This is a genomic window from Photobacterium angustum, from assembly GCF_003026365.1.
Taxonomy (GTDB): Bacteria; Pseudomonadota; Gammaproteobacteria; order Enterobacterales; family Vibrionaceae; genus Photobacterium; species Photobacterium angustum.
Genome location: NZ_PYOM01000008.1, coordinates 1 through 115,343, shown reverse-complemented (window position 1 = coordinate 115,343; position 115,343 = coordinate 1). Strand labels below are relative to the sequence as shown.

The following is a 115,343-nucleotide window of genomic DNA, read 5'->3' as shown; positions in this document are numbered from 1 at the left end:
TACACCCTCACAAAAAAACATAAAAAAAACATAAAAACAAAAAAATAAATACAAATAAAAACAACCACTTAGGTGTGAATTTGTTTTATTTACATTTAAGAAAAAGAGGATGAGCTATTTAAAGATCACTTTCTTATAAAGAAATTAAAATATATTCTACTTTTTGAAGGCTATTATTTTTTTGACTTTTAACCTTTAAACAAATCATACCAGTTTATTTTATTACTCCTTTGTTTTTATTAATATTTATAGCTTTATTATTTTTGTTGTTGTAATATGTTTAGCCATTAAAATTTACGCCTTATTTATCTCGTCATTATTATATAATTACAATGAGAGAGTTTTTCATGGATAAAAAAATTTACCACATTCACAACTTAACTTATGACCCTATACTTCGACGTCTATCATCTGATGATGGTAAACATGCATTTTTAACACCTAAAGAAGGTTGTGTACTAACATTATTACTTGAAGCAAAAGATCATTGCATAAATAAAGAAGTGTTATTTTGTGGTTGTTGGGGAGATACGATTGTTACAGAGCAATCTTTAACCAATATCATTTCTAAATTAAGAAAAATATTAAAATCAGTTTGTGGCAATCTAATCACGATTAGTACGGTTATTAAGGAAGGTTATATATTAGAAATCCTTCCTGAAACTAAAATAGAAGATGTTTCTGATGAGGTTATAGTAACGGAACAATGTGTTGAACCAGCAACACAGATTATATCTACCGATAAAAAGAGTTACATTATCTTTTCTATGATTTTTGCTGCCTTGTTAATAATGATAAGTATCTATACATACTATGCTCGTAAATCTCCTTATTATTTAGATAAACAACAATACAATATCACTAAAAAAATAAATAAAAGTCGATTTTATCTACAATCAATGACAAAGAAACGTAATGCTTCCGATCCATTATTCGATGCTCTTTCAGCGACGATTCCTTCTGATTGTAATTTAGATTTATTCGTAAGGATCTACCAATCAATAGACGCGCCAGAAAAAGAAGGGATGAGTATTTTCCTCGTAAATGACGACAACCAATATGCGAATTTTTATTTATCTGACTACAAAGATGAAGAGAAATTTGTATCTCTTAAAACATATTTAACAGAAGGTCATGGGCTGTGCATCTAATCATCCCCCTGTTTACTCCCTTAATACTGTCAATTGCTTTTTTATGCTATAATTTCAGCACCTTAGAATGTACAAATTGGCACTGTGACTCAATCAAAACAAGTTTTATGTCTGAGTCATTTAAACCATATCAGTCTATTGCTGAACATTTGACGATTTCATTTAACTCAGATGACCATTTTACAATCAGAGAGATGAGCGACGTAACGACAAAGAAAGGTGATATTGAAAATATCAAACTGACCTATACAGGGGCATATGACAAATCATTCAGCAGCCTGATACTGAATATCAAAGAGGTTATTTTCAATAAAACTCACTCAGACAACATAATTAACAACGATTATGCTAGTTATAACAATATGAGAATTAGTTACAAAATTAGAGTAAAAGATAATACGTTATTTTTTCTTAATAAAGATAAAAGTGAAATCCATAACTTTGTATGTTTTAAAGTATAAATTTAGTTAGTCACGGCTAATAGTTTCTCGCTCACTAAGGAAGTTTACATCTACGATAATCTTCCAAAAATAAACCATATCAGGGAAATTACTTGCAATCTGTCTTATATTATCGATTCGCAATAACAAAATGCTCAAGTTTTAAAATATGATGCTCTGGCAGCGTTCTACCTACAGGTGTGAAATAAACGGTATTTAAGTCTGTCAGCGTCGTATTTTCTTGAAGTGAAAAACCGTGTTGTGACAGTAACTTTTCAATCTCTTGTGCAGTAAACAGTGATACCCATGGTTCGCCAACTTTCGCTGATAGCGATTTAATCATTTCCGCCCTTTTACTTGCCTTCGGATACCCTTTGCCAAAACAGGCTGAAGGATCATCATCTAGGTTTTTATCAACATACGATAAAAAGAAAGTTGAATGATTATTGGTGGTTAGTGCTGCAGCTTGCGCTATCGTTAGCGAAAGTGCCACTTTCGAAATGTATTGTGAGACCCCTTCAAGGGTAAACAGTGTTGCTTTAGTTTGATCAAAGCCTGCTAACAATAGCCGCTCTGAGATTGACTGATGATTAAAATCAACACTAACATAGGTTACATTTTCTATATTTGGAACAACTTGAGTAAGCTTGGTGCGCTTTCTCTCTTGAACATCAGGTTGGTCGACTTCAAAAATTTTAACCTGAGAGGGTAAACCTAATCGGTGTGCTCGAGTATCATACCCAGCACCTAAAATGACGTATTGCTCTATACCATTCGCCACGGACTTTTTAACTAAATCATCAATGAAACGGGTACGAGAGATAAGGTGTTCATGAAAGCCAGGCATAAACTGCTCGGTTAACCAAACAGCGAATGGATGTCCCATTAGTTTGATTAATCCTGCCCCGAAAAAAAACCGCTCTGCATAGGGATCAGAAATGATGCGCTTATTTGATGGCGCTAATGTTTCTATTAGGCGCTGTTTAGCCACCCCCTGCGCTGTCCCGTCTTTTTTGAACATTGACTGACTCATTACTTCCAAACACCCGCTTTATATAACTTATGTGTGATTAAACACGCTATATCGCTACTTTTTGCTCCGGTAAATAAACTTATTTTACCAGAACAGCGCTCTAGCAGAAAAACAAAGCAAGAAAACCTCATTCGTTATTTAGAACCCGTGAGATAAATCGCATTTCTACATATCTGTCATAAACATAAAAGATTGATTGCATATCATTAAAGGGCATTTATCGATTAAAAGGAGATTGGATAATGTCTTGTTTACACACTCATTCGCACGAAGACCATACCCATGGTCCTGATTGTGGTCATACCGCTATTCGTCATGATGGTCATGTCGATTATTTAGTTGATGGTAAATTACACCATCCGCATGGTGATCATTGTGATGAACATGTCATCGAATTTGATGATGCTCATCCTAATGAATGTAATCATAGCCATACATGTGGCGATCATGTTCACGGCCCTGATTGTGGTCATGAGGCTATCCAACATGGTGATCATATTGATTACATCGTAAATGGTAGGCTACATCATCAACATGGCGATCACTGTGATGATCACGGCCCTGTTGAGTTAGTATAAAATTCGATATTTTAGATAAGAAGTTGCCAACACTGTTTAATACTAGTTGGCAACTGTTTCAAGATAGCTCAATGAATAACCGAGGGGTGTGAAACAATACTTTGATTTTAAAGTTCGTTTAAAACTCTTTATTCATCCTTTCAATACACGAAATTAATATCTCTTCATGCTCAGGCTCGATATGCATGGTTAGATCATTCACTAAATCAAGGTGCAATTGATTGTGCTTAACATGAATGGCTTGCCCTGCTTCTGTCAACGTCACCACAATCGCGCGGCGATCTGTTGGGTGGGCACAACGTTCAATTAAGTTCGCTTTCACTAACTTCTCAATTTGAACGGTTAATGTCCCCGTTGTGATCCCCAATTTATCGGCAAGCTCTTTCATTCTTAGAGGGCCTTGAACGCCTAAAACTTCAATCGTATGAACTTGCGCTAAGGTGTAACCTGTTTCTTTAACAACAGATTGCTCCCATGATGACATTTTGTCATAAAATTCAGTCAGTAATTGGTTTAGGCGTTCTATGTTTTTCATGATTATTATTAGTGTACTTCGAGAGTAAGATGACTAATCTTATCAAATTTTAACAAGATTTGTTTATAATCATCAATGATGAAGTCTCTGGTTGACTGTAGTGTTATCGCTGCAGAATAGTGATTACCACTAATTTTCCAGATATGTAAATCCATAACCTTGGCATAAGGTGACAGCGCATCATGGATAGATTTTCTATAGTCTGAATCAATGTTCTCATCTAACAATATCGGGGTTGTTTGCTTCATTAAATTCATTGTCCATTTAATGATCACACACCCACCAACAATGCCCATGACTGCATCCATCCAATCCCAGCCATAATATTTCCCGAACAATAGCGCAACAATGGCAAGTAAAGAGGTCAAGGTATCAGCAAGCACGTGTAGATAAGCGGCTCTTAAATTGTGGTCGTGATGATGATGCCCATGGCTGTGATCATGATGATCGTGCGCATGACTATGATTGTGTTCGTGATCGTGGCTATGACCGTGAGAATGACCATGCCCGTTAAGTAAAAATATGCTGGCTAAATTTACGGTTAAACCAATGCAGGCAACGATGATTGCTTCATTAAACTGAATTGCATGTGGGTTAAATAAACGATGGATGGATTCCGCAATCATTAATACTGCAACAATGCCCAATACAATCGCACTGGTATATCCGCCTAGCACGCTTACCTTGCCTGTACCAAAGGAGAAACGGTCATTGTTACTGTGTTTTCTTGCGTAACGGTAAGCAAATAGCGTGATACAAAATGCGGCAGCGTGGGTACCCATATGCCATCCATCCGCGAATAGGGCCATAGAGCCATAGACTGTCCCTGCTACAATTTCGATAAGCATTGTTGTCAGAGTCAGTAAAAGCACATAAAACGTCCCTTTTTCTCCCTGCTGATCATGCGATGAAAAATCATGATCGTGTTGTAGTTCCAACTTCATAAATCTGCCATTTAGTTTGACTATCAAATTATTTGACTGTAAATTTAGTTTGACCATCAAACAATGTCAATACCGGTTACCAATAAACTTGAGCCATAAAAAAACGTGCCGTTACGAGTAAGGCACGTTTCTTATGATTTATAACAATAATTACTTAGGTTTATTTCCAGTTAGGATTTTGGAGCAACGCTTGATGGAGCAACCCTTTCATATTGTCATCTGGATTACCGATAAACTGGTAACTTGCGTATTCACTGGGTTTGGTAATAGCACCATTGGTATCTTTAACGTGTACTACCATGGAATATTCTTTGTTGTCTTTACCCGTTAAACTGATCATAAAATCACCAGCACAATTATGCGGTTTACAATAAGAAACGGCTTTGTAAGTTTTATCACCATCAACAATATTATCTAGCGGCGCTGTCACTTTATTTTCTGATACCCAATTAGGGATTTTTTGCGTGTCTGGCGCTACAGATTGGGTTTGCTCAACAGCAACGCCTTCAGTTTCCGAGACTTTTTGCGCTTGATCGTTTAGCGATTGCTCTTTAGGTGCTTGGTCATTACAACCTGCAAGTAACAAAACAATGGATGTTGCTAGTAATAGCTTTTTCATTTTATTCATTCCTAAATTTGAGTACCGCTCAAATCATTTTATGCCTGCGGCACTAATACTCTTTACAAGATAACGCTTATTCGGCTCACACCCTATCCAATATAAGAGCAAAAAGTATCTATAATTTGGCAAACATTATTAAACAATCAAAATACTAACGTTACACTTACATATGTGTGTGTTTTTCAATCAATTACCTGAATTAACATACCTTCTTTACCGTAATTAAGTTAAGGTATAAGCACTTAAATAAAAGAAGCGACGATATGCAGGTTATTACAGAACAACTAATTACTTTAAAAAACGCTTGGATGGCAAGCCATATTACCGATGCTGAGTTTCCAACACCGCTAAGTGTAAAGGGATTAGAACTGTATCAACTATCTCAAACTGATTTAACTACGCATTGCATTGATACTTCTTTATCGGCACTCGAACCCTCTTTATCTTTCTACCCTGTTGATTGTCACCCTCTTACCATTCGCTATTCTTTAGTTCGTGCATCTCAATGGGAAAATGAACAAGAAAAAGAAGCTATTATTGAGTATTTAACTCAAATTATGTTTGAGCCTAATGCAGAAGCGACGCTTTATGTTGGCTTTTTCAAAGGTAAACCAGCCGCTTGTGGCATGATTTATACTCATGCAGAAGATGGTGAGCAATATAGCCTTGTGTCTGATGTATATGCATTGCCGTTACCGAACCAGCAGCAATTTATAACGGATATGGAAAATTACCTGATCCATTCAGCGCAGCAATTCTCGCAAGCTGTCGTTATCCAAAAATAAGAATAATCACGAAGCTAATAATCAGCTTCGTGATTTAGCCCTTTCTTCAACAACTAACCTGTTGTTTTTGACGAACCTTCAATCTCTGCCATACTAAGTTACAGACTTTAATTCCTGCATTACGTGTTTAAAGTCTGTATCTAGAAGACATCGGAGAAGAGTATGAAAGGGATTATTTTTACTGAATTTCTCGATATTGTTGAACGTACTTTCGATCTGGAAGTGTGCCAGTCAATGCTAGATATGGCCGACGATCCGGGTGTTTATACCTCTGTTGGTAGCTATGAGCACCAACGATTAGTCAAACTGATTATTTGTTTACATAAGGTCACTGGCGTTTCTCCCGAAAGCCTGCAACAAACGTTTGGCCGCGCTGTTTTCCCCCGTTTACTCACTTTATTACCTAAATATGATTTTACCGATTCCAACACTTTTGATTTTATTCGCAGTGTGGAGTCATACATACACCAAGAAGTAAAAAAACTTTACCCTGATACAACGCCCCCTCGCTTTGAATTCTCTAATGAAACAGAAACAACCCTGACAATGGACTATCATTCAGCTCGATGCATGGGTTATGTCTGTTTAGGTTTATTAGAGGGATGTGCGGATTATTTTGAGCAACATCTTGATATCGTACTTGAACCAACAACGAGCAAAAACAGTGTCCGCTTTCATTTGTCATTGAGTGATAATTAATGATCGATCCTGAAAAACATATTGCTTTATTAAAACAAAAACTCGAACGCGAACATGCATCAAGGTTAGCCGCTGAGAAGTTATTAGAAGCGAAAAGTCATGAGCTTTATAATGCAAATCAAATGCTTAATGATTCGTACGAAAAGTTACAAATGCAGGCGAAATTTGATTCTGAGCTTTTAACCTATCAGAACAAAATGGAAAACTTGTTACTTCGTTATGCCCGATTATTTTTAAAGCACAGTGCGACAAGGGAAAGTATTCAACAATTATTAGACAGCCTCGTTGATGGCAATTACATATCAGGTTGTCATATCACCATTTACCCTGCCGATAATATTAATATATCAGGTAGTTACTCCAGCGGTCGTTTACAACAATGGGTACCTCCAGAAGAGCTAGAATCAACCAATTCATTATGGGATAAAAGCGGACATACTCTTTGGATAAATATTATTAATAACAGAGGGAAAATAGGTGTCTTAGCCGTCAGAATTATATGTACCGACGACCGATTGCCAGCAATTCAGAAGCATATGGCGCTGTTTGGTGAATTATTTCGATCCGCTATTGGTAGGCAAATAACATTTAATCAAGCTATTGATGCTAAAAAACGTGCAGAAGATTCGGAGCAGTCAACCCGTGACTTTCTCGCTATGATCAACCACGAATTACGTACACCACTTAATGGACTTCTTGGTGCAGCTGAATTACTGCAAGATACACCGCTTGATAATGACCAACAGAAACTCTTAACCACATTGAATCACTCAGGTGAATTGCTACGGGCGATCATTAATGACTTACTCGACTACAGCAAAATAAATGCAGGTATGTTGGAGCTGATTGAAAAACCCTTTGATTGTCATTTGTTAGCGGTAAAACTAGAAGATATTTTCACCCATCGTTCCCACGAAAAAAGATTAGATTTTAATATTTACTACTCCAATGACTTACCGAAAATTTTCATTGGTGATGAAGATAGAATTAAGCAAATTTTTGTTAATTTGATCTCTAACGCGATTAAATTTACCCCAGCAGGTTTTGTACACGCAAAGCTCTGGTGGCAAAACAAACAGCTACAATTTACGGTAAAAGACAGCGGTTGTGGTATTGACCACTCAGACCAACACAAGTTATTCAAACCTTTTAGCCAAGTGGATAATACCAGCAAGCGAAGCCATGAAGGCACAGGGCTAGGCTTAGTGATCTGTAAACAACTATGTGAACAAATGGGCGGTTCAATCCGCGTTGAAAGTTCGCTCGGACGTGGGGCATGTTTTAATGTTTCCTTACCCCTTCCTATTAGTGATCATACCCATTTTAATGCCACAGTTAGGCAACCGCATAAAACGCCAATTAAGCATTTGAAAATCTTAGTGGTTGAAGATTTAAAGACCAATCAAATGATCATTAAACTGATGCTAAATAAAGTTCAAATTGAACCAACCATTGTTGATAACGGCCAAAAAGCATTAGATATATTAAATATGGAATCGTTTGATGTCGTGTTTATGGATTGCAGAATGCCGATTATGGATGGTTACACCGCAACCAAAGAGTTACGAAAGAAAGACTATTCTAAACCCATTATTGCCTTAACCGCAGGTACCACAAGTGCTGAGCGTGAAGCGTGTATTCAAGCGGGTATGAATGACATTTTATGTAAACCTTATTTGGCTTCTGAGCTTCATGATATTTTAACCATTTGGGGCAGTGTGATTGAATAAGCGCTAAGGCTTAAAAAGTAAAAAAGGCCACCGAAGTGACCTTTTTCTTATTTTAATAAACGTGCGTTTATAGCTACTAACTCGCCTTTATCTCTGCAGTTTTCGACACATCCACAGGTGTTTCTGTGCTCGTTCCATCACTCTTCACCTGCTTCTGTGCTGCGGGATCTAGGGTAGGTTTTACTAACACATAATCCATTATCTTACGGGCAAGAGGTGCTGCGTTACGCCCCCATCCACCGTGTTCTAATATAACGGATACCAATACTTTCGGATCATGTAGCGGTGCAAATCCAGTAAACAATGCGTGGTCACGTAAATGCTCTGCAACCTCACTAGCATCATAGTTTTCGTTATCTGACATGGTATACACCTGACTGGTACCTGTTTTACCTGCTGCTTCATACGCTAAGTTTTTAAACTCTTTACGTGCTGTACCTTTAGTCGTAACTAAGTGCATGCCTTCTTGCGCAATTTGCCAATCTTTTAATGGAACAGGCTCGACTTTTGGAAAATCTTTAAACTTAACAATATCTTCTTTTTTGCCATCAAGAATCGCATATAACAAGTGAGGGCGATGAACGACGCCAGAATTGGCAACAACTGAGGTTGCTTTGGCTATTTGCATCGGTGTTGCTGTCCAGTAGCCCTGACCAATACCAATAGGGATGGTGTCACCTTGGTACCAAGGTTGTTTGGTATGTGCGAGCTTCCATTGGCGAGTCGGCATGTTACCTGATGTTTCTTCTTTAATATCAATACCTGTGAGTTCGCCGTAACCAAATTTGTTCATCCACGTCGATATTCGGTCAATACCCATGTCATAAGCCACTTGGTAGAAGAAAGTATCTACTGATTGTTCAATGGCTTTATATACATCAACGTTACCATGTCCCCAACGGACATCATCACGGAATTTACGACTTTTGGAATTAGGAATTCGCCACCAGCCCGGGTTATTACGTACCGTATTGGGTGTGATAACCCCTGTGGCTAATGCTGCAACCGCAATTTGTGGTTTAACCGTTGAACCTGGTGGATATACCCCTAATGTGGTTCGGTTTACCAGCGGGTGCGCAGGACTATTCAGCAATTTGCTGTACTCTTTGGACGTAATACCATGCACAAACAAGTTAGGATCATAGCTAGGGCTAGATACCATCGCTAATATGCCATCGTCCTGCGGATTTAATACCACAATCGCACCACGACGAGTTTTAGTGACCATTTTGCCTGTTTTTGGATCTTTAACATCTTCAGTTAATAGTTTATTGGCGTACAACTGCAAATTAAGATCGATCGTTAACTTAATATCTTTACCCGAAATAGGTGGAACATATTCTAAGGTACGAATAATACGACCACGGTTATTCACTTCTACTTTTTCATAACCAGATTGACCATGAAGTAAATCTTCATAGTAACGTTCAACACCTAGCTTTCCGATCGTGCGCGTAGCTTTATAATTACTATAAATACCCTGCTCTTTTAATAATTTGATATCACGATCATTGATTTTTGCCACGTAGCCTAACGTATGTGTTAATGCTGAGCCATAAGGGTAATAGCGCTCTAAATGTGCATCAACATCAACACCTGGGTAATGAAATTCATTAACTGAGAACTCAGCAACCTGCTTTTCCGTCATCTGATCAATTAATGTCACTGGCATAAACGGACGGGTGTGCTTCTTATCCTTCATGAATGAGTCTATTTCATCATCCGTGACACCCAGTAAGGTTTTTAGACTGTCGAGTGTTTCAGTGAGGTGTGCGACTTTTTCTGGAATAATTTCTAAAGAATAGACCGGTATATTTTCTGCGAGAATAACGCCATTTCGATCGTAAATACGGCCTCTATTCGGTGCCACTGGGATAATTTTAATGCGGTTATCATTTGAACGAGCAGTATATTCGCTGTAATCTTGCACTTCTAAGTGATACAAATTACCGACCAATACAAACGATAAAATGATAATCCCAATAAACCCAGCAAGCGCTCGGCGCTTAAATAGCGACACTTCAGCTTGGTGATCACGAAATTGACTTCTTTCTTTCTTCATAGATGCTTATGAGATCTCAATGGCCATATGTGCCGTCGTTAACAGAGAATTGTACTTATACCCAGTCCGTATAATGCGTGATCTCTCGTTAGAATGTAATAACTGGTTGCTTGTTTGACGATAATTTAACCTCAGTTGTCGCGATATAATGTGTTTGAGGAGTTTACAAGCCCTCAACGACCATTAAAATGACCATCTTCTCTCTCTATAGGTTTTACCATGACCCTTTCTCGCTCCGCTGACAGCGTTGTTGTTCTCGATTTTGAAACGACTGGTTTATCTCCTAATCAAGGCGATCGCGCTATCGAAATTGGTGCTGTTAAATTAGTTAATGGCGAAGTTGTTGAGCAATTCCAACAGCTCATGAATCCTGGTTTTCGTGTGAGTAGCTTTATTGAAGGTTATACGGGGATCAGCAATAACATGTTACGCACTGCACCACCTTGTTATGAGGTAATGGATGCCTTTGCTGATTTTATTGGTGATGCCAACCTTGTGGCGCATAATGCCTCTTTCGACCAGCGCTTTTTAAACGCAGAGCTTGCTGATATTGGCAGGCACTATACAGGTACATTTACCTGTTCAATGCTGATTGCACGACGTTTATACCAACATGCGCCCAATCATAAGCTAGGCACGTTAGTGGATTTCAAACACATTGAGCACAATGGTGTATTTCACCGCGCGTTAGCCGATTCTGAAATGACAGCACGATTATGGTTAGTGATGCTCGAAGATATTAAGCGCCAATATAATCTACACACTGTCTCTTTTGAATTGATGATGAAATTGGCAAAAACACCTAAAGCAAAAATCGATACCTTATTTCATCGTTACGCTTAGAAATAAGTCGTATATTCAGCATAACAAGTATGCTAAAACAGCTATACAGTTTTTAATAACTTCACTGAGAATTCGATTTTGAAACAGCTAGATACTGAACATTTCCCCCTAGTGCCTATCGCTCAGTCGGAGATAAAAATCGCAAGTTTTAATTTGTTGAATTATCTTGCTCCCCCTAATGCTTATTATGATTTTGAGAATATTTATAGCTACGAACAATGGCATAAAAAACAGCATTGGCTAACATCGATTTTAGAAGCGCTACAACCCGATATTATTGGTTTTCAAGAAGTATTTAGTGCAGATGAGCTGCAATCATTACTGCGCGATATTGGCTACCCCTATTTTGCGGTTGTTGATGAGCCTATCGTTGAAGGTGATTTTATTTATCGCAGTCCCGTTGTCGCTATTGCTTCTAAATTCCCCATTACAGAAGTGATCGCGGTGGAGGCTGATAATGATGCAGCACAATTAATGGGCTGGGCTGAGTTTTCATTTAGTCGCAAACCACTGCGAGCGACGGTTGATATTCCCCATATTGGCGCAACAGATTGCTATGTCACTCATTTAAAATCCAAGCGTTCACTATTTGATGATCCACTTCCTGAGACCATAGCGAAATCAGGCAGTGCGCTTGCTTCTTTTCTTGGTCAACGTTTAGGGAATTGGGGTTCATCCATGCTACGGGGCACTGAAGCGGCTTTACTGCAACTTGCGATGGTGAAGCGACGCGAGCAAACCAGTAATCCGATGGTACTGTGTGGCGATTATAACGATGTTATTTCGAGTAGTTGTTTAGAAGAATTAACGGCAAGTCGTGTTTACGGGATGTCTGAAAGTGACACTGAGCGCTTAATTAACTTCTATTGCCTTTACGATGGTTGGCAGCTTTATACTCAAGTCAATCCACAAGATGAAGAAGCTATTCGTCCTGCCACACATTACTTTAATGGTAAAGGATCGGTATTAGATTACATCCTGCTGTCACAGGAGTTCAATGCGAGTTATTTAGGCTCATTATTTGAAGTTAGCCATTATCACACTGAAGATAAGCATTTGATCAATTCAAGCTTTGATATTGACGGCTACAGTACTGATCACGCTATTCCTATTGTGACCTTATCACTGCGCTCCTAGTAACAACCTCGCTTTAGGTTAGCTGATAACTGCTTATAACCACTGTTTGCTAAAAAAGCAGATAAAAAAACGACTGATATACCCTTTTTACAAAAGGTATTTATCAGTCGTTTTTATTTAACGTTTTAGACGTTATTACGCTGTCGCTTTTGGTGCACGACTACGCTGTGGAGAGCGACGACGACCATCTGATTTAGGCTTTTCATCGTTAAAACGACGACGAGGCTTATCACCATTTGATTGTGGTTTCGCATCTGTATTGCGAGGCTTACGTGCAGGTCTTGCACCTTGCTCTGAACGCTTCTCGTTGTTTGCAGCATCAGTAGACTGACCCTGTGGACGACGAGAGGCTGGTTTACGCTTTGCGCCACCGTTATTATTGTTTGTGCTACGCTTTTCACCTGTCGCTGCACCTTCACGCGCCACAAACGTTTTCTGCTTTTTAGGCTTCTTCGGTTTAATTGGGCGTGTATCTAGCTTAGATTGTGGTAATGCGTTAGTCGGTTTAAAACCTTCAATAATTTCACGATCAAACACTTGCTGTGTTAAACGCTCGATCGCAACAAGATCTTTTGCTTCTTCTGCCGACACTAATGAAATCGCTTCACCAACACAACCTGCGCGGCCAGTACGACCAATACGGTGTACATAGTCTTCTGCTACGTGCGGTAAATCAAAGTTCACAACTTGTGGTAGTTGATCGATATCTAAGCCACGAGCAGCAATATCTGTCGCAACAAGTACGCGAACATCACCAGACTTAAAGTTAGCAAGTGCCTTAGTACGTGCGCCTTGGCTCTTATTACCATGGATAGCGGCCGCAGAAACTCCACGACTTTCTAAATGAGTAGCAAGCTTATTCGCACCGTGCTTAGTTTTAGTGAAAACAAGCACTTGTTTCCAATTACGCTCATTAAGTAGCTTAGTTAATAAGTTAGGTTTTTTCTTTTGATCAACAGGGCAAATCCACTGCTTCACGGTACGTGCTGTTTGGTTACGCGGGTTAACATCAATCTCTACTGGATTATTCACTAATCCTTTTGCAAGCTCACGAATTTCATCAGAAAAGGTTGCTGAAAATAGTAAGTTTTGACGCTCTTTTGGTAGTAACGCTAAAATTTTACGGATATCGCGGATGAAACCCATATCTAACATACGGTCAGCTTCATCAAGAACCAAAATTTCAACATCACGGAATTTCACAGCATTTTGGCTATGAAGATCCATCAAACGCCCTGGTGTTGCCACCAATACGTCGGCACCTTTACGCATACGCAGCATTTGTGGGTTTACTTTAACGCCACCAAAAACAACTGCAGAGCTTAAACGTAAGTTTTTACCGTAAGTCGCAACACTCTCCCCTACTTGAGCGGCTAGCTCACGTGTTGGGGTTAATACAAGTGCGCGTACATGATTTGAACGAGCAGGTCGACCATTCGCTAAACGTTCTAGCAAAGGTAAGGTAAAGCCTGCTGTTTTGCCTGTACCAGTTTGGGCCGCCGCCATTACATCTTTACCCGCAAGAATAGCTGGGATCGCTTGCTCTTGGATTGGTGATGGTTTTTCGTAGCCTTGCTTTGCAACAGCTTCAAGAATTGGGGCAGATAGGCCTAAAGAGGCAAAACTCATAGCATCTCTCTTTTATATAAAACGCCAATTTGGCGATAGTAGTGGCTAATTTAAGCCAGCTATTGAACAAACGTGCTGTTCAATGAGAATAAAACAGGGAAGGTAATGCTTACCTTCCCTGTTGAAAATTTACTGATATGTACGTAACTATGAAACCGTTGTTTCTGTACTCATAGTTTCAGTTTCTGATGGTGAAATAGTTTCTTCGGCAGACACTTGTTGTGCTGCTTCAGCGTCTAACTTGGCACGTTCCGCTTTAGAGATGTAACGAGGCTTATTACTTTTATGTAACTTAGCATTTGCCTTTTTCATTCTCTTTTTAAGCGTTTCGTTAATTTTCTTTTTTCTATTCATAATCGCGCCAGCTGATATTTTCATCATTTTTAAACAAGGCGCTGATTGTAATGGTTCAGCGCTGAATAACAAGCTTTATCCATCAACAGGCCTCGAAAACCATCTCAATATCGGACAAATGGTTTCAAAATCTTAGCTATGCTAATCGTTAAAAGACATACAATAGGTGATAACAATGAAAAAACCACAAACAGTCACACTATTTTTGTTTGATGATTTTCAATTGCTTGATGCTTTTGGACCATTACAAATGTTTGGCTTGTTGCCGGACCTTTATCACACCCAAACAATCTCTGTTGATGGAAAGGCAATCTTAAGCCAACAACATGTATCTATTACACCTCAATTAAGTTTTAGCGATACGTTTAGCTCTGATATTTTGCTCATTCCCGGTGGTAGTGGGATTAAATCCGTCATTGACGATCCAACGGTGTTGTTTTGGTTGAAACGCATTGCGCCTACACAAGAATTAATCTGCTCTGTTTGCACAGGCTCAGCATTATTAGCAAATGCAGGATTACTCAACTATTGCCAAGCAACAACAAATAAAAAACAATTTCATTGGGTTAAAGAGCTTGGACACCATGTAGATTGGCAATCATCAGCTCGATGGGTGCGAGACAGCAATATATTTACTGCCTCAGGCTGTTCGTCAGGTTTAGACATGGCATTAGCGATTATTGCCTACCAATTTGGTGACAATGTTGCACGAAAAGTCGCTGTTGAAGCAGAGTATTTATGGCAAAACGATCCTGACGATGACCCTTTTGCTCCGCTACATATTGTTAAATAGTTTCCTATTCCCACATAACATAACTTTTTTCATTTACTGCTGATTCTAATAATGTAATCAACGGCATAGCACGTACTGATAAAGAAATTTCCGGCTCAAATTCATCGTCATCTAAATCGGCATCAAGCGGATTTGGCTCGATTGTGGAATCAGCAGTAATACCACTCTGCTTATTCTCTTGTTTAGCTTTATTAATATCATCTTTTAGGTTTTTTAACGCTTGTGCGATATCTTCTTCGCGAATAGCGCCAGGGACTGTTTCGCAGAACCCCATCATATGAATCAATTGCTGTGCGATATCACCAAACATTGTAATATCGTTACTTCCTTTACTATGAAATGTAATTAGCATAACTCACCTATCCTTTTCTTATTCATATAGCTATTAGACCATTTTATTCTGTTAGGGTTTCTGATCGTAATGGCAATTTAATTTTTCACGGTCTTTTTTACCAAGAAAATAACCAATAAAGCCACCAGCTATAGCGCCAAATAAGTGACTTTCAAAACTCACCAAATAATTAGAAGGGAAGACCCCCCAAATCATCGAGCTAAAATAAACCAGCACTAAAAATGTAATAATTAATGACATGATACTTCTTAGGACTAAACCATAGATAAGCAAGTAGCCCCAAATGCCATAAATTATTCCACTTAATCCGACATGGTAACTGATACGCCCAAACAACCAGACACTGATACTGCCGAATAACCAGCACAACAAAATGACATTGATTAACCGAGCAACACCATTAACCCCTACCCCAAGAGCCAGTAGTGTGAAAGAAGTAAGATTAAAAATTAAATGAGACCAAGTGCCGTGGATAAAGGGATAAAATATAATATTGCTAAGATGACTAATATGGCGAGGTAATAAACCATAGCTGTTTAATGCGCCATTGAAACTATGATTAACAATAAAAGCAGCAAACGAAATCCCCCAAAAGAATAGAATGACAAAAAAAACATCTCGCCACTTCTTTTTAAAGTCAGACATAAAGAATACACCACGGATTAAAAAACATTCATGTAACGTAACATTATCCCTACTATTATAGCTAACTATCTTATCTCTGATTGGTAGTCTTAATACAACACATATCCCATTAAGACAATTAAAGTATTAAATATTACATTTAAGAACTGCCGTATCATTATATTACGGATAATAAAATTGATAATAAACAGATTATTTTTAACAACGATAAAGCCCGCAACACGTAGTTACGGGCAAACAGTGAATACAGCTTTTATATGAGGCCGTTAATTTACTGCATGTACACTCAGTTCTGCATTAGTAAAACCTAATGAATTAAGTTCATCAGCATCAAAATTTGATATTACCTCAACATTACCAGCACGCAGGGTCGTAACATTATCTTTTAATGATAGAGAGCTTTTGTCTATAGGTTGCGCTTTACCAATATCCATAGTGCCAGCATATTGAGACTCGGCAGAAAAATCACCGGATACAAAAGAATGGAAAGGACGCAAACTCATACCAAGAGCAGATTGAATGTTGCCCAGTCCGATTTCATTAATAGCCCAAGTCCAATCCCACCACTGTACTTCATTTGGAATATATCGATGTTCCCATTGATAAGGAATATTCATTGGCTTATCACTGCCACGTCCCACGGTAAACGTATAACTTCTGTATGGGCGATTTTCTGGATGTGTATTCCACGCATTACCTCCCCAGCGAAGAAATCCATTGAAATTAACGTCGTAACTTACATCTGCATTAAATTGGTAAGGGTAAGAAATGGATGAGAGATATAAATCGACGCGAACTGGTATGATTGAGTGAGGTGGCACCGTTGGTTGTGCATCTAACGAAACTTGCTCACTGGTTGACTCGCCTTTAGATTGTGAAAAGCTTTTATTTGCCTCAATGCTAATATTCAGCCTTGTCGTTCCGACAAGTGGCCAATTGAAAGCATCTTCAGTTGTTACTCTTGCAGAAAACCCGTAATTATCAGTCTTTGACCACGTTGTTGACTCATCCAACTTTAAGCTAACGGAAATTGTCTGATCTTGATCGCTGTCGTTTCTCGCTAACGCGGTAATGGTTTTTACTAGTTTTTTGTCTGATTCAGTAACATCGCCATGCCAGAAACTGTCATCATTTAAACGATAGGCAAAATTATTTACTGTGATTTTAGTCTTTTCATCACACCTGTAACCTGTACACGTTCCAATATCATTTCCTTGGATAACCCAATCATCACCCATATGTTGAATGTTCATATCTTCGCCAGCGTATTGAGCATGGTTGCCACCAACCCATGCATAACCCAGATAATCAGCAAGTCGGCTTAAAGGACGAACAAAATTATCTTGGTCATGTAATAATGCATATTGAACATCGATTTCATCACCTTCAGGTAACTCAAGATCAGTATACTTAGGGATTTCTGTATGATTTTCATCAGGATAACAAAAAGTGTTGGGAGGGCTAGTTCCTGCTGGTTGTTGTTTTATCAAACCTTTATAACCCGGTCCCATAACAACCCATAGACCTTTTAGCGAGACGATTTGCCAGTCATCCATAAAAGGAAGAAGATATTTCACATGCTCCCCAGCTTCATAATGGTCAAGAGGATGGTAGCCTGCCCGACAAACATTTGAACCTAAGTGATCTAATACAATTTGATCAGGGTACACCTTCTGTGCATATACACTACTTGTTAAGGTTGGAAGAACAGTAGCTAACAGTATGCTTATGTAGATACTTCGCATGATCAATCCTCATATATATTGATTTTGATGACACACTCAAAGTAGAGCTATATAAGCTTTTCATACTAATAAATTTAGTAACAATGAAATTAATTGAAATTTTATGCCTATAATTTTCAATATGTTATAAGTAAACTTTAATATCATTAATCAGTTATTTTCTAAAAAATTTAAACAATAAAATGAATTCTGATTAAGGTACTTTTTTAAAGTTTAATTCCAAAATATTGTAATTAGGATAATCGTTTAATAATCCAATCCTTGGTTTATTTATCAACGCGTTCATTTCAATATCAGTGTTAATGTTGTGGCTTTTATTCACTGTTACGAGTAGTGTGGAAATTAAAATAACAAATAAAAGAAAAGAACAAACTAAAGGTCTATATACTTTTCTATGATTGCTTTTCCGTATTAATTCGTTTGAGAACACCCTATGTTTTTCGCCTTTCTGTATCGGTATTTTAGTATCAAGCGTTTCATCAAATAACACGCCTTCAATTAAACGGTATCCAACTTTAGGTACTGTCACTATTGGTGACTCCTTAAGACCTAGTTTTATCAGTGAAAGCCTAATTTTGCTGATACTTTTCGCTAATGATGTCTCGCCAATACATTCACTGCCCCAGGCAAATTGAATAATATCTTTCTTTGAGACAACATTAGGAGAGTGTTTAAGTAAGAGATAAAGAATCTGTGAATCTCGATATCCAATTTTTAATATTTTCTTACGATTAGAAAGCGTATTTTTTATAGGATTATATAATATCATGTGACTCCCCCGTAACTTAATCAATAAAGAGAAGATAGATGTATATTTTATAATTGATAATTAGCATATATAAATATAGTTGAGTGTGATCCAGCTTAAACTTTATCTATCTCATTAATTTTAAAAAGCACAGACATTAATAGAAAACTAGCATTTATATATTTATTAGAGAAGATTAATAATTAGATGTGATTATTAATAAAAATGAACACTAATGGGCAGTGAAAAAGAATTAATACTACTTCATAATTGATAGCCATTAGATAAAAAAGCATCTTAGTGCTATCAATTATTTAATCTAAAGCGCCAAAAGTCGAGCTCTTCAATTTATTTCTCATTGAGTCATCTCTTTAATTAGCTGTAGATTCTACAGCTAATTTTTAACGTTTCCTAATACCTGAAAATACATCGTAGATGCTTTCAGAGCCCTAAAGCACATCATTCAGACTTAATAACCAAAAGCAGTCGCGACCTGTAACCAACTCTGTTGTGTTTGCTGATCATGTTCTGCTGAAGGTAAAAACTCAAGAACATGGATTAATGATGCGTTTCCACCTGAATGGCAATCCATACTGTGCTGGTTTAATTCTGCATTAAACAACGGCATATTACTTTGTGTATCCACACACCAATTATCTACAAGTTTACCGCTGTGCTGTAAACAGTAGCTTGTTACTAGGTGTCGCAATTCTCGTTGATGATTATCGTTAGAATCACAAACGATATTTTCATAATTTGCATAGCCCAATACTGGATGATAAACCGTAATCCCCTGTTGCTGTGTTTGTGATGATTCGTAACTATCAACCGTCTCAATAAAACTTGTTGTTGACTCTAATGGTTTTGAAACGATTTTAGCTTTTATCATCAATGGACTAAATAAAAATACACCGTACAGCACGCTTAATATCAAACTCTTCATACACACCGACCTATCGCTTATTAGCATACACAGTTTCAAGCAATAACTACCATATCACTGTATATTGTTATAGCAGATATTTTTATAAGCATTTAAATTTAATGATATTTTTCATTTTTAGATAGCAGCAACATTGTCAACAAATCTGTACATTACAAAAAGCCCCTATAATTACAATATTCATTTTAGATATATTTCTTACTATTAAGACAATTAATCCACACCCAATAAGATACAGTATTCATATGTAGCTATCACATATATTTGTTTGGAGTCGGTATATGGAAGATAAAACACTTATTGCGGATACTCATGGCATTCTTGAAGCCTTCATTGAAAATGGGTTACATCGTAGATACCCTATTTATTGTCAATTTCCTCATTGCGATAGCTTGATAGAAAAGCACCAATACGATGAAAGCTATGATATTGAATTTAATGATGGTTATCGCCATCATAACGAGAAATGATTTTAATTCAGGCTTGTATAAGTACAGGTTAGGTATAAGAAATATATAAAAAAACCGATGTTTAGAAACATCGGTTTTTTTAACTTACTCTTCTAATTACGCTTGGCGGCGCTTTTGTACATCTGATGCTAATTGACGAAGTACTTTTTCTGTATCTTCCCAACCAATACAGGCATCTGTAATACTTTGACCGTAAGTCGGTTCAACACCATCAACAATATCCTGACGACCTTCAACAAGGTGACTTTCAATCATTACACCAAAGATAGATTTGTTACCACTCGCAATTTGCTCACCAACATCTTGTGATACTAGTGGCTGACGCTCAAATTTTTTCAAGCTATTTGCATGACTAAAATCGATCATCACTTTTGAGCGGTGGCCAGCAGCTTCAAGTTGATCTGTCACTGCTTTAACATGCTCAGCACTATAATTTGGCTCTTTACCACCGCGAAGGATAATATGGCAATCTTCATTACCTGCAGTAGATACAATCGCAGAGTGACCGTATTTAGTCACTGATAAAAAGTGGTGAGGCGCACTTGCCGAACCTACAGCGTCTGTTGCAATTTTAATATTGCCATCTGTGCCGTTTTTAAAGCCTACTGGGCATGACAAACCTGACGCAAGTTCACGGTGAACCTGAGATTCAGTAGTACGCGCACCAATTGCTCCCCAACTGATCAAATCTCCCATGTATTGAGGTGTGATCATATCAAGGAATTCGCCTGCTGTTGGTAGGCCTGATTCAGTTAAATCAAGAAGTAGTTTACGACCAATACGTAAACCATCATTTAATTGGAAGCTATTATCCATGTAAGGGTCATTAATCAACCCTTTCCAACCTACTGTTGTACGTGGCTTTTCAAAATAAACACGCATAACAATTTCTAAATCAGCGTTAAGCTCATCGCGTAGTGTTTTTAGCTTTTTACCGTACTCTACTGCCGCATCAGTATCATGTATAGAACAAGGTCCAACAATCACAAGAAGACGGTCATCTTCATCATTTAAGATATTATGAATGGCATTTCGAGCTTGATATACTGTTTCTGAAGCTGTTTCTGAAGCAGAAAATTTTTCCAGTATTGCAACTGGTGGTAATAGTTCTTTGATCTCGCTAATGCGGACATCATCTGTTTTATGCATGCTTATACTTCCCGTATCGCTACACTACGTCTATGTCGGTCAATCGATGTAGTGTACTTATCTCCAAATAGTCTTTTCTTAACTTATCGCCTTAACCCTTTTTGTGCAATGGATTATTGACAGTTAAGTCGACATTTTTTTAACTTAGGAACAACTTAGATGCATCCAACCTACTCAATAAAATTTAACAAAACATTCAATATGCTACATAATGCGCATTAAAGAACATATATGGTATATCTCTAGATTATTGAAGAAGTACAACAGAACACTTTATGTCCACTTAAACATGGGATATTGATCTAAATTATCAGTTGTTCCGTTAGTAGTTCGTTGTTATATAATATTGAAATATCGTATTAATTTTAATTTACGATGGCGTAACATAAAACCATTACTATTTGCTGCTTACATTGCAAACAACAATTTTATTAGTCGAGGTACGTCTTGTTAGCTAAAGACGAGATAATTACATTTACAGAAGTAAACAAGTGGTATGGCGAATTTCATGCACTAAAATCGATCAATTTGAGCATTCATAAAGGTGAACGATTAGTTATCTGTGGCCCATCGGGATCAGGTAAGTCGACTCTTATTCGTTGTATAAATGGACTTGAGCAATATGATTCGGGGCAAATTACAGTAAATAGTCACTTACTAGATCCAAAGAATTTAAAAGCTGTACGTGGCAAAGTCGGTATGGTTTTCCAACATTTTAATCTTTTTCCACATATGACAGTTTTAGATAATTTGACATTAGCTCCTCGTCGAACATTAGGGATGTCAAAGGCTGAGGCAGAAACGCTAGCAATTCAATATCTAGAACGTGTCCATATTGCTCATCAAGCCAATAAGTTCCCGGGACAACTATCCGGTGGACAACAACAACGTGTTGCTATTGCTCGCTCCCTTTGCATGAAACCCGATATTCTTTTATTTGATGAACCCACTTCTGCATTAGATCCTGAAATGATTCATGAAGTACTTGATGTAATGAAGGAATTAGCAGATGAAGGCATTACAATGGTATGCGTGACCCATGAAATGGGGTTTGCTCGCAAAGTAGCAGATCGGGTTGTATTTATGGATGAAGGTGAAGTAGTCGAGATTGCTCCTCCTGCACTTTTATTCGACCAACCGCAAAATACTAGAACCCAGTCTTTTCTTAGAAAAATTTTAAGTTACTGAGGTGAAAATGATAACTAAACCTCAGTCAAAATCAGCTTTCATCAAAATACTTAAACCCGTTATTAGTGGGTTATTGCAAATTACCGTTATTGTATTAGCCATCGTTTGGTTACTAAATAGCGGTGCTGATGCGATGAATTATAATTGGCAATGGTACCGTGTTCCTCAATATCTATTTTTTAAAGAAGACGGTGAGTGGTTTTCTGCCGAGCTTATTGATGGTTTACTCATCACCATCAAAATATCAGCCATTAGCCTTATCTTTACGATTATTTTTGGCTTAGTAACCGCGCTTTTACGTTTATCTCACTCTATTGTTGGTCGCGCTCTTGCACGTGGATATATTGAAGTCATTCGTAATACCCCACTACTTGTTCAAATTTATCTGCTGTATTTTGTATTTGGTCCGGTATTAGGATTAGAGCGATTTACTACAGCTGTATTAGCACTTTCATTATTTCAAGGAGCCTATACCGCAGAGATATTTCGTTCAGGTCTAATGAACATTCCTAAAGGGCAATTTGAAGCGGCTGAAAGTCTTGGGTTAAGTAAAGTTGATAGCTATCGATATATAATCTTACCTCAAATGTTACGTCGTATCTTACCTGCGCTAACAAACGAAGCTGTCTCGTTAGTAAAAAATTCCTCTATTGTCAGTATCATGGCTATATTTGATTTAACGACACAAGGACGCGATATAGTCGCTGATACAGCGATGCCCTTTGAGATCTGGTTTACAATCGCAGCAATGTACTTATGCATAACGTTGCTTTTATCAGCGTTTGCAACATTGTTAGAACACAAACTTGCGACACCTACTCATTAATTGATCATTTTTAACGATATGGAGACGGAAAAATGAAACGTTTTTTTGCGGTAATGATCACCGCACTAACCCTTTTACTGAGTGCTAGCCATGCATTAGCGGCAGAAAAAAGCACATTAGAACAAATTAAAGAGCGCGGTACATTACGTGTTGGTTTATCAACATTCGTGCCTTGGGCAATGCGTGATAAGCAAGGAGAGCTGATTGGTTTTGAAGTTGATGTTGCTAAACGACTCGCTAAAGATGCCGGTGTAAAAGTTGAATTTATTCCTACTGCATGGGATGGGATTATTCCTGCACTTCTAGCTGGCAAATTTGATGTGATCATTGGCGGTATGTCGATAACACCACAACGTAACTTGAGTGTTCTTTTCACAACTCCTTATTCTCACTCAGGTGTACAACTTGCTGCAAGTAAAGAGCTAGCAGGCGATAAGCTCTCCATTGCTGATTATAACAAGCGTAGTGTGACTTTAGCTGTACGTCGTGGTGCAGTAACAGTTCAAACAGCCAAGAAATACTTCCCTAAAGCGAAACTTCGTCAATTTGACGATGAATCACAAGCATTCCAAGAAGTATTAAACGGCAATGCGCAAGCGGTATTGGCATCAACGCCAAAACCAGAACAAATGACATTACAATACAAAGATAAGCTATTTCTACCTTTTAAAGAGCGTTTAAGCCAGGGTTCTGAAGGTTTCGCTATTCGACAAGGTGACTTCAACCTACTGAACTTCTTTAATAACTGGATCTTACTTCGTACTCAGGATGGCTGGTTAAAAGAGCGTTATGACTATTGGTTTACAACTGTCGATTGGCAGAATCAGGTGAAAGAAGGTCAATAAATTAATGTCTTCCTGCTCAACGACAAAGGAAGCTACATCGCAGCCGAATAAACGTTCGGCTGCTAGCTTTACTTTGCCTCAACTTAAAATTCTAGATTACATCTTACTTTTAGTCGTGGGATGTTTTCTTGGCTGGCTATATTACCGCTCATCAATTGGTATTCATTATCATTGGCAGTGGCAAAAAGCCTTTGATTTGGTTTTTTCATCTAGTCAGAGCAATGAGATACCCTATTTTTTTCAAGGCGTATTCAGCACTATTCGTATAAGTTTATGGGGAATGTTATTTGCCGCTATTTTTGGCTTGCTATTAGCACTCGCTCGACGCTCTTCACTTCTTTTTTTACGACTACCCGCCAATGCATATATTCAATTAGTACGTAACATACCGCCTTTAGTCTTTGTTTTTATCTTTTACTTTTTTATTTCAAGCCAACTGGTGCCACTACTTGGCTTGAATGATTTGTTTCGTTTTTACAATGGACAAGAGAATGCCTTCCAGTCTTTTCTTTTTGGTAGTAGCCAATTATGGGAAAACTTATTTTCGGGAATTTTATGTGTCGGCCTGATTGCTGCCGCTTATATCGCTGAAGTCATTCGTGCTGGTCTCGATTCAATCGATAACGGACAATGGGAAGCTGCAGATTCGCTAGGCCTATCTAAATTTGATCGTTTTCGCTTTGTTATTTTTCCCCAAGCCATTGCAGGGATCGTGCCTGCATTAGCAGGTCAATTTATCTCAATAGTGAAAGATTCATCAATTATCTCATTGATCTCGATACAAGAAATAACCTTCGTCGGCAGTGAAATGGCAAATTCTTCGGGGTTAATCTTTGAAATTTGGTTACTCGTTGGCGCTGTTTACTTAGTTTTATGCCTATCTTTATCTCTTTTATTCAGTAAATTAGAGAAACATAGTTTACGTCATCTTTCTAGATAAATATGAAGTGGCTTAAGTATCTACATTTACTTAAGCCACTTCATTAACGATGGATTAAAGATACTTATTTTTTATCTCATTCCAACGCTGCATACCTATCTTATTTGTAATAATTGCTACAAATGTTGGCGATAGCTTATAACCATTAATAACATCTATAGAATTAATAATCTGATCTAAATTACTTCCTTTGTTCTGTAATGCCGTATCTACTTCGTACCAAAATGCTGGTCCCTTAAAATAGAATAGTGGGTAATATTGATATTCTTTCTTTTCATCAACATTTTTATTTGCTTCTATAAGGCCCGTTGACGAAAAAGGATATTTCTCAGCAAAATCATTCCAACGTTGGATTGGATCTTTAAATGCAAAGGAAGTATTTTCCATTGATTTTAACGCGTAGTATTCAGCTAAACCCTCTCCCGTCCATCCATTAGCTGGCAATTTATTTTGTAGCAGATGTAAAGATTCATGTGCTGATATCTTTAACAGCCATTGCAATGACTCATTCGTTACAACTCCCTTATCAGTCCACACATTCACAAAAATATTTGGCACGCCTGAAGAGCCACTAATACGTCTCTCAGCTTTATCTTTTGCAAAAAATGTAATGCCCCAGTTCTGTAATTGATTATCAGGAAAGACTTTTAATAAGTAATTAAGTTGACTTGCTAATGAGGGTAACCATAATTCTTTTTTCTTTATAAGTTGAGGTAAATCAGAATGAACAACTACCTGCTTACTAGCTAAATCTACGACGGTTTTAGCCATTCCCCAAACCATAAAAAACGGCGGTTGAGATGTTGTTGGCATCAATGCACAGTCTTTTTCAGGTGAACAGACTTGGATCTGCTTCTGCTCTTTGATACGAGGTAACGTATTCCATTCAGTGAGTACATACCATCCTTGCTTTGAGTTATGAGCATTATATTGATCTGATGGAGAATAACTTGATGGCTCTACATTTTTTGTTTTTATTTCCCATGTTACTTTACTACAAGCAATAGGTTGACCATAAACGATTATCGAAGAGGTTCCATCACGCTTTAAACATGTTAATTGAGGGGCAAACTCATTATCTCGATATTGACGAGGTTTAACCCACGTTAATGCCTGATTACCATTCGTCTTTGTATCAACTTTAATTATATCAGGTTGATTATTATCAGCTTTTACATTAAATGTAACTGGTATTTCTGCTAGTGCAGAGCCACTTCCAAACGAGAACAATAACAAAGCTCCATAGCTTTTTATTATAGTTTTAAACATTTAACCATCCATTATTTTACATTTTATCCATTTACAGACTTATATATTAGCAACTTGTTCAAAAAATAAAGAAAATATTTTTTATAATAAGAACAATAATTGTTACTCACAGGTAATAATTATTTGTATAAATATCACTTGGTGAAACGTCTTCTTTGACACTAAAATGCGCATCTCTTTTTTAATGATAGATAATCGTAATGTTTAAACTATTAACTTCTATGCCACCTTTTTTAGCTTTATCTATTGCCATTGTGTTTGAAGTGATCGCAACGTCTTTCATTCCTAAAGCTGAGCAATTTACTAAACTAGTTCCAAGTGCGGTTGTGCTTGTCGGTTACGCTGTCGCTTTTTTTCTATTATCTGTCACCGTTAAAACCATGCCTGTTGGTATTGTTTATGCGATTTGGAGTGGCGCTGGTATTGTCCTCGTTGCAACAATTAGCTTTTTTATTTATGGACAGCGCTTAGATTTACCCGCAATTGTAGGTATTGGTTTTATTATTATTGGTGTTTTAATTGTTAACCTATTATCGAAAACTGTTGGCCATTAACAAATCAATTAAATAAAAAAAGGCAGTAATCATCTCGTAGATTACTGCCTTTTTTCATTTTCACTTTTATCTAAATCATATAGTGTATGTACGCAGTCTCGCCATATGATATACATCGACGAACTCGCCATTACGAAACGCAAAGTTTTTCGCCTCGCCTTCAATTTCAAAACCATGTTTTTGATAAAGCTTCATTGCAGCAATGTTGTCTGTATACACTTCTAACTCAATACGTTGCACATTGAGCCATTTATCTGCCAACATCAATGCAGACTGTATTAATTTCCCACCAACACCTTTACCTTGAAATGTATCTTTCACGCCCATACCAAAGCTCGCAACATGCCTTCGTCTTGGGTTATCACAAACCGACAGTCCGAGCTGCCCGACAATTTCTCCCTCATATTCCGCTACCAAGCTATAGCACCCTTGAGGTAAATTCGACAATCGAGACGTCCAACGATCGAGTGAAGGAAATGGGAGTTGAAGTGTACCGCCATAGGCAATTTCAGATTCATAAATAGCTTTAACACCCGTAATATCTTTATCTTCACTATGTCGAATAATGATATTTTCCATTAGTACACTCCTTTTTTAATCACATTACCACGCGATACGTTTACCGTCGTAGTTAATAAACTCCCCTGAATTGTTTACGGAACTGTGTTCAATTACTTCAAATAATCCTTTGGCTGATGTTGTTGTATCGATAAGCGCATTAGGGCCACCCATCTCTGTTTGTACCCAGCCAGGATGTAAAGCAATTACCGTAAACCCCTCGTCACGAAGATCATTACTTAAACTTTTTACTACAGAATTAAGTGCTGCTTTTGATGAACGATAAATATAACCACCACCTGAAGTATTTTCTGTCATGCTGCCAACTTTTGAAGACACGCAGGCTATTTTTTTTGTCATCCCATTTTTGAGTAATGGATACAAGCTTTCGATTAACTTCAATGGTGCAATCGTATTTATTTCAAAAACACGACGCCATTCTTCAACATCAGTCTGACCAAAGCCGTAGCCTTTTGGACCATAATAACCAGCATTATTTATCACAAGATCGAGGCTTGGTAATTGAGTGGCTAGCTGATCAAGCTGCTCATAGTTGGTTACGTCTAATGAGTGAATAATGAGATCTGCATTACCACTAGCAAGATCTTGCAGATCTGATGCTGTTTCAAGTGATCTCGAGGTAGCATGAACTAACCAACCTTGCGACAAGTACTGTTTCACTAACCCTAGTCCAATGCCCCGATTAGCTCCTGTTATCAATACACTTTTTTTCATCGCCTCACCCTAACTCATCAACATTAAATACTATTAGTGATCAATCCAATATACCGATTGAATATGTAGAAACAACCTTGAGAGAGGATAAAAGTAAAAAAACACCTTATTGATAATAATTATCAATTGTATTTGGTTTTTGTGTTTGTTATAACGTTGAGGAATATATGTTACTTTCTTTATAGGGATAAAAAGGATGAACTCTCATCAAAAGCGACGATTACGATATGTGACAAATACTGTACTGCTATCTGTTGGACTGTTTATGAGTACAATGAGCCATGCTAATGACAAGTTTAAAGTAATAACAACATTTACAATCATTGCTGACATGGCAAAAAATGTAGCTGGTGACGCTGCTATTGTTGAATCCATTACTAAACCCAATGCGGAAATTCATAATTATCAAGTAACACCTGGCGACCTTAAACGGGCGCAAGGTGCAGATTTAATTCTTTATAACGGTTTAAACTTAGAGCTTTGGTTTAATAAATTTTTCAAAAACCTCCACGATGTTCCTTCTGTAACAGTAACTGAAAATATTACGCCGTTAAGTATTACTCAGGGTCCTTATAACGGTAAACCAAATCCTCATGCTTGGATGTCGCCTGAGAACGGTATTATTTATGTTGAAAATATTCGCCAAGCACTGGTTAAACATGATCCTAAAAATGCGGATATTTATAATAAAAACGCTCAACAATATACCCAAAAAATTAAGCAAACAATTGCACCTATTCGTAATCAGATTAATACCATACCGGTAGATAAGCGTTGGCTTGTTACGAGTGAAGGGGCCTTTAGTTATCTTGCTCGTGATTTTGGACTAAAAGAACTGTATTTATGGCCTATTAATGCTGATGCCCAAGGAACGCCTCAACAAGTTCGTCAACTTATAGATGCTGTTCGTCAACATCAAATTCATGCGGTTTTCAGTGAAAGTACTGTTTCAGCAAAACCGGCTCAACAAGTCGCACGAGAAACAGGAGCTAACTATGCAGGCATGCTTTATGTTGACTCTTTGAGTGCTAAAAACGGTCCTGTTCCTACCTATCTAGAGCTAATTAAAGTGACCTCTCAAACAATCGCTAAAGGGCTGAGTTTATAATGATAGGATTAGATATAAACAATATTACGGTTACATACCGTAACGGTCATACCGCTCTACACAATGCGACATTTAGCGTTCCTCAAGGTTCTATCGCAGCCCTCGTCGGGATGAATGGCAGCGGAAAGTCCACGCTTTTTAAAGCCATTATGGGATTTGTATCCACCAGTCAAGGTAGTGTGAAAATCCTTAATAATACAGTCAAAAACGCGCTAAAAAGTAATGTCGTCGCCTATGTTCCGCAAAGTGAAGATATAGACTGGAACTTTCCAGTTCTGGTTGAAGATGTCGTCATGATGGGTCGTTATGGTTACATGAATATGTTGCGTATCCCGAGAAAAATAGATCATGAAAAAGTGAATATTGCTCTCCAGCGGGTCAATATGACTGACTTTCGTAAACGTCAAATAGGAGAGCTTTCTGGTGGGCAACGTAAAAGGGTATTTCTTGCTCGTGCACTCGCGCAAGAAAGTCAGGTGATATTACTCGATGAGCCCTTTACAGGCGTTGATGTTCAAACAGAAGAGCAAATCATGGCATTGTTACGCGAGCTTCGTGATGAAGGCAAAGTTATGCTCGTCTCTACCCATAACCTTGGAAGTATTCCTGACTTTTGTGATCGTACAATTTTAATTAATAAAACCATTTTGGCATCAGGAGAAACAACCGAGATTTTCACACCAGAAAATTTAAAGCTCGCATTTGGTGGTGTATTACGCCACTTCATTTTATCAGGGAAAGATCTTCACGAAGATGACGATAGCCGTAAATTATCAGTTATTTCCGATCATGAACGGCCTGTTGTTATGTATGGTGAAAACGGCGAACAACAGTCTCGCTCTCTTTCCCGTCAACGATAAAAGGAGTGATAATTGTGGACCAATTACTTGAGCCGTTTTTATATAGCTATATGATTAACGCCATGTGGGTTAGTGCATTAATCGGTGGCGTTTGTGCTTTTCTTTCCTGTTATTTAATGCTGAAGGGCTGGTCACTGATTGGGGACGCACTATCACATTCTATCGTACCCGGTGTTGCCGGCGCTTATATGATAGGCCTCCCCTTTGCTTTTGGTGCCTTTTTTTCTGGCGGTTTAGCTGCTGCTGGCATGTTATTTTTAAGCCAACGCAGTAAATTAAAAGAAGACGCTGTTATTGGCTTAATTTTTACTGCTTTTTTCGGGCTAGGTTTATTTCTTGTCTCACTCTATCCAAGTGCGGTTAATATTCAGACGATTGTAATGGGAAATATTCTCGCGATAACCCCAGTAGATACATTACAAATCGTCATCATTGGCTGTCTTTCTCTATTAATTTTATGTTTAAAATGGCGTGACTTCATGGTTGTTTTCTTTGATGAAAACCATGCTAAAACTATTGGGCTATCGCCAACATTTTTAAAAATTGTATTTTTTAGTATTTTAAGTGCTTCTACCGTTGCCGCATTGCAAACTGTAGGCGCCTTTTTAGTTATTGCTATGGTTGTGATCCCTGGTGCAACTGCCTACTTACTGTCTGATCGTTTCTCGATAGTCATTATCTACAGTGTAATCATTGGTGTGATCAGCGCTTTTCTTGGTGCTTATTTTAGTTATTTTATCAATGGTGCAACAGGCGGGATCATCGTGTTATTACAAACTGTTTTCTTTGCTTTAGCTTTTGTATTTGCACCTAAATATGGTCGACTAGCAACCCGTAAAAAAACAAAACAAGCGTTAAAAAAAGCACAAAGCTTAAAGCAAACAAAAGGAATTCAACATGGCTAATCTATTAACGACATTACTATCGCCTTTTGAATTTATTTTTATGCAGCAGGCTTTTCTGATTGTTTTTTTTATCGCGATACCAACAGCATTACTGTCTTGTTTTTTAATTCTAAAAGGTTGGTCTTTAATGGGTGATGCCATTTCCCATGCTGTTTTACCGGGGATTGTTATTGCTTATGTCTTATCGATTCCATTTACGATTGGTGCTTTTATCGCAGGTATGTTTTGTGCGTTAACCACAGGGTATTTAAAAGAAAATAGCAGAATTAAAGAAGATACAATTATGGGTGTTGTATTTTCAGCAATGTTCGCGCTCGGTATTGTGATGATTACGAAAATTCACACAAATATTCACTTAGATCACATTATATTTGGTGATCCTCTAGGGGCTAGTTGGCACGATATTGCAGAAGCTGGCGGAATTGCACTCATTGTTGGAGCACTGTGTATCATTAAAGGTAAAGATTTACTCTTGCTTATTTTTGATCATCAACATGCACAAGCTATTGGACTTCCCACCAAAGTATTACATTACGGATTGCTTGCGCTACTCTCGTTCGCGATTGTTACTGCACTCAAAGCCGTTGGCATGATATTAGTGATTTCAATGCTGATTGCGCCGGGTGCGACAGCCTTTATGCTCACCCGTCGTTTTCAAAGCATGATGATAATATCGGTATTCATTTCTATCATAAATTGCTTCTTAGGCGTTTATCTTAGCTTCTTTATCGATAGTGCTCCCGCACCAACGATTATCTTATTAATGACAATAAACTTTATTGCGGTGTTTACTTACCATGCAATAAAACAGCGTGCCATTGTGAAAAATACGTCCATAAGTGCAATATAAACAGAGCGACACTGGCTATATTCTATTAAGGTTGTCGAACAGTATTCGTATTGTTTGATAACCTATACATAACATTACTTACTCTGTCTTTCCTTCAAGCACAAGACCTATAACAGATTTAGTTAATGCGTCAAACACATGTAAAAATTGCATTCTTTCCCTTAAATGATGCTTGTTGTGCTGATTGTCTCTCCGATTTAAAACTTCGAAGAGGGAATTCATATTTTTCCATTACGCTTATATAGCCGCTTCCCTCTTTCACCTGCTAAAATCTCCGCACTATAAAAACAAACGAATGAGCAATGTATGCAAGGAACATTAAGTAAAATGAAGTCAACGTTAAATGACGTTGTTGACTACCATCTCCCTATCGGTGATCAACAACTACATTTAAATCCTTTGATTGGTAAGTCACTTAAATTGACTCATACAGGCAATATTTTTTGTCAGTCGTGTGGCAAAAAAACCAAAAAAAGTTACTCTCAAGGTCATTGCTTCCCTTGTATGAAAAAATTAGCGTCATGCGATATGTGCATTATGAAACCTGAAACTTGTCACTACGACAAAGGCACATGCCGTGAGCCACAATGGGGTGAAGAAAATTGCATGGTGCCGCACTATGTTTACCTATCAAATACTTCAGGTTTAAAAGTGGGTATTACTCGACATACCCAACTACCGACACGATGGATTGATCAAGGTGCAACACAGGCACTTGCTTTACTTAAAGTAAAAACACGTCAAATTTCAGGGTTAGTGGAAGTGGCTATTGCAGAGCTTGTCGCTGATAAAACCAACTGGCGTGCCATGCTTAAAGGTGATAATGCTGAAATCGATTTAACAGAAAAGGCCTCTGTTTTATTACCAGAAGTAAAAGCTCGTCTAGCAGAAATCACCGCAGAATATGGTGAAGATGCGATTGAATATCTTGATAACGATATTGTTGATATTCATTTTCCTGTTGATGCCTTCCCAACCAAGATTAGCTCACACAATTTTGATAAAGAGCCTGTGGTTGAAGGTATTTTGCAAGGAATCAAAGGTCAATATCTGATCTTTGATACTGGCGTGATCAACATTCGTAAATTCACCAGCTATGAAGTAATTGCAGAAGCATAAAATATATTTAAGTGCTCTCTATCAAAAACTGTAGAGAATAAGAACGATAAAAGCGAAGCAACTGTATTCGACTAACCGAATCATACTTCGCTTTTATTTTTTTGCTCGTCCTTGAATATAATCATATTTTCTATTTTGTATCGCGAGATCACGTAAAAAGTTCTCACCTAATACAATACCGTTACCACCATTGATCAGCACATATTCAATTTCTTCATTAATATCGCCAAGTTTGGTTCTTAACTTTACAACAGGTAAGGGTTTATCACTTTTTTCTGGTATTTTAACTTTTTCAAGAATGGCAAATTTATATTCTTTATCAAGCAGTTTAAACTTAACCCAATCTTTTCCATCACGTTCAAATTCGACTAAATCACTTACACCGATGCGTGAATTTGTTGATACAGGATCAATATAAGCTGCAAAATATTCTGTTGATGAAGCAAGTAAGATCCACTCATGACGCCCTAAAATAAACAACCCATCTTGAGTTTCTTTCTTTACTGATGAATGCGCTGATTTTGTACTGTTATGTGCAAGAATTAAATCACTTGAAGCATTAAACTGAGTATCACTAGCATTAGGAAGAGAAAGGTCAGAAGACTGACTCAAAGGATCTGGGATAGAAGAAACAGGAAACTTAGATGATGTAACATGATTATCAGCCATAGATTGATAGCTGACTAACAATAAAACAAACACAGATACTCTACTTACTTTATTCATCATAAGTTAACCTTTTCATTATTCTTTAATACCCATACCTTACAAAACATAATACTTACAAAGGGAAATAGGCAACTATTTCCCTCAAACTCATTGCATACTCATGGCTGCTTCAAACTTATTAAACTTATTTGCTAACCAGTTTTCATCATACCAACCCATATTTCGACTGTGTTTTGCATCATCCCACAAACTAAAGAAATAACGTCGTGCTTCAAAGCCATCATCTAACTGACGTTTTTCAATATAGCGTTCGGCGATATGCGTATCACCACGTACATCAAATAAATGGATCACATCGAGTTCACGGTGTTTGAAACCGCTATCACAAGGATCAAGCAATCCTGCAACTTTAAACGTATTAGGATCAAATAGTACATTCGCCAAATGGCAATCATCGTGAACGAAAGAAGACGCTTCATGAGCAATTGGTGCTAATATTTCTCTACGACGTTCCCATAGCTCAGTATATTGATATTTGATCTTTGAACTAAATGGCGATGCTGAACAAGATAGATATTTGTATACATCCTTCATCCAGTCATCGAACGCGTTATTAAAATCACCATCAAAGCCTCCATTATTTAATTCAAAGCCTTGCGGATGATTATGCTCATGTAATGCGAGTAAAATATCTGTGTAATCTTCACGGAATGTCTCTATAGCGAATTTATTATTAGGTAACTCATTCGCAGGTCGACCTTCGAGCCAATCTAGCACGATATAGTCATACCCTTCTTCTCGACCAAATAAATAGATCTGCGGCACAGGACAACTCACAATAGAGCGTAACTTCTGTAAACATGCGACTTCTTTACTTATTCGACCCACTTCTCGTGAAAACTTAACAACAATCTTTGCCTTCCCTGTGGCAAGAAATACAACCCAACCATAAAAGGTTTCCTGAATATCACATACATCAGCTTTTTGTCGGAACATTGCGAAAAACGATTTTTCAGCAATATTTTTTAGCTGGGCTCTATTCATATTTTGTACCTTGGATGTTATCTAGCAACTGTAACCAATAAATACCAAATAAGCATAAACATCTGGTTTTATTAGGTTTTTAATCTTTATTGTGGGTTTAGAATGCAACATAACAGCCAATATGACCAGTCGATACGGTAAATAAAACTAAAAATTTTTTACTTTTGGTTACATTTGATTTTTTACAGAGCTTTACCTCCGTACACTAGCTTAAAATTAGCGAATAAAACTCTTTTTTAGTAACAAATAAAAAGTGCGCTCTAATTCACTAAATATAAGCAAAATAAAAAAACGATACACATAGGGATGTGATATATGCCTCATTATTCCAAATAAGGCTAATGCGAAATACTATCAATTAATAATAACGTAATTCGGCTACCTTAAATGTCATGACACATAATTTCTTGTGGCCCAAATAAACCTCCCAGATAACGTTCACCTGTAAAAGCGAAACCAGCCTTTTCATAACAACGCCTTGCCACTGTATTTTTACAATTTACTGTTAAATAAACCCTTTGATAGTTTGAGTAGTACTTCGCTAAATAAGTAAATAACGCCATTAATGCTTGTTTACCAATACCCTTACCTTGTAACTTTTGGTCTATAACAAAGGTTCGCAAACCAATACAATTTTCAGAGCAAAAATCCACATCACGAAAGTAAGCAATATCTATTTTAAAAAAGCCTACAATATGGTCATCCTGCTTAATCACATGAAGATGCATTGTTGCAGAGTCACTTTCTAAAAAATCTTCTGCTGTCGCGGCAAATAGGATTTGATCCTCAAATAAAGACACCGCTTTTACACCCTCTTGATCCCTTTCTGTATATCTCGAAATTTCAAGCATATTAAGTCCTATCAGCTGAATTTTAAGCAAGCACTATTTCGATCGCAATTTTGCTATAAACAGCATGTAAATTATTAATAATTCATAATACAAGCATAATAATTCATTTATTATATTTTTATATTTAGTTGGCTATATTGAGAACATCATGAAACTTATAAAATACATAATACAAAGCTTTACTTTGATTTTATTAATTTCTGGTTGCGCACAGCCCAAAGAAGCAACGCACCAGTCTTTGGTAGCTCAAAAACTACCTATCTTGCTAGATTTTAAAGATCTTACTACAGCAACAAACGGTACACATTCATACCAAATCTCACCTGATGGTGAAAAACTAGCTTGGTTGAAAGAGAGTTTTGACAACAATGGTAACCCTTTTACTGCGCTACACTTCAAGAACTTAAAAACCGGTGAAACTAGTAAATTTAGCAGCTCGATTCCATTCTTCGAATGGATGCCTGATAGCCGTCGCATTATTTATGTGCCTCACTTTGACGATATGAAATCTAAAATATTCTTTTTAGATACAAAGTTTCCAACACGGCAATTAACCCCTTTTTATGATAAAGATAACCAGATATATGTCGTAGATAAATTACGCAACGATCCGGAAAATATTCTTGTAAGGCATAACGGTGGGAATGCTAAAGCGTACAACTTATACCGATTAAATATTAAAACAAAAAAAGAAACATTATTGTTTAAAGTCGATAAAGAGCTAACAATAGATGGATTCATTATTGACGACAGAGTTAAAGGCGGTTCAATTTTCGCTTATATAAAAGATAAGAGAAAAATATATCAATTCGGCACTAATAAATTATTATTTGATGCTGGTGAAAATGGTAAGGTTGCCAATGCTATGATGAATCATAGCAAGAATACCCTAACTATTTTAGCCAACAATAATTCTGACAAGACTCAACTTATTGAGCTAGATCTTGCAACAAATGCCATTAATACTCTTTATTCAAATGATACTGTTGATGTAGACAAATATTACTATGACAATAATCATGCTCCAGCATTAGCAGCCAGTTATCCTGATTATCAAGAAATCATAACTTTTAATCCTAATTATAAAAAATTAGCCTCTAATTTTTATCAAAAAGGCAAAAATGGAATATTTATTTTTAGCACTGACAATAAAAATGAGAAATTCACTGTTAAGCAATATAATGAATACGGCTATTATATTTACTTGTATGATGCAACTAACGATAAGAAAGAGCTTTTATCACAAAGTAAATCACATCATTACTCGCAGTACCTTGCCAGCCAAAAGCCCATTCAGTTCACGAGTCGAGATAGTTTAACCCTCAACGGTTATATCACCCTACCTAAGGGCATTAAAGCCAATAACCTTCCAACAGTATTACTGGTTCACGGTGGACCACATGCTCGCGACTACTGGGACTTTAATAGTGAAGCACAGTTACTTGCCAACCGTGGCTATGCGGTTATTCAAGTTAATTTCAGGGGATCTACAGGTTACGGCTATGAGTTTACATCTTCAGGCTATGGTGAATTCTCTAAAGCCATGCATAACGACCTAATTGATGGTGTTAATTGGGCAGTAGAGCAAGGAATAACAGATCCGAACAATGTCGCTATTATGGGTGCTAGTTACGGTGGGTACGCAACCTTAGTCGGTATGACACTGACTCCCGATAAATTTTCTTGTGGTGTTGATATTTTCGGCATATCTGATCTTGAGCTGATGGTAAAAAACTTCCCTGAACCATGGAAGCGATATGAAGATATTTGGGTAAACTATATTGGTGATTTCAACGATCCAGAGATGAAGCAGCAACGCGCACAGCAATCGCCAATCAATTTCGTTAATAATATGAATGCACCTCTGTTAGTCATTCAAGGTGACAGTGATGCTGTTGTGATCCCAGACCAATCACGTCGTTTTGTCGAAGCGGCAAAGAAAGCAGGAAAAAATGTAGAGTACTGGGAAATGAATAACGTTGGCCACCATTATGGAACACCAAGACAAGCAAGGAAACTTGCGAGAAAAGTTGATAATTTCTTAAGCCAATGTATTGGTGGTCGCTCGGCTGGCTAACTATTAATAATTAACGGTGTCATCTCCTTTCAGACGGCACCACATTTTTCCTTTTTTACATTATTGTTCAAACTGATTTTCAAATATCGACAACCTAACCAAAATAAAACAAAAAACACCCAACTATTTGACATATGTTCTGTATTACTAAATTACAGATACTTACAACTCATTATTTAACCATTTCGAATTTATCTCATTATAATCAGTGCAGTTTTTACTTGTGAGATTTCTTTATGAAACTAAAAGCGACAATGGCTGCTGCAATTATGCTTTCTACGATGGCATTTTCAACAACAGCTTCAGCTGATACATTTACATTAGGTCGTACTATTCTTCTTGAAGCTAAAAATAGTCACGCTAAGATCCCTGTACCACTTTGTCGTAATACTAAATCGATTCAGATTAAAGCTGAACGTGATGTGTTTTTAACAAAAGTAGTCTTTAAATTTCAAAATGGCTCTTCGCGCGTATTCCAGTTTCAACGCAAATTAGATAAAAACGAAAAAACAGATTGGCGTCGCTTCTCTTATGAGCGCTGTGTAACAGATATTCAAGTGCATGGCCGTGCTGAAGATGGCAGTGCAGGCATTAAAGTTCTCGGTCGTCGATAAGCAAATTTATTTAAAAACAAGAGCGCTATTAATAGCGCTCTTGTTTTTTATATCTCTATAATATTGCCAGACTGACTTACATTTCACTTGGACTTAAACGATACACAAATGCCGATTGTTCAGAGCCATCGTCAAGAATAACGGTGATCACTACACGGTCATACCCCTCGCCTTCAAACTCATCAATTCGCTGCCAATGCGTTGTTAAATCATCAGACGTAAAGAGTAAGCCTTGAACACGTTCCCCTTCTGATTGCGGTACAAAAGCAGGATAACCTAATGTCGCTCCTTTACCGTTTGGGTAAATAAATCCAATTGCGCTCGCTTTTTGCCAAGAACCTTTCAAATCAGAAAGCACATAGGCATTAGATTGTTCTGGCGCCAAAGTGCCATAAACGAATAATGTATTAAGCACGAATGATGAATCCTCACTACAAGTCACACCTTATTAACTAAACTATAAACCTAAGGAAACGACACATTTAAAGCAATAATAAAAAACGCTAATTATTGTGTTCTCGTTTAAAGTTTACATGCTAAATATCAGACTTTAGTGTAATATCCAGCCCCCGAACACACTAGATTCTCGGTGCTGTGCACCATAACGAACGATATCGAGGCGATATGCAATTACTCGAAGCCAAACTCCATAAAATTGACCGTCATAATTACCGCAGCTATACGAGTATGCGCGGTGAATACCACTTCGTTGATTTCGACTTTTATATTGATACCGTTCAATCGGATCCGTTTGCTCCGGCTTCTCGAGTACGTGCTCGTCGTGCATGGTCACTTACAGACTTAGAATGGTTACGTGAAAAATCTTCAGTCTATCAATGTGCAGCACGAGATTTTATTGCTCGCTTTTTTGCTGATTTATCACAACAAGATAATGCAGTACTTATTGATATGCCTGGACAGGTGATCCTTGACCGTACAGCAGTGGTATTTGATGATGAAGGTATCGAATTACGTTTTCGTGTAAACCTTCCGGCTGACGGTCGTACCATCATTGCTAAGCGTACAATGAATCTATTAACTTTCCACCTACCAAAAATGATCCGCCGTGCAACGATTGCACGCGAATTACCAATGGAAGAGTTAAAGGCCCACTGTGAAGCAGCAGAAGATCAAGTAGCACTTCGTGCACAGTTAAAAGAACATAAGCTATTAGCTTTTGTTGCTGATGGTAGTATTCTTCCTCGCCTTGCTGGTAACAGTGATTTACCACTTCCGAATGCTGTACCTTTTACAAGCCCTGATAACCTAGCAGTAGAGCTTGAAGCGCCACACAAAGGTAAAATCCGTGGTATGGGTATTCCTGAGGGAATTACTTTAATTGTTGGTGGTGGTTTTCATGGTAAATCAACGCTATTAAGTGCCATTGAGCGTTCTGTTTACGATCATATCCCTGGTGATGGTCGTGAGTACGTGGTAACCAATTATAATGCCGCTAAGATACGCGCTGAAGATGGTCGTTGTGTTCATAATGTTGATCTATCGCCTTACATCAGCAACTTACCTATGGGCAAAGACACCACAGCATTTACTAGCCAAAATGCATCAGGTTCAACTTCACAAGCTTCTTGGTTACAAGAATCGATCGAAGCTGGTGCTGAAGCATTATTGATTGATGAAGATACTTCTGCATCAAACTTTATGATCCGTGATGAGCGCATGCAGGCTCTGATTTGTAAAGATGATGAGCCAATTACGCCACTTGTTGACCGTATAGCTTTACTTCGCGATCAGCATGATATATCAGTAATGCTTGTTATGGGTGGCTCTGGTGACTATTTAGATGTTGCCGATACTGTTATTCAGATGCATAACTATGAAGCAGTAGATGTAACAGATAAAGCACGTGAAGTTGTTGCTTCTCACCCTACCCGACGTAAAGCTGAAGGCACAGAAGTTATTGTTCGTCCTCGCACGCGCCAAATAAACCGTAGCGCGCTGCAAGCGTTACTTGAAGAAGGAAAATTCCGTATTCAAGTGAAAGATAAAACATCGTTACGCTTTGGTCGTGAATACGTTGATTTACAGGCGTTAGAACAAGTGGCTCATCCTAGTCAGTTACTTGCTATTGGTTACTTATGGTTCCAACTTGCACAACTTAAAGGTTGGGAAAAAGTCCCTGCGCGTGCATTCGCTAACATGCTGCATGATAATTGGGCTGATATGATGCCTAAATACGGCGAAATGTCGAAACCTCGTGTAATTGAGGTAATGGCTGTACTTAACCGTATGCGCAAAGCTGAATTTAAGTAATAACTTTAAATATCAATAGCAATAGCAATAGCAATAGCAATAGCAATAGCAATAAATGATAAAAGCCCACATATCGCATCAAGTAATATGTGGGCTTTATATTATCTGGATTTATATTAAGATCTGGCGTATTTGATAAAGTCATCCACTGATAATGGTTTGCTAAAATAGTAACCTTGAATCAAGTCGATTGATAAATTCTTAACTTTATTCAACTCTTCTTCTGTTTCTACCCCTTCCATTATAATTGGAAGTTTCCATGTATCTAAAAGATCGATAATTTTTGTTAATATATCAAAGGAAATAATGTCATTTTTAGAGGATATAAACATCCGGTCTACTTTAATAATATCAATCGGCAGCTTATGCATCGTTAAAAAGTTAGAATACCCTGTGCCAAAATCATCCAGTGCCCATTTAACACTATGAGAATGCAGTAAACACATTGCTTCTTTAACATCTGCTATATAATCAAAACGCTTATCACGTTCAGTTAACTCAAACGTTATTCTATTTTTTAAACGAGGGTTCTGCGTTAAAAAATGAATAACACTTTCAACAAAATAATCATCCAATAGCATATTAACAGTGACATTTACTGAAAAATACATATCTGAGTTGATTGTATCAAGAAGTTCTTGATCAATGGCTAACTGATTAAGTAACTCTAACGTAACTGTGTTGATTTGCCCTGAATCTTCTAAAATATTAATAAAGCTAGCAGGTGACAATATTTTTTGCTTTTTATAATTCCAACGACAAAGTAACTCAACGCCAACAAATCGATTCTTTTCAATAGAATACACGCCTTGATAAAAAGGAATAAATTCTTTATTTCTAATACCTGCATTAATATCAATTAAGATATTATCTTGTCTAACTTGAACTTTTTCAATCACTGAAGGAATGAGTAAAATAATCATTAAAACAGGAAGAAATGCAATCAAATAAATATCTAAAAAATGTGAAAGTGATATTCCTGTAATAACGCTAAGACTTAAGCCATGCAGTGTATCCTCTGCAATAGTAAAGGTATCTTCATTATTTCCGGATAAAATCGTATTATCGATGTTACTCACAACATAGGAGCTAAATATACTACTTGGAGGCGTGATCGCTTCTTGATAGAAAATCATTTGATAGAAACCACTGCCAAATTTAAACATATAAATAAAAGCGGGAGAACCATAAATATCTTTTTTATCGATATAATAATAAACAGCTTTATTTTTATATTCATCCACTTTATTTGATAAGTCTGCAACAATATCTTTCTTAATAGATACATCACGGTCTGAATAAATATATTTACCGTCTTTAATATAGAATATACCCTTCAAATCCTTATTATCCACTACGATTTGTTCTAACATCGCTTGTCGTTGATCTTTAGGGATTTGGTTATAATGACTGCGTATCACCTTTTCTTCTGGTTCATGAACAGCAGTATATATTTCATAAGCGACAGATTCATTAACGCTATGTCCTGCAATGTAGGAGTACAGTAGCGAAACGATGAAAGTAAATATCAGACTAAGTACAAAGATAATGTAACTTTTCTTATTGTTTTTCTTTGAAGCTGCCATTTTATTCTAATATGTTATATTTATGGCCAAATGATACCCTATAAGCATCTCTCGCTCATATAAAGATACTTATTGTCACGACAAAAAATACAAATGAAAGAAGCTTTAATCAAAACCACTAACATATGACGTTAAGATAGCGGATTAACCTAAAATCAACTATAATATGCCACCATTTTAACGGCAAGATGATTACATCCATAAGCAACTGAGTTTATGAATGTAATCGGCTATAGCCGACAGTTTAGGAACAAAGCATGTCATTCTTATCACAAGGTTTTTCTCAAGATTTAGTTAAAGCATTAACTGAAATAGGTTATGAAAAACTCACACCAGTGCAACAAAAAGCTATCCCTCAAGCACGTCGCGGTGCTGATATTCTTGCACTAGCACAAACAGGTACAGGCAAAACTGCCGCTTTTTCACTGCCAATTATTCAAAAATTAATTGAAAAACCAAAATCAAAAAGCCGCTTTAATGTTCGTGCTCTAATTTTGGCACCTACTCGTGAGTTAGCAGAGCAAATTGCTAACAACATCAATGAGTATGCAAAATATACTGACGTAAACTGTACTGCTATTTTTGGTGGTAAGAAAATGTCAACGCAAGAAAAACGTCTTGAGCAAGGTGTTGATATTCTTGTGGCAACTCCAGGTCGCTTAATCGAGCATATGGAATTGAATAACGTTTCGCTTGCGAATCTAGAGTTCTTAGTATTTGATGAAGCTGACCGTATGCTTGATATGGGCTTTATTGGTGCTATTCGCGTTATTCTTGATGATATTCGCACCAAGCCACAAACCATGTTGTTCTCAGCAACGTCATCAGCACAAATGAATTCATTAGCATCTGATATTCTTCATAAACCACAACGTATTACTGTAACACCTGAAAACAGTACTGCTGATACTATTGCTCACGTGGTTTACCCTGTTGATGAAGATCGCAAGCGTGAAATGCTGTCTGAATTAATAGGTAAAAAGAACTGGAAACAAGTACTCGTTTTCGTTAATTACAAAGAAACAGCAAATCAACTAGTTAAAGAATTAAAACTCGACGGTATTAAAGCAGTACTTTGCCACGGTGATAAAGCACAAAGTGCTCGTCGTCGTGCATTAGAAGAGTTTAAAGAAGGTAAAGCTCGTGTAATGGTTGCAACAGAAGTTGCTGCTCGTGGTCTTGATATTCAGAGCTTACCTTATGTAGTTAACTACGACATGCCTTTCCTTGCAGAGGATTACGTTCACCGCATTGGCCGTACAGGTCGTGCAGGACAAAAAGGTAATGCTATTTCTTTTGTTAGTCGTGAAGAAGAACTAACATTAGTGCAAATTGAACGCTTGATCGGTCAACGTATTCACCGTGTTCAATTAATCGGTTATGAACCAAAGAGCCGTGATGCATTACTTGAGCGTATGCACTCAAAGCCTGCTTTCAGTCAACGTGAAGGGCGTAAGAATAACCCAACACAAGATCAGTCAGCCGCAGAGCGCCGTGCACGTTTACGCCGCGCTATCAACATTAAAGCGACGAAGATCACTACACTTAAAAAGTAAGTTTTTTCTTAGTGTTTGATTCGAATAAAAATGATTAAAAAAGCCGAACATATTATGCTCGGCTTTTCTTATTTAGGGCAATACACGCTGTTGTGATTGAGTTGGATAGATCTGACACCAATCATTTTTCATGTCAACGACTTGCCATTTATTCTGTTTCGCCGCTTCCATCAGCGCTGGTGTAAACTTACCCTCAAATGAGTCTGCACCATACTTCCACTCACGCTTTGCATCAGTGTGGTGGATTAACATACCGAGGCTAATACCTTGTTGAGAGGTCGTCCATTTCAACATCGCTTCGTCACCAGTAGAATTACCAATGGCTAAGATTGGACGTTTTCCAATAATGGTTTCAATGTTGATCGCTTTCTGTGGGCCATCATTGATGTAAATCAGCTTCTTGTTTTTCTCTAATTGACCATCTTTATAGTCATAACCAAAAGCGGTACCGATCACATTTTGTGCTGGGATATGATAAATCGCTTCGCTCCATGGTTTAACGAAAGAGCTTCCTCCACCTGTTACAATGAAGACATCAAATTGGTGAGCTTGTAAGTAATCAATCAGTTCAATCATTGGTTGAAATACCAACGATGAATAAGGACTGTTAAAACGTGTTGATTGATTATTTTTAAGCCAATTAAGTATATCTTGCTTATATTCAGCAGGCGTCATACCTGATTGCGCCGTTTCTAAGATAGGTACTAATGCATCCCATCCTTTTTTGAAAATCGCATCAGTATTGTTATTTAAAACCCAACTATAAGGTGCGGTAGTTTTCCACTCTGGATGATTAGCACTCTTCTTTTTTATTTGATCAAAAGCAAATAAGAACTGAGTATAGGTTGGCTTTTCTGACCATAATGTACCGTCATTATCAATCACAGCAATACGATCAATAGGTTTTACATAATCCTTACTACCTTCTGTCGTTACTTTTTCAACAAAATTCAATAATGCACTTCTTGGTTGACTATTTGCCCATAACGGCAACGAGGCCGTATTCTGCTGACATTCGACACTGAAAGCCGGTAAAGTAAACAGTGATAACACTACACCCACAAGCCCTATAACTATTGCTTTATTCTTATTCACACTGATATTCCAGATATTAAAAAAGGGTAAGTTAAATAATAACTTACCCTTTCAGAAATGCGAGAAAATATCCCTCTTAGCTATAATCTGAGTATGGATTTACCGTACCCAGATCAATTTCTTGCTCAAATTCAGATAAACGCAGGCTATCTTGCGTAATGGTAATTGAATTTTCATCCATAACCGATTCACCAAAATAATAACGAATTTTCTCATCACCATGACATGCTGCTTTATTATTTGCAGTTGTGACATCTGATACGGCTTGGTTACGTTGATGATAACTTGCCATCACATCATCACCGTATTTTGCACCAAGCATCTCAATCGTTTGAGTCGGTGACAATACTAATCCTGTGGCGTTATTACCGCCAAAACCTTTAGCATTTAAGATCACGGCTTTATAATCGAGTCCTTTGTCACCAGCAAATTGGTGATCCATCAAGATATTTAAGTTTGAATGGTGAACATCATCAGCAATGTGATCGATGGTTTTAATTCCCGGGATCCAACCATGTTGCCATACACCCAACGATGCCACTAACTGATCACCTGCAGCAGCACTCATTGAGTGACCGACGTACGATTTAATCGCCGTTACAGGCCAATTATCAATCTTAAAGGTTTTTGCTACTTCATTAAGAATGTGGCTTTCAGTAACACGGTTTTGTGGGGTACCTGTACCATGCGCTTGAACGAAAGTTTGCTTAACGCCTTTTTCGCCTAAAATCGCTTTCGCCAATGCTGTCGCTTTTGCCACAGTAACATAGTTGCCTACACCCGGAGCTGAGATTGATTTTTTGTTTGCATCAGCATTTACAAATACATCAGCAACCGATCCGTAAATATTTGCACCAAGTTTTAATGCTAATTCATCATCCATTAGCACAACAAACTGTGCTGACTCTGCCATGGTAAAGCCAGCATTTGCGGAGAATGGACGGCAAGCACGGCGATTATCAACCACATCGCTATTATCAAGTGCTTTAAGCTGAGCATCTTCTGCCAGTGCGCCCATAACACGGAAACCTTCCATAATTTCAGGTATCACTGGTGCTTCCGCATTACCGACAATCACTACTTTTGATTTGCCATGCTGAATATCATACATACCTTGACGGAGATTATATAGGAATGTGGCACATGCACCCATGTTGGTACCAGTTGTACCAACACTGTTAATGACATAGCCATTGATAAAGTCAGCAGGCATTTCAGCCAATGACAACGCCATCATTTTAGAACTAACACGTCCACCTGTAAGGGAGGCTGCAAGCATACCACCCAATGAATTATCATCGATTTGTGCTAAACCACTTCCTGCATAAACTGACACTTCATCGGGCTTAATATGTTCAAGAATTTCATCCCACTCAACGCCCAATGAATTTATTGCATCTGATGCGCCATAAATGGTTAAGCTAAGTCCACGAGGATGGAAACGTGAGTTGTATAAAGAAGCTGGATTAAAACCTGCAGGAATATTTCCACCACTGGTAACAGGGAAAACAATACGATCTTCGATCAATGCATCGAGGTTACCATTAACCGTGATATGTACTTTGCTCCCATCCACTTCGACTTCCCAATTATCAGGAATTTTGGTTGGCAGTTTCGATTTACGTAAAGTAAAACAGATCTTATCGTTGTCCGTATTTAAATTAGCTTTATATTGATACAGTAAATTATCTGGATCAAAAGAATCGATACGACGAACAAATGTACCAGCTTTAATCGCATCAATGACGTCAGCAGTAACGTTATTATCGGTTTCCAATCCCATTCGAGAAGCAAGATCTTGCCATGTTGATTCCATCACATCAGCTGAGAGAACATCAGCAACCATCAATTTATAGCTATGAAAGCCTGAACTACGACCAGCAGCATTAATGCCGCCTAAACCTACAATTAACGGTAACTTTGCCATTTAAAATCCCTGACTTATATTTAAACACTGTTTTAAAACAGGATAACAGTATTAGATTGTTTATCATCTTATATTTATGCCAAAATAACCGCCATATGCGCCAAATATAAAAATAACAAGCCACATAATTAATATTCTGATCACACAGGAGAAGGTATGAAAATTGGATTTGTGCTTTATCACCGAGCTTTGATCACAGGAATATCACTAAGCGCAGAAATGCTCACCAGTGCAGCTAGCCTTCGTGATCGAAAAAGCCAAAAAGCTAACCCGTTTGAAATCAAGGTCATTGCTCCTAGCCTCATATCACCTAAATTAACTGCTGGTATTCGTATTCAACCTGATTGTACCTTTGCAAATGACGAGTCATTTGATGTCATTATATTACCGCCCATGTGGGGGAACCCATTAGCTTCACTTACCAAACATCCTGAAATTCCTCATTGGCTCATTAAGCAGTACCAAAATGGCGCTAAGATTATTGCGACAGGAACAGGCGTTATCTGGCTTGCTGAAACGGGTTTATTAGACCATCAAACAGCCACTACTCATTGGTATTTTCACGATAAATTCTCTCAGTTATATCCAAAGGTAAAACTCAATAAGCAGGCATCAATCACGTCCGCCAATGGGCTTTATTGCACCGAAAGTATTAACTCACAAACAGAAATGGTGTTGTATTTTATAACGAATAATTTTGGTCAGAAGATTGCCAAAACGATAGAGACACATTATGGACATGAGATCAGTAAATCCGATCATCAACCATTTTATGAAATTGGAGGGCAGGTACAATTTGATGAATCAATTGCTTTAGCGCAAGATTGGATCAGACTGAATATGAATAAATCGATCACCGCAAAAAATATGGCAGAACATTGCCAATTACCTTTACGCACTTTCAATCGTAAATTTAAAGATCAGGTAGGGTTGGCACCTCACCAATATCTTCAAAAGATGCGAATGGTTACCGCTAAAGAGCTTCTGCGCGATTTTGGAATGACAATCAATGATGTCTCAGAACAAGTGGGTTATAAAGATAGTTATCATTTCTCTACCGTGTTTAAAAAAGAATTCGATGTAACTCCGAACCAATACCGAAAAATGGTAAGAGCTAAAGCCTATAATGCTTAGGTACTTTTAAAATTGAAGACTTAAAGACTGAAAGTTCTTAATGTGTTTAAACATATATCACATCAAGATAACATTCACTGCAAAACAATATATCTCGTCCTAAGCACGTTGATAAACACAAAAAAGCCGAGTTAAATAACTCGGCTTTTATTTAGCAATCTAATTTAATAAATAAATTATGCTTCTGTGCGAGGCTTGCGAGGAGCACCATCACGGTTGCCACGGTAACCACCACGTGTATCATTACCACGGTTACGGTCAAAGCGACGCTCACCACCACGGTTGCCATCACGATTACCTTCACGATTACCACGGTAGCCACCACGGTTGCCGTCACGGTTGCCGCTACGAGGACGGTGTTCACGAAGAACTTCGCCTTCAACAACTACTGCTTTAACATCATTTTGACGAATGCGTAGTTTCTTAAGCTGAGCAGCTACTTCTGCTGTCATTTTCTTAGGAAGCTGAACAAAAGTATGCGTTGGAGCAAGTTTGATTGCACCAATGAACTCTTTGCTTAGGCCAAGTTCGTTTGCGATTGCGCCAACGATATCTTTAACCTGAACACCTTGCTCACGACCAACTTGTAACTGATAAGTATCCCAATCAGCATTGTTGTATGAACGACGCTCGCCACCGCGCTCACGACGGTCGCCACGATCGTTACCACGACGCTCACGGCGTTGTGATTCACGCTCGATAGCAGCGATCATTGGGTCTGGACCTTTATAGAATAAAGGACGGTTACCTTGCTGACGCTGAAGAAGCATTGCTGCTAATGTTGCTGCATCAACATCGATTGATTCTTGTAGTTTTTCTACAAGTTCAACAAACGCTTCTACACTTGTTTGTTCTTTTTGTGCTGCTAGTTCTTCACCTAAACGGTTTAAACGAGATGCAGCAACTAAATCACGTAGAGGAAGTTGAATCTCTTCCATGCGAGACTTAGTAACACGCTCGATAGTACGAAGCATACGAATTTGGTTTGTGCGAACTAATAGAATCGCTTTACCAGTACGTCCTGCACGACCTGTACGACCTATACGGTGAATATAAGATTCAACATCGAATGGGATATCGTAGTTAAATACGTGAGTAATACGTGGAACATCAAGACCACGTGCTACAACGTCAGTTGCAACTAGAATATCAATAACACCACGTTTGATATGATCAACAGTACGCTCACGTAGCGACTGTGGAATATCACCGTGAAGTGCCGCAGCTTTAAAGCCACGAGAAGATAACCAATCAGCTAGACGCTCAGTATCTTGACGAGTACGAACGAATACGATTGATGCATCAGTATCTTCAGTTTCAAGTAGACGACTCATTGCTTCGTCTTTCTCTACGCCTTTAACAACCCAGAACTGCTGCTCTACTTTAGAGACAGTACGGTTTTCACCAGCAACGTCAATACGTGCAGGATTACGTAGGAAACGATCAACGATTTCTTTAACGATAGGAGGCATAGTTGCAGAGAAAAGCACACGCTGTGCTGTTTCTGGTGCTTGTTCCATGATCCAAGTTACATCGTCAACGAAGCCCATCTTCAACATTTCATCAGCTTCATCAAGAACAAAAGTATGTACTTCGTCTAGTTGAAGTTGCTTACGTGAGATAAGGTCTTTAACACGACCAGGTGTACCAACAACAATGTGAGCACCATTTTTAAGTGCACGCATTTGATCAACGATTGAAGCACCGCCATAAATTTCAAGAACCTTTAGGCCTTTGATATTTTGACCAAGTACTTTAATTTCTGCAGCAACCTGAATTGCAAGCTCACGCGTTGGAGCCATAACAATTGCTTGTGGTTTGTGCTGAGATAAGTCAACTTTGTTTAGTACAGGCAGTGAGAATGCTGCTGTTTTACCAGTACCTGTCTGCGCTTTACCAAGAGCATCAGTACCAGTTAGTAGTAGAGGTATAGACGCTGCCTGAATCGGCGTTGGCGCTACAAAGCCCATGTTGTCTAGTGCAGATAGAAGTGTGTCGGCCAAGTCTAGTTGGCGAAATTCTGTTACAGTTTCTTGCATTGGGATCCCAATATATGAACGACTTAAAAACGGGGCCCCTTTGCTACATACGGGTTCTGCAACAGCAACCTCAAGCACGGGCCTCGACTAATAGGGGGCGTATTGTGGGGTAATACTTGATAAAAAGCCAGAAAAAATTGAGGAATGTCACAAAATAAGTCTCAAATTACTATTTCTTGAACAATTAGAACATCTGATAAACATAAATATTCATACACTAGTTATTATTTAACCTATCTTACTGTTAATACATTAAATATACCGAGTAAAGTAATCCTAGTAGCTAATCACCTCTCATTTATTGCCAACAGTTCCTTATCTTATAAATAGAATTCCAAATATCTTTCCTTTACCTTTCTTATTTGAAAAATGATTAATTAACACTCACCACTGCACATTAACTTAACTCTAAAGGTTCAATCATAACTCACTGATAAATAATGATATTTAAGCGCAATCTATTTAATTAACTCAAGACTTATATATCAATCATAAGTTAAAACATAATAAAGGTCGTATTAGCCCCCTTTATGATCTCAGCGCTTTATTTTTAATACCTTTACATTTCCGATATTAACCTTTTCCCTAAATTTTCTTAGGTGTTATGCAAAATATGCATCACTTTTATTAAATCCTACTAATGAAAAACACATTTAACGAAAATATCCTGCTCAAATATTGGTTTTATCAACCCAAAAAAGTATAGTGTCAACGTCAATAATCTGAGACCAGGTATAATGTTTCAAGATAATCCGCTGTTAGCACAGCTTAAAAAGCAAATTCAAGAAACACTTCCTAAAAAGGAAGGTTATATCAAAGCAACTGATCGTGGCTTTGGCTTTCTAGAAACCGATAACAAAGAAAGCTTTTTTGTTCCACCTCTGTATATGAAAAACGTTATGCACGGTGATCGTGTTATAGCAGTTATTCGCACAGAAAAGGAACGTGAAGTAGCTGAGCCACAAGAGTTAATTGAACAATCAATGACACGCTTTATTGGTCGAGTGAAGCTAATTCGTGATCGCTTGCACGTTGTGCCTGATCATCCTCAGCTTAAAGATGCCATTAAAGCCAAAGCCGTTAAAGGTTTAAACCCTGAAACGCTTAAAGAAGGTGATTGGGTTGTTGCAACGCTAACTCGCCACCCTCTTACAGACAACAACAAAACATTCTTCTGTGATATTAAAGAGAAAATCACAGACAGTAATGACAAAATTGCACCGTGGTGGGTTACGTTAGCACGCCATGAACTACCTAATGCAGAACCAGCACCACAAGAAAGCTGGGCTATGCTAGATGAAGCGCTTGAACGCCAAGATCTCACTGATTTACCTTTTATTACCATTGATGGTGAATCAACTAAAGATATGGATGATGCCATCTACACAGTTGCAAATGCTGATGGTAGCTTTGACATTACTATTGCGATCGCAGATCCAACATCTTACATTGCTGTTGGCGATAAGATGGATGATGAAGCCCGTGAGCGTGGTTTTACTATCTATTTGCCAGGTCGTAATATTCCAATGCTTCCTCGTGAATTAAGTGATGAGCTTTGTTCATTAATTGAAAACGAGCAGCGCCCTACGCTTTGTTGCCAAGTTACTGTCGATAAAGAGGGTGTTATCCAAGATAATATTTCTTTCTTCGCTGCATGGATAAAATCGCAAGGCCGTCTATCTTACGATAACGTTTCTGATTTCCTAGAAAATGGTAGTTGTGAAAATTGGACACCAAACGCTGAGATCGAACAACAAGTTCGTGCATTACAGGCGTTTGCTGACGCACGTACTAAATGGCGTAAAGAGAACGCTGTTGTATTCCCAGATCGTCCAGATTACCGTTTTGAATTAAGTGAAGATAACGATGTTGTTGCTATTCATACTGATGCGCGTCGTACAGCAAATCGTATGATTGAAGAGGCAATGATCACAGCTAATATTTGTGCTGGTCGTGCGCTACAAGAAAAATTCGGCACTGGCGTATTTAACGTTCATAGCGGTTTTAACCCTGAAAAGTTAGATACTGCAATGGAATTTTTAACCAGTGCTGAAGCACCTTTTGAAAAAGAACAATTGCTTGAGTTAAATGGCTTTAGTGCTTTACGTCGTTGGCTAAACACGCTTGATAGTACTTATTTAGATAATCGCTTACGTAAATTCCAGGCATACAGTGAAGTGGCAAATACACCAGCTCCTCACTATGCAATGGGCTTAGATGTTTACGCAACTTGGACATCACCTATCCGTAAGTACGGCGATATGATTAACCATCGCCTATTAAAAGCACTAATCACAGGTAATGAGCCAAGCCAAACTCCTGATGATAATGTCGGTGATGAAATTGCCTTACACCGTCGTCGCCACCGCATGGCTGAGCGTGATGTTTCAGATTGGCTATATGTTCGTTTGCTAAAAGACGCAGTTAAAAATGCTACCGTCTTTAATGCTGAAGTTTTCGATATTAATCGTGCTGGTATGCGTGTACGCCTATTAGAAAATGGCGCTGCCGCATTTATTCCTAGCTCATTAATTCTAGATAATAAAGAACGTATTAGCTGTAGCGGTGAACTCGGTATTATCACTATTGATGGCGTGAAAGAATATCAATTGGGCGATACCTTTGAAGTAACACTTGCTGAAATACGTAATACAACTCGTCAACTTATTGCTAAACCAGTTAAACAGTTCCCTGCACCTGAAAAATCAGAGAATACTGAGTCAGCAATTGTTGAAGAAAATAAAGAAGAAGTTAAAGCATAAATCTTCTGTTATCACTTCAAAAAGGTCAGCCTTTGCTGGCCTTTTTTATAACTAAAATTATTGGAAAGTCAGTCTATGAAGTCAACAATCGCCGAAAATGCTCAAGCGCTTAATGATATTGAGCAAACGGTTCAGCAATGGCTAAATGATGTTGTGATTGGTTTAAACCTTTGCCCTTTTGCTGCTAAACCTCAACGTAACAAGCAAATTAAAATTCATGTAAGCAGCGATAAGACTGAAAACGACCTACTTGAGTCCATCTATTTGCAGCTTAAAGAACTCGACGAAATGCCACCACAAGAGTTAGAAACGACACTTGTTGTCGCACCTTATTTACTTGAGGATTTTGAAGACTACAATCAATTCCTTGATTTAGTCGAAGGGCTTGTCGTTCAACTGGGTAAAAGTGGCATATATCAAATCGCTAGTTTTCATCCAGATTACTGCTTTTATGGCACAGAGCCCGAAGATGCTGAAAACCTAACAAACCGCTCACCCTACCCTATTTTTCATTTGATCCGTGAAGAAAGTATGGAGAAGGTACTTAAGCATTACCCTGATCCTGAGGCGATCCCTGAGCGAAATATTGACTGTGTTGAAAATTTAACGCCTGAGCAAATTAAACAACTTTTTCCCTACCTAAAATTGTAAATAGATAATTTAAGTTATTGATGTGTTAGCCGATATAGCTAAAATAGTCGCTACGGCTAACATGTTCATGGAAGAGAATAAATACGAATAATTATTAGGCTCGTATTCGCTCATAAACAAACGTATTTATTGAAGGTTAAGATTAATGCTCCTTTTTTCACACTTTCGTTCAGCAGGCATGCGGTTAATGATCCCGCTAACGATAGCAATCTTAATGTTAATAGCATTACCTTTTTCCACAGTCTCATTGGCTAACTATCAAGATCTTCTCGTTAATATTCCCTATATTCTATTTACGATAGTTATTTTTCTAAGCCAACCATTTAATCAAGGCAGAACCGGTTATGTTGCACTAATTATGTTAGTTGCATATCTAATCATCATTCATTACCTGCAAACGCCTTTAACAAACGATAACATTAAACTTATTTTTAGCTTACTTGCAGGTTTACTCCCCTTTAATCTTCTACAAGTGCATATCATGCCTGATAAGCGCTTATTTTCTCGTTTTGGCGCACTATTTTCTGTATTTTTACTGCTACAAGTAGGATGGGCTGCTTTAGTATATAAACACTTTAACGGTACAGATCTTACATCTTGGTGGGATACATACCTTTTTACTTATCGAAACTTGTCGCTATTACCATTAGTTATATTGTTATTAAATCTCGCCTTGGTATGTAGCAGTGCATCAACGCTTTTGAAACGAAACCATAGTTCAGATCAAGCCGTCTTCATTTGCTTGCTGTTTAGTTTTGTTACGTTTACCTTTTTCCAATACTCTTTCATCTCTAGTGTTGCATTCAGTATTGTCGCGGTATTACTACTGATTAACATCATCAGTTGTAGCCATGAATTAGCCTTCATTGACCAGCTTACAGAAATCCCGGGCCGCCGTGCTTTAGATAATGAACTTAAGCATTTAGGAAGAACCTATACCTTAGCGATGATCGATGTTGACCATTTTAAGAAATTTAATGACAAATATGGCCATGATACTGGTGACGACGTACTCAAATTAGTTGCTACACTTATGAAAGACATTGATGGTGGTGGCAATGTCTACCGTTATGGTGGGGAAGAGTTCACGATTTTATTCAAAGGGAAAAGTATCGACGAATGTTTACCTTTTCTTGAAGAATTAAGAGAAAAAATTGCAAAATATAAAATGATTATTCGTGATCATAATAAGCGCCCCGCCAGCAATCGAGCAGGATCTAAAGCTCGTGGACAAGATAAAACATCAAAATCAGTCAAAGTAACAGTCAGCATTGGCGTTGCAGAAAACTATTTAGAACAAGAGCCAGAAGATGTTTTAAAACAAGCTGATAACGCATTATATCAAGCGAAAGAGGCAGGCAGGAATCGTGTGCAATGCGCACAATAGCCAAATATTTATAATCACGCTAGTAATATAAAAAATAAACCCGATATATATCGGGCTTAATACATTATGAACTTATATTCATATAACTAAAAAACAACCAATAAGTATTGATAATCAGCGGCCAAACTTTATTCAATACTATCCTTGAAGAACATCCATAGATCTTGATTCATTCATAGCCTCAGATTATTCACAATCTGCTTGTTTTTATCTTTATAAAACTATCAACAAATCAAACATATCACACAAATTTTACAATCGACCACTTTATTTAACCAAGCAGCAGAATAGCTCGTTTATTGATATAAAGTGACTATCTTTATGATCATCATGCTTCTTTTATTAATTTTATTACTGCAAAAATGCAGGTTGTTAAGCCATTGTTATATATTTTTAGTATAAAATTATAAGGTCAATCTCAATTGGCAATTATTCATCGTGGCATATGATAATGATATAGATGGAGGACTGAACATGAATAACCAAGATAGAATTGAAGATATCGAACAAAAAATATCTATTGCCTATCAAGAAGGTCATTTTGATCAGGCCAGGGCCCTAGAAAAGCAATTAAAGAAAATGCGGGGACACCATAATTTATATGACCAAAATGACCCTTACTCGCTAGAGGGACGTTTTTATTATGATGATCACGACTAAAGAAGTAATCATTTTATATCAGGCGATGAGCAGTCATCGCCGTTTTTATATTACTTAATCAAGATGCTCTTGCATTATGTTACCAGTATAAAGATCCATTTCAATCTCAACACGATGACCATCTTTATTTAATGCATCGACTTCTATCTCATTATATTCTCGAACTACCTTAATTTTTCGAAAATCATAATAGCCATCTTTTTCTAAAATTTTCATGGCCTTAGGGATACTAATTACATCTAAAGCCTTTTCTATCGGATCGGCATGAGCGGCTGATATAAAAAACATCCCCAGTGTACTGACTGATAGTACAAATAGCTTAAATTTCATCTTTTTTCATCCATCTGAGCTGCAGTATTTATCAATAGCTTTAAACAACATAAGCTATGATTAACCAAAATAAAATTAGGTGTTACTACACCAAAAATCCCATGCTTTTCCTACATGTATAATTCTTATCTCTTCCTTGCTCTCTTTTAACTTCAGTGTAACTAATTAATCAACAATAAGACTCTCGATTTAGAGAATTATCTAATGGAGTAAGGCAATGCCAATTTCCTTTATTTTAATCAGCTAAAACAGACTTACTTCCATTTGTACATATGTTGCATTCTTACATCACTTCTATCTTATTCTTTATTAAAAAGATTTTTATGTATACCGCAATGTAAAAAAACACCCATCAATTTCGTATACAATTGTTAGCATTAGGAAAGATTTGCTAGTACAGGCTTGCTCCTTACTCATTCAAGGGGTATAAAATAAAGCATATTTTATCGTTTAAAGAGCGTTATCAATGAAAAAGTTTGTTTTAGCGGCAGCGATTGCATCATCATTATTACTTGCTGGATGCAGTGACAAAGTTGACGAATCAACAATCAGCAATGTTGTACAATCAAGCCAATACGAGCAACCAAATCTTGGTATAACAGCTGACACGACTCCGTTTGAAGTTAAAAACCTAAAGATTGATAAAGTATTACTTGATACAAAAACTGATTACAAAGCAAAAGTAACTTACGACCTTGTAGCAACAAAGAGTCTTGATCAATTCAAAGAATCAATGCGTAAAGTTGCTGAGCAACCAGCAAAAGAAAATAATGCATCAGATCAAACCAAAAACGATTTAGGTTCAGCATTGACTAGCCTTAAGAACAATCTCTCTTCAGAGGTTATGGTTGTTGCTTACGGCGCGAAATACGGCGATTTCAAAGCAGGCCAAGTTGTTGATACGATCTCCGAAGAAGTATCACTGAAAAAAGTCAATGACCAGTGGGTTAAAGACTAGTTTAATCAATAAACAAAAACGCCTATTACCAGTGAACCACTTTTAATAGGCGTTTGTTACATTTTTACAATCTACTACTTATCAATTGGAAACAGTTTACCCTCAAATACAGTGCCATAAATTGGGATATCTTTAAGAGTCTTGATTTCCACTTTATAAGGGTCTTGCTCTAGAACAGTAAAGTTCGCTATTTTTCCCGTTTTAATACTGCCTAGCGTCTCTTCTTGGCCCCATGAATAAGCCGCTTCAATCGTGATACCACGCAGAGCTGCATCTCGCGATAATGCTAAATCAGGACGAATAACATTCCCTTCATTCGTTAAACGTGTTGCTGCACTCCATGCTAGTAATAATGGATCTGATGGCGCCATTGGTGCATCAGAGTGAAGTGATACTGGAATACCTTGTTTCTCAATCGTTGCTAAGCGAACCATTGAATGCGCACGCTCTTTACCTAAACCAACTTCACCAAACTTTTCACTAAAGCCTGTCACGTAATAAGGGTTTACACTAATAATTGCGCCTAGTGATTTTAGCTTCTCGACTTGCTCATCAGTAGAGTTGGCAAAGTGGATAATGGTAAAACGATGATCTTCACGTGGGTATTCAGCTTGGCGCTTTTCCAAGATCTTAATTAGCTTCTCAACGCCAAGATCGCCATTTACATGCACCAAGATTTGATAATCATTTTCCCAGAAGATTTTAGTGATCGCTTCAACATCTTCAGGTGTTTGAATCCATTCCCCATGATGTCCATCGGTATAGCCATCTTTCATCTTCATCAACTGAGAAATAATCGCACCATCAAACAACAACTTAACTTGTTTATCAAAGAAACGAACTTTGCCATCTTCAGGTAATATTGTCGTTATGCGTTCAACTTCTTTCAAAACACCTGCTTTACCCTTTGCGAAATATGGCGTTTTACTTTCCGGTGTAAAGAACGAATACATAGGGGTTGATTCACTACCGAGAATATCAAGGTAGGTATCAATCATATAATCAGGAATAAATGCTCCAGGCTCATTGTAAGCCGTTACCCCTTTTTGATGTAGCATGGTCACCATCTGCTTTAAACCCGCAGAAAAGCGCTCTTTACTACCTAATTCAGGTGCAATACGTGGTAATAAGTAAATTAATGCCCCACCTTCTAAAAAGTGACCTTTCTCTAGGTTTGCTTGATCAGCAACTTCTTTACCTAGCTTATCAATATCAGCTTGATTAAGACCAAATTTCTCGATAAATGCAGAATTAACATAAAATTCATGCGCTGAACGATGCCACACACCAATTGGACGTGTTTTAGTAATTTTATCTAACTCTTGACGAGATAGTTCACCATGGAAGAAATTGTTAAATCCCCATGTCCATAGTACTTCATTCGGATCTTTTAACGCTTTTTCTTGTGCTGTCAAAGCTGCAATATAATCATCATGGTTTGTTACTGCGGGCCATGTTTTTGAAGGCAGTTGCCACTCTTCTGGCGCTATAACAGGCATATTTAATGTTAACGCAGCTAAGAAAGGATGTAAGTGTTGCTCAATGAACCCCGGCATTAACACTTTATCCTCCAAATCTACTTTTTTAGAATTTGGATACTGCTTCAATGCTTCTTTTTCTGATCCAACATAAACAATTTTGCCGTACTTACTTGTTACAACCGCTTCTGCTCTTGGTTGTGACTTTTCCATAGTGATAACTGGACCACCATAGAAAATCGTTGTTTGAGGATCTTTATTTTCATTTGCATGAGCACTAAATGACGTCGATGCGAGTAGTAACATTAATGATGAAGAAAGCGTTGAATATTTCATAAATCCCTTATTTACCGTAATTATCTAGATCTAACTTAAACAAATTAACCGTAATTACTGTTCCTTGATTAAAAATAGATATATTAGTCACAAAAAAACACCTCCCCTATCATCACTATATATATCAATACCTTATGAGAATAATTGAGTAATATAATTTTTATAGTGAAATACAGTCTTTTTCTGTAGAGTATAATTATCATCAATACGCAATGGAGATGACATGATGAGTATGACTAGCGTAACAATCACAGTTCCAGCGCACTTAGTGCCCGGTGGTTTACCCACCCCTAATGCTAAAGCATTTGGGTTTAATGGCTTTGAGCGAAGCTTTGTTAATTCAGACAAAGACGAAATAACAACCTTTGCTTTTTTTGCCCCTGTTGCTAGCTGTACCGAGAGTCAATTTAATAAAGAGCTTGAAAGGTACTTTTGGCACTTTGCAAAAGGAACGCCTTTTAACATGACAAAAGTGTTTGATGATCAAACAGCCAAACATCACCGCTGTAAATACCTTAATGAACAGCTCATCCAAGAAAACATCGCTTAATCTTTTCTGCTTCTTCTCAATATTTTCCGTTTACATTTATCTGTCGTAATCATGAATTAGTAAAAATTACATGGTTACGACACAGAAATGTCATCCTAGCTCCCTACCCTCAATCAGCAATTTATCGTGATAACTAACTAGTAAGGAATGAGATTTGTCACTTAATCTTGAGCACAACATTCGCCCTTGTTTGGCCATTTTTGATCTTGATGAAACACTTATCGCAGCAGATTCAGCTAGCCTTTGGACAACATTTCTCGTTAACAACCAACTTGCTTCATCATCGTTAGAGCAACAAGAAGCTGAAATGATGCAGGCTTACAAAAAAGGTAAGCTAGATATGGAGAGCTATATGCATAAAACATTAGCTCCTTTAATAGGAAAAACGGAGCAAGAAATATCTACTCTCGTTACACGTTTTATTGAAGAATACATTTCATCTGCCGTTTATTCTGATGCCATTAAGAGAATTGAATGGCATAAAAAACGCGGTGATGAAATCATAATTGTCTCTGCTTCATCTGAACATCTCGTAAAACCAATTGCGAAGAAACTCGGTGTCTCTCATTGCATCGCTATTAATTTAGAAACGATTAACGGTGTATATACAGGAAAAACACGCGGCGTTCTCAGCTATCGCGAAGGTAAAATTACACGTATTGAATCGTGGCTTGCAGAGCAATCACAATATTTTCGTCACTATTACGGCTATAGTGACTCCATCAACGACTTACCTTTACTTAAATTCGTTCAAAAACCTTTTGCTGTTAACCCTGATCCTGCTCTTGCGCTTCACGCACAAATGAATGAGTGGACAATTATGGACTGGCGACACGATAACAATATCTTACGCTAATAACAGACATACACGTCATACTAACAGCATAGTTTTGATTTTATGCTGTTTTAACCTATTACTGGATTGATATTTCACATTGCAGCCCTCATTTACAGATAGTAACAATAATCGTCCCTAATTATTGTGGCGAAGAGTAGATGTGTTACAACTTTCGTAATACATTATCTGGGCATTTTATTTAGATTTAAGGCTTGTATTAGTATATTCAGCTACTGTTCAAGTTAATAATGTGAATAATGCTGTAACGAACTAACCTATAAAGCCAAGTTGATTCTTTTTATTTCAGAATCAACTATGCAACTAAGCTATCCCTGCACATAGGGTATTGAGAAGGTAAAAACCATGACTCCACAAGAAAAAGATCTTATTCAAAGTGTTGCTACTAAGCTCAAACAAAGCCCAGAAAGCAAAAAAGATGCAGATGCTGAAAAATTCATTGCCGATGAAATAGCATCTCAACCCGATGCTATTTACAAACTTACTCAAGCTGTTCTAGTACAAGAAATGGCATTAAAACAGCTAAAAGAGAAGAACGACTATTTAGAAAAGAATGCTGAGTACTATAAAGAAGAATCAAACCGTGGCTCATTAAGTCGTATGTTTGGTGGCTCTCGTCCTGCTCCTCAGCCACCACAAACACCTGTTCGCCAACCAAGTGCATTTGGTGGGTTTATGCAAACAGCGGCTGGTGTTGCTGCAGGTATGGTTGCAGGTAGCGTAATTAGTAACATGTTATTTGATCACGATCAGCCAGCAGATACAGCAGCGGCTGATCCAGCGCCAGCAGCAGATGCAACTGATACAACCCAAGATGCGGCGCCTGATACAGCATCTGCAGATCAGGCTGTACCAGAAGCGGATGTTGCAAACCCTGCGTTCGACGACCAAGGCGGTAGCAGCTTCCTAGACGACACAGCTAATAACTTTAGCTCTGATTACACCGGTGGATTTGGTAACTCAGGCTTTGATGATAACCAAGGATTTGGCGACTCAGGTTTTGGCGGTGATGACAGCGGCTTTGGTGACGATGACTTATTCGCTAACAATAGTTTTGGTGGTGGCGACGACAGTGGCTTTGGTGACTTCGACGACGACCTATAATCGATTACAAAAACAAAAAAGAGCGCATCAGCGCTCTTTTTTTATCTCTCTAAAATTCGCATTTATTCTACGCTAGAAATTTCGGTTGCTTCTGAATTATCCATTAAAGCACGATAAGCTGTAGCTTCAATTGCTGCAATAATAAATGGAATTGCAATAACAATAACGCCCCAGATAAACACATAAATAAATTTAAGGCTCATCGCAAAGTTAGGGTTAGCAAATAATAAGAAAATAGGTAAACCGATAAACAACATATAAAACGCAACAGGTAGCAGCCCAGCAATCACAAAGGCATATAATCTTTTATGCTTAGTCAGCTCTAGTGCATCTTTAAAAGACGCTTTTTTCCCCGCAGCAATAGCTGGTAAAACAAAAGATAGACGAGAAAAAATCACCCAACCTGCACAGCCTAATAGTAACAATATACAATACAGTACGCCGTTATTTACCCAGTCATAATCGATTTGAAAAACAGCCCAGATAGCATTTAACAATCCAAATAGTAGGAACAAATAAGTCGTATAGTGACGCTGCTGGGCATCAAAGCTGATACCTTTCCAGGTAGAAAAGCGCGTATCGTCTGTACCATGGCTGTCTAGTATTTGCTGAGTTCGTAGACAGATAATCGAAGAAACAAGGAAAATTGCTATATTTAAGACAAATACAATAATCTCCTCATATATCTCACTACCTGCTATTGATACTTTTAATGAACGTAATAAATACGTCACTATAAATGGAATGAGTAATGCCTTTACTAACCGTACTTTATTAGTAAAAACGGTTTGTACCGACTGGTGAAGTGTTTCTAAAATCATCTAATATCCTTTCAATCATCGTCATGGTGATAAACTAATACAGGCTAATTTAACGTCTCAACTTTTACCTTAAGTACACCTGACGCTGTATTTCCGATCGCACTAAAGGCTGAACGGGATAAATCTATTACTCGCCCTTTGGTGAATGGGCCTCGATCATTCACTGTCACAACAACACTTTTACTATTTGCTAAGTTAGTTACTTTAACTTTGGTACCAAAAGGTAATGTTCGATGCGCTGCTGTTGGTTTATTTTGATCAAAACGCTGCCCGCTTGCTGTCTTACGCCCTTGATATTTATTGGCGTAATACGATGCTTTACCATATTCAGTATGGTGCTTATGACTCAAAACAGATCTTTTTGTTAATTCCGTATTGCCTGAGTTTGCACATCCTCCAACTGTTAATAAACAAACAAATAATAAAACACAGTGTCGAATAGCTATTTTCGGTACAAACATCATTAGTCCTATGTATAAGCATCAGAGCAATTTTACGCTATCATATAACTATTTGATAATTCGTATGTAAAGGTTATGTAAAAGTTATAACCCATAGATATGTAAGTAACAAATTTAATCTCTTATTCTTTATGGGTAATTAGCAATAGTTCTTAACTTCGAGTAAACGTCATTTCTCAGTACTCAGAACGAAAAGCTAGTGTTAAACTATTTGTCTATTTTATTTAGCCGTTAAAGGTCATGTGATGAACCCAATTATTGCCCTGTTGAAAGAGAACAATATCAGCGACTCCCAAATTAATGAGATTTTTCAAACGTTGACACAAAACCCTCTTGCAGCAATGACAACAATTAGTCAGCTCGGCTTGCCACAAGATAAGCTGCAACAGTTGATGGCGCAGGTAATGCAGAACCCAGCGTTAATCAAAGAAGCAGTGGAAGAGTTAGGCTTAGACTTCTCTAAAGTTGAAGAAGCAAAAGCACAACTTAATAAGTAGAATACTATTCAATAGTAAAAGGTCGTTAAAAACACAGCGTTTAGCAAATTGTTATATCGACCTTTATATATCTAAAACACTAATCTAAATTTTTCTTAAACCTCATTATAGCAATGAGCATACCGAATATCGTAAAACCAATAAGCCACAGCGTATCACGCCATAACTCCATCATATCTGCACCTCTAAGTACAATTCCGCGAATGATACGAATAAAATGCGTCGTCGGTAATATCTCAGCTAACCACTGTGCAAACAAGGGCATTCCTTCATAAGGAAACATAAAGCCTGATAATAAAATAGAAGGTAAAATAATAAAGATTGTCATCTGCATTGATTGTAATTGAGTCTTTGCTTTTGTCGATATCACTAACCCAAGCGTAAGACTGGCAAGAATAAACAGTAGCGTTGCTAAAAATATCTGCGTGATAGCACCATTAATCGGCACATCAAACACCAAATTCCCCAAACTTAATATAATGAATGATTGAATTAAGCCGATAAAAATATAGGGAATGATCTTGGCGAACATAAGCTCAGAGGGATACATAGGCGTCGTGATCAGTAACTCTAAATTTCCTTGTTCCCTTTCCCTTACTATTGCAACAGAAGTAAATAGCACCATCGTCATTGTTAATATTACCCCCAGTAGACCCGGGATAATATTAATGGCAGACTTTCGCTCAGGGTTAAAAAATAAGGCTATTTCAAAACTGCTAGTTGCGATCGCTCTCTGTGGTAATACATCTTTAAATGGCATGTTTTTTAACTGCATGATGGTCGAGCTAATAACAGTATCTGAACCATCAACAAGCCACTGCCCTAATACCTGATGCTGGATAATTCGACGTTCAAGATCATTTGGAAGCACAAGTACTGCTTTAACTTTACCATCAATAATCGCTTTTTCACCCTGCTGAGGAGTAGCATAACTATGAATTACATCAACAGCTTGCGTTGCTTTTATTGCCTCCACCATCATCCTACCTGTTGTTGAGTTACTTTGATCAACAACGGCTACAGGTATATTACGTACATCCGTATTTATCGCATAACCAAACAGTAATAATTGAACCAATGGGATCATAACAATCATGGCAAAGGTGATACGATCACGACTTAATTGACGTAATTCTTTTATTATTAGCGCTTTGATACGCAGTAAACTTAATTTCGCTTGATTCATTACTGCCGACCTTTTCCAGTATTGGTTACAAAAACATCTTCAAGACTGGGGCGTGTAATCGTCATTGTTGCTGCTTGCAATTGAGGAATTTGAACTTTTAGCCATTCGATAGGATTATTAATTTGTTTGGCTATTAATACTCTTAAACGTATACCAAGCTGTGCTGCAGAGCGCACTTCAGGAAGTCGCACAATAATCGGTTTCAGCTGCCTTAAATGCTCAGCTTCTACTTCAACAACATTAACAGCCATATTCTCCATAAGTTGCTGTGGAGACCCATCTGCACGCACAATTCCCGCTTCCATAATCGCAAGACCGTGGCAACGTTCGGCTTCATCCATATAATGTGTAGTGACAAGGATAGTTGTTCCTTTATCTGAAAGATCGAACAACTGCTCCCAAAAATCACGACGATTTTCTGGATCAACGGCAGAAGTAGGCTCATCAAGCAACAAAAGATCAGGATTATGCACTGTGGCCGCAGCTAAGGCTAAACGTTGCTTTTGACCACCACTTAAACTTCCAGCTCGTTGTTTGGCTCTTTGATCTAAGCCATACACAGCAAGCTGTTCATGAATTCTTGGTATTAACTGCTTATTCGATAGCCCAAACATTTGCCCCATAAATTCTAGATTTTCATAGATGGTAAGATCTTGGAAAAGAGAAAATTTCTGGGTCATATAGCCCATACGAAGACGGAGTTGTTCGGCTTGTTGAGGAATAGATAACCCCAATACATCTACCTTGCCTTGGCTCGGGGTTAACAAGCCTGTTAGCATTCTTAATGTTGTGGATTTTCCACAGCCATTCGGGCCAAGAAACCCATAAATAGCACCTTTTGGCACTTTCAGATTTAAATTATCAACCGCAACAAAATCACCAAACTTACGAGTAAGATCTTGAGTAACAATCGCATTATCACTCATTACGGCATCTCCACTTGTACAGGAATACCGGCTGGTAAATCTTTACCATCTGGCGGTAGATCGATTTCTGCGAGATAAACTAAACGAGAGCGATCATCACCGCTTAACGCATAATAAGGTGTAAATGAAGGTTGGGTAGCAATCCAGCGTAGTGTTCCCTGATAACTCTTTTCAAGTCCATCAATATGTACCTTAAGAATATCACCAGCTTTCAATTTAACTCGATAAGGTTCAGGCACATAAACACGTGCGTAAGGGACAGTATGCGCGGTTAAAATTGCAACCGTGTTGTTTGAAGCTACTCGGTCTCCCACATGAAATGGCAAACTTTCAAGTAAACCATCTCGCGTTGCTTTAATCGTATAGTCGTTTAATAATTCTTGCTGTAATTGCACTTCAGATTTTGCCGCTAACAGTGCCGCTTGCGCTTGTTTAATGTCCTCTAAACGCTCGCCATTAAGTAATTTTTTGAGTTTATTCTTAGCAACTGTCAACTCGGCTTGAGCGATATCTCTTTGTGCCAATACACGATCTCGATCTGCTGCCGAAACAACTCGTTTTTGATAGAGTTTTTGAAATCGTACGTATTCATCTTGTTTTTCTTCTAGATTCGCTTGATTTTGGACAACTAAAGCTTGGGCTTCAGCAATATCTTCTGGTCTTGCACCATTGGTTAAACGCTTTAAATAAAATTCGGCTTGTTGTTGCGATGCACGTGCTTTATCTAATCGACTTTGCTGCTGTAAAGATCGTAAGGTAACCAGCACATCGCCTTTTTTAACGTCACTTCCTTCTTTAATCGGTAACGAGGTAATGATTTCATTGGCGGTTGCCGTTAATTTGATTTGATCTCTTTCCAATGTTCCTAATGCCAACTTACTTTCTTGCTGGGTACAGCCCATCGTTAACGCTGAGAGAAATAATAAGGTATATAATTTTATTATTAGTCGCATTTATGCATTCCTTCTCAATACACATAAATGTATATGCGTATAAAATCACTTTGTATTCAATATGATATTAGAACATCAAAGTCATTTTAAAAGTTATTTATTCATCACACCTTTAGTCATTACCTATAACAACATGCGAATAATTAACTTAGAGCCATCAACAAAAAAGCCGGCCTTGAGCCTGCTTTGTTTTTATTAGTGCTAGAACGCTATTTTCAACGTTTTCTTAATAGAATTACACCTCTCAACTTCATATTAATCACTAATCTATATAAAGCCATAATTCGTTATCGTTCCAACGTGTTTTCCATGTACCAAGGGTATGCTCAGGCACTTCTAAGTACTTTCCTGTAGCCAGATCATAATGTTGTTTCAATAATGCTGAGGCGACACATAGCACACCATCTTGATCGCCAACAATACCGCGACTCATGACATAAGCTTTTACACTCAGTGCACCACGATTTGTTGGATGAAATACATCACCAATAATCTCAGACGGCTTTGTTACAACGCTATAGCCAACACCACAATATGGACATGTTGATTTAATTCCTTGGCTAATCATCCCTTCCCCTTAACAATATCGCACTGTCACTGAAATAAAAAAAACGCTTATCCCAAAAAGAGATAAGCGCCAATGCTTAACGTGATAGTGAATGTGCAATAAGATTAATGCAGTGAGTATGCCAATATGAAAAAATAAAATATTACTATTATATAACAATAACTTAGTTGCTATTCGTTTAATCTTGTAATTCTACCGTAATCATCCATAGCACCAATATAATGCTTCATTGCACAACGATGAGTCATCAAGATGCAGGCTCTGGCCATGTCATATCATCAACACGTTCATCCGCAATATAAAATAGACGAGTATCAGGCGTAATAGGTTGGTTCAATGGCGGATTAACTTGAATACCCTTACCATCTTCATAGGCAATAAGAATAGCATCATGCTGATATTTAAAATGCTCAAACAATAATGCAAAGGTTGTTGGTTGTTGCGTCGTTGGGTAATCAATCGCATATTGAGTCATCCCCTTATCCGTACTCAATAGCTCTTGATGAAGCAAACTCGATCCGGGATCGACGGCTGATTTAGCAAGCATTTCAATCGCAACCGAAGGGATACATTCCGCGTTAGGACAATGAAGCTTTAATAAATCGCTCAGCCCCTCGTCATCAAAATAAGCCAGTAAATGTGCATTTGGATTACGACCTGCCGCAAATAATGCCGCAGTTAAGGTTACATCGTCATGTAGCGCATCAACAATAATACAACTGGCTTTATCTAGACTAGCACGCGCCATTTCCTCGGCATTGGTATAGCTAGTGACACGGACAAATTCAATCTTATCAGGCATAGGGTTTTCGATTTCAGAACGCGTGCATAACACAATCGTCCGACGCCCTGCTTCTTCATGTAGTAACATTCGCAACATACTAAGCGTTCGATTTTCATTCCACCCTAACAGTAAAATATGCTGTTCCATTTGAAGACTCCTTTTTCCTAACATGCCACGTCGCCAAACGCTCACGAACAAGGTTGCTACCCGACCAACAACAATAGCAAATAGCCCTAAACCACCCGGAATAATAAATAGCGCAGCCACCCATTTACCTAGTGCGGTTTCAGGGGAATGATCGCCATAGCCTACAGTAGAAGCTGTTACGACTAAGTAATAAAAGAAAGTGGAGAAAGAACTACTTAATTGTTTTTCACCCACAAGGAATAGTAGCAACCAACTTATTGCGATGTATAAACCCGTGATAACTGCAATATTTCGCCCAGTTAATTGAGAGAAATATTTTACCGTGATCCGTTGTAGGTATAACCACAGCCCCATATTCACCCCACACTAAAATAAATATAACCCTCATATTTAAGCGTAGCTTGTTAGAGATAAATATTTAAAAGGCGTGCTTAATTTGTAAAGCATTTAAATATCACTCAAAGTAAATAACTAAAATCAACCGCTAATAATGAAACATTAAATACTACATATTATTCACTACAACGTCTTTAATTAGCATTTAATTCTATTATCGATTGCTGTATATTGCTTTTTTTTATCAATATGAGGATATTAATCTCCGTGTTAATTACGCCGCCTTAGTTTCTCCCCTCTCTAGCTATCACAGCTAACTTAAGCACAATACTATCTTCGGTATTTGGCTTTTTCTTTGCGCTATAAATTTATGCCCTCAGGGCTGATTTCTCGCGCCTAAAATTTATCAAACAAACATAAAACTCATACCTGATCTCTTTCAGGTGCGTGTTGACGTGTAAATATTGAGAATTCAATGTTCAAAAATTTCAAACTCGACTGGACGTCTAATATTCGTGGTGACTTACTTGCAGGGATCGTTGTTGCTTTAGCATTAATTCCTGAAGCGATTGCCTTTTCTATAATTGCTGGTGTTGATCCCAAAGTAGGACTATACGCCTCATTTAGTATCTCTGTTGTCATTGCCATTACAGGTAGTCGCTCAGGCATGATCTCTGCTGCAACGGGTGCTATGGCACTGCTAATGGTGACTTTAGTCAAAGATCATGGCCTAGAATACTTACTTGCTACAACAGTGCTAACCGGTATTTTGCAACTTTTAGCCGGCTATTTAAAATTGGGGGAATTAATGCGTTTTGTTTCCCGAGCCGTTATTACAGGCTTCGTTAATGCATTAGCCATTTTAATTTTTATGGCACAATTACCCGAATTAACCAATGTGACATGGCACGTATACGCATTAACGGCGGCAGGTCTTGGTATTATTTATCTATTCCCTTATATCCCAGTTATTGGAAAATTAATCCCATCACCACTTGTCTGTATAATAACCTTAACCACTATCGCCATTATGTTCGGAATAGATGTACGAACTGTGGGTGATATGGGCAACTTACCCGATACTCTTCCTATTTTTCTATGGCCAAATGTGCCTCTAAATTTTGAAACCCTGAGTATTATTTTCCCTTACGCGATAGGACTTGCCGCCGTCGGTTTATTAGAATCAATGATGACCGCAACTATCATTGATGATCTCACCGATACAGCAAGTAATAAAAACCAAGAATGTAAAGGTCAAGGCATTGCCAATATTTTTACAGGCCTGCTTGGTGGAATGGCGGGATGTGCCATGATTGGGCAATCCATTATTAATATAAAATCAGGTGGACGAGGAAGACTGTCTTCTTTAGCTGCTGGCGTATTCTTATTATTTATGGTGGTTTTTCTTGGCCCTTGGATAAAACAGATCCCAATGGCAGCATTAGTTGCTGTGATGATCATGGTCGCAATCGGTACTTTTTCATGGCGCTCGATATTGGATCTTAAAAAGCACCCACTATCGACTAACCTTGTCATGCTAGCGACAGTCGGCATTGTTGTCGCAACCCATAATTTGGCTATAGGCGTATTAGTCGGTGTAATACTTGCGTCATTGTTTTTCGCGCACCAAATTAGCCATATGACAGTTCAGAAAAGTGATCTGACGAAAAATAAATCCCGAGAGTATGCCGTTATTGGACAAGTCTTTTTTGCCTCATCCAATAAGTTTATCGAGTCATTTGATTTTAAAGAAATGATAGAGACGGTAACGATAGACTTATCGTCTGCGCACTTCTGGGACGTTTGTTCGGTAACAGCATTAGATAAAGTCATTCTCAAGTTTCGTCGTTCAGGGATTCATGTCGACCTCATTGGAATGAACTCGGCATCCCGTACCATTGTCGATAAATTCTGCATACACGATAAACCCGACGCTCTTGATGCACTGCTGACTGGGCATTAAAAACAATCATTAGTTAGAATATGATTATATAATCAGTGAGTTAGTGACAAACTGACTCGCTGATTTTTTTAATAAAAACACACTAAATTTTGGCAATTATCTGCCTCTCCCCTTGCCATGAACTTAACATGACTCTCTGCATCTTCATATTCGATTCACGTTTGTCATTTCTTTGTGATACTCGCTTTGCCCTTGCTCAAGTCTATTTACAGCCCTAGACACCTCGTTTATTGTCTGCAATAAAACAACAGTCAATTACATAGTTATGAAGAAATATGGACTCATAGGCGCAGTAGCACTAATTACGATTTTCTGCTTTTATTACAATAAAACCGAACAACCGACGGCTAATATTGCGCATTTTTCTAAGCAAGAAAAAACACAGCAATCAAAGTTAGAACTTGATATAAACCAAACCATTCTAGAGCAGGCAAAAAAGTGTATTAATAAAACACCAACAAGAAAAAACTTTCATTGCCCGATTGATATCAATACTGCTGAAATCGCAATAAATGGAAAGCTCAACATTATGCGAACAGGTAACCATTACGATATTCATACCACAGATTTTGTTTATAACGATAAAGCAAGAAAAATACAGACCTCAGTAACCACCGAAGATCAGGGCTTTTATCAAATTAACGATGCATTACAAATTGTGAACTTCCGCCTTACTTTTCAACAAGGTGATAAACATTGGTATAGTGAATCAACCAAACCATTTACGTTTTCTGAGTCTTCAGATGATGCGATCAAAATTGTAAAAGGCTCAGCAAGAAACTATGGTTGTAACAACTCCTATTTTGATTGGCACTCAAACAATCAGAAGGTGTTAAACGCCTAATATCAGGCAACCCGATTGGGTTGCTTGATGCCTTAACTATTAATCATAACAATGGGTTTTATAGCTACGTTTCTGTTGGGTAGTTAAGATGCGACAGAGTCGCTTGGTGATCACAATTGAGTTAGTTAAATAGCTCACTCATATGTGGATAAAAGCTTGTTAGGTGTTTTATTTATGAAATTCGTTCCAAGATTCTACTAGTGCCGGAAAACTCCAGTTGGCTTCCTCAGTTTTCTTCATAAGCAACGAAATGTCAGCAATATCATATTGCCCTGTCATATCATCAGGAAAACTGACGTTTAAACTATCATTATCAACAAACCAAGTAGAATACTCTCGATCACCAATTAAATCGTCTAGGTAATTACTTAGGCAGCAATGAACAACAAAGAAGTTTTGAACTTGATTTTCAGTAGCCACTAAAATTTTTGCTAAATTTTTAACATCGTACTCTTGGGATTTTGAAGCGAAATAAAACTCTAACCTGATAAACTCAGTATCCCAATATTCAATTTTATTTTTTTGAACATAACTTTTGATTAGATTTGAGATATAGAAATAGTCAGTAATCATTGTCTTATACTGCTCTATCATGATTATCGCCTCAATTGTTTAATAAAAACACATAACATTGTGTTAATCAGCATTCTTATTTTCTCGCAAAAGAATGCCCCTAAAGCCCCACAATAATAATCAATTAAATTTATAAATATCATGAGTTTGATTGCATTATTTTGTATCAAAGTGTTTATTTGAAATGTAGAAAGTAAGAAATGGGTAGATATAAGCCAGCCAAGATGACTAGCTCGTTTTTGGACAAAAGCTTGTTAGACTTTCAACTATATCTAGTTTGATAGGTGTTAGGAAAAATATGGACAACGCCTTACCTAATTACCTAATGAGCTATAAAAAAATCAACTCTTAATATTAATTTTCTCGCCTTTGAATTGTCACGCAAAATAAAATGAAATGTTACTTCTTATTTCATTAGATTGATTTTTCACTATAAAAGCACGATTGCAGATGTTAAAAAAGCGAAAGTGAAGCTGTATTTTGCACGCAAGGAATTAATAGCAACGGAGAGGCAGATGAAAAATTACATTAATAAATCCCTGTTAATTGCGACAACTGCAATGTTAGTTAATCCAATGGCAATAGCTAGTGTTGAAGTAGGAAATGGTTTAGGTGTTGAGTTAATTTTGAATGATAAGTTCAAAGGTACACCTGACGCTTCATTGTATACAGTTAGTCATTTCAATAATGTTAAAAGTGCGAATGACGTTTACAAAGCAAATGGCTTAACTATCGATTTGTTTGTAGATAAAGTTGTTTATGAAAGCTACGATGATACATTAGTTACACACCGATTAAATTCTATGATGAACGCAAATCGTGAACAGTTTGCGTGGCAATCTAAACCATTTATTTCTGTAGTAATTTCTCAAAGTGATACAAGTGTACTTGGTGCGTCCACTCAACCCGAAAGTGATGCAGAATTCGATCCTGATGGTGAACCTTTATATCAAATGGGACAACACCGTTATGTCACTTTAAATAAATCTACAATGTATGGTTCAGATCAAACAGATAGTAATTATTACACTTTCGCGCATGAAATGGGTCACGCTTTGGGTGCGTTGCATGAGAAAAGTGATGAAAATCATCAACATGACGTTGTGGATGAATATTATGCAAATGCATTAGCTGCGTCAACATGTTTAGATGGTTCAAAACCTCTTATGATCGCTAATGCAGAGTTCTATTCAAAAACACCATTAATTACAGGTACGGCTAACTGTCCTTTACTTGATGAAAGTAAAAATCCCAATGGTGAAGTAATGCAGCGTTACTACAACAGTACGCAGCAAGACGGTTACACTATGAAAGACCGCACACCTAGCACGTTAGAATTAGCGGCAACTGAAAATATTAATACACAGCAATTTGATTTTACCGTAACTCGAACGGGTAAAACCGAAGATACAGGTACATTATTTATTGCTGGTAACGGTATTGGTTTAACACCTATTGATTTTTCTCTTGGTGAAGATGAAACAAGTAAAACAATCAGTGTGGACTTTGCCAAATTACACGAATTAATGACTACTTCTGACCAAAACTTCCAAAACGGTTTAGATGTGAAAAATACCGTGTATGCGGTAGCACAAACAACGAACGAAGTGCTAAAAGGTGCGTTCAATGTGAGTGACGTTAATACACAATGGAAGTCTGTACCTAAAGATAATGAGCCACAACCAGAACCAGAACCACAGCCTGATAACGGTGGCAGCGGTGGTGGTAGTTCATCGCTTGGCTTTCTAGCTTTGATTACGATTTTTGCGTATTGGCGTAGAAAGCAGTAATCAGATAGAAAATATATAAATCGAGAGCTAAACCCGTTACATACCATAAAGAATGTAACGGGTTTATTATTACCTGATGCTGTTAGAAACAGTTACCTTAAATTAGATATAAACGATCTTATTTGATTGGTAACTAAATTAAAGTGCAGAGACAAGTATTAATACAAATTCGTAGAGTTAACTTGTCCATTATACGAGCTAGTCAAAATAACAAACTCGTTATTGGACAAAAATCATTTAGAGTATTAGCCGCATTTCTGATGATAGTTATTAGGAAAAGTAATGGAGATACTTCAGCATCGCTATCCAACTTACTATCAATATTTGCTTACATTAGGTGGCTTCGGGCTTGTTCAACACTTGGGATTTAGTGTTGGCAGCGCAACACCTTAATCCTTATTTGTTATAAATTAACGCGATCCCCGATACATAACTTCTTCTTCGTTAATGCCAAGATCAAGGCGCATAGCATTCAACATTTCATCAGCTTTTCCTCGCATTTCGACCCATGAACCTGACTGACCTTCGTAAACAATAGGAATAAAGTAGTCAATCAAATCATTGTATTTATCTAAAACATTTTGGCTTGATACGAGTGCAATATAGCCGTATGCCTTTGTGCGATTGAAAGAGAATGAATGCTCAGCCTCTTCGCTTAAGGCCTTTTGCTTACCAACTGTCACAGCTTCCAGCTCGCGCAAAATTTCACAAACTAAATGTATAACATCCTTATAGATTACTAATTTTTCGTAATGCCTAGTCACATCCTTTTGCTTTAACAAATCTAGTTCATTTTTTATGCTTTCTAGCTTCTCTGCATGCAACGCTCTCTCATTTTGGAGCATTCTTGATGCCCAAAGTTTTGCCAGCCAATTTGAACATGCTGCCACGATTAGAGTGCTTCCTCCTACAGAAGCAATTATCGCCGCAGCAGTACTTAATATATCGTTCATAATTTCCTTAATTTATAACGTTGATTAGGCGAAAAATTATCGCCTTTCCTTCAGCGGTGATGCAGTCATTTTTATATTAACTCAATTGATAATCAATATGTTATGACACATAAAGAAAAGTGGGAGTGCAAGATGTCGCCTAATGACAGGAATAAACAGTTCGAATAAGTTTTAGTAGGGCAAACACACGCCTTATAAATTGTGTTGATTATTTAATCTAAGTGATTTTGGTCATTTCTGAGCTAGCCAAGAGAGCTAGCTCGTTGTTGGACAGAAATTAGTTAGGTTATTTGCTATATTTTAGCTGGTATGTATAAAGAAAAGTAAGGAAAACGCCTAAAATAAGTGGCGCCACGGTGAACCCACAAAGTGCACTGAATTCCCAACCAAAACCACTGTGTTAACGCGTCAACTTGATGTTTTTGTTATATGAAAACTTAGCTAGCTCACCATATTGTTTTTTAACGTTACATCATACCGAATTGGGCACTCACTCTTGAGAGCCTGTTCATCTATCTTACAAAGAGCAAGAATAGGATGGCTTTTGAGCTTATCCATTACTACCAAAACTATTAGATCCTCAATCAGATGCATCATGTTAGAGCAAAGAACATCTAAGTCATTTAGCAAATCATGTGGACCTTTTTTTACTTTGAGTTTTTTTGTTAGATCATATGTCCACACTGGAAGTGAAAACCGATTACCGGGTTTAATACTAAAATTCTCGACCTCTACCCGTTGTCCTTCCCCAGGGTGCTCTATCGCGTTGCGGCATTCTGAAAGTAAGCGAATCCAATCAAAATCTTGATCAAGCAATTTTACTATTTCGTTGTCTGCACCCAATCTTTCATTCAAAAACTCTATATGCTTATTAAAGTGTGATTCGTTTCTATCATTAATTGGTATCGTATAAAAAAGAGACAAAAATTTAAAGGTATCTATCAACACTAGCTTAGCATTTGTAAGGTAAACTCGAACTTTAGAGTCTAATTCGGGAACCTTGGGTAATGCTGGGAGAAAGTCATTATTTTGGTTATCTGAAATGATTTGGTTACATTTAGGAATCAGCTCTTGATAGAGGTGTTCAAGTTCTGAAACAACATTTCTGCAATTTAGAAGCTGGCTGTTCAATCCCCATATATGGGATAGAATCTCATCTTTTTCTGCGTCTGAGCTGTTAATAAACGGCACAAGCTTTACCGCTTGCATCAGGACTCTGGCGACATACTCAGAACTGCAACCAAAATCAGCTACTTTTTCATACGAATGTTTAGTACCCAATTCAGTACCTTCCGGATCGATTGAATCCGCAGTAAGCATTTTATAAATGCTATTGGCTTTTATTAGGTACAAGGAATCCCCAATCACCAAAGATTCAAGAATTGCCTCTTGCCTATCAAAGTTATCAGGATCTTTTACCGCAATAGAAAATGCACTATCTCTGTTAAACTTTCTCATTATCTCTCGAAAACCTCTTTTTCAATAACAGCTTATTAATAAGCATTCTTAATTTTAAGTAAAAAGATGCTTTAAGAATGACGCACCATAACCCACTTAACCTATAAATATCAATATTTTACCAACACCCTTTACCTTTCGAAGTGAATTTGGGGTATGTAGAAAGTAAGAAATGTTGTTATTAAAAAAGATTTCTTATTAAATCCAAGGACAAATAGCAGAAATCATCAAGATTAGTTATAACTGGTTAAATACATAGCAAATAAAACTAACCCAAAATCACGTTAATAAAATATGAATGAGTATTTAATCTAACACGTTTTGGGGCAATTCCGAGTTAGATGTATTGCCAATTCATAATATCGAAAGACATCGTTTCAGCATGACCGATGTTGCTGTATCTCTCCTCTTTAACTTAAATTCGCAAGAAAACCGCGACTACCAAAGAAACACACTTTCCTTACTTAAAGCCACCAAAAAGTCAGCTAGTAACAAGTAAGATAGTTATTACACATTTAGAGATGCTAACCACCTAGCACACCCTTTATTTTTGCCATAATAATTGCGTCTTATTGTTTTTTTATACTAAAAATAACAATGACATATTTATGATAATTATTTAATTTTATTTATACTTAACATGTATAAACTCCATTATTTTGCATTGTTCAATTATTAATAAACAACGTAAATGTAATCATGACCATACATAACAGAAGGGATACGAATGTTTAATTTTCCAAAAGTACTGAAATGGGTATTTAGCTTAGCTTTACTGCTCCAACTGACAGGTTGCGGTATTAATACAATTCCCACGCTCGATGAACAAGTAAATGCAGACTGGGCACAGGTTGAAAATAATTACCAACGCCGTGCTGATTTGATCCCGAACCTTGTAGCAACGGTGAAAGGCTATGCTAGCCATGAAAAAGATACATTAACGGCTGTTACAGAAGCGCGTGCAAAAGTCTCTTCAATGCAGGTTACCCCTGAAACATTAAACAACCCTGAAGCCTTTAAAAAGTTTGAAGCAGCCCAAGGAGAACTAAGCAGTGCGCTATCTCGTTTAATGGTTGTATCTGAGCGTTATCCTGATTTAAAAGCCAATGAGCAATTTATCGCACTACAAGCACAACTTGAAGGTACAGAAAACCGTATTGCAGTTGCTCGTCGTGATTACATTAATAGCGTTAAAGCCTTTAATACAGAAATTCGTACTTTCCCAGGTCGTATCTGGCATTGGATCATGTATAGCGATTTAACCGTTAAACCAAACTTCTCAGCAACGGCACCCAATGCTGATGTTGCACCTAAGGTAGCATTCTAATGATAAAAAAAGTCCTGTATTTTACCGGACTCTTGTTGCTAGTTAGCCAAGTTTGCTTTGCACAACCCACCTTCCCAAAACTGACGGGACGTGTGGTGGATGATGCGCATATCCTTAATGCTTCGCAAACAAAACAGCTAGAGCAACTGCTTGCGGATGAAGAGAAACAATCTTCAAACCAAGTCGTTGTTGTTACCATTCCATCAACAGATGGGATCCCTATTGCCGATTATGGGTATCAACTCGGTCGTAAATGGGGTATTGGCAATAAAGAGCATGATAACGGCGTGCTATTAATTGTTGCCTATAACGACAAGAAAATCCGGATTGAAGTCGGTTATGGCTTAGAAGGTGCACTACCAGATGCGACAGCCATTAGTATCATCAACCACGAAATAAAACCTGAGTTTAAATCAGGACAATTTGCCACAGGGATTAAAAATGGCGTCTTAGCGATCCTTGGTGCAATTAAAGGTGAATATAAGCCTGTGGTTCAAGAAGAAAAACCGTCTTATGATCTTTACCTATTCATACTCTTTGTCATCGTGATTCAAATTATCGCTTTTAGCCGACGCAGAAGTAATCGTTCACAATATTATCGTCGCAATGGTGATGTATTCACCAGTGGTGGTTTTGGTTCGGGGAATTTTCCTCGCTCTGGCGGTAATGGTGGTGGCTTTGGCGGAGGTAGCAGTGGTGGTGGTTTTAGTGGCGGCGGCGGTGGCTTTGGTGGCGGCGGTGCATCAGGAGGATGGTAAATTTGAAGTTATTTACTAATGAACAACTAGAAAGAATCAGCCAAGCAATTGGGGAAATTGAAAAAACAACCGATGCTGAATTAATGACTGTTGTTGCAACTAAAGCCGACGACTATTATTTTGTACCGACATTGTGGGCAGCAATTATTGCGTTATTTATTCCCGCCCTACTCAATTTCTTACCTTTTTGGTTAGAGTTAAACGACGTTCTATTATGTCAGTTAGTCGGCTTTATCGCGTTTACCTTGTTATTTAGGATCCCTGCGATTAAATATCGCCTGGTGCCAAAAGCAGTGAAACATCGTCGTGCTAGCCTAGTGGCAAGAGAGCAATTTCTCGCCAATGGTATTCATCGTACCAAGCAGCATTTAGGCGTGATGATTTTTGTTTGTGAAGCTGAACATTACGTTGAAGTCTTAACGGATTTCGGTATTAGTGAACAAATCAGTGATGAAGCGTGGAGTTCTATTGTTGCTGATTTCACAACTAATGTTCGCGCAGGAAAAACCTATGAAGGCTTTCTGCAGTGCTTAGAGCAATCAAGCAAGTTACTGGCTAATGCTTATCCATTAACTGAAAACAAAAATGAGTTACCTAATTGCTTAGTCGTGATTAGTTAATCTCAAATACCACACCCAAAAGGCGCTCACTGAGCGCCTTTTTCTTTATTATCATTATTATTTGTATATAAGTATTTAGGCGCTTTCTCGGCAGCAACGTATTAAATTACTGAATCAGTGTTACGTCCTAACATCACGCCCCGTTATTTGTTAAATAAACAATATCGTATGTATCATTTAGTTACAATATTTTACACTTCCTTGGCAATTATTAACAAAACGACACGATATTTTTTGTCTAAAGTACACTGCCACGTTGTATGCAGTAATTGACCGATAAAAGGACATTCAATGAGAAAAAGCCCACTTTTCCTTACAGTATTACTCGCTGTTGGTACCCTCTCTTTTTCAAAAGCTATGGCTGAAACCGTAACAATGCATAAAGATATTCAAGGGGTTTCCAAGATCGCTTTAAATTCAGCGGGCGATCTTTTTATCAAACAAGGGAATAAGGACTCTCTTAGAATAGAGATCGATAAGGCACTCGTACCTGAACTTGATGTATCTAAAACTTGGAACACGCTCAATTTAAATCTAAAACATAGTTATAACTATCAGCCTAACTCGGTAAAATACTACGTTGTTTTGAAAGACATCACTGAGATTAGTACAAAGAACTCAGGAAAAGTTGTTATTTCCTCTAACATCAAGGCAAATGATCTTGATTTAAATGTCGAAAATAGCGGTAGTATTTCGGCTGAAAAAATTAATGTCAGTGATTCAACCAATATTGCACTCGCTAATAGCGGCAGTATTTCAGTTGGAAATTTAAATACAAATAACTTCCAGCTTAACTTGAAAAATAGTGGGTCAATTAATATCAACAACCTTAATGCAAATAACCTTGATTCATCACTTGCAAATAGTGGTTCCATTAATATTTCAGAAGGTAAGGTAAATTTGCAAACGATTAAACTTGAGAACTCAGGAACATATAAATCAGGCGTCCAAGCTAGTCATGCCTATATTCATATTTCAGGCTCTGGTAGTGTTTATGCCGATGTAAAAGATCAGGCTTCAGTCAATATTTCAGGTAGTGGTGATCTCTATCTTACAGGATCACCTGCACTTAAATCGGTATCTATAACAGGATCAGGGCAAATACACTCAATGTAAGCCAACCCATTAATCTTATCTACGAGAATCCTCATTAATATGTGATTCGATAAAAATAATCAATAACGGATTTACATTAGAAAAACACTCGTGTAAATCCGCTGTTTTTATTCTTATCATGCTGTCTTTTTTTGGGGTTTAAAAAGGTTAAAACAAACAGGAAACTAATGAATAATTCAATAGAAACTGAGCGCTACGACTACCTAGATAATATCAAATGGGTGCTGACGATAATTGTAATTGTATTTCATAGTGCAATAATTGCATGCAAAATTCCAATGGGTTTAATTTACCCCCCGTCAAAGAAACGATGCAATATCAATATGAGATTTTAGACACATTTGTGATTATCAATGCGTCATTTTTTATGTCGCTGTTTTTCTTTATATCAGCCTACTTCGTGATCCCTTCGATTGAGCGTAAAGGAGCTGGAAAGTTTATGTTGGATAAACTAAAACGCCTCGGGATCCCTACTTTAATAACCTTACTTGTGATCTTTCCAATGATGTCACTTGACTATGCCACATCAAACATTAAAGGCATTTTCCTTACCGGAAATATTGATTTGGGAGTTACCTGGTTCTGTTGGACCCTAATAGTGTTTAGCGGAGTATTTGCACTCTGTTCTCAAATCACCTCAGGGAGTCAAAAAGGTTTCGTCGATAAGCCGATTCCTGCAATTTGGAAGATTCTACTGTTTGCCATAATAATGATTCCCGTCAATTTCTTTGGCTTGCATCTTATGGATAGCCTGGGTAGCACTTTCCTAGGCTTTCGCCTTCTTAAAAATTTTCCAATGTATATCAGCATGTTTTACTTTGGCGTCCTAGCTTATAGGTATCAGTGGCTGGATAAGCTGGAATTGAAACACGCTTTTTATGGGATCCTAATGTGGATTATAGCTATGTCATTCATCAGACCAATAGCTTCCGGCTATGGTTATGATGCAGATATGGTTACTCGTGGATTCACCGTGATAGGGATGTCGATGTTTCTACTATATTGCTTCAAAGAGCTATGCAATACCAAGGGACGATGGAGCTCTATGTTGACTCGTACTGCTTTTGCTGCTTATGTGGTGCAGCTTTACCCAATGAAATTGACCGCAGATTTTTATCAATCTTTTATGACTCAGACTCCCTTAGTAAACTTTGTCGTTATTGCTATTCCTTCGGTGATAGGTTCTTTTGCGATTGGCTACCTTATTTGCAAGACACCCATCCTCAAACGTATCTTCTGAACAAGCTAAACATGTGACTCTGTCATCGGGTGACGGAGTCACAGTCCATCAGATTTATTACTCGTATGACCTAAAGTAGAAATCACAGGCTAATCCATCTACGCTATATCCTCTACAAAAAGTATGCTTCTTTCTGTCCACCCACACAGCTAGATATTAACCATTAGGATTAATGTTACATTTGAGAGATACACTGCATTACTCTTCTTCCTACTAGCTGTACGCTCTATCCTGATCGCCTTACAAGATCTAGGTTTTATGAATAAAGGAGTCGTTCTGATGGTAAATCGTATCCATTTTCTGCGCGTAGGTATTTAACATATCGACGGCTTCAGCAAAGTGGTATTGATCGTCAGCAGGATGAGATAACACTGTATCGTCAATTGTTACCTTCATCTTATTTTGATATTGAGAATGGTAGGTCACTTCTGTGGTTAGCTCAATGTTCACATTCGTATCAAAATAGGTCGTTTCTAATCGCATTTTTTCATGTGCAGGTAGCGTTTCATTGGCTTCTTTTACCATTTGACTCAGCTCTTGCTTCACATCCATTGTTATCTGATCTGTGTCCGTCATGATCATCAAGATGGGCGTCTTATTATCTGCATCTGTAATCGTAACTGTCGTCGTTAACTGTTCATCGTAAACGTCACCTAACCTAACTTCACCACTTGGTTCGTTAAGAATATTTTGTGAGGTCAGAAACTGGTAAAAAGATTGTCCGCCTATCACAATAGCACCAACAACAATACCTAAAGTTATAATCCATGTGCTCTTCATAAAAATACATACTATCAATTAGTTATATTTATTATATTAGTCTCTAGCCAAGTTCATTACGTGAGTGAAATCACGTTATTTCGTTTTTTAGAACCACTAAAGACTTTTTGAACAAAAAACACATGGTTTATTTCATAAATTTATAATAAAACCAATGCGTTAGCTTTTTTCTATATAATTGAAATCTTCAATTACAAATATCCCTGTTTCATATTAGGAAAAAATAGCATCTATGATGTTACTTTTTATCTTACTTCTACGATTTTAGTGCTAAGGATTGAAAAATAGAGAAATACCCCAAGATATAGAATATAAGCAAAGCATAATAAAACTATAAATACATTCTTATCGCTTTTATTTATGCCTAAATCTGGCTTAAAAAATAACAAAAATACAACACCTTATGGTAATCGTTGTATCCTATTTTAAATTTTCTTTTATGCTCAATGAAAAGAAGATACTTGGAAGGACATTATTGTGAATACAAAAACAACAAACGTGGTTCATGCGTCTTCACTTAAAGCGCCAGTCGCAAAGAAAGTACCACATGAAATGACCATCCATAATGATACACGTACCGATAATTACTATTGGATGCGTGATGATAAACGCAGTGATCCTGAGATCATTGCACACTTAAACGCAGAAAACGCCTATACCGATGCTGTAATGGCGCATACAGACACATTACAACAGCAACTATTTGAAGAAATTAAAGGCCGTATTGTAAAAGATGATAATTCAGTCCCCGTAAAACAAGGTAATTACTTCTATTCCAGCGAAGTAACGGGCGATAATGAATATCCTGTTTCAGTTCGAGCAGACGATTTTGCTGGAACGAATAAAACCGTATTACTTGATATTAACGAACTGGCTAAAAACCACGAGTACTATAACGTTTCAAGCCTAAGCATTAGCCAAGATGAAAATTTACTGGCTTATGGTGAAGATACCGTTAGCCGTCGTATTTACACCATCAAATTAAAAAACCTTACAACGGGTGAATACCTTGCTGATGAAATCACAGGCACCAGCGGATCCATTGCGTGGCAAAACGATAACAAAGCGTTTTATTACATCAAAAAAGATCCACAAACCTTACTAGGTTATCAAGTATTCCGTCACCAATTAGGTACAGACCAAACAGAAGACGTGCTGATTTTTGAAGAAAAAGATCAAACGTTTTATACCTCAATAGGTAAAAGTAAAGATAACGAATTGGTGTATATTTGGCATTCAAGCACTGAAACCAGTGCGGTTTCTATTATCGATGCTAACGATCCAAACGCCACTGCAAAACCATTCTTAGCGCGTGAAGAAGGCTTAGAGTACAGTATTTCGAAACTTGGACAGCAGTTCTACGTACTGACTAATTATAACGCTGTTAATTTCCGCTTAATGAAGGTTTCAACCGATCAACTTGGTGATAAGTCAAAGTGGCAAGATGTAATAGCGCCAGCCGAAGGTGTGATGTTGGAAGACTACGAGCTATTTGATAACTACCTTGTATATCAGCAACGTTCAAATGGTTTAACCCATGTGACAGTTCGTCAATTAGATAGCAATGAAGAGCGTGAATTACACTTTAATGATGAAGCATTCACCGCTTTCTTCTATGGTAATAAAGAGCTTAATACCAAAAAGCTTCGTCTTTACTATTCAAGTATGACAACGCCAGCTTCTCACTTTGATATCAACCTTGATAACAGTGAATTTACGTTATTAAAACAGGCTGAAGTACTAGGTGATTTTAACGCTGATAATTACAAATCTGAGCGCTTGATGATCAACGCTCGTGACGGTAAACAAGTACCTGTTTCTTTGGTTTACCGTAAAGACTTATTTAAAAAAGATGGCACCAACCCGCTTTATCAATATGGCTACGGTTCTTATGGTTCAACCATTGATCCTAGTTTCTCATCATCACGTTTAAGCTTGCTTGATCGTGGTTTTGTTTACGCGATTGCTCATATTCGTGGTTCTGAAATGTTGGGTCGTCCTTGGTATGAAGATGGTAAAAAACTCACCAAGCAAAACACCTTTAATGATTTCATTGATGTGACCAAAACCCTTGTTGAGCAAGGCTATGGTGCTAAAGATAAGATCTTTGCCGTTGGTGGCTCTGCGGGTGGTTTATTAATGGGTGCCATTGCCAACCAAGCGCCTGAATTATATTGCGGAATTGCAGCACAAGTGCCGTTTGTGGATGTAGTAACGACTATGCTTGATGAGTCGATCCCACTAACAACGAACGAATACGATGAATGGGGTAACCCAAATCAAAAAGAGTACTATGAGTACATGCTAAGTTACTCTCCATACGATAATGTTGGTCAGCACGACTACCCAAACATGCTTGTGACAACAGGGCTACATGATTCACAGGTACAATATTTTGAGCCAATGAAATGGGTTGCTAAGCTGCGTGAAATGAAGACAGACAACAATCGTTTACTGTTTAAAACCGATATGGAAGCCGGTCACGGTGGTGCATCAGGTCGATTTAAAGCACTACATGAAGATGCTCTAGAATATGCTTTCTTTATCGATCTATTAAACGAAAAAGCAGCTAAATAATTAGCCCTATTTAATCGTAATAAAACAACCACAAAACAACAAAGCCAGCGAATATGCTGGCTTTGTTTTATCTTTTTTCTACTTACTATGCTCAATACAGATCTTTTGAATATCCGATCCACTCAGTGCTAATTGCGTTAAACCACACAAGTGTGTGCCATCTGTTAACGTTTGATTGTGCTTACAGGTTTTGCACACGCCAAAGGATTTACACTGATTCTGCTGCTGCATAGTTAATAACAGACTTTCAAGTTGTTGCTGTAGCACTTCCCCATCTAGCCCATAATTAATTGTCGCGTTATCTTCCCACACCTTTTTCAATAACTGAGATGGCTGAGCTTTCGCTATTAATGTTTCGCCTTTCGCTGTCAGGGTAATATGGGTGATCCGCTTATCATTAGGATCTGGTGTTTTACTCACATAGCCTTTGTTTTCCAGCACTTTTAAACTTTGTGACACTGTGCCTTTTGTTAAACCAAGATACTCGGTCACCGCTTTAGGCGTATCGGAAAAGCGATTACAAATCGATAAATAGCACAAAGCATCTAGCTGCACAGGCAAAAGTCCATGCTCAACTAAACACGTTCTAGTCTCGTTACGGATCAAATTTCCGATCCGCTCAAGTAACTGATGGATAAGTGTAATATTCATAACTTAATAGTATCGACTCAAAACAATATTGACAAGCTGATTAAAGCTCTGCTAAACCTATTATAGTATCGAGTCGATACTAACTTAAGGATTTAGCATGATGACTATTAAAAATACGATGCCTACACTTTTAGCACACACACTTTCAGCGGTATTGTTTATTGGCGCATCAAGCGTAATGGCGCATTCTAACGGCATTAAAGCTTCCGCCAATAATGCTAAGGATCCCGCGTTTGATATCGTACACGCTAAAATCACAACACAAGGCGATCTTGCAACTTTTCACATCGCGGTATCAGGTATGGCTGGCAAGGTAAAACCGACACCAACAGGAAAATTAGCTGGTAGTGACGTTTTTTCTTATGTCTGGCCTACCACATTAAACCCTGCTGAAGTTGGCTTTGAAAAAGATGCTGGGATCCTAGCATTGGCAGTAACTGCTCATCCTGATTTTGATGACACACCGCTTTATGACGAAAATGGTGATGGCGATAAAACTAATGATGGGAATGTTTGGCATAGCCACTGGGTAGTATTAAAACCTAATGATAAATGTGGTAAAGGATCACTCGGTGTCGTTGATATTCCAAAAGGTGAAAAACCGACACTGCCAAAAACTTGGCCGGGCTTACCACTATTAATTGATAGCCCAGATGCAACACCGATATTTAAAGGTGATAGCCTAGATATCACGATTAAAATCGACAACATTACCAATTTAAAACTGGCGAAATTTGACGGTGTGACTTCTGGCTTACGTGTTAACGAAAGTGCCCATGCTCCGCTGTTATGTGTGCAAGATGTGTTTGATGTTGCATCTGGTGATTTAAGCCTACCGGGGATCGTAAACAAATAGGTGTAATCGCATTAATATTATGGCGTGTTCGAGATTGAAATCATCACCGATCACGCCATATTCTCTTTCAGAAAGCTTTAATACGTATAATCACATATATTACAAGCGAGATTAATGTGCAGCTCTCTTTATTGCTCATTCAGAATTCAAATGATTAAATTTCGATGGTTGAACTTTATCAACCTTCTTATGTTTACGTTAAGTAATAGAGAAAAATTAACTAAAAAATAGCCATAGATTAACTTTTCATTTGTAGTGAATAAATATTAATCTATTTCTAATGCCTCTCACCTGTTACACATAGAAACACTTTATTCATAAAAAATCATAAAAACAACGTCATCATTTCTACAAATGAAAATCCTCTCAAAAATATTAAATATAATTAACAAATAAAATATTAGGCTAAAAATATTAATATTCCGTTCAGCCTTCATTAAACAAAACACTGTTTAATTTAGCTTTTAATATTCAATTATTATTGAAAGAAAAAATCCATAACTAAAAAATATAAATATCTATAAGGTTTATCAAAAATGTCTCAACAAGCCATTGCATCAAGCACGGTATTTAAACGTGGATCATTTTTATCAAACATGCTTTATCCAAACATTACTGGAATTGATAAAGTAAGAAAAAAATTTCGTCTCTATTGCTGGTGTGTGTTCTCACCTAAAGTTACTGATGAACTAATGTGCTACTTCAATGACCCATTACTTGAAAAATTAATCACGGTATATCCGTCATTTATTGAGAAACCACTTAAGCCATATGGCTGTGTTTCATGGGATAAAGAACAAAGAATGCAGATGTTGGAAAAACATCTCCAATTTATGCTGAACAACTTTTCTTCAAACCTTTTAAATATATATCAGCATGAAGGCATTAAGTTATCTCAAATAACAGATAAAAATGACAACGTTTACAATATCTATCTTGATGCTGGTTACTCAAGAGAAGGTTCGCTGGGTCTTACGCTCACCGATAGTAACGACATGCAATTATATTGTATTAGTTTTACCGTTAATCAAGATCAAAACCATTTACATATTGGTGCGTTACAAGGCCCAGACAGTGATATTGAGAACCGTAAAGAACTCATCAAAGAGTTAACTAAGGGACTATATGGCTTACGTCCTAAGGCATTAATGGTGGAATTAGCTCTAATTTTTGCTGATGTTTATCAATTAAAAAACATTACCGCTGTCAGTAATAATGGCCACATTTATCAAGCACTCCGTTATATCGGTTCAAAACGTCATGCGGTTAGCTGTGACTATGACCTGATCTGGCAAGAATATAAGGGTGTTAAAGAAAGTAACGTAACCTATAAATTACCTTTATTACCAAAGCGAAAAGACTTAAGCACACTCAATCGTAATAAACGCAAGCTTTATAAAAACCGTTATCAGTGGCTGGATGAATTAAAACAAACATTAGCGTTAGCACTTAAATCGGTAAATTAATAAAGTATGAATAAATGACAGTAGTCTTTATTACTCATATTTTTCTAATCTTATTTAATTAGAAAATTTAGCGTTAAATGACCATAAACAGAAAAACCGCTCACAAGGAGCGGTCTTTATGTCGATGGGTGTGCGAACCATCAATTATTTTTTATCAATTCAGGAAAATTGATGAGGTAATCATATATCAAACTAAAAACTCTTCAAACAGATATAACGCACTATTTAATTGAATAATCAACTACTTTTAAAAAACGTGATCATTTTTAAAAGTTCAAGGTTACGTACTAGAAAAAAGGGTGATAAATGACAGACATAGAATAGTCGTTATGCCATAAAATAAACTGAAGTATCTAGATTAACGTTCTGTTATCGTATCCCGTTAAGCATTCTTTTAAAACAGAAGTAACAGCGTGTGGATAAGTAATAGCATTAAGCTAATACTAAATAGTTTTACAACTCCTCACTAAATTTACCACACTGGTTGCATTTATAACCATGTTGATATGTAAACAAAGGGAAACCTAGCACAATAAACATTAAAAATGCTGGGCGCTTACCTTTCGTATAAGTAACTACATCATGACTACCGCAGTAAGCACAATGTTCATGCTCGTTGTCAAAAGGTGGTATTTGTTCTTCTAGCGCATCAGAAAAATCACTTACAAGCAGCACTCTCGCTGACTCTATATCTTTTTCTTCCACCATCAAACGTACCCCCCCTATTGCATTAGAATAGAGCCACTGTGTATTGACCGTGAACTCGTCGGCAAGGTAACAGTGAATACCGGCACTTTCTAGATTAGCTTTCGCTATATGCGCTTCATGTACAAAAGAAAAACGCTCAATAACAACCATATGTCCTCCTAACTTAGGTGTACGACATTTAATTTTCGATCTGCTATAAAAAAGCTCTGATCAATAATCAGAGCTTAATTTTACCTTTAGCAACTAAACCTAACCTGTCTGTTAATGATTTTTATTTACATCACCTAGCTTTAACCAAGTATCGATCACAGTATCAGGGTTTAGTGAAACAGAACTAATACCTTGTTCCATTAACCATTTTGCTAAATCGTCATGATCTGATGGTCCTTGACCACAAATACCGACGTACTTACCCGCTTTCGTTGCAGCATCAATCGCCATTTTCAGCATTGCTTTAACCGCAGGATTACGCTCATCAAAGAGATGCGCAACATCACCAGAGTCACGATCCAAACCAAGCGTTAGTTGCGTCATATCGTTCGAACCAATCGAGAAACCGTCAAAGTACTTTAAGAAATCATCCGCTAATACGGCATTTGATGGCAGTTCACACATCATGATCACTTTCAGCCCTTGATCGCCACGGCGTAAATCATTTTTCGCCAGTAACTCAATAACAGATGCAGCTTCACTTGGCGTACGTACAAACGGGATCATAATTTCAACGTTCTTTAAGCCCATTTCATTACGAACACGTTTTATCGCTTGTGTTTCCAGTTCAAAGCAATCTTCAAATACCGGTGATATATAACGAGAAGCACCACGGAAACCTAACATTGGGTTTTCTTCATGGGGTTCAAATTCTTTACCACCAATTAAGTTACTGTACTCATTCGATTTGAAATCAGACATACGAACAATCACACGCTTAGGCCAGAATGCCGCAGCAATGGTTGAGATGCCTTCAGTTAACTTGCTAACATAAAAATCAATAGGATCGTTATAGCCCTTAATTTTCTCTCGAATTTGCGCTTTTAACTCAACACTTTGTGCATCAAAGTTCAATAATGCTTTCGGGTGAATACCAATCATTTTATTAATGATAAATTCTAAACGCGCTAAACCTACGCCTTCATTCGGTAATTGTGCAAAATCAAACGCACGCTCTGGATTACCTACGTTCATCATCACTTTGGTTGGTAATATTGGTAATTCATCTACCGCAGAGCGTCGAACTTCATAATTCAATTCACCTTGGTAAACATAACCTGTTTCACCTTCCGCGCAAGAAGCAGTAATCGTTGTGCCATCTGTTAAGACTTCTGTCGCGTTACCACAACCAACAATCGCAGGGATGCCTAATTCACGAGCGATAATGGCAGCATGGCAAGTACGACCGCCACGGTTAGTAATAATCGCAGAAGCACGTTTCATTACAGGTTCCCAATCAGGATCTGTCATATCAGTAACAAGGACATCCCCTTCTTGAACCAGTGACATTTGATCAAGCGAATCAACCAGACGTACTTTACCGCTACCAATACGCTGCCCAATCGCGCGACCTTCTAATAACACATCCGCTTTATTATTCAGCTCATAACGCTCAATTACATTTTGAGATTCTTGCGAACACACTGTTTCTGGGCGCGCTTGAACAATGTAAAGCTTGCCATCAATGCCATCTTTCGCCCATTCAATATCCATCGGACGTTGATAGTGCTTTTCAATGATCATTGCTTGTTTAGCAAGCTCTTTAATTTCTTCATCATTAATCGAGAACTGATATTGTTCTTCATCTGTGGTATCAACAATGTCTACTTGTTTACCAATTTCTTGATTATCTGAATAGATCATTTTGATGAGTTTTGAACCAAAATTCTTTCTAACAATCGGTGCATGCCCAGCTTCTAGCATTGGTTTATGGACATAAAACTCATCAGGGTTAACTGCCCCCTGAACCACCATTTCACCTAAACCCCAAGATGAGGTAATAAACACCACTTGATCAAAGCCTGATTCAGTATCAAGCGTAAACATTACACCTGACGCTGCTTTATCGGAGCGCACCATGCGCTGAATACCAGCAGACAGTGCAATGCCCTTATGATCAAAACCTTGGTGCACGCGATAAGAAATCGCACGATCATTAAATAGCGAAGCATAAACGTGTTTCGTTGCCTCTAATACCGCATCAACACCTTTTACATTAAGAAATGTTTCTTGTTGACCCGCAAAGGAAGCATCAGGCAAATCTTCTGCGGTCGCAGACGAACGAACCGCAACGGAAAGTGCTTGATTACCGTCAATCAATTCAAGGTAATCACGACGGATGCTCTGCTCTAGTTCAAGTGGAAACGGCGCATCTAAAATCCAATTACGGATGGTAGCGCCTGTTTCACGTAGTGCATCTACGTCATTGACATCAAGAGTACCTAGCAAATCGTAAATACGATTATTCAGCCCTTCATACTCTAAAAACTCATGGAATGCGTAAGAGGTAGTCGCGAATCCGTTAGGAACAGACACTCCCGCATTTGAAAGGTTTGATACCATTTCACCAAGCGAGGCATTCTTACCGCCAACTTGGTTCACATCATTCATTGATAACGTATTGAACCAAAGGGTGTGCTTTTGCATGTGTTTCTCCAACAATAATCAACTACCATGTAAAGAAAAGGCAAACGTTTGCTTTAATCGGGAAAAAATTTTCACTTTTAAGTCAGGTTGTGGACTTGGTAGCAAAATGTTTGATTACTTTTCTATACCTTAAACGCATCTTATCTAAATTTATTTCATGATTTAAACTTATTATGCATCCCAAAATTAGAACTCGTGACGTATTCTACATTTCTGATGGAACCGCTATTACTTGTCAGACAGTTGGACATGCTGTCCTTGCGCAATTTCCATTGAAAGTCAATGAACAGACCTTTCCTTTCATAGAAAATGGGCACAAGGTCGCTGAAGTTATTAAAGAGCTTGAACGATCTTTTTTAGCGACGGGAGAAAAGCCTTTGGTTTTCTTCTCTATGGTCGTACCTGAAATTAAACAACAGTTACTGTCAGCCAATGCCCTGTTCTACGATGTATTACAAACCATGGTTAATTTTGTTGCCGACGATCTACAATTAGAACCAAAGCCACAACTACAACGCTCACACAGTGTTGGTAAGGATCAAGACGGTTATTTTGATCGAATAGCGGCTATCGAATACACCCTTTCCCACGATGACGGTATTTCTCTTCGTGGTTTAGAGGACGCTGATTTGATATTACTTGGCGTGTCACGCAGTGGGAAAACACCCACCAGCCTTTACATGGCAATGCAATTTGGTTTAAGAGTGGTGAACTACCCATTTATTGCCGAAGATCTTGCCAAACTTCGTTTACTGCCTGAATTTGAAATACATAGACATAAACTTTTTGGCCTAACTATAGATCCAGAGAGGTTGACAGAAATCCGAAACAACCGACTCGCCAATAGTGATTATGCCAGTGAAAGCCAGTGTGAGTCTGAGCTGTTCAGTGTAGAGAGTTTATTTCGCAGAGAGGCGATCCCTTATATCAACACATCCAGTATGTCCGTTGAAGAGATCTCAACCAGAATATTAGAAAGAACAGGATTAAAACGCCGCCTGTTTTAATACTTAATTAAAAACTTAGAAAAAGAAAATGAAGCTCTGAATACATAACCGTAAACAGAGCTCTTATTGATTCAATCACAACGAGCCAGAAGAAATATTTGTTAATTCCTGCTGTTGTACTTAAATGAGAACCAAAGGTTACAACATTACCAATATTGACATTACTACTATTAATTAATATTGACGCCATTACCAAAGTTAACACCACTTCCCATATTTAAATTGGTGGCGGTTGATGTGCTCAAACTTACCTGATGAGAACTTGCTTCAAGAAAACAGCTACCACACCCAGTATCAACAAAATCACCTACTCGTGCTAGATTTGTACCTGACACATTTGCAGCTCTTGGTGACTGAGCAATAATAGGCCCTTGACCACTGCAACTTTTGCTTCCACATGGACAAGTTGCAATATCACCAACAAGGGCAACCTTTTGTCCATTTATAATTACACCGCCGTGACCTGATATAACAGAGCCGCCAGTTGTGGTTTTACTGCCAACCGTTATTACGTCATTACTCATCAGATAGCCCTTTAAATTTACTGAACGTAATAATACTAAATAATGTACGTAGGCAATAATTTGCCCGTATTTCTGAAATATTTATAGCAACCCATTTACTCTTAAAAACCTAGTCATATCTATTTCCGCCATAATTTTTCTGTTTTCCCTAATCTTTTAGCTCATACCGGATAATAGGGCGATAAAAGGAGTAATGTAATAATGCACATTAATGCCCGATTTTCTCTATATCATCGAAAGGCAATAAAATTAGAAAGTTAACTTAGATCAAATCATGGTGGGAAGCGAAATGACTCGCTCCCACCATTTTATAATTGATCAATATAACGTCTTACTTAATTTAAAGTTCTTAAACAATGACGTAGTAAAAGGATTGGCATCCGCTTCCGAATTTAAACGATAAACGACATCCCCACCATCAAGCGCAAACTTGTAATCCACACTAGTAGAACTTGCGCTTACAACTTCTCCTTTTTCTAATAATCGGAAGAATGCCCAAGGCCCTTGTACAGTTACAGCTCTTGGTGACAAGTTTGCTGCCGAAGGCACTAAAGAAAGCTTAGAAATTGCCGTTTCTCGAAGAGTATTTGGCCATATAACCTCTGTTGGATGACGAGGACCATGACTAAACTCGATATATTGACCATCAACATTAATAACACTGCGAAGTTGATTTGCACTTAAACTAACAGGCTCAATTGTAAACTCGACATCCAACAGCCCTTTACGGTTAAAGAATGCATGTTGAATTTTCTTAGCGCTCTCAAATTGCTTCAGCACATCACCACGTAGTATTGAGTTTTCACCACTGTTTCCCAAAGAAATATTGTCATCTACAAATAGCTTCAGATCATTTTCATAGAAATTATCCAATGTTCCATCAGGCGCAAAAAATGACTCAAAATCTTTTAACGATACATCTTTCGACGCATTATGATTAAATGGATAACGTGTCATCAGCTTCTCTTGATATTCTTTATAAACATCATTTTGCCAGCGAACTTCGACATACTTAATTGCTTCTTGTTTTAGTACATACCAACTCTCATCAGCAATACCTTTAACTAAGGTATCAAGCGGTGCTGGCAAATTTGTCGCCATTTGGTTTAATGCGAAAATTGGATCGTTATTTTTTAATGCTAACCTTTCCTTCGTTGCTTCTAGTGCAGCTTTTCCTTTATCTGGAGCATCTTGAATTGCCTTCATGTAATGATAAAGTTTTTGTACCGAAGACATTACTTCTTGTAAGTATGCTGGTTGATTACCATTTTTTTCTAACATTGAATCTATATCAGCAAACGGCAATGCAATCGTAGAAGCAACACGGTATTGAGGAGATTTCATCATTGCTAAACGTGCATCATCATTTTCAGATAACTTAGGAAATAGCTTTGTGTTAACGTCAACGGTTTTAACAAAACGTTCTATTGGTTGATTATGACCTACAAGGTTCCCTAAGATACTTACCGCTTCATCAATATCTGAGAAATATTTTATATCTAGGTTATTAAGAGCAAGCTGCCAAGTATTTATGTAATCTTCTACATATAAATCGCGAATTTTATTACGTAAAACCTGCTTGTCTTCTTCACTAAACTTCGCAACTGTTGATTCACCAAGAACCCAACTGTCAGCCAACGCGATATCAGATAAAGATTCAACCTTAGGTAAAAAGTAGCTATTAAAACCTTTGCGAGTTAACAATTGTGAGATAACTAGTGCATTATCTTGAACACGTTCTTCGAAAACAGATTCAAACATAGGTCCAACAGACTTCTTCAAATTCAGCGGTGCACCTAAAGTTTCAGCAGCTGATCGCTTTAAGCTGTCATAAACACGATCCGCTAGAGCAACAGAGCTAAGAGCGCTCTGTGTATTGCCAATTAAGTTATCATAAGGTTTTAATACTGCGGCCGCACTCTTGTTTCTTTGATTTCGCAGTCCCTGTAAATCAGTATGCAGCAAAGCATAATTTAAGTGTTCTAATAGCTGATCTTGAGTTTTTGCGTCATTAGGAAATGCGTGTTGCCATAAGCTCGAAAAGTAACTTAATACAATATTATTTTGGCGGCCACTTAGATCTGTTAGCATTCTAAAAGTACGTAATGCAGCCAGCTCTTGTTGCTCTGAATCAGCATTTTTCATATCCAAAGCAAGTTGCTTCATTAATGCGGGTAAAAAACGAAACTGTAAAAGCCCCAAATACGTTTCTTCTACCTTAGGTCCAATAGCGTGCCCCTGATATAACCCCATATCTGATAAATATTTTGACTTATCTTGAAATACTCCAAATTCTAAGGTGGCATTGCGAATTGAATTTAAAGGCTCTAATAGTTCCTGCTCCGTTCGCATCAATTTCACATCAGAATATTCGTCCTTAAATTCACTAACTTGCTCAAGAACAGCGTTTTGATGTGAGATATTCTGCTGATAATAACGTTGCCAGCTACCAATTAAGAGAACAGAAGCAATTGAACAAGCAAGAACAGATACAGCCATCACCCTTCGTTTGTGCTTTATCACACGTAAACTATCTGACGCTATACCCGCCTCAGGATAAATAACTTCACTAAAAAGTTTCTTGATAAAGTAAGTGGTTGAGTTTTTCGAGTGCTGCGCACTGTTAATACTATTCGACAGCCCATATCGACGGGAAGAAGCATCAACAAACACATCTGTTGGTACGCCCTGTTGATAAACAGACAGAAAGTACATACCACGAATAAGGGCTGGTGTTGAGAATTGGTCACTGACAAAAGCATCATTTAATAGCTGCTTTAGTATGTGATGTAAGCCTGCTATCTGGCGAGAGAAACTATAAATGGCAGCCCTATCATCACTATCCGTTGCATGACGCAATGCCGCAGGCAAAGAATCATTAATTCGATTAATAAACTCTTCATAGTCATTATCGAATTCAGTAAGCCATTTATCAAAGTCTTCAACAGTATCAAGCGAGAATGTAAATCCCATGACCTCTTCACGTTGGCTTTGAGTATAGCTTCGGAAATAGGGTTCAAAACCATGCAAAAGGTCAAACTTTGTCAACGTTATATATACAGGCATACGGGTAGAGAGAATTTCCATTAATTCCCTCAAACGTGCACGCAAAAGGTTCGCGTACGCACGACGTTCAGATACCGTAGAGCTCGCTAAGTGCTCAATATCTAGTGCAATTACAACACCGTTTAATGGACGCTGAGATCGTGTTTTTTCAAGCCAGTTAACAAAGTTTAACCAAAGGCGGCGCTCCATCTCACCATCATTATCTTTCTCATTTTGGCGCTGAGTTAACAACTCCCCATCAGGATCAATTAATACTGCATCATCACCAATCCACCAGTCAAAAGAATAAGGGTTTTCACTTTTCTTACCTGAGGCTCTCATTACATTTGAAAATACAAAATCTTGGCTCGAACGATTAATTAAGCTTGTTTTGCCTGCATTCTCTAAACCTAGCACCAGATACCAAGGTAAGGAATAAAGGTAGTTACGCTTATTTAAACTGTGTTTCAACTCCCCCATCACTTGGTTTAATTCTGTTTCTTGACGCTCTTCTAAACGCTTTATCGGATCTTCAAGTAACCTTTCTTCACGATCATTATCTTTGTGAATACGTTTCAAACTGCGCCATTGCATAAATCCCCATACAGCAAAACAGCATAAGGAAAAAATAACACTCATAACGATACGAGATGCCACAGAGGCGAATGGTTGTTGGTCACCAATTTTTAACCATGGGCCTGCCCACCAAATGGCAACATTAATCAGAATAAAAATTGTAAACATGAGCATAGGCATTGATGATTTAACACCTGAAAGAAGCCTATTTATGATCGGTCTTATTAAATTCAACATATGATATTTTCCGGTGTTATTGTTCGGCAATATTATTTTTAAGTTGGGCGAGTAATGATGGTTCCCATTCAGTCACCGACATTTCATTAACTTGCCGATATAACGTCTGGTATTGCACCGTTGCCATGGAAGATAGTGAATGAGCTTCCATGACATCTGCAGATAGTAATCGCCAATAGAAAGCATCTCTGGGTTCTGTCGCTTGTGATAATCCTTCATCAAGCATGCTTAAGGCTGGTGCTATCCCTTCATCCTCAGCTAACTGTAATGCTTCTGTACGCTTTACATTCCAACTGCCTTGTTGAGTTATTTGAGCGACTTTAACGCTTTTATCTTGGTTAAGAAGCCAAGCGATTGTAGTTTCACTCGCAAAAGGAACTTGTCCTTTGAATGAATAAGTCAGTAATGCTGGTAGGCGATCAACAAATGACTGAAGTTCATCTTTAATAATTGAAGCCCAATCATCCAACCCTAAAGCCTTTGCAATACGAAAACTAAGAAAGTGACCATCTAACCAGTAAGGTGACTTAGTTAAACTTTCTTCAACACGACTCCACAATTCAATATCCGCACCACGCTGTAAAGACTCTTCATAATCGCTAATACGATCTGATGAAACGGGCATTAGTTGTGTTTCTTTTTGAGCATTTGCATCTGGTAAGGTGTTGATTGAAAACCACATAGCAAAACGACGCACACGTATACTCAGCTTTATTGCATCGCTGCCAAGCTCATTTAGCGAATCTACCGCTTTCAATAACGAATTTTTAAAAGCACGCTCACTGCTGTTATCTATATCTAAATTAGGAATAGAAATCGGGGTTCCAGTCGACGTCTGACTCGTAATGACTGAAGATGACGAAACAGCAACATCTTGTGATGGTTGTGGAGCTTTAATTTTATTCTCATGATTATTACGACCAGCCTGTCCCAAGTTAACGCGAACACGAGCAGAAATATCATTAATAATATCTACAGGCAGTGATAGCGAAGATGCTTGGTTATCGAGCTCTTCAAGCAATGCCTCTAACACTTGTTTTAAATCACTGTCGAATAGGCTCCAATCTAACTTGTCTGCGGCAACATACGTTCTCTGACAAATTTGATTAAAGAATTTTTTACGATGTGTTTCACCACGCGCCCCAGGAAATGGCTGGCATTCAAGCCAAAAATTAGAGAGAAAATCAACCAATACACCTATCGACAATGAAAAACGCTCTGGTGTTGCCTGATGCTGTAAACATTGCATCAACACTGTCAGTAATTTCAGATCCTTGGTGTGCTCTGAAATTAAGCTTACGGCACAACTTTCCACTTCATGCCATTGCACTTCTCCATGGGAAAGAGTACCGACCTTCATCATCTGATCATCGATAAAATTTAATTGAGGATGATCTCTTAAACGCTCTCCTACTGGATTATCCGGTGATATCGGAGCGAGAAGTTGCTCCCTTAAAGTTCCCTTCAACATGATTCACTCCTACCAGCGACAATTTTCACGCATCGGCTCTAAGGCCTCTGCTAGATTGGAGTTATCAAATTCCAGATGATCAATATCAGCCACATTTGAACGTAAAATTAATTGCGGTGAAGAAATCATCGCTTTTATTGCTCTAATAGCAGGTAAACCTCGACCTGAACGTAATACATACCCTGTTTCATCACTCATCCACTCTTGTGTAATAACAGGAGAACCCGGTATTGATAGTTCAACTTTTCCTGCCTCAACCGGAGTCGGTAAGATCAATTCAGCACGGGTGATTTTTTCATAACACTCCAACATCAAAATTGGGGCTTTCTGATCTTTTAACTGCCCTGATGAACGAACAGCAGTAGACGTTAACCACATTCGAGAAGCCTGATTACTGCTGTCTAACTGATGAAAAATAAACCCTGATCTTTTATCTCGTTTTTTCTCACTATCAACGGCACGAAACCATGATGATGGATATTTCACATCTGCTTGACTGATCGACACTTGCTCTACAGGTGTGTTAAAAATAGCGTCAAAGCACTGTAACCGCTCAAGTTTAGAAGAGATATCACGACAAGCTTCAGCGCGATTCAACTTGGTTAGCGTACTCGGTTGAGAAAAAACAGACACAGAAAAGGTGTTCAACCCGATTAGTAACGTATATATCATCCACGACTTTTTCATTTAAACTGGATCTCCAACTTTTGACACTTATGTGCAAGTGTTCGTTTAGGTAAACCCAGGCTTTCAGCCGCTTTTGCACGATTACCGTTATATTGCTTTAATCGCTCGTTAATGATGGCTTTCTCATACAGTTCCACTGCAATGCGTAAATCATCTATGCTTGAAAAATCGTCTTTTGGCGCAACCGAGTCTTTTACAGGAAGGCTAATATCTAAAGGTAATTTTGCTACAAATACCTTTTTTTGAATAAAATCATCACATTCAGTTTGTACACAAGCCACTTCTATTAACGAACGTAATTCACGGACATTACCGGGAAAACTCATTTCTTTAAGGTGATCTAAAGCCTTGGGAGATAAACCCAAAATATTTCGTTGTTCACGATTGTTATATTGCTGGATAAAGTAAGTAGCTAACTCTTCAATATCACCCTTTCGATCATTAAGACTTGAGAGCAATAATGGGTATTGATAAATGCGATAATAAAGATCTTGTCTAAAACCACCATCATTTACACTTTGACGTAAATTTACATGCGTTGCAGCGATCAAACGAAAATTAGAAGATTGCTCTTTATTAGAGCCAATCGGGCGATATTGGCATGTCTCAAGCACACGTAAAAGCTTCGCTTGAAGGCCTAAAGATAACTCTCCAATTTCATCTAAAAATAATGACCCACCGTTAGCTTGAGCAATCAGTCCCTTACGGTTAGCTACCGCGCCAGTGAATGCCCCTTTTTCATAACCGAACAGTTCACTTTCTAACAAGCTTTCAGGTATTGCCGCACAGTTAATCGCTACAAAAGGCTCTTTACATCGATCCGATAAGCTATGTAGTGCTTTTGCGACTAACTCTTTACCCGTTCCGGTTTCACCTTGAATAAGTACACTAAGGTTTGAGCCAGCAGCCACTGTTATTTGTTCTCGTAACTGTTTCATTACAGAGCTGCTTCCAATGAGCTTGCATGTCATATCTGACCATGCGCTCTTTTTCTGATGCTCTGCTTTTAGTCGTGTAATCGAGTCACTAAGTTGCTTTTTATGAGAAGACTGCGCATCCATATCCCTAATGAGTAACCACTGAGAGATAAAGGCACTGCTAAACTCACGCCAGTTTTCATCAGATAATAAATCGTTAATCTGCTTTTGTTCACCGATTAATACTTGAATAGCTGTCACATGGTTTTGACTATTCATTAAAGGAACAATAAGCAAACTACTTGATGCATCTACTTGCGAAGATAACTGCTTAAACGAATCATTTTGTTGCCAATAAACCAATTGTTGGCGATCCAGTAAAACAACTGACGCTTGCTGAAGTACATGTGAAAAGGGATGATCAAAATCATTTACATCCCATACCCACGATTGATTTTCTGTCGCAAATAAAGTGCGACCGTCATCCGTCGGATAGATGATATAACTGGCCGTTAATGCAAGCTCTTCTTTTAACGCACTATTATAGAAATCAGTGAGTGTAGCTCGGTCACGATAACCTATTAATGCTGAGGTATAATGAAACCACTGCTGCATAACAATTACTCCACCTCACTGCAGAACTCGCCATTTTCTACCGTTAAGCAAATACGTGTAATCGCTTCACGATGAGCAAGTTTATTTAACAAAGCTAAAGAGACTGGCGGTAACATCTGCCCTTCAATGATCGCTTCTAACATACGTGCACCATTTTCAGAGCGCGTTGCACGTTGAAGTATTTCTTCAACAAGGCATGGTTCAATAACAACTTCCGCCTTATAACGAGAAGTTAATAACTTCTCTAATCGTGAGAGTTTTCCTCGAACAATTTGTGCTAAAACGTCCTTATTCAGAGGTAAATAAGGCACTACCTCCATACGCGCTAACAATGCGGGTTTAAAGAAATTCGCCAACTCTGGATACATCTTTTCTTCGATCAGTTCTGGCTGCTCTGCATAATCAACAATGGTCTGATAACCAAGGTTTGATGTTAGGAAGAACAAGATATTTTGACAATCGATTAAACGCCCTTCGCCATCAGCAAGTTCGCCTTTATCGAAAGCTTGATAGAACAAATTCAAGACTTCAGGGTGTGCTTTTTCTACCTCATCAAGTAAAACAATTGAATAAGGCATCTTTCTGATAGATTCAGTTAATACGCCACCCTCACCAAAACCGACGTAGCCTGGGGGTGAACCAATAAGACGAGAAACAGTGTGCTTTTCCTGATATTCAGACATATTTATGGTGGTTAAGAATTGCTGCCCACCATATAACTGCTCAGCTAATTGAACCACAGTCTCTGTTTTACCCACACCACTTGGACCAACTAATAAAAATGCACCTTGAGGTCGGCCTGGACGACGAAGATCAGCACGCGCAGTCAATAAATGGCGATGAATACTTGCCAGTGCGATATCCTGACCTTTAATCATCGCACTTAATATAGAGGGCAACTCAGTAATTTTGGCTAACTCATCAGTATTCATCTGATCGACAGGTACTCCCGTCCAGTCAGCAATGACTTGTGCAATTTGCGCCGCATCTACCTCTGGGTAAATAAGCAACTCGTCATGAGGAACGAGTGCTAATTGAGAATAAAGATCGACTAATCGATTCTGTAATTCATCAACCGACAAGCAAGATTCATCAACATCGTTTTGCTCTGGCAAGAGATCAGCAATCGGCGATAAGATCTGTTGGCGTGTCTCGATAATCTCAGTAACAAGTTCTTTTTGTTGCTGCCAATCTTTATAGAGAGATTCACACTCAACTTGTTCTTCTAAATCTTTTTCTAGTAATGCCGATAGTCGCTCTTCATCAACAGCTTTGCCTAACAACTGCTGACGATTGATCATTTGAATTTCAAGCTGACGTTGATAAGTACCACTTTCAATCTCAGAAATTCTGCGAGGAGGCGCTGTAAGATTAATAGCAATACGTGCACAAGCCGTATCTAAGACATCAATTGCCTTATCGGGAAGTTGACGGCCAGATACATAACGAGCAGACAATTCTGCTGCCGCACGTAGCGCATCATCACTGATCAATACATTATGCGCATTTTCATAAACACAGTGCAGACCACGCATAATATCAACAGCTTGCTCGGTTGTTGGCTCATCCAATTTAACTAACTGGAAGCGTCGAGTAAGGGCTGGATCTTTCTCAAAGTACTTTTTGTACTCTTTCCACGTTGTTGCCGCAATTGTACATAATTCACCACGAGCTAAAGCTGGTTTAAGTAAGTTCGCAGCATCACCACCACCCTCTTGATTACCAGCACCAATCAAAGTGTGAGCTTCGTCGATGAAAAGAATGATCTTCACTGGTGAATTTTTTACTTCATCAATCACTGACTTCAAGCGTTTTTCAAATTCACCTTTTACTGATGCTCCTGCTTGCATAAGCCCTAGATCAAGTAACCATAGCTCAACATTCTGAAGCTGCTCTGGCACTTTGCCCGATTCAATGCGTGAAGCGAGACCTTCAATAACGGCACTCTTTCCAACACCAGCATCACCGACCACGATGGGATTGTTTTTGCGTCGACGACATAAAATATCAATCATTAGATTAATTTCATTATCGCGGCATAAAACAGGATCTAACTTACCTTGGCGAGCTTGCTCTGTAACATTTGAACAAAAACGATTAAGCGCACTATCACCAGAGTTTACATTTAGCGGCGCTTTTGTTTCGCCAGAATTTACAACAGGTGTTTCAGCAGAGTCCGCTACAAGTGATGTGAACTCTTTACGTAAAGCCTCTCGATTAATATTTTCAAAGGCTTTTACTAGGCTAAAACTTAAATAACGATCGGGGCGAATAAGTGCTGCCAAGAAAATAAGACCCGATCTTAACTCTGCTTCATTCATTTCTGTTGATGCTAATAACCATGCATCTTGAAGTAGTTCAACCAGTAAAGGTGAAAAGCTCGGATATGTATCATTCCCTTTATCATGCGGCATTGCATCACCACACAACTGCTTAACAACATCCGTTTTTAAATTAACTTGTTCAAGTAAAACCCTAATATCTGATAAAGGATTTTCTAGAATAGAAAATAAAAGGTGCTCAATAGTAACTTCATTATTTTCACGGCTCATACATAACGATGAAGCCTGTTCTAATGCAATTTTTGTTTGTGCATTTAATTTATTGATGAGTACAGGGAGTTCTATTCTGATCACAATGAAGTCCTATTGAAGAATGTGATTAAGCTGTGTTAAAACATCTAAAGATTTATTATTAAGTAAGATTGAATACGCGATATAAATAGCAACCCAAGATAGCCCAAAACCTGTAAATACAGCCCAAAGAGGAATCTGTCTTGTTAACTTATATTTTTTTTGTGCAACATGTTTTGTTGCGGTAGTTAACGGTTTCGGTTCTTTATCTATTCTTCTTAACGTTTCATAAAGATTTGAAACGACTTTATCAAACGCTTCTTGACCATTATTCATCACCTTATATCGACCTTTAAATCCTTGCATTAAACAAAGATAAATAAACATCAATAAATCATGATAACGTTCAGGCTCAGTCATTAATCGAGATAAGATCGAGAAAACTTTTTCTCCACCCCATGTTTCATTATGAAAACGAGTCAGCAATGAATGTTCAGCCCATATGCTATCCGCTCCCCAAGAAGTACTCATTACCGCTTCATCGATAAAGGAGCAGAGAACATAGCGATAAGCTAGAATCACAGCATGATCATAACCTGCTTCGGTAAGCTCTACCTCTATCGCTTTAATTTCTTCAACAACTTGATGATAAATTTCTTCAATATTATCGCAGCTACTTAAACTACGAATGCGTGACGTCATGCCCATTATCGGCGTTGCTGCATCAATCAATAAATTAATATTGCTACCGCGTAATTGGAACCAAAAGTCCTGATCAAGATTTGTATTTTCTACATTGTCATACAGTAAATCATCATAGTGCGTGTCGCGTATACGGCCTTTCTTTTGAATAGTATGATCCATCATCATTAGCTCCTGATTGCCCAAAATTGAAGATCAAGTTCAGGGAAATCACCTGCAACATGGAATGCAAAACCACTTGAATTATTAAGCATCAGCCAAGCTTGGCTCGTCTTGTCCAATTTAAAGTACGTGTATCCAGCGTGGTAAGGTAATTGACGTGGAGCCACAGGCAATGGCGACAATGGAATACCAGGTAACTGCAATGAAATAAGTTCACGAATCTTTTCAACAGACGCAATTTTTGTTTGGTGCATAAATAACTTACGTAACTCTTCCTGCGGAATACGAGCACGTACAGCCAAGATAAACTCAGCATCAGTAACCAAGTTAGTGTCCTGAATCGATGCCACCATGAGACCGTATTTTCTTTTCTGCAATTGAATAGATACTGCACGAGGCTCAAGAACAATACTCAATGCCTGTCGTAACATAGACATAACAGGCATAAATGCGTGCTCAGGCATGTCATGGTTATAACTTGCAAACTCTGGCGTCATACGACTTTCATCTGTAAAAGTGGCTAGTTCACCACAAAATGAAGTGAGTTCCTGATATAACTCTTCAGGATGAATACTACGTAAATGCGCGATATGCTGAAGCCTTGGCTGCATGCGATTAAGCATCTGAAGTAACATGAAATCTGCCACATCGGCAACGCCACCTTGATTAGGAGAGCCTAAACGTAATGCAATATTTTTTGCTCGCTCTCTCATTAAACCTGCCATTTCACCGACAAAGCGCTGTAATCGAGGTACTGCTTTCACATTTAAATGGCAAGGAATAAAGTTGTCGTCCAACATCACACTGCCATCAGGACGTTTTTCTAAAATTCGTGCAATAGCAATAGACGCGTAAGCACTTCGGTCATCCTTACCAAGCAATAGGCGAACACTTGTTGAGCCGACGTCCATTAAGCAGCTGTCACCTTGAATGGATTGGATATCTCTAACTTCTTCACGTTTAGATTTATAACGTGTCATACCACCCGCAGTCTCATTCCAACTAACTTCCGCTAGTGAATCACTACGTAAAGGGATCGCTAAATAAATAATTTGATTGGCTAATGAACTATCAGTAACTTCCAACGCATCAGGCAACATGTCTTGCTGAGGAATATTAAAAGGTGTGCCGTCAGGCATAATACCAGCCGCACGCTCAATGGCGATGCGACCAAAACTTAGGTATTCCAAATTTAAGCTTAATTCTGTTATTCCATATAAATAGAGACTTACAGAATTAAGCCTTTCATCAATGATGCTTTCAAAATAGCGCTGCTGTTGTTGAAAGTGTTGAGGTTTAATAAATAAACCTTCATTCCATATTACTCGGTTTTTTGATGACATCTACTCAACCCTATCTAGCACAACTTGATTATCTTTTAAATAAATAAGTAAGTGATAATCACGACCTAACGTTTTTACTTTTACAGACTTTTTCCAATCACTATTATCGCTATCAGAAAATAAAGCCATCACACCGATATAACGCGTGTCTTCATCTAATTTAATTTCTTCGACGAACTTAAATTTATTCGGTAGCACTACATAATCATAAACATCAACATAATTACTCTTTAGTGCTTTTTTATATTCAAAAGCTAGCTGATCATAAGATGCTGAATTAAACATAGAGTCATCTTCAAGTTCGAAAACTTTTAATTCAACAGGTGAGGCTTCATTATTCCCATTCGTATTTATTGAATCGGTACTCACCATGCTGATTGTTATCGTACTTGGCTCTGATGCCGGATCATATTTAGAGCTACAACCCATCAACGTTAAGGCAAAAATAAAAACCATATGGAACAAAGACGACGATTTCATCCTGCTACACCTCTTGTTGTTTATCACGCAGGTTCTTATCGTAAGATTGATCAAAGATCTCCCAGAATAACTTTTCAAATCCATGCTGACGATTTGAAGTCAATTCCTTATGATAACTTTGATACATTTCCCAAGCCCATGCTTCTGGTGATTCACCAACCGATTGGCCAGGACGACGATAACGTAAAAATCTACGCATCAACACTTCAGGTGAAAAGGCTTGAATAATTTGATTCAGTGCTTCGCTAATTGCAGTATGTACAGCATCATTATGATCTTTAACTGTTCGAAGACTTTCTTCAATGGCTGCTGGTGCAGATAAGTGAACAAGGCTACGTTGGCTATCAAACATAACCTGTACCGTTTCGTCATAATTTAAACCAAGTCGTAACGGGTTATCTTCAATAGGTTGTAAGTTCTTATTCATCACACCATATCGACTGGTGTTAACTTGTTGATGAAGTTCTATTAACCCTTTAACTGCGGCTTGTAATGATGCCCCCATCTCTTCAGATAGCATTTGCATTTCAGCTAAATCATCACTGTTATTCGTTCTAACACCTAAACCACGAAATAGCGGACCCGTTAATAAATGGTTTTCATCTGTTGCTACCATCGAATGATTATTCGAACCAGAAAAACCTCGTCCCATTTCTTCTTCAAGTAGATCCAGCGTGTTATCGTCCATTTTTAGTTCCTTGCTATTTAGAGTTGTCGCTATGTATCCCGATGATTTTTCATCAGCATTCAACGTAGATTTAAAACCGCTTAATGTAATAGCAGATGTTGTGTCATTTTCAGTATCTGCTTGTATTGTCTGGACGTCACCGATCCACGAATCACATTCAGAAATTAATGACTGTGTATTATTAAGAGATGCTGCTGGTTTATTTCGTGTGATTAACGATTCCACTTCTGCTTTATGTTTGAGTTGATCGAGTGCTAATAATGGATCATCGACATTCGCTTTTTGTTCTTTGGTAGTGACATCCAACTCATCGCCAAATAAATCAATATCAGTTGATTTAGATAGCATCTCTTCAATGTCTTTATCATTTTCAGTGCATGCTTCACCGATAGAAACACGAATTAAATAAGGACCAATTGAAATAACATCATTTTCATTTAAACGTGCATGCTTTTGCCAACCAATCGGCATTGAAGCACCATTGATATAGGTTTGATTCGAAATATCAGTGATACAAAAACAGCCATCAATCAGTGTGATCTGACAGTGAACCGGTTCCAAAACTCCGTCTCTATCAGCTAGGTGCCAAAAACTCGATGAACTAGAACCAATCGTGCCACCAGCAGATGAAAATTCTTTCGTTGCCGACAAACCCGGTTCTAAGAACCGAGTATTAGTAACTTTTAACTTTAGTCGTTGTTGTTCCGCCATTTTTAGCCCCTTTACTGACGAACTTGTATACAAACTTTACGGTTGTTATTCGTCTCACCTAAGAAAGAAGACCAACCTAGCGACAGCGTTGAGCCTTGTATCAATTGCAATGAAGGTACTTCGTCTTCTTTAAGTTCTAACTCCAGGTCAAATGCCATTTGCTCACGAAGAATAAATTCGACCAGCTTACAAAACGGCTGGTACTCTTTACCTGATGGTAAAAAATCATTGAATCGTGATTGAGTAAGATCTTTAATCTCAATAACAAATTTTCCCGTACAATCACGAACAGTCGAGCCAATAATCGTACTTTCACCTAACTCACAGTTTGCATTTCCAAGACACATTCGTTGATGATTTGGTATGTCTACTTTTCGCTCTACCCACTGACGAATAACAACGTTATCCAAATCAAAACAATGCGAAATGATACCTGCAACAATTTGTGGGGAACGACTTCTACCAGCTAATGTGCCGGCGTATGAGAGCATTTTCCCCCAGTTAATTGCAGTTTCACCACGAAGGTCTTCATCAGCCAAACCGACTAAAGCAAATAACTGAGAAGAGAAGACATCACTGGCATTTTCTTTAAACCGAATGTAATAACGGTATTTACGCCAAATTCGATATACCAACGCCAATAGTCGGTTATTAAAGAAATCGAGAAAATGTCGTCTTAACCCCGTTTCACTCTCAGATGCTATTTCTTCTAATAAAAAGCCAGGTAATGGCGATTGAGCACCATTTAATCCAAAGAACGTCGTTTCTAAACAGAAACCACCTTGCTCCAACATCTCTAATTTTGAAATATCACTCGCAGCAAACCCTAAACTCGGATTGGCTTTAAACAGTAAACGACAATGCGTTTCCCAACCTTCGGTTTCAGGATCTTCATCAGCTAAGCGCTGTAAAAGCTCTACTAATTGATAAAAGTCATAAGACCGAACTTGTTGCTCTAATATTGCTAATTGATCGGATGCAAGATGGTCACAATCAAGATCTATATCAAAGGCTGTAGACCCGTCTGCGTTCCCCATGAATATCGTTCCTGATTGACACTGTTAATTACAATAAGCTCATGAAATGAATTGATACTTGCATATAAAGAAAAGAAGCGACTCAACACACTTCCAAACAAATATAAATCCCCTTCAGAGCTGAACGCTTCTTCGTTAAGCACTAACTCAGACAGTAAACCTCGAACAGGTAATCCTTTGATGATCCGTTCAATCGGCTTAGATGTAATTTTTACGATCCCATCAAGTCTTTGTTTAGCAACACGTTCAGCTTGTCTATCGACAAGTGCTCTAAAGTCATATGCTCGAAGTACAGAACACAGTGCATCTTTCGAAAGCAATGAAAGATAGTTAAGCGATAAATTTGAAATCAATGTCCACAACAAGCTGCCATCTAACGTCGGCCTTAACGGCTGTGTTGGTTCTGTGATGTTAGAAAATGTCACAAAAGATGGTGAACTATTTGTTTGCACACAAATATCACCGACCCCTAACTCCAATGGCAATTGTCGATTCGTACACGTTAACTGCAATGAAATCGCTTCACTGGTTCCGACATTTAGCGTTTCATCCCCACGAACAAATGAAATGTAATGATCAAAACCATCATTTCTTACACTCTCTCTCACTCTTGCGCGGTAATAGAGTGCTAATCGGTGGCGGGAACGTTCGATTTCATGTTGAAAACTTTCAAAAGAGGTATAAACACGCTTTTGCCCCTTTGAACGTAACTTATGATCCTCTTGTCGCCCCTCTACATGATCAATACTAAAAATTTCATAATGAGCAGGTAGACGACTTGATGGTGCAATGCGATATTCCGCCCGCTTTCCCGTTAAATCGATAGGATCAGAATCATGAGTAAATAGATTGATAATCGGTGTACAAAATAGTTTAAAGCTATCTTTACGTACGCGAACATCGGCAGGTAGCGTTCTTGAAAAAATAAATTTCAATTGAAACTTTCCACCCATATCCGGTGTGATATAACGATCAAGATTAACCAAATCACCAAATAAAAATGCATCTGGAAACGTTAAGTACTCTTGTAAAATACGATAACCTTCATAAACATTTTTTGGATATGGCATTACCGCATCAGCAGTATCAAAGCCACGGCTTTTAAATTGTGATGCAGGAATCGATATCGTTTTATCACCACACACTAATTCAATATGTGATAAATAATGGTTTAGCCATAAATACAGCATCTGCGCGCTGTACTGATGTCCACCTAAGAACAATGACAGCGTTTTTAGATCTATATCAGGTAAACCTTGTTCGCCTAATACATCGAAATTTAAATCAATGATTGACGACTCCCGGCTATGGGTAGTCGCAACATCAACCAACTCCAAAGGATAAATATCTAGGTTTCGGCAAGTTCTAAACCGACAAACAGTATCGAACACCGCTTCACTATCAACATCTGTATTGGCTGGTATTGTTTGACGAACACTTATTGCTTTTTCAATAGGTGTAAATTGAACAATACTAAAGCTTGGTACAGGCCTTAAGTAATTAGGCCAAAGCATGTTGATTATAGAATGTGTGAGCTCAGGAAATTCATCTTCAACTTTTTCACGCAAACGAGCCGTTAAAAAAGCAAAGCCCTCTAATAATCGTTCAACATCAGGATCTGTATTTTTCCCTTGTAAAAAACGAGATAATTGAGGATGTACTTCAGCAAAAGCAACGCCTTGCTCTTTTAAAAAAGCAAGCTCATCCCTAAAATATTTTTCTTGTGACAAAGTTACATTACTCTGTATTTACGACTATTATCCAACATCAAATCAATACGCACCGAGTTATGCAGTGCTCTTGAATTAATACATGCTGTAATATGAAAGAAAATATTTAATGGACTTTCATCATTTGGCACATATTGAATATCAATCTTGTCTAAACGTGGCTCGTAGCGCTCAAGACAATGACGAATTGCCAGCTTAATTTGTAATGCCAGATCATGCGTACCTAAAGTTGCATCATTAAAATCAATTAATCCTAAATGTGGCGCGCATAGTGCTTCACCCAAACGAGTGTTAAGTAATTGCGCAACATTGCGTTTAATTGAGCTTAAAACATGTTTAGAATCTGGCCCTTTCGTCATCACTTTTCGTGGCGCGTTAGTCTCTAAGCGTTCAAAGAGACTAACACCATAAGCCCTATCTTCTAGTTCTATATAAGACATTGAAATTATGCCTGATCTAAACGACCAACTAGTGATAACTCAAAGTTTGCGCCCATGTATTTAAAGTGAGGACGAACAGACAATGCCACTTGGTACCAACCTGGATCACCCTCAACATCAAGCACTTCAATTTTCGCAGCACGTAAGGGACGGCGACTACGAACATCAGCGGGTGGGTTTTCCTGATCAGCCACAAATTGTTTAATCCATGCGTTCAATTCACGCTCAAGATCTTGACGCTCTTTCCAAGAACCAATTTGTTCACGTTGTAATACTTTCACATAGTGCGCTAAGCGGTTAATGATCATCATATAAGGCAATTGAGTACCTAATTTGAAGTTCATTTCAGCTTCGCGCCCTTCTTTCGTATTAGGGAACACTTTTGGTTTCTGAACTGAGTTTGCAGAGAAGAATGCAGCGTTATCACTACCTTTACGCATGGTTAATGCAATAAAACCTTCTTCAGCTAATTCAAATTCTTTACGATCTGTCACTAACACTTCTGTTGGGATTTTTGCTTGTAATTCACCCAAAGATTCAAATAAATGAACAGGTAAATCTTCAACAGTACCGCCACTTTGAGGACCGATGATATTTGGACACCAACGGTATTGAGCAAAGCTATCAGTTAAACGTGAAGCCAAAGCAAAAGAGGTATTACCCCATAAGTAGCTTTCGTGTGAATCACTCACGTTTTCACGGTAATTAAATGTTTTAGTTGGGTTCTCTTCTGGATCGTATGGGGTACGAAGAAGAAAACGTGGAGCCGTTAATGCAAGGTAACGAGAATCTTCAGATTCACGTAATTGTCGCCATTTAATATAGCGAGGGCTGTCAAATGTTGCTTTTAAATCTTTAATATTTGGTAAATCTTCAAAAGATTCGATACCAAAGAATTCTGGTGCTACACCTGAGATAAATGGAGCATGAGCCATTGCTCCCACAGCACCAATGTATTGCAGTAGCTTAATATCAGGTGATGATGGAGTGAATGCGTAATTACCAATGATAGCGCCAATAGGCTCACCACCGAATTGTCCGTATCCAGACGAATATACATGCTTGTATAAACCAGATTGAGACGTCTCTGGCGCAAACTCGAAGTCGTCTAAAAGCTCTTCTTTAGTCGCATGCAATAATTCAATTTTATTGTTTTCACGAAAATCAGTACGATCAACAAGCATCTTCACACTACGCCAAGCTGATTCAACCTTTTGAACCTCTTCACAGTGTAAAATTTCATCCATTTGCGCACTGATCTTACTGTCTAACTCAACAAGCATCTGATCAACAAGTCCTTTATTGACTTGTTCTACACCAGCATTACCCAGTAAGTTTTCAATAAATGCAGCCACCCCTTTCTTGGCAATATCATAACCTTCATCGGACGGAGTCATGCGTGTTTGAAGCATAATTTCATCAAGTAAACTGCTTTCAGTTGTACTTGAAGATTCAAGTGTTTTTTGTAAAGACATTTATCGTTCTCTTAAAATTAAAGCCAAAAGAAAATTACTATTTCTCACCTTCACCACTAACAAGCTGTAACTCGTTAAGTAGCTTTTCACGTGACTCGTCAGATTCAATTAGCTCTTGAAGACGAGAACGAAATGCTGGAATATTTCCAAGTGGCCCTTTTAAAGCAACTAATGCTTCTCTTAATTCAATCAGTTTTTTTAATTCTGGAACTTGTTGACTGATTGCATCAGGAGAAAAATCATTAAGACTTTTAATTGAAAGATTAATTGATAAGTCAGAATCATCGTCTGAAAGTTTGTTTTTCACAGAAGTTGTCAACGATAATTTACTTTCACGCATAACAGATTCAAAGTTATTTTTATCAACTGAAACGGCTTTACGCTCTTCAATAGGTTTATCTTCCCCATCACCTTTAAATTCACCCACAACAAGTGTTTTTAATGGTAGCTCTACTTCAGATTGAACATCACCTTTGTGAGGAACATATTTTATATTAATACGTTCTTTAGGTGCGACGGTGCCTTCTTTAGACATTTTAAACCCCGTTATTTTTATTATTTACAACGAATAGATAAACCAGCAGATTTAACATCTTTAACAAATTAAAAATGAATTTTATAAAAATGAAAATGTTATTTTAATTAAATGTGCTTTATTACTTATATTATTTTCCAACCAACAAAAATGCTTTTAGACAACAAATAATGCTCGCAGCAAATTAAATAGTAATTGCCGTTGCATATCAAGCCAAAGTGTATAGATTTTGAGGCATTAACATATATTAATATATACAAATGAGATTTTTAACAAATTGAAACACAACATAAAAATAAATAATTTCAACACCTTAAGCCCAGTAGGTGCACATTAATGCTAAGTACCAGACTAAAACACTCCGTTTATTTAACATATTGATTAAATTAATAAAAACCAAAATAACGTGACACCGCTCCCAAAAAGCAAACTATAATATAAAACTTTCAGCATAAAAATGTGCTGCATTCTATTAATAATTTATAGGATCTAATTAATATAACAGAATAGAATAAAGGATATAATTTTAATAATACTTTGCCCTTTCTCACTAATAAAAAAATGTAAGTAATAAGTTTGAAGCAATGTCTGACATTTAACATTCGAGCAAGATCTTGCCCGTTTCGTTATTAACAAGCTCCATTAAAAAAAGAGATTGTTAAATAAATTTATTATTTACATTTTACTAACCATCTCTATTGCGTGTTTTTTATTTATTAGCCATTTTTTTAAGCCCTTAATCATTGCTTATTCAGATGACAAATCATTACCAATAAAAATTCTTTAATCACGAAAGCAAGCAAGATCTTGCTCAAATCGAGCAAGATCTTGCCCGACCGGGCAATATGTTGCTCAATATTTGAAAGCACAAAAATGCAAAACCATTACTTTTCATACAGTTAAGAGTTGGCACACTTCATGCTTTAACAGCACGTCATCACAGCATAGGCTGTGTAATTTACTCCATCATAAAATAGGATATTAAGATGCCAACTCCTTGTTATATCGCAATCCAAGGCCAAACTCAGGGTAATATTACAGCGGGTGCATTCACGCCTGATTCTGTCGGTAACATCTATGTTGAAGGTCACGAAGACCAAATGCTTGTTCAAGAATTCAAGCACGTTGTTACTGTTCCTACAGACCCACAATCAGGTCAGCCTTCAGGTCAACGTGTTCACAAACCATTTAAATTTACCGTGGCACTGAACAAAGCTGTGCCTCTGATGTACAACTCATTGGCATCAGGTGAAATGCTACCGTCTGTAGAGCTGAAGTGGTACCGCACATCGGTTGAAGGTAAGCAAGAGCACTACTTCACTACAACGCTGACCGATGCAACGATTGTTGATATCAACACCCACATGCCACACTGCCAAGATTCATCAAAAGAAGACTTCACTCAGCTTATCGAAGTATCAATGGCTTACCGTGCAATTAACTGGGATCACACGGTATCTGGCACATCTGGTGCTGATGACTGGCGTGCACCGCTAGAAGCGTAATAGCACTCAACTATGTATCAGCCTACACAACTGTGTAGGCTGCTTTTCGTTTATGCCTTTGCTAAATACGCCGCAAGGCCGACGTTAGCAAAGGTTTAATCACGAGGTCAGTATGGCAACAAAAACGGGGTTACAATTTACATTTGAAGTGGAGGGACTCGATGCGGAAGCCTTCGCCGTCACGCAATTTTCAGGCACTGACAGCCTGTCTTTACCTTTCGCCTTTACCATCGACTTAGCCAGTCGTCACCCTGCCTATACGCCGCAAGAGACCGTCGATAACACGGCCACGCTCACGGTCTGGCGAGACGGTGAACAGCAACAGCAATGGCATGGCATTATTCGACGTTTTACCCAAGGTGACACAGGCCATCACCACACCTTGTATCAGGTGGAATTTGTACCGCCAGCAGCCCGCCTCGCGTTGCGCCACAATAGCCGTATCTTTCAAACACAAACGGTGCCTGAAATTATCTCGGTGCTATTACAAGAATTAGGGATTACCGATGTTGATTTCGTTTTAACGCGAGATTACGTGCAGCGTGAATATTGCGTCCAGTACCGTGAAACAGATTTAGCCTTTATCGACCGCATTGCCGCAGAAGAAGGCCTGTTTTACAGCTTTGTCCATGATAATAAAAAGAATACCCTGCGCTTTTCCGATGACACCCAAAGTGCCGCTCGACTGGCGGCACCACTGCCTTATAACAGCCGCAGTGGTGGGCAAAGTGGCATGCCTTTTGTGCGCACCTTTGCTCGCCATACGCAAATTCGCCCATCATCAGCGCAACTCAAAGATTACAGCTTTAAAAAGCCGGCTTATAGCTTCTTACAAACGGTCAATGCGAAAGAAGCCGATTACCAGCAAGCCAATTACGAACATTACGATTACCCAGGGCGTTATAAAGACGATGCCAGCGGTAAGCCGTTTACTTCTTTTCGACTCGAATCATTACGTCGTGATGCCAATACAGCCTACGGTGAAAGTAACATCCATGGCTTAGTGGCTGGGGTGAACTTCACTCTCCAAGAGCATAATGATGAACAGTGCAATGCCGAATGGCTCGTGGCGGCGGTTAACCATGTGGGCACGCAACCACAGGCATTAGAAGAAGCTGGCGGGCAAGGTGTAACAACCTATAACAATGATTTTATTGTGATACCCGGTCATCGCCCATGGCGAGCCTCCTACACGGCTAAGCCTCGTGTAGACGGCCCACAAATTGCGATGGTTGTAGGCCCTGAAGGCGAAGAGATTTACTGTGATGAATACGGTCGGGTAAAAGTCCAGTTCTCATGGGATAGATACAGTAACAGTGATGACAATGCGAGTTGCTGGATACGTGTTTCCCAAGGTTGGGCGGGTAGCCAATATGGCATGCTCGCACTACCCCGTGTTGGTCATGAAGTGATTGTTGATTTTCTGGAGGGTGACCCAGACCAACCGATTATCACAGGCCGTACTTACCATGCGACCAACAAGCCCCCTTACCCGTTACCTGCCAATAAAACCCGCACGGTATTGCGTACAGAAACGCACCAAGGTGATGGCTATAACGAGCTGCGCTTTGAAGATCAAGCAGGCAAAGAAGAAATCTACGTTCACGCGCAAAAAGACGTGAATACCTTGGTGGAAAACGATCGCAAAGACGACATCAAACACGATTTACACCTGGATGTAGACAATGAACGCTTCACCCACATTAAAACCCATGACCACCTGACCGTCGACGGTGAAAGCCGTACACATGTAAAAGCCGATCAAACACTTGTTGTTGATGGCAACTTACACATGAAACAAGGCCAAGCATTATTGGTAAATGCGGGTAATGAAGTACACCTTAAAGCTGGCTCAAAAGCCGTGATTGAAGCGGGTGCTGAAATCACGCTGAAGGCTGGCGGCAGCTTTATCAAAATAGATGCATCTGGCGTTTCAATTTCGGGGGCAGCCGTCAACATCAATGCAGGTGGCAGTGCGGGCAGTGGCTCTGGCTTTGGGGGTTTATCACCGTTATTACCGGGTGCGGTTGAAGCCGCCCCACAATTAGAACAAGTTCCCTTACTCTTTTCAGAAGCACTTTTAATGGCAAGCCAAGCGAATGTCCCGCTTTTACCTCTTTGCGGTTTGCAAACAGATGGTCAATGCCAACGTGGAGAGCAATGTTTATGCAAGAAATAACAACTCAAACATTAACTCAAAACACCATACCAACACTTCTTAATAGTGGTTTTAAGCTATACATCGTTATTGAAAATTTGAATTTAAGCAATCTATGTGATCTGACTAAAGGTGATGAGAAGGAAGCCCTATTTATTAATACTCGCTTCTCCTCCGTGATGGAGGCAAGCCCATATTTAGTTTGTCTTAATCACCTCAACAATGATCTTCTTAATCACATTCTTAAAGAACTCAGTGGAGTAATTATTGCTTCTACACATACGCTACAACAAATAAGACAGCACTTATCACACTATTTAGAAGTGAACAGTGAAGAACTTGGTGCAACCTATTTGAGATTTTATTCACCCAGCGTCTGTAAATCGTTAATAGAAGAACAACCGGAAATATTTTATGGCTTTCAAGTTATCACTCCTTTAATGAACAGAAGCCAATGGGGTTATTGTAAGTTTCAACAATACAACCTAGAAAAAAGACCAATAAACATCAGTAAAAAAACAGTAGAAATTATGATGATTAATCGTTGGGGAGCATGGTTGAGTTTACTACCCGCATGGCAACATAAGACCAACAAAGACATTTTAAAAGGTGCGGAGGCAATAAATGGCTTAGTAAAAAGGCAATTGAAA

103 protein-coding genes and 1 pseudogene are annotated in these 115,343 nt (G+C 38.0%); 49 read left to right on the top strand and 55 right to left on the bottom strand.

Annotated elements, in window-relative coordinates:
* Nucleotides 1-347 precede the first annotated feature (347 nt).
* Complete coding sequence (locus tag CTN01_RS10025) at nucleotides 348-1,151, top strand: winged helix-turn-helix domain-containing protein (protein ID WP_052666536.1); 804 nt, start codon at nucleotides 348-350, stop codon at nucleotides 1,149-1,151.
* Nucleotides 1,152-1,258: 107 nt separating this feature from the next.
* On the top strand, nucleotides 1,259-1,612 hold the full coding sequence (locus tag CTN01_RS10020) for a hypothetical protein (protein ID WP_052666538.1): 354 nt from the start codon (nucleotides 1,259-1,261) through the stop codon (nucleotides 1,610-1,612).
* Between the two features lie 109 nt (nucleotides 1,613-1,721).
* Here CTN01_RS10020 and CTN01_RS10015 read toward each other — a convergent pair whose 3' ends face one another.
* Nucleotides 1,722-2,624, bottom strand: a complete 903-nt coding sequence (locus CTN01_RS10015; protein ID WP_045147503.1) for a class I SAM-dependent methyltransferase — start codon at nucleotides 2,622-2,624, stop codon at nucleotides 1,722-1,724.
* A 242-nt stretch (nucleotides 2,625-2,866) separates the two neighbouring features.
* On the opposite strand from CTN01_RS10015, the gene CTN01_RS10010 reads away from it, so the two are divergent.
* On the top strand, nucleotides 2,867-3,202 hold the full coding sequence (locus tag CTN01_RS10010; protein WP_045147505.1) for a hypothetical protein: 336 nt from the start codon (nucleotides 2,867-2,869) through the stop codon (nucleotides 3,200-3,202).
* A gap of 118 nt (nucleotides 3,203-3,320) precedes the next feature.
* Here CTN01_RS10010 and CTN01_RS10005 read toward each other — a convergent pair whose 3' ends face one another.
* The 3 genes and pseudogenes from CTN01_RS10005 to CTN01_RS09995 form a co-directional block, all read right to left on the bottom strand.
* Nucleotides 3,321-3,737 carry a MarR family winged helix-turn-helix transcriptional regulator gene (locus CTN01_RS10005; protein WP_045147507.1) on the bottom strand — a complete coding sequence of 139 codons (417 nt, stop codon included), beginning with the start codon at nucleotides 3,735-3,737 and terminating at the stop codon, nucleotides 3,321-3,323.
* Nucleotides 3,700-4,681: pseudogene (gene dmeF / locus CTN01_RS10000) on the bottom strand (CDF family Co(II)/Ni(II) efflux transporter DmeF). The gene CTN01_RS10005 and the pseudogene dmeF overlap by 38 nt, the downstream one beginning before the upstream one ends.
* A gap of 160 nt (nucleotides 4,682-4,841) precedes the next feature.
* On the bottom strand, nucleotides 4,842-5,300 hold the full coding sequence (locus tag CTN01_RS09995) for a lipoprotein (RefSeq protein ID WP_045147512.1): 459 nt from the start codon (nucleotides 5,298-5,300) through the stop codon (nucleotides 4,842-4,844).
* Between the two features lie 266 nt (nucleotides 5,301-5,566).
* On the opposite strand from CTN01_RS09995, the gene CTN01_RS09990 reads away from it, so the two are divergent.
* The 3 genes from CTN01_RS09990 (at nucleotide 5,567) to CTN01_RS09980 (ending at nucleotide 8,517) form a co-directional block, all read left to right on the top strand.
* Complete coding sequence (locus CTN01_RS09990) at nucleotides 5,567-6,088, top strand: hypothetical protein (RefSeq protein ID WP_107188332.1); 522 nt, start codon at nucleotides 5,567-5,569, stop codon at nucleotides 6,086-6,088.
* 162 nt (nucleotides 6,089-6,250) lie between these two features.
* Nucleotides 6,251-6,787, top strand: coding sequence for a heme NO-binding domain-containing protein (locus CTN01_RS09985; protein ID WP_045147518.1), 537 nt, complete (start codon nucleotides 6,251-6,253; stop codon nucleotides 6,785-6,787).
* Entirely contained in the window at nucleotides 6,787-8,517 is a 1,731-nt protein-coding gene (locus CTN01_RS09980) for an ATP-binding protein (RefSeq protein ID WP_080896149.1), read from the top strand. Before CTN01_RS09985 ends, CTN01_RS09980 begins: the two co-directional genes overlap by 1 nt.
* 76 nt (nucleotides 8,518-8,593) lie before the next feature.
* Here CTN01_RS09980 and mrdA read toward each other — a convergent pair whose 3' ends face one another.
* The gene (gene mrdA / locus CTN01_RS09975) at nucleotides 8,594-10,579 is read right to left on the bottom strand and encodes a penicillin-binding protein 2 (protein ID WP_045147520.1); all 1,986 of its coding nucleotides are present in this window, start codon (nucleotides 10,577-10,579) and stop codon (nucleotides 8,594-8,596) included.
* Between the two features lie 219 nt (nucleotides 10,580-10,798).
* Here mrdA and CTN01_RS09970 point away from each other — a divergent pair, with 219 nt between their 5' ends.
* A complete protein-coding gene (locus CTN01_RS09970) occupies nucleotides 10,799-11,422 on the top strand; it encodes a 3'-5' exonuclease (RefSeq protein WP_045147521.1) in 624 nt (207 codons plus the stop codon).
* A 78-nt stretch (nucleotides 11,423-11,500) separates the two neighbouring features.
* Entirely contained in the window at nucleotides 11,501-12,559 is a 1,059-nt protein-coding gene (locus tag CTN01_RS09965) for an endonuclease/exonuclease/phosphatase family protein (RefSeq protein ID WP_052666540.1), read from the top strand.
* Nucleotides 12,560-12,694: 135 nt separating this feature from the next.
* Here CTN01_RS09965 and CTN01_RS09960 read toward each other — a convergent pair whose 3' ends face one another.
* Nucleotides 12,695-14,188 carry a DEAD/DEAH box helicase gene (locus CTN01_RS09960; RefSeq protein ID WP_045147522.1) on the bottom strand — a complete coding sequence of 498 codons (1,494 nt, stop codon included), beginning with the start codon at nucleotides 14,186-14,188 and terminating at the stop codon, nucleotides 12,695-12,697.
* Nucleotides 14,189-14,335: 147 nt separating this feature from the next.
* Nucleotides 14,336-14,542: a DUF2986 domain-containing protein gene (locus tag CTN01_RS09955; RefSeq protein WP_039871979.1), complete on the bottom strand. Its 207-nt coding sequence runs from the start codon at nucleotides 14,540-14,542 to the stop codon at nucleotides 14,336-14,338.
* A 175-nt stretch (nucleotides 14,543-14,717) separates the two neighbouring features.
* Between CTN01_RS09955 and CTN01_RS09950 the strand changes: the two genes are divergently transcribed.
* Nucleotides 14,718-15,335 carry a DJ-1/PfpI family protein gene (locus CTN01_RS09950; protein WP_045147525.1) on the top strand — a complete coding sequence of 206 codons (618 nt, stop codon included), beginning with the start codon at nucleotides 14,718-14,720 and terminating at the stop codon, nucleotides 15,333-15,335.
* Nucleotides 15,336-15,339: 4 nt separating this feature from the next.
* On the opposite strand, the gene CTN01_RS09945 is transcribed toward CTN01_RS09950, so the two are convergent.
* The 5 genes from CTN01_RS09945 to CTN01_RS09925 all read right to left on the bottom strand — a co-directional run bounded on the left by CTN01_RS09945 (nucleotide 15,340) and on the right by CTN01_RS09925 (nucleotide 19,768).
* Complete coding sequence (locus CTN01_RS09945; protein WP_005364602.1) at nucleotides 15,340-15,687, bottom strand: DUF1840 domain-containing protein; 348 nt, start codon at nucleotides 15,685-15,687, stop codon at nucleotides 15,340-15,342.
* Nucleotides 15,688-15,738: 51 nt separating this feature from the next.
* A complete protein-coding gene (locus tag CTN01_RS09940) occupies nucleotides 15,739-16,332 on the bottom strand; it encodes a rhomboid family intramembrane serine protease (protein ID WP_045147527.1) in 594 nt (197 codons plus the stop codon).
* Nucleotides 16,333-16,598: 266 nt separating this feature from the next.
* On the bottom strand, nucleotides 16,599-18,077 hold the full coding sequence (locus CTN01_RS09935; protein ID WP_045127631.1) for an aerolysin family beta-barrel pore-forming toxin: 1,479 nt from the start codon (nucleotides 18,075-18,077) through the stop codon (nucleotides 16,599-16,601).
* Between the two features lie 193 nt (nucleotides 18,078-18,270).
* Nucleotides 18,271-18,846, bottom strand: coding sequence for a winged helix-turn-helix domain-containing protein (locus CTN01_RS23260; RefSeq protein WP_107342154.1), 576 nt, complete (start codon nucleotides 18,844-18,846; stop codon nucleotides 18,271-18,273).
* 448 nt (nucleotides 18,847-19,294) lie between these two features.
* The gene (locus CTN01_RS09925) at nucleotides 19,295-19,768 is read right to left on the bottom strand and encodes a hypothetical protein (protein WP_045147528.1); all 474 of its coding nucleotides are present in this window, start codon (nucleotides 19,766-19,768) and stop codon (nucleotides 19,295-19,297) included.
* A 281-nt stretch (nucleotides 19,769-20,049) separates the two neighbouring features.
* On the opposite strand from CTN01_RS09925, the gene CTN01_RS09920 reads away from it, so the two are divergent.
* A complete protein-coding gene (locus tag CTN01_RS09920; protein WP_005364594.1) occupies nucleotides 20,050-20,238 on the top strand; it encodes a hypothetical protein in 189 nt (62 codons plus the stop codon).
* A 96-nt stretch (nucleotides 20,239-20,334) separates the two neighbouring features.
* On the opposite strand, the gene aroG is transcribed toward CTN01_RS09920, so the two are convergent.
* Nucleotides 20,335-21,387 (bottom strand): 3-deoxy-7-phosphoheptulonate synthase AroG, encoded by a 1,053-nt coding sequence (aroG, locus tag CTN01_RS09915; protein ID WP_045127633.1) that lies wholly within the window; start codon nucleotides 21,385-21,387, stop codon nucleotides 20,335-20,337.
* 447 nt (nucleotides 21,388-21,834) lie between these two features.
* On the opposite strand from aroG, the gene CTN01_RS09910 reads away from it, so the two are divergent.
* From CTN01_RS09910 to CTN01_RS09895, 4 genes are read left to right on the top strand one after another with little or no spacing between them, the layout of a single operon-like run.
* Nucleotides 21,835-22,575, top strand: coding sequence for an amino acid ABC transporter ATP-binding protein (locus CTN01_RS09910; RefSeq protein WP_045127634.1), 741 nt, complete (start codon nucleotides 21,835-21,837; stop codon nucleotides 22,573-22,575).
* 7 nt (nucleotides 22,576-22,582) lie between these two features.
* Nucleotides 22,583-23,401: an amino acid ABC transporter permease gene (locus tag CTN01_RS09905; protein ID WP_045147529.1), complete on the top strand. Its 819-nt coding sequence runs from the start codon at nucleotides 22,583-22,585 to the stop codon at nucleotides 23,399-23,401.
* A gap of 32 nt (nucleotides 23,402-23,433) precedes the next feature.
* A complete protein-coding gene (locus tag CTN01_RS09900; RefSeq protein ID WP_045127636.1) occupies nucleotides 23,434-24,246 on the top strand; it encodes a transporter substrate-binding domain-containing protein in 813 nt (270 codons plus the stop codon).
* A 4-nt stretch (nucleotides 24,247-24,250) separates the two neighbouring features.
* Nucleotides 24,251-25,186 carry an amino acid ABC transporter permease gene (locus CTN01_RS09895; RefSeq protein WP_045147530.1) on the top strand — a complete coding sequence of 312 codons (936 nt, stop codon included), beginning with the start codon at nucleotides 24,251-24,253 and terminating at the stop codon, nucleotides 25,184-25,186.
* 54 nt (nucleotides 25,187-25,240) lie between these two features.
* Here CTN01_RS09895 and CTN01_RS09890 read toward each other — a convergent pair whose 3' ends face one another.
* The gene (locus tag CTN01_RS09890; RefSeq protein WP_045147532.1) at nucleotides 25,241-26,455 is read right to left on the bottom strand and encodes a hypothetical protein; all 1,215 of its coding nucleotides are present in this window, start codon (nucleotides 26,453-26,455) and stop codon (nucleotides 25,241-25,243) included.
* 221 nt (nucleotides 26,456-26,676) lie between these two features.
* On the opposite strand from CTN01_RS09890, the gene CTN01_RS09885 reads away from it, so the two are divergent.
* Nucleotides 26,677-27,009, top strand: a complete 333-nt coding sequence (locus CTN01_RS09885; RefSeq protein ID WP_211317081.1) for an SMR family transporter — start codon at nucleotides 26,677-26,679, stop codon at nucleotides 27,007-27,009.
* Nucleotides 27,010-27,084: 75 nt separating this feature from the next.
* On the opposite strand, the gene CTN01_RS09880 is transcribed toward CTN01_RS09885, so the two are convergent.
* Together CTN01_RS09880 and CTN01_RS09875 are read right to left on the bottom strand one after the other, a co-directional pair.
* Complete coding sequence (locus CTN01_RS09880) at nucleotides 27,085-27,588, bottom strand: GNAT family N-acetyltransferase (RefSeq protein WP_045127639.1); 504 nt, start codon at nucleotides 27,586-27,588, stop codon at nucleotides 27,085-27,087.
* Nucleotides 27,589-27,612: 24 nt separating this feature from the next.
* Entirely contained in the window at nucleotides 27,613-28,302 is a 690-nt protein-coding gene (locus tag CTN01_RS09875; RefSeq protein ID WP_045147534.1) for an SDR family oxidoreductase, read from the bottom strand.
* 196 nt (nucleotides 28,303-28,498) lie between these two features.
* Between CTN01_RS09875 and CTN01_RS09870 the strand changes: the two genes are divergently transcribed.
* From CTN01_RS09870 to CTN01_RS09850, 5 genes are all read left to right on the top strand, one after another.
* Nucleotides 28,499-29,410 (top strand): metal ABC transporter substrate-binding protein, encoded by a 912-nt coding sequence (locus CTN01_RS09870; RefSeq protein ID WP_080896151.1) that lies wholly within the window; start codon nucleotides 28,499-28,501, stop codon nucleotides 29,408-29,410.
* The gene (locus CTN01_RS09865) at nucleotides 29,410-30,270 is read left to right on the top strand and encodes a manganese/iron ABC transporter ATP-binding protein (protein ID WP_045147536.1); all 861 of its coding nucleotides are present in this window, start codon (nucleotides 29,410-29,412) and stop codon (nucleotides 30,268-30,270) included. Before CTN01_RS09870 ends, CTN01_RS09865 begins: the two co-directional genes overlap by 1 nt.
* Before the next feature lie 14 nt (nucleotides 30,271-30,284).
* Nucleotides 30,285-31,175: a metal ABC transporter permease gene (locus tag CTN01_RS09860; RefSeq protein ID WP_146150425.1), complete on the top strand. Its 891-nt coding sequence runs from the start codon at nucleotides 30,285-30,287 to the stop codon at nucleotides 31,173-31,175.
* Nucleotides 31,168-32,025 carry a metal ABC transporter permease gene (locus CTN01_RS09855; protein ID WP_045147538.1) on the top strand — a complete coding sequence of 286 codons (858 nt, stop codon included), beginning with the start codon at nucleotides 31,168-31,170 and terminating at the stop codon, nucleotides 32,023-32,025. The genes CTN01_RS09860 and CTN01_RS09855 overlap by 8 nt, the downstream gene beginning before the upstream one ends.
* Before the next feature lie 306 nt (nucleotides 32,026-32,331).
* Nucleotides 32,332-33,144: a DUF2797 domain-containing protein gene (locus CTN01_RS09850; RefSeq protein ID WP_045147540.1), complete on the top strand. Its 813-nt coding sequence runs from the start codon at nucleotides 32,332-32,334 to the stop codon at nucleotides 33,142-33,144.
* Nucleotides 33,145-33,237: 93 nt separating this feature from the next.
* Here CTN01_RS09850 and CTN01_RS09845 read toward each other — a convergent pair whose 3' ends face one another.
* The 3 genes from CTN01_RS09845 to CTN01_RS09835 all read right to left on the bottom strand — a co-directional run bounded on the left by CTN01_RS09845 (nucleotide 33,238) and on the right by CTN01_RS09835 (nucleotide 35,708).
* A complete protein-coding gene (locus CTN01_RS09845) occupies nucleotides 33,238-33,873 on the bottom strand; it encodes a putative ATP-dependent zinc protease (RefSeq protein WP_244155958.1) in 636 nt (211 codons plus the stop codon).
* 87 nt (nucleotides 33,874-33,960) lie between these two features.
* Nucleotides 33,961-34,857 (bottom strand): phosphotransferase, encoded by an 897-nt coding sequence (locus CTN01_RS09840; protein WP_005364546.1) that lies wholly within the window; start codon nucleotides 34,855-34,857, stop codon nucleotides 33,961-33,963.
* Between the two features lie 383 nt (nucleotides 34,858-35,240).
* On the bottom strand, nucleotides 35,241-35,708 hold the full coding sequence (locus CTN01_RS09835) for a GNAT family N-acetyltransferase (protein ID WP_045147542.1): 468 nt from the start codon (nucleotides 35,706-35,708) through the stop codon (nucleotides 35,241-35,243).
* A gap of 148 nt (nucleotides 35,709-35,856) precedes the next feature.
* Here CTN01_RS09835 and CTN01_RS09830 point away from each other — a divergent pair, with 148 nt between their 5' ends.
* Nucleotides 35,857-37,785, top strand: coding sequence for a S9 family peptidase (locus tag CTN01_RS09830; RefSeq protein WP_045147543.1), 1,929 nt, complete (start codon nucleotides 35,857-35,859; stop codon nucleotides 37,783-37,785).
* Nucleotides 37,786-38,021: 236 nt separating this feature from the next.
* A complete protein-coding gene (locus CTN01_RS09825) occupies nucleotides 38,022-38,399 on the top strand; it encodes a DUF2541 family protein (protein WP_005364537.1) in 378 nt (125 codons plus the stop codon).
* A gap of 76 nt (nucleotides 38,400-38,475) precedes the next feature.
* Here CTN01_RS09825 and CTN01_RS09820 read toward each other — a convergent pair whose 3' ends face one another.
* The gene (locus tag CTN01_RS09820) at nucleotides 38,476-38,814 is read right to left on the bottom strand and encodes a gamma-glutamylcyclotransferase family protein (protein WP_045147545.1); all 339 of its coding nucleotides are present in this window, start codon (nucleotides 38,812-38,814) and stop codon (nucleotides 38,476-38,478) included.
* Between the two features lie 209 nt (nucleotides 38,815-39,023).
* Between CTN01_RS09820 and CTN01_RS09815 the strand changes: the two genes are divergently transcribed.
* Nucleotides 39,024-40,670 carry an ABC-ATPase domain-containing protein gene (locus CTN01_RS09815; protein ID WP_045127646.1) on the top strand — a complete coding sequence of 549 codons (1,647 nt, stop codon included), beginning with the start codon at nucleotides 39,024-39,026 and terminating at the stop codon, nucleotides 40,668-40,670.
* 116 nt (nucleotides 40,671-40,786) lie between these two features.
* On the opposite strand, the gene CTN01_RS09810 is transcribed toward CTN01_RS09815, so the two are convergent.
* A complete protein-coding gene (locus CTN01_RS09810) occupies nucleotides 40,787-42,256 on the bottom strand; it encodes an EAL domain-containing protein (protein WP_045147546.1) in 1,470 nt (489 codons plus the stop codon).
* A 257-nt stretch (nucleotides 42,257-42,513) separates the two neighbouring features.
* Between CTN01_RS09810 and CTN01_RS09805 the strand changes: the two genes are divergently transcribed.
* Nucleotides 42,514-43,812: a DEAD/DEAH box helicase gene (locus CTN01_RS09805; protein ID WP_045147549.1), complete on the top strand. Its 1,299-nt coding sequence runs from the start codon at nucleotides 42,514-42,516 to the stop codon at nucleotides 43,810-43,812.
* Between the two features lie 72 nt (nucleotides 43,813-43,884).
* Here CTN01_RS09805 and CTN01_RS09800 read toward each other — a convergent pair whose 3' ends face one another.
* Both CTN01_RS09800 and CTN01_RS09795 read right to left on the bottom strand, forming a co-directional pair.
* Nucleotides 43,885-44,907, bottom strand: coding sequence for an HAD family hydrolase (locus CTN01_RS09800; RefSeq protein ID WP_244155959.1), 1,023 nt, complete (start codon nucleotides 44,905-44,907; stop codon nucleotides 43,885-43,887).
* A 76-nt stretch (nucleotides 44,908-44,983) separates the two neighbouring features.
* Nucleotides 44,984-46,834, bottom strand: a complete 1,851-nt coding sequence (locus CTN01_RS09795) for a beta-ketoacyl synthase (RefSeq protein WP_045147552.1) — start codon at nucleotides 46,832-46,834, stop codon at nucleotides 44,984-44,986.
* A gap of 156 nt (nucleotides 46,835-46,990) precedes the next feature.
* On the opposite strand from CTN01_RS09795, the gene CTN01_RS09790 reads away from it, so the two are divergent.
* Nucleotides 46,991-47,968, top strand: a complete 978-nt coding sequence (locus CTN01_RS09790; protein WP_045147553.1) for a GlxA family transcriptional regulator — start codon at nucleotides 46,991-46,993, stop codon at nucleotides 47,966-47,968.
* A 176-nt stretch (nucleotides 47,969-48,144) separates the two neighbouring features.
* On the opposite strand, the gene CTN01_RS09785 is transcribed toward CTN01_RS09790, so the two are convergent.
* Nucleotides 48,145-50,007 (bottom strand): DEAD/DEAH box helicase, encoded by a 1,863-nt coding sequence (locus CTN01_RS09785; RefSeq protein WP_045147555.1) that lies wholly within the window; start codon nucleotides 50,005-50,007, stop codon nucleotides 48,145-48,147.
* A 737-nt stretch (nucleotides 50,008-50,744) separates the two neighbouring features.
* Between CTN01_RS09785 and CTN01_RS09780 the strand changes: the two genes are divergently transcribed.
* The 4 genes from CTN01_RS09780 to CTN01_RS09765 all read left to right on the top strand — a co-directional run bounded on the left by CTN01_RS09780 (nucleotide 50,745) and on the right by CTN01_RS09765 (nucleotide 55,467).
* Entirely contained in the window at nucleotides 50,745-52,769 is a 2,025-nt protein-coding gene (locus tag CTN01_RS09780) for an exoribonuclease II (protein WP_045147557.1), read from the top strand.
* 75 nt (nucleotides 52,770-52,844) lie between these two features.
* Nucleotides 52,845-53,420: a DUF1415 domain-containing protein gene (locus tag CTN01_RS09775; RefSeq protein WP_045147558.1), complete on the top strand. Its 576-nt coding sequence runs from the start codon at nucleotides 52,845-52,847 to the stop codon at nucleotides 53,418-53,420.
* 145 nt (nucleotides 53,421-53,565) lie between these two features.
* Nucleotides 53,566-54,807, top strand: coding sequence for a GGDEF domain-containing protein (locus tag CTN01_RS09770; RefSeq protein ID WP_045147559.1), 1,242 nt, complete (start codon nucleotides 53,566-53,568; stop codon nucleotides 54,805-54,807).
* 474 nt (nucleotides 54,808-55,281) lie between these two features.
* Complete coding sequence (locus CTN01_RS09765) at nucleotides 55,282-55,467, top strand: hypothetical protein (protein WP_045147560.1); 186 nt, start codon at nucleotides 55,282-55,284, stop codon at nucleotides 55,465-55,467.
* Between the two features lie 54 nt (nucleotides 55,468-55,521).
* Here the strand turns inward: CTN01_RS09765 and CTN01_RS09760 are convergent, their stop codons facing one another.
* On the bottom strand, nucleotides 55,522-55,797 hold the full coding sequence (locus tag CTN01_RS09760) for a PepSY domain-containing protein (RefSeq protein ID WP_045147562.1): 276 nt from the start codon (nucleotides 55,795-55,797) through the stop codon (nucleotides 55,522-55,524).
* Nucleotides 55,798-56,263: 466 nt separating this feature from the next.
* Here CTN01_RS09760 and CTN01_RS09755 point away from each other — a divergent pair, with 466 nt between their 5' ends.
* Nucleotides 56,264-56,755, top strand: a complete 492-nt coding sequence (locus tag CTN01_RS09755; protein WP_005364508.1) for a hypothetical protein — start codon at nucleotides 56,264-56,266, stop codon at nucleotides 56,753-56,755.
* 74 nt (nucleotides 56,756-56,829) lie between these two features.
* Here CTN01_RS09755 and CTN01_RS09750 read toward each other — a convergent pair whose 3' ends face one another.
* Entirely contained in the window at nucleotides 56,830-58,569 is a 1,740-nt protein-coding gene (locus CTN01_RS09750) for an amidohydrolase (RefSeq protein WP_045147564.1), read from the bottom strand.
* 223 nt (nucleotides 58,570-58,792) lie between these two features.
* Between CTN01_RS09750 and CTN01_RS09745 the strand changes: the two genes are divergently transcribed.
* From CTN01_RS09745 to CTN01_RS09735, 3 genes are all read left to right on the top strand, one after another.
* On the top strand, nucleotides 58,793-59,119 hold the full coding sequence (locus tag CTN01_RS09745) for a hypothetical protein (RefSeq protein WP_230627081.1): 327 nt from the start codon (nucleotides 58,793-58,795) through the stop codon (nucleotides 59,117-59,119).
* A gap of 154 nt (nucleotides 59,120-59,273) precedes the next feature.
* Nucleotides 59,274-59,975 (top strand): HAD family hydrolase, encoded by a 702-nt coding sequence (locus tag CTN01_RS09740; protein ID WP_045147567.1) that lies wholly within the window; start codon nucleotides 59,274-59,276, stop codon nucleotides 59,973-59,975.
* 345 nt (nucleotides 59,976-60,320) lie between these two features.
* Nucleotides 60,321-61,079 carry a DUF2076 domain-containing protein gene (locus CTN01_RS09735; protein ID WP_045147570.1) on the top strand — a complete coding sequence of 253 codons (759 nt, stop codon included), beginning with the start codon at nucleotides 60,321-60,323 and terminating at the stop codon, nucleotides 61,077-61,079.
* Nucleotides 61,080-61,141: 62 nt separating this feature from the next.
* On the opposite strand, the gene CTN01_RS09730 is transcribed toward CTN01_RS09735, so the two are convergent.
* Together CTN01_RS09730 and CTN01_RS09725 are read right to left on the bottom strand one after the other, a co-directional pair.
* The gene (locus CTN01_RS09730; RefSeq protein ID WP_045147571.1) at nucleotides 61,142-61,900 is read right to left on the bottom strand and encodes a hypothetical protein; all 759 of its coding nucleotides are present in this window, start codon (nucleotides 61,898-61,900) and stop codon (nucleotides 61,142-61,144) included.
* 44 nt (nucleotides 61,901-61,944) lie between these two features.
* On the bottom strand, nucleotides 61,945-62,250 hold the full coding sequence (locus tag CTN01_RS09725) for a septal ring lytic transglycosylase RlpA family protein (protein WP_230627082.1): 306 nt from the start codon (nucleotides 62,248-62,250) through the stop codon (nucleotides 61,945-61,947).
* Nucleotides 62,251-62,606: 356 nt separating this feature from the next.
* Here CTN01_RS09725 and CTN01_RS09720 point away from each other — a divergent pair, with 356 nt between their 5' ends.
* A complete protein-coding gene (locus CTN01_RS09720; protein ID WP_005364493.1) occupies nucleotides 62,607-62,858 on the top strand; it encodes a DUF2999 family protein in 252 nt (83 codons plus the stop codon).
* Between the two features lie 79 nt (nucleotides 62,859-62,937).
* On the opposite strand, the gene CTN01_RS09715 is transcribed toward CTN01_RS09720, so the two are convergent.
* The 5 genes from CTN01_RS09715 to CTN01_RS09695 form a co-directional block, all read right to left on the bottom strand.
* A complete protein-coding gene (locus CTN01_RS09715) occupies nucleotides 62,938-64,044 on the bottom strand; it encodes an ABC transporter permease (protein WP_045147573.1) in 1,107 nt (368 codons plus the stop codon).
* Nucleotides 64,044-64,970 carry an ABC transporter ATP-binding protein gene (locus CTN01_RS09710; RefSeq protein WP_045147575.1) on the bottom strand — a complete coding sequence of 309 codons (927 nt, stop codon included), beginning with the start codon at nucleotides 64,968-64,970 and terminating at the stop codon, nucleotides 64,044-64,046. Before CTN01_RS09710 ends, CTN01_RS09715 begins: the two co-directional genes overlap by 1 nt.
* On the bottom strand, nucleotides 64,970-65,923 hold the full coding sequence (locus tag CTN01_RS09705) for an HlyD family secretion protein (RefSeq protein ID WP_045147577.1): 954 nt from the start codon (nucleotides 65,921-65,923) through the stop codon (nucleotides 64,970-64,972). Before CTN01_RS09705 ends, CTN01_RS09710 begins: the two co-directional genes overlap by 1 nt.
* A gap of 262 nt (nucleotides 65,924-66,185) precedes the next feature.
* The gene (locus CTN01_RS23025) at nucleotides 66,186-66,491 is read right to left on the bottom strand and encodes a nitrite reductase (NAD(P)H) small subunit (RefSeq protein WP_244155960.1); all 306 of its coding nucleotides are present in this window, start codon (nucleotides 66,489-66,491) and stop codon (nucleotides 66,186-66,188) included.
* 247 nt (nucleotides 66,492-66,738) lie between these two features.
* Nucleotides 66,739-67,776, bottom strand: coding sequence for a potassium channel family protein (locus tag CTN01_RS09695; protein ID WP_005364464.1), 1,038 nt, complete (start codon nucleotides 67,774-67,776; stop codon nucleotides 66,739-66,741).
* 457 nt (nucleotides 67,777-68,233) lie between these two features.
* Here CTN01_RS09695 and CTN01_RS09690 point away from each other — a divergent pair, with 457 nt between their 5' ends.
* Nucleotides 68,234-69,721: a SulP family inorganic anion transporter gene (locus tag CTN01_RS09690; RefSeq protein ID WP_045147580.1), complete on the top strand. Its 1,488-nt coding sequence runs from the start codon at nucleotides 68,234-68,236 to the stop codon at nucleotides 69,719-69,721.
* Between the two features lie 265 nt (nucleotides 69,722-69,986).
* The gene (locus CTN01_RS09685; protein ID WP_045147581.1) at nucleotides 69,987-70,565 is read left to right on the top strand and encodes a hypothetical protein; all 579 of its coding nucleotides are present in this window, start codon (nucleotides 69,987-69,989) and stop codon (nucleotides 70,563-70,565) included.
* A gap of 168 nt (nucleotides 70,566-70,733) precedes the next feature.
* Here CTN01_RS09685 and CTN01_RS09680 read toward each other — a convergent pair whose 3' ends face one another.
* Nucleotides 70,734-71,159: a hypothetical protein gene (locus tag CTN01_RS09680; protein WP_045147584.1), complete on the bottom strand. Its 426-nt coding sequence runs from the start codon at nucleotides 71,157-71,159 to the stop codon at nucleotides 70,734-70,736.
* A 494-nt stretch (nucleotides 71,160-71,653) separates the two neighbouring features.
* On the opposite strand from CTN01_RS09680, the gene CTN01_RS09675 reads away from it, so the two are divergent.
* A complete protein-coding gene (locus CTN01_RS09675; RefSeq protein ID WP_107342152.1) occupies nucleotides 71,654-72,928 on the top strand; it encodes a M12 family metallo-peptidase in 1,275 nt (424 codons plus the stop codon).
* 410 nt (nucleotides 72,929-73,338) lie between these two features.
* On the opposite strand, the gene CTN01_RS09670 is transcribed toward CTN01_RS09675, so the two are convergent.
* The gene (locus tag CTN01_RS09670) at nucleotides 73,339-73,881 is read right to left on the bottom strand and encodes a hypothetical protein (RefSeq protein WP_045150372.1); all 543 of its coding nucleotides are present in this window, start codon (nucleotides 73,879-73,881) and stop codon (nucleotides 73,339-73,341) included.
* Nucleotides 73,882-74,322: 441 nt separating this feature from the next.
* Entirely contained in the window at nucleotides 74,323-75,339 is a 1,017-nt protein-coding gene (locus tag CTN01_RS09665; RefSeq protein ID WP_045150374.1) for a hypothetical protein, read from the bottom strand.
* A gap of 727 nt (nucleotides 75,340-76,066) precedes the next feature.
* Between CTN01_RS09665 and CTN01_RS09660 the strand changes: the two genes are divergently transcribed.
* The 5 genes from CTN01_RS09660 (at nucleotide 76,067) to CTN01_RS09640 (ending at nucleotide 80,400) form a co-directional block, all read left to right on the top strand.
* Nucleotides 76,067-76,666, top strand: coding sequence for a LemA family protein (locus tag CTN01_RS09660; RefSeq protein WP_045150375.1), 600 nt, complete (start codon nucleotides 76,067-76,069; stop codon nucleotides 76,664-76,666).
* Complete coding sequence (locus tag CTN01_RS09655; protein ID WP_045150376.1) at nucleotides 76,666-77,424, top strand: TPM domain-containing protein; 759 nt, start codon at nucleotides 76,666-76,668, stop codon at nucleotides 77,422-77,424. The genes CTN01_RS09660 and CTN01_RS09655 overlap by 1 nt, the downstream gene beginning before the upstream one ends.
* Complete coding sequence (locus CTN01_RS09650) at nucleotides 77,418-78,044, top strand: TPM domain-containing protein (protein ID WP_080896242.1); 627 nt, start codon at nucleotides 77,418-77,420, stop codon at nucleotides 78,042-78,044. The genes CTN01_RS09655 and CTN01_RS09650 overlap by 7 nt, the downstream gene beginning before the upstream one ends.
* Nucleotides 78,045-78,335: 291 nt before the next feature.
* Nucleotides 78,336-79,160, top strand: a complete 825-nt coding sequence (locus tag CTN01_RS09645; protein ID WP_107188337.1) for a GIN domain-containing protein — start codon at nucleotides 78,336-78,338, stop codon at nucleotides 79,158-79,160.
* Nucleotides 79,161-79,425: 265 nt separating this feature from the next.
* Nucleotides 79,426-80,400: an acyltransferase family protein gene (locus tag CTN01_RS09640; protein WP_244156120.1), complete on the top strand. Its 975-nt coding sequence runs from the start codon at nucleotides 79,426-79,428 to the stop codon at nucleotides 80,398-80,400.
* A gap of 249 nt (nucleotides 80,401-80,649) precedes the next feature.
* Here CTN01_RS09640 and CTN01_RS09635 read toward each other — a convergent pair whose 3' ends face one another.
* Nucleotides 80,650-81,180 carry a hypothetical protein gene (locus CTN01_RS09635; protein WP_045150380.1) on the bottom strand — a complete coding sequence of 177 codons (531 nt, stop codon included), beginning with the start codon at nucleotides 81,178-81,180 and terminating at the stop codon, nucleotides 80,650-80,652.
* A gap of 477 nt (nucleotides 81,181-81,657) precedes the next feature.
* On the opposite strand from CTN01_RS09635, the gene CTN01_RS09630 reads away from it, so the two are divergent.
* Entirely contained in the window at nucleotides 81,658-83,757 is a 2,100-nt protein-coding gene (locus CTN01_RS09630; RefSeq protein ID WP_045150381.1) for a S9 family peptidase, read from the top strand.
* A 78-nt stretch (nucleotides 83,758-83,835) separates the two neighbouring features.
* Here the strand turns inward: CTN01_RS09630 and CTN01_RS09625 are convergent, their stop codons facing one another.
* Nucleotides 83,836-84,408 carry a MarR family winged helix-turn-helix transcriptional regulator gene (locus tag CTN01_RS09625; RefSeq protein ID WP_045150382.1) on the bottom strand — a complete coding sequence of 191 codons (573 nt, stop codon included), beginning with the start codon at nucleotides 84,406-84,408 and terminating at the stop codon, nucleotides 83,836-83,838.
* A 100-nt stretch (nucleotides 84,409-84,508) separates the two neighbouring features.
* Between CTN01_RS09625 and CTN01_RS09620 the strand changes: the two genes are divergently transcribed.
* Nucleotides 84,509-85,264, top strand: a complete 756-nt coding sequence (locus CTN01_RS09620) for a hypothetical protein (protein WP_045150399.1) — start codon at nucleotides 84,509-84,511, stop codon at nucleotides 85,262-85,264.
* Nucleotides 85,265-85,800: 536 nt separating this feature from the next.
* Nucleotides 85,801-86,730, top strand: coding sequence for a VirK/YbjX family protein (locus CTN01_RS09615; RefSeq protein ID WP_107342151.1), 930 nt, complete (start codon nucleotides 85,801-85,803; stop codon nucleotides 86,728-86,730).
* A 453-nt stretch (nucleotides 86,731-87,183) separates the two neighbouring features.
* On the opposite strand, the gene CTN01_RS09610 is transcribed toward CTN01_RS09615, so the two are convergent.
* Together CTN01_RS09610 and ppsA are read right to left on the bottom strand one after the other, a co-directional pair.
* Nucleotides 87,184-87,588, bottom strand: a complete 405-nt coding sequence (locus CTN01_RS09610; protein ID WP_045150383.1) for a putative signal transducing protein — start codon at nucleotides 87,586-87,588, stop codon at nucleotides 87,184-87,186.
* Nucleotides 87,589-87,699: 111 nt separating this feature from the next.
* Complete coding sequence (gene ppsA, locus CTN01_RS09605; RefSeq protein WP_045150384.1) at nucleotides 87,700-90,075, bottom strand: phosphoenolpyruvate synthase; 2,376 nt, start codon at nucleotides 90,073-90,075, stop codon at nucleotides 87,700-87,702.
* A 173-nt stretch (nucleotides 90,076-90,248) separates the two neighbouring features.
* On the opposite strand from ppsA, the gene ppsR reads away from it, so the two are divergent.
* Nucleotides 90,249-91,082: a posphoenolpyruvate synthetase regulatory kinase/phosphorylase PpsR gene (ppsR, locus tag CTN01_RS09600; protein WP_045082370.1), complete on the top strand. Its 834-nt coding sequence runs from the start codon at nucleotides 90,249-90,251 to the stop codon at nucleotides 91,080-91,082.
* Nucleotides 91,083-91,252: 170 nt separating this feature from the next.
* Here ppsR and CTN01_RS09595 read toward each other — a convergent pair whose 3' ends face one another.
* From CTN01_RS09595 to tssB, 15 genes are all read right to left on the bottom strand, one after another.
* Complete coding sequence (locus tag CTN01_RS09595; protein WP_045150385.1) at nucleotides 91,253-91,606, bottom strand: PAAR domain-containing protein; 354 nt, start codon at nucleotides 91,604-91,606, stop codon at nucleotides 91,253-91,255.
* A gap of 318 nt (nucleotides 91,607-91,924) precedes the next feature.
* Entirely contained in the window at nucleotides 91,925-95,464 is a 3,540-nt protein-coding gene (gene tssM, locus CTN01_RS09590; RefSeq protein ID WP_045150386.1) for a type VI secretion system membrane subunit TssM, read from the bottom strand.
* A gap of 16 nt (nucleotides 95,465-95,480) precedes the next feature.
* Nucleotides 95,481-96,935, bottom strand: coding sequence for a type VI secretion system protein TssA (tssA, locus tag CTN01_RS09585; protein ID WP_045150387.1), 1,455 nt, complete (start codon nucleotides 96,933-96,935; stop codon nucleotides 95,481-95,483).
* Nucleotides 96,936-96,944: 9 nt separating this feature from the next.
* Nucleotides 96,945-97,622, bottom strand: coding sequence for a type VI secretion system-associated protein VasI (gene vasI, locus CTN01_RS09580; protein WP_045150388.1), 678 nt, complete (start codon nucleotides 97,620-97,622; stop codon nucleotides 96,945-96,947).
* Nucleotides 97,619-99,154, bottom strand: coding sequence for a sigma-54 interaction domain-containing protein (locus CTN01_RS09575; protein WP_045150389.1), 1,536 nt, complete (start codon nucleotides 99,152-99,154; stop codon nucleotides 97,619-97,621). Before CTN01_RS09575 ends, vasI begins: the two co-directional genes overlap by 4 nt.
* Before the next feature lie 5 nt (nucleotides 99,155-99,159).
* A complete protein-coding gene (tssH, locus tag CTN01_RS09570; protein WP_045150391.1) occupies nucleotides 99,160-101,790 on the bottom strand; it encodes a type VI secretion system ATPase TssH in 2,631 nt (876 codons plus the stop codon).
* A gap of 9 nt (nucleotides 101,791-101,799) precedes the next feature.
* On the bottom strand, nucleotides 101,800-102,597 hold the full coding sequence (gene icmH, locus CTN01_RS09565; protein ID WP_107188339.1) for a type IVB secretion system protein IcmH/DotU: 798 nt from the start codon (nucleotides 102,595-102,597) through the stop codon (nucleotides 101,800-101,802).
* Nucleotides 102,597-103,934 (bottom strand): type VI secretion system baseplate subunit TssK, encoded by a 1,338-nt coding sequence (tssK, locus tag CTN01_RS09560; RefSeq protein ID WP_045150393.1) that lies wholly within the window; start codon nucleotides 103,932-103,934, stop codon nucleotides 102,597-102,599. The genes icmH and tssK overlap by 1 nt, the downstream gene beginning before the upstream one ends.
* Nucleotides 103,935-104,414, bottom strand: a complete 480-nt coding sequence (gene tssJ, locus CTN01_RS09555; protein WP_244156122.1) for a type VI secretion system lipoprotein TssJ — start codon at nucleotides 104,412-104,414, stop codon at nucleotides 103,935-103,937.
* A gap of 4 nt (nucleotides 104,415-104,418) precedes the next feature.
* A complete protein-coding gene (gene tagH / locus CTN01_RS09550; RefSeq protein ID WP_045150395.1) occupies nucleotides 104,419-105,813 on the bottom strand; it encodes a type VI secretion system-associated FHA domain protein TagH in 1,395 nt (464 codons plus the stop codon).
* 11 nt (nucleotides 105,814-105,824) lie between these two features.
* Nucleotides 105,825-106,850 carry a type VI secretion system baseplate subunit TssG gene (gene tssG / locus CTN01_RS09545; protein WP_006644096.1) on the bottom strand — a complete coding sequence of 342 codons (1,026 nt, stop codon included), beginning with the start codon at nucleotides 106,848-106,850 and terminating at the stop codon, nucleotides 105,825-105,827.
* Entirely contained in the window at nucleotides 106,814-108,580 is a 1,767-nt protein-coding gene (tssF, locus tag CTN01_RS09540; protein WP_045150396.1) for a type VI secretion system baseplate subunit TssF, read from the bottom strand. Before tssF ends, tssG begins: the two co-directional genes overlap by 37 nt.
* A 2-nt stretch (nucleotides 108,581-108,582) precedes the next feature.
* Entirely contained in the window at nucleotides 108,583-109,020 is a 438-nt protein-coding gene (gene tssE / locus CTN01_RS09535; RefSeq protein WP_045150397.1) for a type VI secretion system baseplate subunit TssE, read from the bottom strand.
* Nucleotides 109,021-109,025: 5 nt separating this feature from the next.
* The gene (gene tssC / locus CTN01_RS09530; protein ID WP_045184862.1) at nucleotides 109,026-110,495 is read right to left on the bottom strand and encodes a type VI secretion system contractile sheath large subunit; all 1,470 of its coding nucleotides are present in this window, start codon (nucleotides 110,493-110,495) and stop codon (nucleotides 109,026-109,028) included.
* Nucleotides 110,496-110,532: 37 nt separating this feature from the next.
* On the bottom strand, nucleotides 110,533-111,030 hold the full coding sequence (tssB, locus tag CTN01_RS09525) for a type VI secretion system contractile sheath small subunit (RefSeq protein ID WP_006644100.1): 498 nt from the start codon (nucleotides 111,028-111,030) through the stop codon (nucleotides 110,533-110,535).
* Between the two features lie 986 nt (nucleotides 111,031-112,016).
* Between tssB and CTN01_RS09520 the strand changes: the two genes are divergently transcribed.
* The 3 genes from CTN01_RS09520 to CTN01_RS09510 form a co-directional block, all read left to right on the top strand.
* Entirely contained in the window at nucleotides 112,017-112,535 is a 519-nt protein-coding gene (locus tag CTN01_RS09520) for an Hcp family type VI secretion system effector (protein WP_005365509.1), read from the top strand.
* Nucleotides 112,536-112,647: 112 nt separating this feature from the next.
* Nucleotides 112,648-114,714: a type VI secretion system Vgr family protein gene (locus CTN01_RS09515; RefSeq protein ID WP_107188341.1), complete on the top strand. Its 2,067-nt coding sequence runs from the start codon at nucleotides 112,648-112,650 to the stop codon at nucleotides 114,712-114,714.
* Nucleotides 114,702-115,343 (top strand): DUF4123 domain-containing protein (locus CTN01_RS09510; RefSeq protein ID WP_211317079.1); only part of this gene is annotated, 642 nt, incomplete at its 3' end. The genes CTN01_RS09515 and CTN01_RS09510, both read left to right, overlap by 13 nt.

Bases quoted from the DNA above. Each gene is read 5' to 3' on its own strand.
- CTN01_RS10025 (WP_052666536.1), top strand. From the start codon at position 348: ATGGATAAAAAAATTTACCACATTCACAACTTAACTTATGACCCTATA.
- CTN01_RS10020 (WP_052666538.1), top strand. From the start codon at position 1,259: ATGTCTGAGTCATTTAAACCATATCAGTCTATTGCTGAACATTTGACG.
- CTN01_RS10015 (WP_045147503.1), bottom strand. From the start codon at position 2,624: ATGAGTCAGTCAATGTTCAAAAAAGACGGGACAGCGCAGGGGGTGGCT.
- CTN01_RS10010 (WP_045147505.1), top strand. From the start codon at position 2,867: ATGTCTTGTTTACACACTCATTCGCACGAAGACCATACCCATGGTCCT.
- CTN01_RS10005 (WP_045147507.1), bottom strand. From the start codon at position 3,737: ATGAAAAACATAGAACGCCTAAACCAATTACTGACTGAATTTTATGAC.
- CTN01_RS09995 (WP_045147512.1), bottom strand. From the start codon at position 5,300: ATGAAAAAGCTATTACTAGCAACATCCATTGTTTTGTTACTTGCAGGT.
- CTN01_RS09990 (WP_107188332.1), top strand. From the start codon at position 5,567: ATGCAGGTTATTACAGAACAACTAATTACTTTAAAAAACGCTTGGATG.
- CTN01_RS09985 (WP_045147518.1), top strand. From the start codon at position 6,251: ATGAAAGGGATTATTTTTACTGAATTTCTCGATATTGTTGAACGTACT.
- CTN01_RS09980 (WP_080896149.1), top strand. From the start codon at position 6,787: ATGATCGATCCTGAAAAACATATTGCTTTATTAAAACAAAAACTCGAA.
- mrdA (WP_045147520.1), bottom strand. From the start codon at position 10,579: ATGAAGAAAGAAAGAAGTCAATTTCGTGATCACCAAGCTGAAGTGTCG.
- CTN01_RS09970 (WP_045147521.1), top strand. From the start codon at position 10,799: ATGACCCTTTCTCGCTCCGCTGACAGCGTTGTTGTTCTCGATTTTGAA.
- CTN01_RS09960 (WP_045147522.1), bottom strand. From the start codon at position 14,188: ATGAGTTTTGCCTCTTTAGGCCTATCTGCCCCAATTCTTGAAGCTGTT.
- CTN01_RS09955 (WP_039871979.1), bottom strand. From the start codon at position 14,542: ATGAATAGAAAAAAGAAAATTAACGAAACGCTTAAAAAGAGAATGAAA.
- CTN01_RS09950 (WP_045147525.1), top strand. From the start codon at position 14,718: ATGAAAAAACCACAAACAGTCACACTATTTTTGTTTGATGATTTTCAA.
- CTN01_RS09945 (WP_005364602.1), bottom strand. From the start codon at position 15,687: ATGCTAATTACATTTCATAGTAAAGGAAGTAACGATATTACAATGTTT.
- CTN01_RS09940 (WP_045147527.1), bottom strand. From the start codon at position 16,332: ATGTCTGACTTTAAAAAGAAGTGGCGAGATGTTTTTTTTGTCATTCTA.
- CTN01_RS09935 (WP_045127631.1), bottom strand. From the start codon at position 18,077: ATGCGAAGTATCTACATAAGCATACTGTTAGCTACTGTTCTTCCAACC.
- CTN01_RS23260 (WP_107342154.1), bottom strand. From the start codon at position 18,846: ATGATATTATATAATCCTATAAAAAATACGCTTTCTAATCGTAAGAAA.
- CTN01_RS09925 (WP_045147528.1), bottom strand. From the start codon at position 19,768: ATGAAGAGTTTGATATTAAGCGTGCTGTACGGTGTATTTTTATTTAGT.
- CTN01_RS09920 (WP_005364594.1), top strand. From the start codon at position 20,050: ATGGAAGATAAAACACTTATTGCGGATACTCATGGCATTCTTGAAGCC.
- aroG (WP_045127633.1), bottom strand. From the start codon at position 21,387: ATGCATAAAACAGATGATGTCCGCATTAGCGAGATCAAAGAACTATTA.
- CTN01_RS09905 (WP_045147529.1), top strand. From the start codon at position 22,583: ATGATAACTAAACCTCAGTCAAAATCAGCTTTCATCAAAATACTTAAA.
- CTN01_RS09900 (WP_045127636.1), top strand. From the start codon at position 23,434: ATGAAACGTTTTTTTGCGGTAATGATCACCGCACTAACCCTTTTACTG.
- CTN01_RS09895 (WP_045147530.1), top strand. From the start codon at position 24,251: ATGTCTTCCTGCTCAACGACAAAGGAAGCTACATCGCAGCCGAATAAA.
- CTN01_RS09890 (WP_045147532.1), bottom strand. From the start codon at position 26,455: ATGTTTAAAACTATAATAAAAAGCTATGGAGCTTTGTTATTGTTCTCG.
- CTN01_RS09885 (WP_211317081.1), top strand. From the start codon at position 26,677: ATGCCACCTTTTTTAGCTTTATCTATTGCCATTGTGTTTGAAGTGATC.
- CTN01_RS09880 (WP_045127639.1), bottom strand. From the start codon at position 27,588: ATGGAAAATATCATTATTCGACATAGTGAAGATAAAGATATTACGGGT.
- CTN01_RS09875 (WP_045147534.1), bottom strand. From the start codon at position 28,302: ATGAAAAAAAGTGTATTGATAACAGGAGCTAATCGGGGCATTGGACTA.
- CTN01_RS09870 (WP_080896151.1), top strand. From the start codon at position 28,499: ATGAACTCTCATCAAAAGCGACGATTACGATATGTGACAAATACTGTA.
- CTN01_RS09865 (WP_045147536.1), top strand. From the start codon at position 29,410: ATGATAGGATTAGATATAAACAATATTACGGTTACATACCGTAACGGT.
- CTN01_RS09855 (WP_045147538.1), top strand. From the start codon at position 31,168: ATGGCTAATCTATTAACGACATTACTATCGCCTTTTGAATTTATTTTT.
- CTN01_RS09850 (WP_045147540.1), top strand. From the start codon at position 32,332: ATGCAAGGAACATTAAGTAAAATGAAGTCAACGTTAAATGACGTTGTT.
- CTN01_RS09845 (WP_244155958.1), bottom strand. From the start codon at position 33,873: ATGATGAATAAAGTAAGTAGAGTATCTGTGTTTGTTTTATTGTTAGTC.
- CTN01_RS09840 (WP_005364546.1), bottom strand. From the start codon at position 34,857: ATGAATAGAGCCCAGCTAAAAAATATTGCTGAAAAATCGTTTTTCGCA.
- CTN01_RS09835 (WP_045147542.1), bottom strand. From the start codon at position 35,708: ATGCTTGAAATTTCGAGATATACAGAAAGGGATCAAGAGGGTGTAAAA.
- CTN01_RS09830 (WP_045147543.1), top strand. From the start codon at position 35,857: ATGAAACTTATAAAATACATAATACAAAGCTTTACTTTGATTTTATTA.
- CTN01_RS09825 (WP_005364537.1), top strand. From the start codon at position 38,022: ATGAAACTAAAAGCGACAATGGCTGCTGCAATTATGCTTTCTACGATG.
- CTN01_RS09815 (WP_045127646.1), top strand. From the start codon at position 39,024: ATGCAATTACTCGAAGCCAAACTCCATAAAATTGACCGTCATAATTAC.
- CTN01_RS09810 (WP_045147546.1), bottom strand. From the start codon at position 42,256: ATGGCAGCTTCAAAGAAAAACAATAAGAAAAGTTACATTATCTTTGTA.
- CTN01_RS09805 (WP_045147549.1), top strand. From the start codon at position 42,514: ATGTCATTCTTATCACAAGGTTTTTCTCAAGATTTAGTTAAAGCATTA.
- CTN01_RS09795 (WP_045147552.1), bottom strand. From the start codon at position 46,834: ATGGCAAAGTTACCGTTAATTGTAGGTTTAGGCGGCATTAATGCTGCT.
- CTN01_RS09790 (WP_045147553.1), top strand. From the start codon at position 46,991: ATGAAAATTGGATTTGTGCTTTATCACCGAGCTTTGATCACAGGAATA.
- CTN01_RS09785 (WP_045147555.1), bottom strand. From the start codon at position 50,007: ATGCAAGAAACTGTAACAGAATTTCGCCAACTAGACTTGGCCGACACA.
- CTN01_RS09780 (WP_045147557.1), top strand. From the start codon at position 50,745: ATGTTTCAAGATAATCCGCTGTTAGCACAGCTTAAAAAGCAAATTCAA.
- CTN01_RS09775 (WP_045147558.1), top strand. From the start codon at position 52,845: ATGAAGTCAACAATCGCCGAAAATGCTCAAGCGCTTAATGATATTGAG.
- CTN01_RS09770 (WP_045147559.1), top strand. From the start codon at position 53,566: ATGCTCCTTTTTTCACACTTTCGTTCAGCAGGCATGCGGTTAATGATC.
- CTN01_RS09765 (WP_045147560.1), top strand. From the start codon at position 55,282: ATGAATAACCAAGATAGAATTGAAGATATCGAACAAAAAATATCTATT.
- CTN01_RS09760 (WP_045147562.1), bottom strand. From the start codon at position 55,797: ATGAAATTTAAGCTATTTGTACTATCAGTCAGTACACTGGGGATGTTT.
- CTN01_RS09755 (WP_005364508.1), top strand. From the start codon at position 56,264: ATGAAAAAGTTTGTTTTAGCGGCAGCGATTGCATCATCATTATTACTT.
- CTN01_RS09750 (WP_045147564.1), bottom strand. From the start codon at position 58,569: ATGAAATATTCAACGCTTTCTTCATCATTAATGTTACTACTCGCATCG.
- CTN01_RS09745 (WP_230627081.1), top strand. From the start codon at position 58,793: ATGATGAGTATGACTAGCGTAACAATCACAGTTCCAGCGCACTTAGTG.
- CTN01_RS09735 (WP_045147570.1), top strand. From the start codon at position 60,321: ATGACTCCACAAGAAAAAGATCTTATTCAAAGTGTTGCTACTAAGCTC.
- CTN01_RS09730 (WP_045147571.1), bottom strand. From the start codon at position 61,900: ATGATTTTAGAAACACTTCACCAGTCGGTACAAACCGTTTTTACTAAT.
- CTN01_RS09720 (WP_005364493.1), top strand. From the start codon at position 62,607: ATGAACCCAATTATTGCCCTGTTGAAAGAGAACAATATCAGCGACTCC.
- CTN01_RS09715 (WP_045147573.1), bottom strand. From the start codon at position 64,044: ATGAATCAAGCGAAATTAAGTTTACTGCGTATCAAAGCGCTAATAATA.
- CTN01_RS09710 (WP_045147575.1), bottom strand. From the start codon at position 64,970: ATGAGTGATAATGCGATTGTTACTCAAGATCTTACTCGTAAGTTTGGT.
- CTN01_RS09705 (WP_045147577.1), bottom strand. From the start codon at position 65,923: ATGCGACTAATAATAAAATTATATACCTTATTATTTCTCTCAGCGTTA.
- CTN01_RS23025 (WP_244155960.1), bottom strand. From the start codon at position 66,491: ATGATTAGCCAAGGAATTAAATCAACATGTCCATATTGTGGTGTTGGC.
- CTN01_RS09695 (WP_005364464.1), bottom strand. From the start codon at position 67,776: ATGGGGCTGTGGTTATACCTACAACGGATCACGGTAAAATATTTCTCT.
- CTN01_RS09690 (WP_045147580.1), top strand. From the start codon at position 68,234: ATGTTCAAAAATTTCAAACTCGACTGGACGTCTAATATTCGTGGTGAC.
- CTN01_RS09685 (WP_045147581.1), top strand. From the start codon at position 69,987: ATGAAGAAATATGGACTCATAGGCGCAGTAGCACTAATTACGATTTTC.
- CTN01_RS09680 (WP_045147584.1), bottom strand. From the start codon at position 71,159: ATGATAGAGCAGTATAAGACAATGATTACTGACTATTTCTATATCTCA.
- CTN01_RS09675 (WP_107342152.1), top strand. From the start codon at position 71,654: ATGAAAAATTACATTAATAAATCCCTGTTAATTGCGACAACTGCAATG.
- CTN01_RS09670 (WP_045150372.1), bottom strand. From the start codon at position 73,881: ATGAACGATATATTAAGTACTGCTGCGGCGATAATTGCTTCTGTAGGA.
- CTN01_RS09665 (WP_045150374.1), bottom strand. From the start codon at position 75,339: ATGAGAAAGTTTAACAGAGATAGTGCATTTTCTATTGCGGTAAAAGAT.
- CTN01_RS09660 (WP_045150375.1), top strand. From the start codon at position 76,067: ATGTTTAATTTTCCAAAAGTACTGAAATGGGTATTTAGCTTAGCTTTA.
- CTN01_RS09655 (WP_045150376.1), top strand. From the start codon at position 76,666: ATGATAAAAAAAGTCCTGTATTTTACCGGACTCTTGTTGCTAGTTAGC.
- CTN01_RS09650 (WP_080896242.1), top strand. From the start codon at position 77,418: ATGGTAAATTTGAAGTTATTTACTAATGAACAACTAGAAAGAATCAGC.
- CTN01_RS09645 (WP_107188337.1), top strand. From the start codon at position 78,336: ATGAGAAAAAGCCCACTTTTCCTTACAGTATTACTCGCTGTTGGTACC.
- CTN01_RS09640 (WP_244156120.1), top strand. From the start codon at position 79,426: ATGCAAAATTCCAATGGGTTTAATTTACCCCCCGTCAAAGAAACGATG.
- CTN01_RS09635 (WP_045150380.1), bottom strand. From the start codon at position 81,180: ATGAAGAGCACATGGATTATAACTTTAGGTATTGTTGTTGGTGCTATT.
- CTN01_RS09625 (WP_045150382.1), bottom strand. From the start codon at position 84,408: ATGAATATTACACTTATCCATCAGTTACTTGAGCGGATCGGAAATTTG.
- CTN01_RS09620 (WP_045150399.1), top strand. From the start codon at position 84,509: ATGACTATTAAAAATACGATGCCTACACTTTTAGCACACACACTTTCA.
- CTN01_RS09615 (WP_107342151.1), top strand. From the start codon at position 85,801: ATGTCTCAACAAGCCATTGCATCAAGCACGGTATTTAAACGTGGATCA.
- CTN01_RS09610 (WP_045150383.1), bottom strand. From the start codon at position 87,588: ATGGTTGTTATTGAGCGTTTTTCTTTTGTACATGAAGCGCATATAGCG.
- ppsA (WP_045150384.1), bottom strand. From the start codon at position 90,075: ATGCAAAAGCACACCCTTTGGTTCAATACGTTATCAATGAATGATGTG.
- ppsR (WP_045082370.1), top strand. From the start codon at position 90,249: ATGCATCCCAAAATTAGAACTCGTGACGTATTCTACATTTCTGATGGA.
- CTN01_RS09595 (WP_045150385.1), bottom strand. From the start codon at position 91,606: ATGAGTAATGACGTAATAACGGTTGGCAGTAAAACCACAACTGGCGGC.
- tssM (WP_045150386.1), bottom strand. From the start codon at position 95,464: ATGTTGAATTTAATAAGACCGATCATAAATAGGCTTCTTTCAGGTGTT.
- tssA (WP_045150387.1), bottom strand. From the start codon at position 96,935: ATGTTGAAGGGAACTTTAAGGGAGCAACTTCTCGCTCCGATATCACCG.
- vasI (WP_045150388.1), bottom strand. From the start codon at position 97,622: ATGAAAAAGTCGTGGATGATATATACGTTACTAATCGGGTTGAACACC.
- CTN01_RS09575 (WP_045150389.1), bottom strand. From the start codon at position 99,154: ATGCAGCAGTGGTTTCATTATACCTCAGCATTAATAGGTTATCGTGAC.
- icmH (WP_107188339.1), bottom strand. From the start codon at position 102,597: ATGATGATGGATCATACTATTCAAAAGAAAGGCCGTATACGCGACACG.
- tssK (WP_045150393.1), bottom strand. From the start codon at position 103,934: ATGTCATCAAAAAACCGAGTAATATGGAATGAAGGTTTATTTATTAAA.
- tssJ (WP_244156122.1), bottom strand. From the start codon at position 104,414: ATGAAATCGTCGTCTTTGTTCCATATGGTTTTTATTTTTGCCTTAACG.
- tagH (WP_045150395.1), bottom strand. From the start codon at position 105,813: ATGGCGGAACAACAACGACTAAAGTTAAAAGTTACTAATACTCGGTTC.
- tssG (WP_006644096.1), bottom strand. From the start codon at position 106,850: ATGGGGAACGCAGACGGGTCTACAGCCTTTGATATAGATCTTGATTGT.
- tssE (WP_045150397.1), bottom strand. From the start codon at position 109,020: ATGTCTTATATAGAACTAGAAGATAGGGCTTATGGTGTTAGTCTCTTT.
- tssC (WP_045184862.1), bottom strand. From the start codon at position 110,495: ATGTCTTTACAAAAAACACTTGAATCTTCAAGTACAACTGAAAGCAGT.
- tssB (WP_006644100.1), bottom strand. From the start codon at position 111,030: ATGTCTAAAGAAGGCACCGTCGCACCTAAAGAACGTATTAATATAAAA.
- CTN01_RS09520 (WP_005365509.1), top strand. From the start codon at position 112,017: ATGCCAACTCCTTGTTATATCGCAATCCAAGGCCAAACTCAGGGTAAT.
- CTN01_RS09515 (WP_107188341.1), top strand. From the start codon at position 112,648: ATGGCAACAAAAACGGGGTTACAATTTACATTTGAAGTGGAGGGACTC.